The 115,343-nt window shown below is 52.8% G+C and carries 88 protein-coding genes, 1 tRNA gene, 1 pseudogene and 1 riboswitch (2 of these 91 running past the window's edge); of the genes and pseudogenes, 43 read left to right on the top strand and 47 right to left on the bottom strand.

Features of this window, described 5'->3' with window-relative positions; genetic code table 11:
• The 10 genes and pseudogenes from sdhB to IPG22_01275 all read left to right on the top strand — a co-directional run.
• A protein-coding gene (gene sdhB, locus IPG22_01320) for a succinate dehydrogenase iron-sulfur subunit (GenBank protein MBK6586951.1) crosses the window boundary here: on the top strand, window positions 1-692 show its 3' portion. It extends 109 nt beyond the left edge of the window; the window shows 692 of its 801 coding nt (coding positions 110-801); its start codon lies beyond the left edge, outside the window; it ends in the stop codon at window positions 690-692.
• A 259-nt stretch (window positions 693-951) separates the two neighbouring features.
• Complete coding sequence (locus IPG22_01315) at window positions 952-1,167, top strand: hypothetical protein (protein ID MBK6586950.1); 216 nt, start codon at window positions 952-954, stop codon at window positions 1,165-1,167.
• 621 nt (window positions 1,168-1,788) lie between these two features.
• Complete coding sequence (locus IPG22_01310) at window positions 1,789-2,970, top strand: ergothioneine biosynthesis protein EgtB (protein MBK6586949.1); 1,182 nt, start codon at window positions 1,789-1,791, stop codon at window positions 2,968-2,970.
• Between the two features lie 37 nt (window positions 2,971-3,007).
• A complete protein-coding gene (egtD, locus tag IPG22_01305) occupies window positions 3,008-3,991 on the top strand; it encodes an L-histidine N(alpha)-methyltransferase (protein ID MBK6586948.1) in 984 nt (327 codons plus the stop codon).
• A 27-nt stretch (window positions 3,992-4,018) separates the two neighbouring features.
• A complete protein-coding gene (locus IPG22_01300) occupies window positions 4,019-4,219 on the top strand; it encodes a hypothetical protein (GenBank protein MBK6586947.1) in 201 nt (66 codons plus the stop codon).
• Entirely contained in the window at window positions 4,216-4,776 is a 561-nt protein-coding gene (locus IPG22_01295; GenBank protein MBK6586946.1) for a biotin--[acetyl-CoA-carboxylase] ligase, read from the top strand. The genes IPG22_01300 and IPG22_01295 overlap by 4 nt, the downstream gene beginning before the upstream one ends.
• Window positions 4,777-4,806: 30 nt before the next feature.
• Window positions 4,807-4,956: pseudogene (locus tag IPG22_01290) on the top strand (biotin--[acetyl-CoA-carboxylase] ligase).
• Between the two features lie 92 nt (window positions 4,957-5,048).
• The gene (locus tag IPG22_01285; protein MBK6586945.1) at window positions 5,049-5,858 is read left to right on the top strand and encodes a VanW family protein; all 810 of its coding nucleotides are present in this window, start codon (window positions 5,049-5,051) and stop codon (window positions 5,856-5,858) included.
• 9 nt (window positions 5,859-5,867) lie between these two features.
• Window positions 5,868-6,194: a hypothetical protein gene (locus tag IPG22_01280; protein MBK6586944.1), complete on the top strand. Its 327-nt coding sequence runs from the start codon at window positions 5,868-5,870 to the stop codon at window positions 6,192-6,194.
• Between the two features lie 100 nt (window positions 6,195-6,294).
• Window positions 6,295-7,035: a type III pantothenate kinase gene (locus tag IPG22_01275; GenBank protein MBK6586943.1), complete on the top strand. Its 741-nt coding sequence runs from the start codon at window positions 6,295-6,297 to the stop codon at window positions 7,033-7,035.
• Here IPG22_01275 and IPG22_01270 read toward each other — a convergent pair.
• On the bottom strand, window positions 7,019-8,596 hold the full coding sequence (locus IPG22_01270) for an amidase (protein ID MBK6586942.1): 1,578 nt from the start codon (window positions 8,594-8,596) through the stop codon (window positions 7,019-7,021). The genes IPG22_01275 and IPG22_01270 overlap by 17 nt on opposite strands.
• A 98-nt stretch (window positions 8,597-8,694) precedes the next feature.
• Here IPG22_01270 and IPG22_01265 point away from each other — a divergent pair, with 98 nt between their 5' ends.
• Entirely contained in the window at window positions 8,695-9,999 is a 1,305-nt protein-coding gene (locus IPG22_01265; GenBank protein ID MBK6586941.1) for a hypothetical protein, read from the top strand.
• Here the strand turns inward: IPG22_01265 and IPG22_01260 are convergent.
• Window positions 9,996-10,877, bottom strand: coding sequence for a GNAT family N-acetyltransferase (locus IPG22_01260; protein MBK6586940.1), 882 nt, complete (start codon window positions 10,875-10,877; stop codon window positions 9,996-9,998). The genes IPG22_01265 and IPG22_01260 overlap by 4 nt on opposite strands.
• 62 nt (window positions 10,878-10,939) lie before the next feature.
• On the opposite strand from IPG22_01260, the gene ispH reads away from it, so the two are divergent.
• Entirely contained in the window at window positions 10,940-11,806 is an 867-nt protein-coding gene (ispH, locus tag IPG22_01255; protein MBK6586939.1) for a 4-hydroxy-3-methylbut-2-enyl diphosphate reductase, read from the top strand.
• 340 nt (window positions 11,807-12,146) lie between these two features.
• Here the strand turns inward: ispH and IPG22_01250 are convergent, their stop codons facing one another.
• The 5 genes from IPG22_01250 to IPG22_01230 form a co-directional block, all read right to left on the bottom strand.
• Window positions 12,147-17,195 (bottom strand): Ig-like domain repeat protein, encoded by a 5,049-nt coding sequence (locus IPG22_01250; GenBank protein MBK6586938.1) that lies wholly within the window; start codon window positions 17,193-17,195, stop codon window positions 12,147-12,149.
• A 636-nt stretch (window positions 17,196-17,831) separates the two neighbouring features.
• Window positions 17,832-17,908 (bottom strand) — tRNA-Arg (locus IPG22_01245).
• A gap of 36 nt (window positions 17,909-17,944) precedes the next feature.
• Window positions 17,945-18,466, bottom strand: coding sequence for an adenine phosphoribosyltransferase (locus IPG22_01240; GenBank protein ID MBK6586937.1), 522 nt, complete (start codon window positions 18,464-18,466; stop codon window positions 17,945-17,947).
• 12 nt (window positions 18,467-18,478) lie between these two features.
• On the bottom strand, window positions 18,479-18,751 hold the full coding sequence (locus IPG22_01235) for an acylphosphatase (protein ID MBK6586936.1): 273 nt from the start codon (window positions 18,749-18,751) through the stop codon (window positions 18,479-18,481).
• Window positions 18,752-19,513, bottom strand: a complete 762-nt coding sequence (locus IPG22_01230; GenBank protein ID MBK6586935.1) for a chlorite dismutase family protein — start codon at window positions 19,511-19,513, stop codon at window positions 18,752-18,754.
• Between the two features lie 119 nt (window positions 19,514-19,632).
• Here IPG22_01230 and IPG22_01225 point away from each other — a divergent pair, with 119 nt between their 5' ends.
• A complete protein-coding gene (locus IPG22_01225; protein MBK6586934.1) occupies window positions 19,633-20,496 on the top strand; it encodes a hypothetical protein in 864 nt (287 codons plus the stop codon).
• Here the strand turns inward: IPG22_01225 and thiD are convergent, their stop codons facing one another.
• From thiD to IPG22_01210, 3 genes are read right to left on the bottom strand one after another with little or no spacing between them, the layout of a single operon-like run.
• A complete protein-coding gene (gene thiD / locus IPG22_01220) occupies window positions 20,497-21,294 on the bottom strand; it encodes a bifunctional hydroxymethylpyrimidine kinase/phosphomethylpyrimidine kinase (protein MBK6586933.1) in 798 nt (265 codons plus the stop codon).
• Window positions 21,291-21,923, bottom strand: a complete 633-nt coding sequence (locus IPG22_01215) for a thiamine phosphate synthase (GenBank protein MBK6586932.1) — start codon at window positions 21,921-21,923, stop codon at window positions 21,291-21,293. The genes thiD and IPG22_01215 overlap by 4 nt, the downstream gene beginning before the upstream one ends.
• Window positions 21,920-22,216 carry a hypothetical protein gene (locus IPG22_01210; GenBank protein ID MBK6586931.1) on the bottom strand — a complete coding sequence of 99 codons (297 nt, stop codon included), beginning with the start codon at window positions 22,214-22,216 and terminating at the stop codon, window positions 21,920-21,922. Before IPG22_01210 ends, IPG22_01215 begins: the two co-directional genes overlap by 4 nt.
• A gap of 369 nt (window positions 22,217-22,585) precedes the next feature.
• Here IPG22_01210 and IPG22_01205 point away from each other — a divergent pair, with 369 nt between their 5' ends.
• The gene (locus IPG22_01205) at window positions 22,586-25,087 is read left to right on the top strand and encodes a hypothetical protein (GenBank protein ID MBK6586930.1); all 2,502 of its coding nucleotides are present in this window, start codon (window positions 22,586-22,588) and stop codon (window positions 25,085-25,087) included.
• Window positions 25,088-25,185: 98 nt separating this feature from the next.
• Here IPG22_01205 and IPG22_01200 read toward each other — a convergent pair whose 3' ends face one another.
• Window positions 25,186-27,219 carry a tetratricopeptide repeat protein gene (locus IPG22_01200; GenBank protein ID MBK6586929.1) on the bottom strand — a complete coding sequence of 678 codons (2,034 nt, stop codon included), beginning with the start codon at window positions 27,217-27,219 and terminating at the stop codon, window positions 25,186-25,188.
• Window positions 27,220-27,465: 246 nt separating this feature from the next.
• Here IPG22_01200 and IPG22_01195 point away from each other — a divergent pair, with 246 nt between their 5' ends.
• Genes IPG22_01195 through IPG22_01185 form a run of 3 tightly spaced genes read left to right on the top strand, consistent with a single transcriptional unit; the run spans window position 27,466 to window position 30,056 of the window.
• Window positions 27,466-28,506, top strand: coding sequence for an NDP-sugar synthase (locus IPG22_01195; protein ID MBK6586928.1), 1,041 nt, complete (start codon window positions 27,466-27,468; stop codon window positions 28,504-28,506).
• The gene (gene mutM / locus IPG22_01190) at window positions 28,507-29,340 is read left to right on the top strand and encodes a bifunctional DNA-formamidopyrimidine glycosylase/DNA-(apurinic or apyrimidinic site) lyase (GenBank protein MBK6586927.1); all 834 of its coding nucleotides are present in this window, start codon (window positions 28,507-28,509) and stop codon (window positions 29,338-29,340) included.
• Window positions 29,341-29,366: 26 nt separating this feature from the next.
• Entirely contained in the window at window positions 29,367-30,056 is a 690-nt protein-coding gene (locus tag IPG22_01185; protein ID MBK6586926.1) for a hypothetical protein, read from the top strand.
• Here IPG22_01185 and IPG22_01180 read toward each other — a convergent pair.
• On the bottom strand, window positions 30,026-30,559 hold the full coding sequence (locus IPG22_01180; GenBank protein ID MBK6586925.1) for an SMI1/KNR4 family protein: 534 nt from the start codon (window positions 30,557-30,559) through the stop codon (window positions 30,026-30,028). The two genes, IPG22_01185 and IPG22_01180, sit on opposite strands and share 31 nt — an antisense overlap.
• A gap of 125 nt (window positions 30,560-30,684) precedes the next feature.
• Window positions 30,685-30,760: riboswitch (SAM riboswitch) on the top strand.
• A 120-nt stretch (window positions 30,761-30,880) separates the two neighbouring features.
• Here IPG22_01180 and IPG22_01175 point away from each other — a divergent pair.
• A complete protein-coding gene (locus tag IPG22_01175; protein ID MBK6586924.1) occupies window positions 30,881-32,761 on the top strand; it encodes a bifunctional homocysteine S-methyltransferase/methylenetetrahydrofolate reductase in 1,881 nt (626 codons plus the stop codon).
• Between the two features lie 2 nt (window positions 32,762-32,763).
• Here IPG22_01175 and IPG22_01170 read toward each other — a convergent pair whose 3' ends face one another.
• The 5 genes from IPG22_01170 to IPG22_01150 form a co-directional block, all read right to left on the bottom strand.
• The gene (locus IPG22_01170; protein MBK6586923.1) at window positions 32,764-33,726 is read right to left on the bottom strand and encodes an NADPH:quinone reductase; all 963 of its coding nucleotides are present in this window, start codon (window positions 33,724-33,726) and stop codon (window positions 32,764-32,766) included.
• Between the two features lie 177 nt (window positions 33,727-33,903).
• Window positions 33,904-34,617 carry a hypothetical protein gene (locus IPG22_01165; GenBank protein ID MBK6586922.1) on the bottom strand — a complete coding sequence of 238 codons (714 nt, stop codon included), beginning with the start codon at window positions 34,615-34,617 and terminating at the stop codon, window positions 33,904-33,906.
• A gap of 63 nt (window positions 34,618-34,680) precedes the next feature.
• Window positions 34,681-35,139 carry an SH3 domain-containing protein gene (locus IPG22_01160; GenBank protein ID MBK6586921.1) on the bottom strand — a complete coding sequence of 153 codons (459 nt, stop codon included), beginning with the start codon at window positions 35,137-35,139 and terminating at the stop codon, window positions 34,681-34,683.
• 300 nt (window positions 35,140-35,439) lie between these two features.
• Window positions 35,440-35,859, bottom strand: coding sequence for a hypothetical protein (locus tag IPG22_01155; protein ID MBK6586920.1), 420 nt, complete (start codon window positions 35,857-35,859; stop codon window positions 35,440-35,442).
• A gap of 144 nt (window positions 35,860-36,003) precedes the next feature.
• Window positions 36,004-36,156: a hypothetical protein gene (locus IPG22_01150; protein MBK6586919.1), complete on the bottom strand. Its 153-nt coding sequence runs from the start codon at window positions 36,154-36,156 to the stop codon at window positions 36,004-36,006.
• 91 nt (window positions 36,157-36,247) lie between these two features.
• Here IPG22_01150 and IPG22_01145 point away from each other — a divergent pair, with 91 nt between their 5' ends.
• Window positions 36,248-37,480 (top strand): transcriptional regulator, encoded by a 1,233-nt coding sequence (locus IPG22_01145; protein ID MBK6586918.1) that lies wholly within the window; start codon window positions 36,248-36,250, stop codon window positions 37,478-37,480.
• Between the two features lie 97 nt (window positions 37,481-37,577).
• Here the strand turns inward: IPG22_01145 and glmS are convergent, their stop codons facing one another.
• The 3 genes from glmS to yvcK form a co-directional block, all read right to left on the bottom strand.
• The gene (gene glmS, locus IPG22_01140; protein ID MBK6586917.1) at window positions 37,578-39,440 is read right to left on the bottom strand and encodes a glutamine--fructose-6-phosphate transaminase (isomerizing); all 1,863 of its coding nucleotides are present in this window, start codon (window positions 39,438-39,440) and stop codon (window positions 37,578-37,580) included.
• Window positions 39,441-39,537: 97 nt separating this feature from the next.
• Window positions 39,538-40,902: a bifunctional UDP-N-acetylglucosamine diphosphorylase/glucosamine-1-phosphate N-acetyltransferase GlmU gene (gene glmU, locus IPG22_01135; protein MBK6586916.1), complete on the bottom strand. Its 1,365-nt coding sequence runs from the start codon at window positions 40,900-40,902 to the stop codon at window positions 39,538-39,540.
• A 53-nt stretch (window positions 40,903-40,955) separates the two neighbouring features.
• A complete protein-coding gene (gene yvcK, locus IPG22_01130) occupies window positions 40,956-42,032 on the bottom strand; it encodes a uridine diphosphate-N-acetylglucosamine-binding protein YvcK (protein ID MBK6586915.1) in 1,077 nt (358 codons plus the stop codon).
• Window positions 42,033-42,317: 285 nt separating this feature from the next.
• Here yvcK and IPG22_01125 point away from each other — a divergent pair, with 285 nt between their 5' ends.
• From IPG22_01125 to IPG22_01115, 3 genes are all read left to right on the top strand, one after another.
• A complete protein-coding gene (locus tag IPG22_01125; GenBank protein ID MBK6586914.1) occupies window positions 42,318-42,959 on the top strand; it encodes a DNA-3-methyladenine glycosylase 2 family protein in 642 nt (213 codons plus the stop codon).
• A gap of 63 nt (window positions 42,960-43,022) precedes the next feature.
• Window positions 43,023-43,571, top strand: coding sequence for a class I SAM-dependent methyltransferase (locus IPG22_01120; GenBank protein MBK6586913.1), 549 nt, complete (start codon window positions 43,023-43,025; stop codon window positions 43,569-43,571).
• A gap of 204 nt (window positions 43,572-43,775) precedes the next feature.
• Complete coding sequence (locus IPG22_01115) at window positions 43,776-44,825, top strand: hypothetical protein (protein MBK6586912.1); 1,050 nt, start codon at window positions 43,776-43,778, stop codon at window positions 44,823-44,825.
• Window positions 44,826-44,902: 77 nt separating this feature from the next.
• Here IPG22_01115 and IPG22_01110 read toward each other — a convergent pair whose 3' ends face one another.
• Window positions 44,903-45,625 carry a DEAD/DEAH box helicase gene (locus IPG22_01110; protein MBK6586911.1) on the bottom strand — a complete coding sequence of 241 codons (723 nt, stop codon included), beginning with the start codon at window positions 45,623-45,625 and terminating at the stop codon, window positions 44,903-44,905.
• 381 nt (window positions 45,626-46,006) lie between these two features.
• Here IPG22_01110 and IPG22_01105 point away from each other — a divergent pair, with 381 nt between their 5' ends.
• The 5 genes from IPG22_01105 (at window position 46,007) to IPG22_01085 (ending at window position 54,135) form a co-directional block, all read left to right on the top strand.
• Window positions 46,007-47,362, top strand: a complete 1,356-nt coding sequence (locus IPG22_01105) for a hypothetical protein (GenBank protein MBK6586910.1) — start codon at window positions 46,007-46,009, stop codon at window positions 47,360-47,362.
• A 3-nt stretch (window positions 47,363-47,365) separates the two neighbouring features.
• Window positions 47,366-48,094, top strand: a complete 729-nt coding sequence (locus tag IPG22_01100) for a hypothetical protein (protein ID MBK6586909.1) — start codon at window positions 47,366-47,368, stop codon at window positions 48,092-48,094.
• A 234-nt stretch (window positions 48,095-48,328) separates the two neighbouring features.
• Entirely contained in the window at window positions 48,329-51,136 is a 2,808-nt protein-coding gene (gene secA / locus IPG22_01095) for a preprotein translocase subunit SecA (GenBank protein MBK6586908.1), read from the top strand.
• 144 nt (window positions 51,137-51,280) lie between these two features.
• Window positions 51,281-53,251 (top strand): beta-propeller domain-containing protein, encoded by a 1,971-nt coding sequence (locus IPG22_01090; GenBank protein ID MBK6586907.1) that lies wholly within the window; start codon window positions 51,281-51,283, stop codon window positions 53,249-53,251.
• Between the two features lie 113 nt (window positions 53,252-53,364).
• Window positions 53,365-54,135, top strand: coding sequence for an energy transducer TonB (locus tag IPG22_01085; GenBank protein ID MBK6586906.1), 771 nt, complete (start codon window positions 53,365-53,367; stop codon window positions 54,133-54,135).
• Window positions 54,136-54,141: 6 nt separating this feature from the next.
• On the opposite strand, the gene IPG22_01080 is transcribed toward IPG22_01085, so the two are convergent.
• A complete protein-coding gene (locus IPG22_01080; GenBank protein MBK6586905.1) occupies window positions 54,142-55,413 on the bottom strand; it encodes a dipeptidase in 1,272 nt (423 codons plus the stop codon).
• Window positions 55,414-55,661: 248 nt separating this feature from the next.
• Between IPG22_01080 and IPG22_01075 the strand changes: the two genes are divergently transcribed.
• Window positions 55,662-59,366: a PAS domain S-box protein gene (locus IPG22_01075; GenBank protein ID MBK6586904.1), complete on the top strand. Its 3,705-nt coding sequence runs from the start codon at window positions 55,662-55,664 to the stop codon at window positions 59,364-59,366.
• 359 nt (window positions 59,367-59,725) lie between these two features.
• On the opposite strand, the gene IPG22_01070 is transcribed toward IPG22_01075, so the two are convergent.
• Complete coding sequence (locus tag IPG22_01070; protein ID MBK6586903.1) at window positions 59,726-62,206, bottom strand: S9 family peptidase; 2,481 nt, start codon at window positions 62,204-62,206, stop codon at window positions 59,726-59,728.
• 44 nt (window positions 62,207-62,250) lie between these two features.
• A complete protein-coding gene (locus IPG22_01065; GenBank protein ID MBK6586902.1) occupies window positions 62,251-63,234 on the bottom strand; it encodes a serine hydrolase in 984 nt (327 codons plus the stop codon).
• 155 nt (window positions 63,235-63,389) lie between these two features.
• Between IPG22_01065 and IPG22_01060 the strand changes: the two genes are divergently transcribed.
• The gene (locus IPG22_01060; protein ID MBK6586901.1) at window positions 63,390-64,706 is read left to right on the top strand and encodes an amino acid permease; all 1,317 of its coding nucleotides are present in this window, start codon (window positions 63,390-63,392) and stop codon (window positions 64,704-64,706) included.
• On the top strand, window positions 64,703-65,119 hold the full coding sequence (locus IPG22_01055; protein MBK6586900.1) for a hypothetical protein: 417 nt from the start codon (window positions 64,703-64,705) through the stop codon (window positions 65,117-65,119). Before IPG22_01060 ends, IPG22_01055 begins: the two co-directional genes overlap by 4 nt.
• A 30-nt stretch (window positions 65,120-65,149) precedes the next feature.
• Here the strand turns inward: IPG22_01055 and IPG22_01050 are convergent, their stop codons facing one another.
• The 9 genes from IPG22_01050 to IPG22_01010 form a co-directional block, all read right to left on the bottom strand.
• Entirely contained in the window at window positions 65,150-66,181 is a 1,032-nt protein-coding gene (locus IPG22_01050; GenBank protein ID MBK6586899.1) for an NAD-dependent epimerase/dehydratase family protein, read from the bottom strand.
• 89 nt (window positions 66,182-66,270) lie between these two features.
• Window positions 66,271-67,641, bottom strand: a complete 1,371-nt coding sequence (locus tag IPG22_01045) for a glycoside hydrolase family 47 protein (GenBank protein MBK6586898.1) — start codon at window positions 67,639-67,641, stop codon at window positions 66,271-66,273.
• Between the two features lie 131 nt (window positions 67,642-67,772).
• The gene (locus IPG22_01040) at window positions 67,773-70,577 is read right to left on the bottom strand and encodes an insulinase family protein (protein ID MBK6586897.1); all 2,805 of its coding nucleotides are present in this window, start codon (window positions 70,575-70,577) and stop codon (window positions 67,773-67,775) included.
• Window positions 70,578-70,697: 120 nt separating this feature from the next.
• Complete coding sequence (locus IPG22_01035; GenBank protein ID MBK6586896.1) at window positions 70,698-75,149, bottom strand: AMP-binding protein; 4,452 nt, start codon at window positions 75,147-75,149, stop codon at window positions 70,698-70,700.
• A 71-nt stretch (window positions 75,150-75,220) separates the two neighbouring features.
• Window positions 75,221-75,748, bottom strand: coding sequence for a hypothetical protein (locus IPG22_01030; protein ID MBK6586895.1), 528 nt, complete (start codon window positions 75,746-75,748; stop codon window positions 75,221-75,223).
• A gap of 9 nt (window positions 75,749-75,757) precedes the next feature.
• Window positions 75,758-77,359, bottom strand: coding sequence for a DUF2088 domain-containing protein (locus IPG22_01025; protein MBK6586894.1), 1,602 nt, complete (start codon window positions 77,357-77,359; stop codon window positions 75,758-75,760).
• Between the two features lie 2 nt (window positions 77,360-77,361).
• On the bottom strand, window positions 77,362-77,622 hold the full coding sequence (locus IPG22_01020) for a restriction endonuclease (protein ID MBK6586893.1): 261 nt from the start codon (window positions 77,620-77,622) through the stop codon (window positions 77,362-77,364).
• Entirely contained in the window at window positions 77,565-78,812 is a 1,248-nt protein-coding gene (locus tag IPG22_01015; GenBank protein MBK6586892.1) for a hypothetical protein, read from the bottom strand. Before IPG22_01015 ends, IPG22_01020 begins: the two co-directional genes overlap by 58 nt.
• Window positions 78,813-78,904: 92 nt before the next feature.
• Window positions 78,905-79,579, bottom strand: coding sequence for an HAD-IB family hydrolase (locus IPG22_01010; GenBank protein MBK6586891.1), 675 nt, complete (start codon window positions 79,577-79,579; stop codon window positions 78,905-78,907).
• 89 nt (window positions 79,580-79,668) lie between these two features.
• On the opposite strand from IPG22_01010, the gene IPG22_01005 reads away from it, so the two are divergent.
• The 3 genes from IPG22_01005 to IPG22_00995 all read left to right on the top strand — a co-directional run bounded on the left by IPG22_01005 (window position 79,669) and on the right by IPG22_00995 (window position 82,393).
• Window positions 79,669-80,454, top strand: coding sequence for a tetratricopeptide repeat protein (locus IPG22_01005; GenBank protein MBK6586890.1), 786 nt, complete (start codon window positions 79,669-79,671; stop codon window positions 80,452-80,454).
• A 113-nt stretch (window positions 80,455-80,567) separates the two neighbouring features.
• Window positions 80,568-81,065, top strand: coding sequence for a pantetheine-phosphate adenylyltransferase (gene coaD / locus IPG22_01000; GenBank protein MBK6586889.1), 498 nt, complete (start codon window positions 80,568-80,570; stop codon window positions 81,063-81,065).
• A gap of 131 nt (window positions 81,066-81,196) precedes the next feature.
• Window positions 81,197-82,393, top strand: a complete 1,197-nt coding sequence (locus IPG22_00995) for a pyridoxal phosphate-dependent aminotransferase (GenBank protein ID MBK6586888.1) — start codon at window positions 81,197-81,199, stop codon at window positions 82,391-82,393.
• A 26-nt stretch (window positions 82,394-82,419) separates the two neighbouring features.
• On the opposite strand, the gene IPG22_00990 is transcribed toward IPG22_00995, so the two are convergent.
• Complete coding sequence (locus IPG22_00990; protein ID MBK6586887.1) at window positions 82,420-84,738, bottom strand: tail fiber domain-containing protein; 2,319 nt, start codon at window positions 84,736-84,738, stop codon at window positions 82,420-82,422.
• Between the two features lie 218 nt (window positions 84,739-84,956).
• Here IPG22_00990 and IPG22_00985 point away from each other — a divergent pair, with 218 nt between their 5' ends.
• A complete protein-coding gene (locus tag IPG22_00985) occupies window positions 84,957-87,335 on the top strand; it encodes a PD40 domain-containing protein (GenBank protein ID MBK6586886.1) in 2,379 nt (792 codons plus the stop codon).
• Between the two features lie 65 nt (window positions 87,336-87,400).
• On the opposite strand, the gene IPG22_00980 is transcribed toward IPG22_00985, so the two are convergent.
• The 6 genes from IPG22_00980 to IPG22_00955 all read right to left on the bottom strand — a co-directional run bounded on the left by IPG22_00980 (window position 87,401) and on the right by IPG22_00955 (window position 93,985).
• Complete coding sequence (locus tag IPG22_00980; protein ID MBK6586885.1) at window positions 87,401-88,897, bottom strand: ABC transporter ATP-binding protein; 1,497 nt, start codon at window positions 88,895-88,897, stop codon at window positions 87,401-87,403.
• A gap of 2 nt (window positions 88,898-88,899) precedes the next feature.
• Complete coding sequence (locus IPG22_00975; protein ID MBK6586884.1) at window positions 88,900-89,955, bottom strand: BMP family ABC transporter substrate-binding protein; 1,056 nt, start codon at window positions 89,953-89,955, stop codon at window positions 88,900-88,902.
• A gap of 67 nt (window positions 89,956-90,022) precedes the next feature.
• Window positions 90,023-91,333 (bottom strand): thymidine phosphorylase, encoded by a 1,311-nt coding sequence (locus tag IPG22_00970; GenBank protein MBK6586883.1) that lies wholly within the window; start codon window positions 91,331-91,333, stop codon window positions 90,023-90,025.
• A gap of 126 nt (window positions 91,334-91,459) precedes the next feature.
• Entirely contained in the window at window positions 91,460-91,942 is a 483-nt protein-coding gene (locus IPG22_00965) for a 2-C-methyl-D-erythritol 2,4-cyclodiphosphate synthase (protein MBK6586882.1), read from the bottom strand.
• A gap of 88 nt (window positions 91,943-92,030) precedes the next feature.
• The gene (gene ispD / locus IPG22_00960) at window positions 92,031-92,711 is read right to left on the bottom strand and encodes a 2-C-methyl-D-erythritol 4-phosphate cytidylyltransferase (protein ID MBK6586881.1); all 681 of its coding nucleotides are present in this window, start codon (window positions 92,709-92,711) and stop codon (window positions 92,031-92,033) included.
• A gap of 98 nt (window positions 92,712-92,809) precedes the next feature.
• Window positions 92,810-93,985, bottom strand: a complete 1,176-nt coding sequence (locus IPG22_00955; GenBank protein ID MBK6586880.1) for a TRAM domain-containing protein — start codon at window positions 93,983-93,985, stop codon at window positions 92,810-92,812.
• A gap of 197 nt (window positions 93,986-94,182) precedes the next feature.
• Between IPG22_00955 and radA the strand changes: the two genes are divergently transcribed.
• From radA to IPG22_00935, 4 genes are all read left to right on the top strand, one after another.
• Window positions 94,183-95,556, top strand: a complete 1,374-nt coding sequence (radA, locus tag IPG22_00950; protein ID MBK6586879.1) for a DNA repair protein RadA — start codon at window positions 94,183-94,185, stop codon at window positions 95,554-95,556.
• A gap of 6 nt (window positions 95,557-95,562) precedes the next feature.
• On the top strand, window positions 95,563-96,054 hold the full coding sequence (locus tag IPG22_00945) for a DUF427 domain-containing protein (GenBank protein MBK6586878.1): 492 nt from the start codon (window positions 95,563-95,565) through the stop codon (window positions 96,052-96,054).
• A 71-nt stretch (window positions 96,055-96,125) separates the two neighbouring features.
• On the top strand, window positions 96,126-96,593 hold the full coding sequence (locus tag IPG22_00940) for a nuclear transport factor 2 family protein (GenBank protein MBK6586877.1): 468 nt from the start codon (window positions 96,126-96,128) through the stop codon (window positions 96,591-96,593).
• A gap of 8 nt (window positions 96,594-96,601) precedes the next feature.
• A complete protein-coding gene (locus tag IPG22_00935; protein ID MBK6586876.1) occupies window positions 96,602-97,447 on the top strand; it encodes a class I SAM-dependent methyltransferase in 846 nt (281 codons plus the stop codon).
• Window positions 97,448-97,462: 15 nt separating this feature from the next.
• Here IPG22_00935 and IPG22_00930 read toward each other — a convergent pair whose 3' ends face one another.
• Window positions 97,463-97,909, bottom strand: a complete 447-nt coding sequence (locus tag IPG22_00930) for a PilZ domain-containing protein (GenBank protein ID MBK6586875.1) — start codon at window positions 97,907-97,909, stop codon at window positions 97,463-97,465.
• A 185-nt stretch (window positions 97,910-98,094) separates the two neighbouring features.
• Complete coding sequence (locus IPG22_00925; GenBank protein ID MBK6586874.1) at window positions 98,095-98,538, bottom strand: BrxA/BrxB family bacilliredoxin; 444 nt, start codon at window positions 98,536-98,538, stop codon at window positions 98,095-98,097.
• A 184-nt stretch (window positions 98,539-98,722) separates the two neighbouring features.
• Here IPG22_00925 and IPG22_00920 point away from each other — a divergent pair, with 184 nt between their 5' ends.
• Window positions 98,723-99,283, top strand: coding sequence for a class IV adenylate cyclase (locus tag IPG22_00920; GenBank protein MBK6586873.1), 561 nt, complete (start codon window positions 98,723-98,725; stop codon window positions 99,281-99,283).
• Here IPG22_00920 and ppk1 read toward each other — a convergent pair.
• The 4 genes from ppk1 to IPG22_00900 all read right to left on the bottom strand — a co-directional run bounded on the left by ppk1 (window position 99,280) and on the right by IPG22_00900 (window position 104,054).
• On the bottom strand, window positions 99,280-101,436 hold the full coding sequence (gene ppk1, locus IPG22_00915) for a polyphosphate kinase 1 (GenBank protein MBK6586872.1): 2,157 nt from the start codon (window positions 101,434-101,436) through the stop codon (window positions 99,280-99,282). The two genes, IPG22_00920 and ppk1, sit on opposite strands and share 4 nt — an antisense overlap.
• A gap of 91 nt (window positions 101,437-101,527) precedes the next feature.
• Window positions 101,528-101,956, bottom strand: a complete 429-nt coding sequence (gene tsaE / locus IPG22_00910) for a tRNA (adenosine(37)-N6)-threonylcarbamoyltransferase complex ATPase subunit type 1 TsaE (GenBank protein MBK6586871.1) — start codon at window positions 101,954-101,956, stop codon at window positions 101,528-101,530.
• The gene (locus tag IPG22_00905; protein ID MBK6586870.1) at window positions 101,953-102,360 is read right to left on the bottom strand and encodes an ester cyclase; all 408 of its coding nucleotides are present in this window, start codon (window positions 102,358-102,360) and stop codon (window positions 101,953-101,955) included. The genes tsaE and IPG22_00905 overlap by 4 nt, the downstream gene beginning before the upstream one ends.
• 2 nt (window positions 102,361-102,362) lie before the next feature.
• The gene (locus IPG22_00900; GenBank protein MBK6586869.1) at window positions 102,363-104,054 is read right to left on the bottom strand and encodes an NAD(P)H-hydrate dehydratase; all 1,692 of its coding nucleotides are present in this window, start codon (window positions 104,052-104,054) and stop codon (window positions 102,363-102,365) included.
• A gap of 691 nt (window positions 104,055-104,745) precedes the next feature.
• Here IPG22_00900 and IPG22_00895 point away from each other — a divergent pair.
• Window positions 104,746-107,457: a leucine--tRNA ligase gene (locus IPG22_00895; protein MBK6586868.1), complete on the top strand. Its 2,712-nt coding sequence runs from the start codon at window positions 104,746-104,748 to the stop codon at window positions 107,455-107,457.
• 23 nt (window positions 107,458-107,480) lie between these two features.
• Here IPG22_00895 and IPG22_00890 read toward each other — a convergent pair whose 3' ends face one another.
• Complete coding sequence (locus IPG22_00890; GenBank protein MBK6586867.1) at window positions 107,481-109,967, bottom strand: SBBP repeat-containing protein; 2,487 nt, start codon at window positions 109,965-109,967, stop codon at window positions 107,481-107,483.
• 104 nt (window positions 109,968-110,071) lie between these two features.
• Here IPG22_00890 and IPG22_00885 point away from each other — a divergent pair, with 104 nt between their 5' ends.
• The 3 genes from IPG22_00885 to IPG22_00875 form a co-directional block, all read left to right on the top strand.
• Window positions 110,072-111,958: a winged helix-turn-helix domain-containing protein gene (locus IPG22_00885; protein MBK6586866.1), complete on the top strand. Its 1,887-nt coding sequence runs from the start codon at window positions 110,072-110,074 to the stop codon at window positions 111,956-111,958.
• Window positions 111,959-112,124: 166 nt separating this feature from the next.
• The gene (locus tag IPG22_00880) at window positions 112,125-114,350 is read left to right on the top strand and encodes an SUMF1/EgtB/PvdO family nonheme iron enzyme (GenBank protein ID MBK6586865.1); all 2,226 of its coding nucleotides are present in this window, start codon (window positions 112,125-112,127) and stop codon (window positions 114,348-114,350) included.
• Window positions 114,351-114,634: 284 nt separating this feature from the next.
• On the top strand, window positions 114,635-115,343 hold the 5' portion of the coding sequence (locus tag IPG22_00875) for a tetratricopeptide repeat protein (protein ID MBK6586864.1). It continues 443 nt past the right edge of the window; only the first 709 of its 1,152 coding nucleotides appear in the window; its start codon is at window positions 114,635-114,637; its stop codon lies off the right edge, out of view.

Genomic DNA, 115,343 nt, shown 5'->3' with positions numbered 1-115,343 from the left:
CGTTTGAGCTGCAATACCGCCGAAACCTGAACGTCATCTCTGCTCTCATGGAGATCCGCAAGAATCCGGTAACGATCGAGGGCAAACAGACCACACCGCCGGTTTGGGATATGTCGTGTCTTGAGCAGGTTTGCGGCATCTGCACGATGGTGATCGATGGGAAAGTGCGTCAGTCGTGTTCGGCTTTGATCGACGATCTGCTGCTGGCCTCAGGATCGGATACCGTTTCGCTGGCTCCGATGTCAAAATTCCCTAATGTTCGCGATCTGAAGGTTGACCGTTCGAAGATGTTTGAACATCTCAAGCAGGTAAACGCATGGATCGAGCTCGACGGCACATACGACCTCGGCCCGGGACCGCATGTCACTAATGAGCTTGCCCAGGAACGCTACGCGTTCTCACGCTGCATGACCTGCGGGTGCTGTCTCGAGGCTTGTCCACAGTACGGCGATGACAACTACATCGGCCCGCAGGCGATCGCCCAGGCACACCTTTTCAACATGCACCCGACCGGCAAAGCCAACATGGACGATCGTCTCAACGGCCTGCTTGGCGCTGACGGCATCGGAAATTGCGGCAATGCCCAAAACTGCATCCAGGTCTGCCCAATGTCGCTGCCGCTGACCAAAGCGATCTATCAGACGAATCGTGATATCACGGTCAATGCGTTGTTTGGCTGGTTAAAGAAATAGAGTTGCACAAGCCCGCGCGTAACAAGGGCGATTCCTCCAACTTGAGCGAATCGCCCTTGCTTACGCGCGGGCTTCTGCGTGAAAAAGTGCTTGGCAATAAATTAACTTTTTGCTAACCTATTCCCATCGGATCTTAGGAATTTTTTTTAATAACTGAATACTTGATGATCACAAACACACGCTTGCAGCCGGTCGGATCCCAATGACGTAAGTTTTACGGTTTGACCGTCTGCCGCCAGCAAAAAAAGGAGGCAATACGATGGCAAACCGGATCAATAGCTCACGCGACTTTACGCACGAAAAATCTCAGCAGCATATCTCCGACACCTATTTCCCCGAAAGAACACGCTCCAATAAACCGTTTCGCTTCGACGACCTGATCGTTACGCTCGCGAACGCTCACGAAAACCGGCGCGCACGTCAGGTGACCGAATGGGAACGCATGCGACGTCAGAATTTCCCTGCGGCGGTCTAAATTCCGCCTAGTTTTTTCACCATGTTTTACGCCGCGAAGGCACGAATAGGACCTTATTCGAGCGTTCGTGGCTCTTTTTTTGGCAGCGGTCACTCTGAAATTTATTCATGATGGAAGTTCACATTGGCGGCCTCGGCGTCTAACTTTGCGAACTCTGCGAGGACAATGGCGTAGCTAATTCCAGGTATATTACTCGCAGAGCCCGCTGAGATAAGACGCAGAGATCGGGAACGGGATGCCAAACTTCGATAAACGTGATCTTAAAATAAGCCTCTACCCTTTTTCTTGACCTTTGACCTCAATTGTGCTACCCTTGCAACAATGTTGCATTTCGCATCGCCGAATGGTATGAGAAACCAAAGCGAGGAACCAGGTTATGACGAGAGGAAACATTTTTTTTCAAATAAGCCCCTGTCAACCGGTCAAAAAGCAGCCGCAAATATCTGTATTTACAACATTTAGACTGTCCACAGATGACCGCGGACACCCCGCGGACAGCCTGTGGACAGCCGGTGGACAGCCAATGCCCCAGAGAGGAGCTAAAGCACGTGTTAACAATACGTTAGGGCAATGAGGAATAAAATGCTGTCCGGGCACATATAATTCTGGTCTAATTAAGCTATGCAAGCATTGGGAAAAAGCAGAACCGAGATCGGCGATCTCCTGGCGGCCTATCGCGAGGTCAGAGCGTTTACAGAAGAGCTGTGCGAACCGCTCGAGGTCGAGGATTACATCCCGCAGCCGATCGTTGACGTCTCGCCGGCGAAGTGGAACATCGCCCACACGACCTGGTTTTTTGAGGAAATGATCTTGAAACAGTTCGTGCCGAATTACAAGGTTTTCGACGACCGATTCGGGTTTTTGTTCAATAGCTACTACAACACCATCGGCGAACGCACGCCGCGTGATAATCGCGGAGCATTAAGCCGTCCAAAGGTAAGCGAGGTTTTTGCGTTCCGAAAATACGTCGACGAACAGATAGCAGAATTGCTGTCAACGCCGCTGGAGCCTGAGATCGCCGAACTGGTCACGCTCGGACTCAACCATGAGCAGCAGCATCAGGAACTGTTCCTGACCGACCTGAAATACACGCTTAGCATCAATCCGCTTTTTCCGGCATACCGCGAAGGATTTGCGCCGGAGGAAAAAATTGAATCCGGTAACGGCGACCTGGTCGAACTCGGTGAAGGCGTTTACGAGATCGGTTTCGAGGGCGATGGATTCTGCTTTGACAATGAACTTTCGCGGCACAAGGTCTATCTCAACGATTTTGAGATTAGCGATCGGCTGGTGACAAATGCTGAATTCATTAAGTTTATCGACGCTGGCGGCTACACGGATTTCCGTTATTGGCATTCTGAAGGTTGGGACTGGGTCAACCGTGAAGAGGTGAGGTCGCCGCTCTATTGGAAGATCGACGGTGAATGGCATCATTTTACCTTGGATGGCTTGCGGCCCTTGGCGATGGATGCTCCGGTTTGTCACGTTTCGTTCTTCGAGGCGTCGGCTTTTGCGGAATGGAAAGGGATGAGACTGCCGACTGAGTTCGAATGGGAAGCCGCGAATGACCGATTCGGGTGGGGAAAACGTTGGGAATGGACGAATTCGGCATATTTGCCGTATCCGGGATTTGCGAAAGCGGCAGGAGCGGTCGGTGAATATAACGGTAAATTTATGATCAACCAAATGGTCTTGCGAGGTGCGTCGGTCGCAACTCCTGAGGGTCACAGTCGTCCATCATACAGAAACTTTTTCCATCCCCATTTAAGATGGCAATTTACCGGGATTCGACTAGCCAAGTAGGTACCACCCGCCCGCTCACGCAGGCGGTTCTGACAATATGCATAGCTCTCAGTCACCAGAACTCACCCAATTCGCCGAAGACGTCCTCGCCGGCCTCTCGACGACACCGAAATCCTTGTCGTCCAAGTATTTCTACGACGACGAAGGTTCGCGGCTGTTTCAGGAGATCATGAAACTGCCGGAATATTACCTGACGGGCTGTGAGCATGAGATCTTTTCGACGCAGGCCGACGCGATCTATCGCTCGTTCGCCAACGGCGGCGGGGGCTTTGACCTGATCGAACTCGGTGCGGGAGACGGCACGAAAACGGCCGTCCTCGTCGATCATTTCTTACGGCAAACAGACGATATTTCCTACTCGCCGATCGACATCTCGCAGGAAGCACTGGATGCGTTGACGACAAAATTCAATGCCGAGTTCCCGGCTCTGAAAATGGCGGCCCGCAATGGTGATTATTTCAAGATCCTCGAATCGCTGAAAGCCGAAAACGGACGGCGAAAAGTTCTGCTGTTCTTGGGATCGAATATCGGCAATTTCAGCCGCCACCAGGCCGTCGGATTTTTCCGTTCGCTGCGGGGTGTGATGAGCCCTGGCGATCTGCTGTTCATCGGCTTTGACCTTCAGAAAGACCCGCACGTGATCGTTCCGGCTTACGACGACGCAGCCGGCGTGACGGCGGCGTTCAATCTCAATTTGCTCAAGCGCATCAACCGCGAACTCGGCGGTAATTTTAACGTCGATAAATTCACACACTACGCCAATTACCGCCCGGTCGAAGGTTCGGCCCGCTCGTTCCTCATCAGCCGCGAACAGCAGAGCGTGCACATTGCGGCGTTGAACAAAACCTTCGAGTTCGACCAATGGGAAGCCGTTTTCATGGAGATATCGCAAAAATACAGCCTGCGAATGATCGCCGAGATGGCAGCTGAGAGCGGATTTGAGATTAAAGAGAATTTCTTTGACGGCCGTAAATATTATTGCGATTCGCTCTGGAAAACTGGAGAAAAGACATCTGTTTGAGGGTTAAAGGATCGATTGTGAATCGTTATGGAAACTGCAATTGCTCTGATTGCTTTAACAACAGGGTTTTTTCTTATTGGTTTTAGCCGAAAAATCGGGGCATACCTTGAGTTAAATGATTTAGTTCCTGGCTTTGCGTTTTTGAATTCCCGGGAACGCGTGTTCGGGCTTGGCCTTACATCTGTAGTAATTGGTGTGCTTTTCCTAGTTCATACCTTTGTCTTGTGAATATTTCGATACTACTGTTTGAAACCATCGACTCAACCAACACCCAAGCTAGCAAGCAGGCTCGACAAGGTGCGGCTGAGGGCTTATGTGTTATTGCAACGCGTCAGACCAACGGAAGAGGCCGACACGGACGTTCATGGATTTCAGAAAAGGACTCAGGTCTTTATTTCAGTATAGTTTTGAGACCTGAATTCGAGATTAAATATCTCTCGCTCATCACACTCATGACGGGCATCGCGGTTCATGATGCGTTAAAAGAATTCGGCATAAAGCCCGATATTAAATGGGTCAATGACCTACTGGTCAACGAAAAAAAGATCAGCGGCATTCTCGCGGAGACGGTCGAAACTCCAAAAGGGCTCGCGGTCGTTGTCGGCATCGGCGTTAATTTGACATCGCGCAATTTCCCCGACGAGATCGCCGAAACGGCAACGTCCGTCGAGGCAGCTATCGGGCGACGAATATCGGCGGACGAACTCGCTGAAGAACTGACAAAATATCTGGCATTTTTCTACAAGATGCTCTGTGAGAAAACCGGCCCAGCGGAGATAATCTAGCATTGGCAGCGGCGTTCGACATATTTCACCGGCAAAAACGTCCGCGTAACGCTCGCGGGTGAAACACTCGAAGGCACGACCGACGGCCTCGAAGACAACGGAGCCCTGAGAGTAAGAACAACCGCAGGCGACCTAAAGATCGTCCAGGCCGGTGATGTTGAAAAACTGAGAAGACAGTAGTCGGTTGTCGGTTGTCGGTTGTCGGTTGTCGGAACGATAAATCACAACTGACAACTGACTTCTGACTTCTGACAACTGGCTAAAAACCAAACATGCGACTTTCCGAACTTCATCCGATCATCTACCGAACGCGAATATGGCAGAAGCGTTTTTCGCGGCGGCTGTCGGATGTTGCCGTGCGTCGTTTTGCGTCGGAGGTTAGGGCGGAAACACTTCCGTTCACCTGCAAAAAGCATCAGTCTTTGCTCAGGCGTAGGCTGGGAAATTCCGATCCCGAGTTACAGCAGAACAAGGTTGAGAATCTAAAGGTCGCGTGTCCGACGATCGACGGCATTCTGATCAAACCGGGCGAAACGTTCTCTTTCTGGCGGCAGCTCGGCGAGGCGACGGCGGACAAGGGCTATGTAGAGGGAATGCAGCTTTCGCAGGGCGAGGTCGTTCGCGGCGTCGGCGGCGGGTTGTGTCAGCTCGCGAATCTCCTCTACTGGATGGCTTTGCACACGCCGCTTAAGATCGTGGAGCGGCATCATCACAGCTTTGATCCCTTTCCGGATGAAAATCGCACACTGCCCTTCGGCAGCGGAGCCGGCGTTTTTTATAACTACATCGATCTGCGTTTTTACAACCCGACAGAATTGACGTTTCAGATAAAGCTCTGGATAACCGACGATCATCTGAAAGGTGCTATCTATTCGGATCGTGAAACGCCGCATGCGTTCCACGTATTCGAGAAAAATCACCGATTTCTCACCAAGGACGGCAAGAACTTTCGTGAGAATGAGATCTGGCGAAAACTTATCGATCGAAGGACCGGAAACCTGGTCGCTGAGGAATTGATCGTCAAAAACTTTGCCGAGGTGAAGTACGAATTGAGTTTTGCGGCCGGAGAGTGTAACGTGTAGGATCACTATATGAGTAACGAATTTGATTTTGATGCGGAATTTGACCTCGACGATTTTGACGAAGAACTTGCGGAGTTTGACGATTTTGACGACGAATTCGGAGGTGTCGAGGTTCGCACTGCCGTTATGCAAAAGAACGACATGATCGCTCTTTTATGCATTAAAACGGCTTCAGTCGGGGCAGCTATTTGCCGCGTTGATCCACGCGAAGACCGCCCCGCTGTCCAGATCTACGACGACGCTGGAGCAGCCGTCGAATGGTTCACCAAAAGCCTCAGAACCAGCCGCCGAAATGGGTGGAACGTCGTCTATGACGGCTTGCCGCTGCAAGGATAGGTCAGAACCGCCTGCGTCAGCGGGCGGCCTGGCGTTCACTTTTGACTCGTTGATTTTCTGCTCAACTCTCACCGCCCGCTTACGCAGGCGGTTCTGACAAATGCTCCTCGCCGTTGACATCGGAAACACGAACATTAAGTTCGGCATCTACGACGGCGAAAACCTCGTCCACAAATTCAGCCTTCCCACGGCTCTGGATATTTCAGCCGCATCCTTAGACACGTCTAAATTCCCTGTTACCAATGCTATCGTCTGCTCGGTCGTGCCCGAGATCAACAGCTCGGTGAGCGATCAGATATCAACGGAATTTGGCGTGACAGCCTCGTTCGTAACAAACGATCTCGACTTCGGCCTCGATATCAAATACGAACCGCTTTCCGCGGCGGGAACGGACCGCCTCGTCAATGTGTTCTCTGCGGTCGAAAAATACGTCGGGCCGTGCGTGGTTTGCAGTTTTGGCACCGCTCTGACGATCGATGCGGTTGACGAAAACCGCTTACTCAAAGGCGGCTTGATCGCGCCGGGAATGGCAACGATGGCAAGGGCGTTAAATCTCTACACCTCAAAACTTCCCGAAGTAGTTATCGAAAAACCATCATCGGTGATCCAAAACACGACGATCGGATCGATCCAGTCGGGCGTCGTTTACGGTTATTTCGGTTTGGCAAGCTCGCTGATCGAGCAGGTCAAAGCTGAGTCGTCAAATAATGCAAAAGTCATCGCGACCGGCGGTTTCGCCAGGATGATCGCCGAAAACACTGATCAGATCGATATCGTCGACGAAAACCTGCTGCTTGACGGGCTTATGCTGCTGCACAAACGTCTTACCCTGCGTAGGTAGCGAGAAATCTCGGCGGTTTGCGGGCCTTTGTCGCCTGCTCGAATGCATAGGCCGCCATGATCAGCTTGTGCTCCGTAAAGGCCTTGCCAAAGAATGAGATACCCGCAGGAAGCCCCTGAATGAAACCTGCTGGAACCGTAATATTTGGATAACCCGCGACTGCCGCGAGCGACGAACTCTCAAATACGCCGCAATCACCGCCTACCAGATCGGTCATCCACGCAACGCCGCCCGACGGAGCGACGATCGCATCGAGTTTGTCTTTGTCCATTACAGCATCGATTCCCTGTTCCTGGGTCATCAGTTTGCTCTGCAGCAAGGCGATCTTGTATGCACTATCGTTCAGTCCGCCCTTTGCCTCAGCTTGCAGGAATATCTCCTGGCCAAAATACGGCATTTCGCGGTCGGCGTTCTTTTCGTTAAACGCGATGAGATCTTTCAGAGATCTGTTTGCTCCGCCGCGTTTTGCGAGGTACTTGTTGAGATCCGCTTTGAACTCATACAACAAGACCTCATACTCTGCGTCGCCGAAATCCTGGAGTTTTGGGAACGTCACGTCGATCAGCGAAGCACCGCCGTTCTTCAGCACCTGCAAAAGCGGCTCGATCAATTTGTCGACCTTCGCGTTGCGGCCAAAATGCTGCCTGGCAACGCCGATCCGCATTCCTTTGAGGCCGTCTTTTTTTAGGCTGGCGGTGTAGTCGGCACGTTCCCATTTTCCGCGTGCGGTTGTGAGCTCGTCATTCGGGTCTGCTCCGACGAGCACGTTCAGCATTGCTGCGGCGTCTGCCACGGTTCGGGTCATCGGCCCTGCCGTGTCCTGACTATGTGCGATCGGGATAATGCCCGAACGCGAAACCAGTCCAAGCGTTGGCTTTATCCCAACGAGCCCACACGTGGCCGACGGACAAACGATCGAGCCGTCCGTCTCCGTCCCTACTGCGATCGCCGCCAGATTCGCGGCGATCGCAGAGCCCGAACCTGATGACGAGCCGCACGGATTCCGATCTAAAATATACGGATTTCGGGTCTGTCCACCACGGCCCGACCAACCGCTCGATGACTTTAGAGATCGGAAATTCGCCCATTCCGAAAGGTTCGTCTTGCCGAGAATTACCGCACCCGCTTCGCGAAGCTGCTTTACGACGAAAGCATCCTGCCTTGGAGTCGGCGCATCGACGAGAGCGAGGCTGCCTGCGGTCGTCTTCATCTTGTCGGCGGTGTCGATGTTGTCTTTTATCAGGCCCGGAATTCCATGCAAGGGGCCGACGCGTTTGCCTGACTTCCTTTCCTCATCACACCGATCAGCGATCGCGAGGGCGTCGGGATTCAATTCGATGATTGAATTCAGTTTCTTATCGATCTCGGCGATACGGGCGAGATAGCCTTCTGTGATCTTTCTTGCGGTCGTCTGGCCCGAAGCCATCGCAGCCTGCAATCCAGCGACAGTTGCTTCTTCCAGCTCGACCTGGGCCGCTGCGGCGAACGAAGTCCGCGAACCAATGAAAAAGGAAGCACCCGCCAAGGCGGACATTTGCAAAAACTCTCGACGATCGATCATCTGGTTTTCCTCACATTTTTGGATCAATTGATGTTTACGATTATCAACCTCGCGTGGCCGAAAGGCAATTCCCGATATCTCGGCTATACTTATTTGCAATGGATCAGGCCAAAGCCGACATCGCTCCCTCAAAACTGATAACCGCCCTTCTCGGTTTCAATCTCCTTCCGGCGATCGTTTTTTTACCGACACGCCGGCGGTGCGACGAAGCTGCTTCAGAGGTGGCTCAAGACAAGTCCCAGAAGGTAGAGCCTGAACGTCAGGCGATGCGGCAGAAGATATTTGATGAATTCGCCGCGGATTTTCCCGAGGTCCACGATCACAAACACAGCAAAGTCATTGTTCACGCGGGCGTTGCGGCTCATCACGCTGGGCATATTCCTTCGTGGAAATTGCTGATAGAGCGGATGATGTCCTCAGGCCTGCTAAATGCCCTGTTCGCAACATCGACCGTCGCTGCGGGCGTCGATTTCCCTGCCAGAACGGTCGTTATTACTAATGCCGACACACGCGGCAACGACGGCTGGCGTTCGCTGACCGCAAGTGAATTACAGCAAATGACCGGACGTGCCGGACGCCGCGGAAGAGATAATGTCGGATTTGTCGTGCTGGCTCCCGGCCAATTCCAGAATCCAAAAAAGATCGCCGAGCTTCTAAAAGCTCCGCCCGACCCGCTGGAAAGCCGCTTTAGGGCGACTTACACGAGCCTCCTGAACCTGCTTGATGCGTTCGGCACTTTTGAACAGGTTCGTGAGATCGCCGAAAAAAGCTTCGCCTTTCGCGAAAGCCGTCGTGCGAGTGCAAACGCAAAACACCGTGACGGAGCCGACGATCTCAGCGACCGGATATGGCTGCCTTTCGAACAGCGGGCGATGGTACTTGACCATTTTGGCTACTTGGATTATGAGGCGGAAACCGTTACCGAGAGCGGCAAATGGCTCGCTGACCTTCGTATTGACCGCCCCTTGCTCGTAGGCGAAGCTCTGAAAGAAGGCATTTTTGACGACCTGAAGATTTCCGAGGCAGCGGGGCTAATGGCGTCGGTCGCGTCCGATGCGGATCGCAGCTACGGCGAAATGCGTTCGACCCGAAATATGACCGACATCCTCGGTGATTTCGAGGGCCTCGTCGTTATGGTCTCAAATGTCGAATGGAGAAACGGCGTGGTTCCCGCCGAAGAAATCAACTATTCAGCGGCAGCCGCAGCCGAACGATGGACGGCCGGAATGGCCTGGGATGAACTCGTTGACCGCACAAAAGCTGAGGAAGGCGACCTCGTTCGACTCCTGTCGCGGACCGGTGAGGCACTAAGACAGCTCGCAAATCTAAGGGATTCAAATCCGGCTGCGGCCGCGATCGCGTTAACAGCATCCGAAGCCATCCTCCGCGATCCGGTCCGCTAGAGCGTCTTCAACATCTCGTGCTGATCGAGGCGTTCGTAAAACCCGCGATTTAGAAAAAAGTTCATTACATCGGATAGACCTGTGTCGATATTGATGACCTGCATCGAAAATCCATCCGCCGTCTCGTTTTGTACCGCTTTAAGAAGGGCTGTGCCGACACCTCGGCGTCGATGTTCCTTACTTACAGCCATCTGGGCGATCCGGCCAAATTTAGCAGAGAAAGCTGCGTAGCCAACACACTGCTCACTCTCAAAAGCACCGAGGATGAGCTTCAAGCCGCGGCTGCGCTCAATTGCATCGATTGAATTTTGCCATGACGGCTTTCCCTCCCAGAATGAACCGAGTAGATCCCAATCCGGATCTTTGATCTCTCGGATCTCAACATCCGGTCTTTCGTCGCAGGGAGCGCTGAGCTTGCCGTCGCATTGTAGTAAAGCCAATCGGCGAGTTTTACGGAAGCCGAGTTTTTCGTAAAGGCTTATCGCCCCCGTGTTCGTCGTAATAACCTCGAGGAGACATTGTTCAAGACCCGCTTTCGCAAAATCCTCAAGCATCATTTTGAACATCGATTCGCTCAAACCTCGCCGACGCTGATCAGGAACAACGCCGGTTCCGGCATCATAAACTGTTCGGCGTCCATCCCATTCGCCAAATCCGTTGAGGCTGAATCCGACGATGCGTTCGTCAACAAAGCACCCCACGGTACGATCGAGATCCACGGCGGTGAGATTTATGTGATTGCGAAACTGGGCCTCCGTAAGCGCAAACGGGATCACATAGTCGGAAAATGCAAGCGTGAAAGCTTCGTACAGCTTATCGAAATAGCCTCTATTCAAAAACCTGCATTCCATCGAGGTGATTTCGTTTCCTTCGTTCATTTGGTAAAATGAGAGCTGGTTTACGTGGTGTAATAGAGTAAATTAGACAAGGTCTATCAATAATGCAAGTACTACTGGCAAATGAATACGGTTTTTGTTTCGGGGTCGAACGTGCGGTAGAGATGGTCGAGAAAGCCATAGGAGAAGGCCAGACCGTCAGAGCCCTTGGGCCGCTCATCCATAACGAGCAGGAAATGCAGCGTCTTGCGCACGAAGGTGTGACAACGATAAGCGAACCCGTCCAGATCGGCCGCCTCGAAACTGCGGTGATCCGCGCTCACGGCGTTACACCGGAAGTTCAAAAAGAACTGGAGGAAAAGGCGGCGAATGTTGTAGATGCAACGTGTCCGTTTGTCACACGCGTTCAAAAACTTGCCGCCCGTGCCGCCGCTCAGGATCGCCACGTGATCGTGGTTGGCAGCCCTGAACATCCTGAAATGATCGGTGTCAAAGGCTATGCTCCGAACCACGCTTTTATTATTCGCGATGAAACGGAGGTCGCGTCGCTGCCCCGCCTTCGAAATCCTTTAGTCGTTTCGCAAACAACAATAAAGGTAAAAACATTCTTCGATACCGCGGACGCAATTCGCGATCGCACCGACGACACTGTCGAGATCATCAATACGATATGCTCAGCGACGAAAGACCGCCAGGAAGCAGCCCGTGCTTTAGCCGGTATGGTCGATGCGTTCTATATTATCGGCGGACGCCATTCGTCGAATAGCGTAAAACTGCTCGGTGTATGCAAGGAGCAATGCGAAAAGAGCTTTCTCATTGAAACAGAGGCCGAAATCAACCCCGCCGATCTCATCGGCGTCGAAAAGGTCGGCGTCACGGCGGGAGCATCGACCCCAAAATGGCTTATCGACAATGTCGTCAAATATCTTGAGAATTTTGGCAAAGAGGATGTCGGCGGATTAAAGCCATGATCGCTCTGACAAATCGGAACAAAAAAGGGCCGCATCGTTTCTCGATGATGCGGCCCAACCTATTTCGGAGATTTCGAATAGACTTCCAGCATGCCCACCGTGATCAAATGTTTGCCACTGTGCTCTTACACGCTTTTCTTCCGTTCATCTATTAGAAAGGTTCATTCGAACCTAGCTTCCATTAAAAACAAAAACTTTCCTCTCACGATGCATTTCTGGTAAGGACTCGCACTTTAGCGAAGAAAGATCCAAGTCTCATTAATTGGCTATCGAATTAAAAAAACGGCTCGGAAGTGTACTCCGAGCCGCTTGTCATTTTAGCGTTGGAACGCCAGCTATTCTATTCCAGGCCGACCAGGTTCACATCGCTTAGGTTTTCCGTGAGGTTTACTATGCGGGTTGCGAATCTGAATCGTTTGCTGGCCACCGTCAGCAGGTAGTCGCGTCCGACCTCGAGCCCTTCGAACTGGTAGGCTCCGAATGAGCTTGTTACCGTTGTTCTACGGTTGCCCGCCGTGTCGATGATCGTGACCGTCGCGTTTCTCAGGCCCTGTCCGGCTGCGGTTGTTACTCTGCCGGAGATCGTGGCTCCGTCAAGCAGTGTGCCGCCGGTGAATGAGACCAGCCCGTCCGTCCAGTACAGCATCGGCAGCGGGTTGTTCTCCGCGTTTCTCACGTCCCTTTGAGTTGGGAAGTCGCCGAATCTGATCTGGGCACTCGTCGCCGGGCTTTGGAAGGTCGGGAAGGTGATCTTCACGAGTTCTCTCGTTCCGGCTGGCAGTGCCGCCGTCGGAGTGATCGTGATGCCGACCTTGCCTTGCAGCGAGTTGTTGACGGCCAGGGTGCAGTTCACTGCTCCCGTGCCGCATGTCACCGTCGGGATGCCCAGTGCCGTTACCGGATATTCCACCGTAAAGGCCACCTTCGTCTCGACACCCGTCGTTGTCATCAGCACCGGAACGGTCACAGGCTGTCCCTGCGTTGCTATCTGGCTCACCACCCTCGCCGTTCTCGGTATCGCGTTCGGGCCCGGTACATCGTAGGCGATGAAGTCCCCGCCCGTGATATTGCCGGCCACGTTGGTGTACGTTCTGCTTGTCGCCTCAAACGCCTTGCCGAGGCCGCTTGGGGTGATGGTATAGCTGCCGCCTGTCTGCGTTACTCCGAATGAGTAGTTGCCGTTTGCGTCAGTGGTGGTCGTTGTGGCCTGCTGCGTTGCGGTGTTCAGCAGTGTCATTGTTACGCCCGCGAGGTTCACGTTCGTGCCGAAGGCGATGAACTGCTTGACGTTGCCCGTCAGGCCGATCACCACATTGTGCTGGACTGCCTGTGACGTGCTCGCTCCAAAGTTCGCATCGCCGGCGTAGGTCGCCGTGATGGTCTTCGGACCGAGTGTCGAGGCCAGGCTGCATGTGCCGGCCGCGACCGCTGCCGTACAGGTGTTGCCCGTACCGTCGCTCACTGTCACATTACCCGTCGGGGTTCCCGCTCCCGGGGCGACCGGACTCGTTGTCCAGTTGACCGGGTAGTTCTGTCCGACCACTGTCGAGTTTCCGAGGGCTGAGGCGTTCGTGATCGTGGTCGTCGTTGCCGCCTGTGTTACCGTCAGGGTTCCGTTAACGGTCGCGAACGTGTAGTTCGGGGCTGCCAGGGTTCCCTGTGCGGCGGTGATCGGGTACGCTCCCGGAGCCGATGTGGAGACGGCTGAGGTCGAGATGTTCGGGGTTCCCGTCACACCGCTTGTCGCCAGCGTCTCTCCGTTCTGGAAGCCAGTGATCGTGAACGTCAGGGCCGGGTTAGCGGCTCCAAACACTCTTGTCTGGTTATTCGCCGTCACCGTCAACTGGGATTGGGTGATGGTCAGTATGCCGTTCGTGAATGTTGTGAAGGCGTAGTTCCCTGATGCCAGGGTGCCCAGTGCTGCCGTGATGGCATACGGGCTGCCCGCGACCGGGCTCGATGGCGTCGCCGTCGTTGAAAGCAGCGGGCTGCCCGTCACGTCGCTTGTTCCGAGGTTCTGGCCGAGGACAAAGCCCGTGAAGGTTGCCGTCAGCGTGGGGTTCGCGGCTCCGTAGGCACGGCTCTTATTATCCGCCGTTACCGTCAGGCCTTTCTTGTTGACTGTCACGTTGCCGCCGATGTAGTTGAAGCTGTAGTTGTTCGAGACCGCTCCCGAACAGCTCGACGGATACTGCGAGCCTGAGACCGGCGAGCCCTGGACATAGGTCGTCGAGCACGTCGGCTGGGTTGTCAGGTTGGCCGTCGTTTCACCAAGCACGAAGCCCGTGATCGCTGCCGTGATCGCCGGTGCCGCATCGCCGTATGTGACCGCCGCCGATGAGGCCGCGACATTGAGCGGTGCCTTGCCGATCGTCTGGGTCGTCGAGCCGTTCGAACCGTTGAAGTTCGCGTTGCCCGAGTACACTGCCTGGATGACCTTGCCCACTCCCGCCGGCAGCTGGTTCGTCGTACAGACCGCCGCTCCCAGTGCCGTCACCGCCACATTCTGGCAGCCCGCGATCGGTGCTGCTCCGTCATTGAAGTTCACCGTCCCCTGCGGCGTTCCCGAACCAGGTGCTACCGCCGTAATCGTCGCCGTCGCCGTCAACGTCGAACCGTAGTTCGGTGCATTGATCAGCGTCTGCACGGTGGTTGCGGAATCAGCCTTGTTGACCGTATGCGGTACCGTCGGTGCGGTGCTTCCGTTGAAGTTTGCGTTACCCGAGTACGTCGCCGTTAGTGTTGCGGCTCCTACAGACGTCGATGGCATAACACAACTTGCTGCGGGCAAAATGATCACACAGAGATTCGTTCCGTCACTCACACTTATGTTTCCGCTCGGAGCCTGCACCACCATTGGAGCATCCGGTGAGAGTACTCTTCCTGAGTATTGCGGTACAACTCCTTCCGGCAAAGCAAAATCGCCCTTGTCGACTAAGCGTAGGTCTTCATCCGCCAATGGCGGCACAGGAGCAGGTACCAGCCGCGCTGTGTAGGTCCACGGGAATGCCCCGCCACCACTCGGCACATTATCGAAGGATGTGACAACAAGCGTGTAATTACCCGCTGCGAGTGGGGTAGTGGTTGATATCCTGGATTTGTTAGAACTTCCACCAGTATCGTCATCAGCCGCTATGGCGTTCGCACAGGGCGTTGCAGGATTGAATCCACCCGGTCCGTAGAGCGTAATGAATGTGTCTGCTGCAGCCGGCGTGATCGTCGCTCCATCGACCGGCGATGTGCTCAGAGTTATGTTTGAGCTGGATGCAAGGGTAAAGGAATGGGTACGGTATCGAACTGCCGTTCCGACGCCGGAAAGAGAGCACGCACTGCCCTGAAGAAAGCCTAGCGGACGGTTGTACGTCGGGTCGCCGACACCAAGCGTTCCGCTCAACGAAGTCGGGATGAGGGGCGTAACCGCCGCACTCACAGTGTACGGTTGACCAAACACCGTCGGGTCGGGTACGTCTGAAATGATCCTAGTCGCGGTATCAGCCTTGTTGACGATCAGTGTAAACGGAGCATCCGTGGTCGCTCCGCAGTTGTCGGTCACACGGATCGTGATTGTGTGGGCACCGACCGGTTCGGCGTTCGAGATCGAAACGACACCCGCCGGAGTCACGGAGATATTTCCCGTATACGTACCGGTCGACTGGACCGCAACGCTTGCGACCGAGCCGTTATCGCTTGGCCCCGTCGCCGGGTTAACAATGACTCCGGACTGGCCGTACACGATCGCAGGCGGATTGGTATAGGTTAGAACCGGCGGCGGATTCGTCACCGTAACGGTCATCTGAGCTGTCGCGGTATTAAGAGCAGCATCCGAGGCGGTGATGTTAAAGTTAGCGTTCGTGGCTCCGCAAGCAGCGACGATACTAGCTGTCACGACACCAGCGGTATTTACGAGATTTGAAACCGTTACACCGCTAACAGTTGCCGAGGCTCCGCCGTTGACGGTAACGCTCGTCACACCAACATTATCGCTAACATTTGCGATCGTAGAATTGGAGACAGGTGAACCGGCAAAGCGTGAGTTCGCGACCGTTGAGATATTAGGCGGCTGCGTGTCGTTCACGGTAATGTTGAAAGAACACATTGGCCCGGCGGTAGAGGTAGCCGTAACCGGCGTAATGCCGATCGGGAAGAAAGACCCGGAAGCCGGCGAGGCGGTGATCGTGCCGCAGTTTCCGGTCGTCGTCGGCGCTGGATAGTTAACCACTGCCCCGGCCTGATTCGCAGCGTTCGAAACCGTAATATTTGCCGGACATGTGAGTGTACATGCTGCGGTCGAATGAAGCCCGATCGCCCCTAGAAGCTGTGGAATATGCTGGCGAGCAGCATTACCGTTTTCCCCGTCGACCCCGGAAAGCGAGAATGACCTTTCACCGATTCTATCCTGATTAGGCAGATCGATCGCACCCGTTCCCATCAACGGGGGAACCGCAGTCGGCTGTGTGGAACCGGCTTTGTTGATGTGCGACAGCGAAAGAGCGTGGCCGGCTTCGTGCGAGGTCGTGCCGGCGACCGCGAAGGTGGTAAAGGTAATATCTCCCGACGAAAGAGCATTCGCCGGAGCGAGGCCGCCGAGACCCTGAATATTATCTATGAATATCGAGCCGACTACGTTGCCTACAACTATACCGAAATTAGGCCCAGTTCCGCCAGAATTCCGTACTACCGAACCTCCAGCAACGCCTAATGCCCCAATATGCGGGCCGGCAGTACCGTCACCGAGTTGCATGTAGTAATAATTTGTCAGGCCGGGAGGTGCAACGCCGATGTCGCCAAGGATGAAGTCGATCCTGAGATCCTGTCCCGGGGGCCCCGCGACGGTACCTGCAAGCTCGTTGAAATAATCCTCTTGGACTTCAGCCAAAATGGCGTTTTCAATTAACGTCCGGTTCGCGGGGGTATTTGTGAAACCAAACAGCGAAGGATCCCATCTGGCAGTGGTATTCCCAAAAATGTCGCTGGTCGATGCCGCCGCGTCCGTCGTCCAACGAATATCAAGGACAATCGTCAGAATATTAGCCTCGTGGATACCCCGGCTGAGATCTGGCGGGGTCTGCGTGCTCTTTTCTGGATCGGCGCAGATGCTCTCCATTGCTTCGATCTCGGCTTTGGTGAATTTGCCTAGTTCTACGTCAACGTGGGCACAACCTTGCCTACCATCAAGCTCACCATCGCTTCCGGGGGCCTGCAAGCTGGGTGTGAGCATTTCCGGCACGGAAACTTTCCGCGCACGTGACAGCGATTGCCGGCCCGCGGTATCATCTTTCACCGAAGCAGCCAAAGACCGCTTCTCAGCAGACGAATTCTGCGTTACAAAGCCGAAACCAATAGCAACGAGTAGCGCCAAAGCGCCGAAAAGCGTGATCTGCCTAAGCATAAATATTCTCCTGTCGATTTTTTTTAACGTAAAAGCGAGTTAACGGCTAGTTCCACAAACGTGTAGGCCGGTAACATCATCAGTCATTTCTTGATTTGCCTACATAGTGCATTAGTTTTAGCTATCCAGTCAAGGGATTTTTTGGACATCTGTCAGTCGCACATCATATGTCACATGTCCGGTAGTTGTAGAAAAAAAATGTCCGGTTTGAGAGATGAGAAAAAACAGAGCCTTGAATGGCGTATGGTTTCACGAATCTCGGTAGCAAAGATAATCGGCCCTGTTGTTTGACAACACCCAGCGAGGCGGGTTTGACGGTATTTTCCTTTTCCCTCAGAATAGGTTTTGCAGATGACTTTCAGCCAGGCCCCAGAGATGACTCAACGTCTTAGATTGGTAAAGCAATTTTCTAAAAATGACCTTCGACCAATCTCGCATTTACCTCTACCAAACGGTGTATTAATGACCGACAGGACACCCTGCTCCTACGACCAAAGCGGCTGTTTTACGCCATAACTGTCGAAAATGCTCCTATTTTGACAAAGTGTGAATCGATTCACACTTTAAAACACGATCACAAAGAAAAGCACAAAAAATCCACCCCAAATTTTTTCGATCTGGGGTGGAATTCGGTTTTGGTGCTCCCGGGTGGATTCGAACCACCGGCCTTTCACTTAGGAGGCGAACGCTCTATCCTACTGAGCTACGGGAGCGAGAGGAACGCGGGCGTAGGGCCGGCGTGTCAGCATTTAAGAATCATATCGCACGAGCGACCTTACGTCATAGCCATCGAATTTGCTGCGGCCGTTGAGGAAATTCAGTTCAACGACGAAAAGCAAAGCTGCTACCTCACCGCCAACGCTCTCGACGAGATCGACAACCGCGCGGGCCGTACCGCCTGTCGCCAGCAGGTCGTCGACGATCAGCACCTTGTGCCCTTCGCCAACCGCATCCTTGTGCATTTCGAGCGTATCCTGGCCGTACTCGAGGTCATATGATATCGAGACCTTTTCGGCAGGCAGTTTTTTGGGCTTTCGTACCGGAATAAAACCGGCTCCGAGCTGGTAAGCAAGCGGAGTCGCGAAAATAAACCCGCGTGATTCGACACCGATGATCGTGTCGATCTCCAAACCACGACACTGTTCGGTCAGAGCGTCGATCGTGCCTTCCAGACCCTCGGGATCTTTCAAAAGCGTCGTGATGTCATAAAAGTTAATACCCGGTTTCGGGAAATCGGGCACTTCGCGTATGAGTTTTTTTAGATGTTCCATTTCTTCTAATTTCTATCGTTCTATTCTAAATGCTGAGTACAACCTGGTCGGTTCCAGTACAAGCTCTTCCAATACAGTCACTCTCGCCTGAAGCGGCCCTGCCGCCAGATCCTGTCTAAAAGCATCGACGGCTGCGGCTGATCCTTCGGCATGAACCTCAACACGGCCGTCACTCAGGTTCTTTATGTAGCCGCGCACTTGATGGCGTGCCGACGACCGCTGGGCGAAGAATCTATACCCGACGCCCTGAACCTCCCCGCTAATGTAGAACTTCCTTGCGATCATCTAACCAAGAGCATCCAGGCATTCCATCAAACTACGCCGCCGACACGTGTAGATCGGCACTCCGCGCAGCGTCATCTTGCTCGCCGGCGTCCGTCTCAGTTCCTCGGCCAAAGCGAGAAAATCTCTCGGCTCATCGGTCTCAAACGATACCAGATACTCCGTGTCCTTAAATCCAAATGCGTGAGTCAGGTGGATCTTAATGTTCGGGAACCGCTTACCGACCATGAAGTTCTCCTCGATCAGTTTATCCCTCTCCTCGCTCGGCATCTCGAACCACTCCTGATCTTTCGCACACGGATAGAAAAAGTGGTATTTCGCCGAGCCTGCCCTTACACGCTGGCGGTTCTCACCCGGCCCGTCAATAAACATCATGCGTCTGGTCACCGAAAGATAGTTATCCGCAGTTTCGATGAACCGCCCAAGATTCGTTTGATTCAGCCTCGCGGTCATATCCTGTATCAGATCGAGCGACCTGGCGACCCGCCACAACATTAGATCTGCCCGCGAATCAAAACCAACCAGGGAATAACTGAACAGAAGGAAATCATCGCGAAAACTCTCAAAAATCTCAGCAAACTCAGCCTTATAAACTCCCTTCGTTTCATCATCGAGAGCACGCCATTCCGGGATTACCCTCAGGAACGTAAAATTCACGAACTGCTTCTCGACCGCTGAAAGCTCGGGCACTTCCTCCATCTCCGGCACGAGCCGGAGTGGAATCTCGCTCGCTTCTTTCTGAAAATGTAGTAGTTCCTTGGTCATTTGCCCGGGAGATATCCAAAGGACAATTTTGCAAGTTTAGTCAGCTATGTGCAAATCGGTCGAACGAGGTAGTTACTTGTTGATTTACAAAATCCGCGGATAGTGTAAGAATCATCTCTGTGAAAAGATTAGGCACTGCTCTGTTTCTCGTTTTGGCTGCCTCACTTGCTGCGGCGGCTCAGCAGCGGCCTCTTTTAACAGACGATGTTGACATCACGCCTCCGGGTTCCCTTCAAATTGGTGTTGGAGTTGATTTTTTTCAGAACGCAAAATTCCCCCTCTCCGGAATCAACGGCGACCTGACCCGCGTGGGCGACATTCGAATTCGAACGGGATTTTCATCCAACGTCGAACTGCAGATCGAAGGTACGCTGCAGAACTTTGTTGCGATAAACTCGAGAAATCCGTCGTATATCCCGCTGACGGTAGACGGAAATTCCACCAACGATTTTGACGATTTTACGGTTTCAGCAAAGGTTAAGCTGCGAAATGAGACACGGATATTACCCGCTGTTGGCCTTAAGTTCGGCTTTCAGATGCCAAACACTGACCAGGCCCGAGGTATCGGAACAAACCAGATAAACGTCTTTTCTAAGATATTGCTCCAGAAGAAATTTGGAGACGTCGTCGACAACACTCCCAAATTTAACGCCATGGGAAACCTTGGGCTCCAGATAATGACCGCACCACTCGAGCGATTTACCCAGAATGACGTGATCCTGTATGGGCTTGCGGGCATTTATAGGCTGACGGATCGCGTGAACATCCTAGGTGAGGTCAACGGCCGTGCGAACACCCGGAGCGGATCAGTTCCAGTGGGGACCGAGAGCGTCGGGCAGTTCAGGATCGGTACGCAGATAAAGGCTTCGGGATTAAGGTTTGACACAGCTGCAGCATTCGGGCTCACGAAATATAGCCCTAGAACTGGAGTCATCTTTGGCGTAACCTACCAGTCGAAGAGCATCTTTACTCCAGCCAAATAATCAGATATTTATCGGCGAATTTCCCTTTCCTAATCCGGGCGACGTTCGGATCGCTTCATGCACAAATTTTTTTGAGATCCCGACCGAATCAACAAGGGTCTTTCCTAACGCAAGATTAGCTGTGATCGCGGCAGCGAGAGTACATCCGGTTCCGTGCGTTGAGTTCGTTTCGATAAAATCCTCCTCGAAGACGTGAACTTTATCTCCCAAGAACAGGAAATCCCTCGCCCTGTCGCCCGCTAAATGACCGCCTTTGATCAGAACATTTTCGGCACCGAAGTTACGCATGATTCCCGCTGCCGTAGCGATATCAGCCTCGGACCTGATCTGCATCCGAGCGATGAGCTCCGCCTCAGGAATATTTGGCGTGATCACAGTCGCTAGTGGAAATAACTTCTCGATCACCGAACTCAGTGCGGCATCATCTATTAGATCAAAACCGGACGTGGACCGAACAACAGGATCCACAACCACGTTCTCAATACCAAAGTGCTCGACCAAACGGGCGACCTCATCAATGATCTCTCGCGTAGGCAGCATCCCGGTTTTTAGAGCCGCAACCTCATAATCGTCGATGACCGGCTCAACCTGGCAACGAATTGAATCTGCAGTTTGATGAACTGCCCCGAAAACTCCCTGAGTGTTCTGAAAAGTAACTGAAGCTACTGCAGCTGTGGGGAAACACCCGAACGCCGAAAATGTCTTTATGTCAGCGATGATGCCGGCCCCGCCCGAAGGATCAAGCCCGGCGATCGTCAGGCAGACCGGTGGTTTCTTGTCTATTCCCTGATCTTTCATTGGTTTATTTTCAAAGCTAGGGAGCTCAGTTCGGCTGGATCGTTCAGCCACCGGATAGCTGCAAACCCAGCCGCTCCTGATGCTAGAACGGATTCATAATTTGAGCCATCGACCCCGCCGAGCCCGATGACCGGAAAACCCACGGTTTGGGAACAAACACTGGACAATTCAACCAAGCCGACTGCCCGCCCCTTTCCGGGCGTCTCGAATACAGGCCCGAATACTGCGAAATCTGCCCCTGCGAGCGCGGCTGCCGTCACATCTTCGGCCGTATGAGCCGAAACGCCGAGCAGAAGATCACTTGGAAAAGTACCCCTGATAACTTCGGCGGGCAGCGACCTCGATGTCAAGTGAACGCCGTCCGCGCCAGCTGCTAGAGCAACGTCAGCCCGATCGTTCACAAGGAGCCTCGTGCGAGACCCGCTCGTCAAACTCACGGCCTGATACGTTAGCTCATACAACACCCTGGCCGAGAGTCTTTTCTCTCGTATTTGCACAAGAGGAATCTCTAACTCAACCGCAAGTCGAATTATATCGAGGACCTCACCGCTCTTTTTCTCGAGATCGTCGTCAACCGCCTCGCCTTTGGTTATAAGGTAAATTAGGGGTCTATCAATTTGAAGGGTCACGCATCTTCCCCGGTTTCATTTCCCGCAAGCATCTTCACACTCTGGTTGAAATGGGCAACCTCCCAGAAGGCGATAACCAGATTGAGGACACCGAGTGCGGTAACTGCCCCGCGAAACCAAGTTGAAGCAACCGCCCGCTGCAATCCGGGAACTCCCGCCCGGTCAGAAAGAAAGACGAGCAGGTAATTTTCGCCCCACGGCCCGAAAAGCGCGTCCCACGGTGACAGAATCAGGTAAAAACCCAATAACATGCACAGAAGGATAAAAAAAATGACCGTTAGGCGTTCAACCATATCACTAACTCGTGGAATTTCTGCAGAGGTCAGTACTTCTTACTGACTTAACGAACAGTCTATTATAGTTACTATCCTCTGAGCAATTTTTGGCATAGTTGCCGCAGATCCATTCAACTAGAAGGCACCTCCCGATCGGGAGAATTATTGTGCCGTAACAACAAAGTCAAGTTCAGATCACATCAAAACCGCCCGCAGCCGGTACGTGCAACGCGAACGGTACGATAGTTGTAGGTTCTACTCAGGTAAGACCTTTTTAACGCGTAACTGATGGCAATTTTGGGGGTTTTTCACATTCGGGCGCGAATATTTTCACCATCATAGTCAGTTTTTTGATCGCGACCGCATCGAGTACGCAACGGAGGTGGCATGAAAAAGACGAGCTTGCGAATATTGATAATTGTTGCATTAGCTGCTGGTATGGTGCTTGGTCAAACAACCGCGTTCACATACCAGGGCAGTTTGCGTGATGGAGCGGTCCAAGCTAACGCGAACTATGACTTTGAGTTCCTGCTCTTCGACGCAGTGGCCGGCGGGAACCAGTTTGGGCCAGCGATTACAAGAAATGGCGTGGCGGTTGTCGATGGTGCTTTTGCTGTAAACCTTGATTTCGGCGATCAGTTTCCGGGTGCACTCCGCTTCATCGAGATTCGCGTCCGACCCGCCGGCACAGGTGCGTTTACCGCTCTGTCGCCGAGACAAATAGTCAACAGCGCTCCATATGCGATCAAGAGCGCGACGGCTGAAACCGCCGCCACAGCCACTACCGCGACAACCGCTACCCAGCTTAACGGGCAGTCAGCATCTTTCTATCAGAATGCGGGAAACCTTACTACAGGTACACTCGATGTCAACCGACTTCCCGTCCCGCTGAGCCTTACGGGTTCTAGTTCCGCAGCCGGAATACTGACACCGACAACTTCCCTTGAAATTATTCGAGGCGAGAACACCTCCGATGCTGATGGCTCCTCAGGTATCCACGGCTTGTCAACGGGGACCTTCGGAATTACCTACGGCGTACGTGGCAGAAGCACCAGCTCGAACGGACGCGGCATCGAAGGCTGGGCGTCGGCCACGACCGGCACGGCCTACGGTGTACAAGGCGTTAGCGAGAGCACCAGCGGCCGTGGGGTTTACGGATACTCGACAGCTCCTACGGGTGGCACTTATGGGGGATACTTTTCGAGCGTGAGCGAGACGGGGCGTGGTGTGTATGGTGTGAACGGATCACCTACGGGCATGACCTACGGCGGATTTTTCGAATCCAACAGCATCGACGGGCGCGGTCTGTTGGGACAAGCCAGTTCCCCTACCGGTGTTACTTACGGCGTGCGCGGCATCAGCGCGAGCACTGACGGCCGCGGCGTTTATGGCGAAGCCATCGCAACGACGGGGACCGCTTACGGAGGGTTCTTCCTAACCAGCAGCGACGGCGGGCGCGCTGTCTATGGCCTTGCCAATGCGGGAACAGGACCAACCTATGGTGGATTTTTCCAAAGCGACAGCGTCAATGGGCGCGGTCTGGTCGGCCAAGCCAGTTCCACGACTGGCATCACCTACGGAGTGCGGGGCATTTCGGCCAGTTCTGACGGGCAAGGAGTACATGGCGAGGCCATTTCAACAACCGGCACGGCCTATGGCGGATTTTTTGCGAGTTTTGCAAATGACGGACGCGGCGTATACGGTCTGGCAACGTCCACTACAGGAACGACAAACGGCGTGAGAGGCGAGAGCGACAGCGTTGACGGCCGCGGAGTGCTGGGGTCTGCTTCATCCGGAACGGGAACTACCTATGGCGGTTTCTTTCAGAGTTTCAGTACGGATGGGAGCGGCGTTTTCGGAAGGGCCACGGCAACCACGGGCTTCACCTATGGTCTGTTTGGCGAGAGCATGAGCGATACAGGGACCGGCGTTTTTGGCTGGGGCAGGTCGGTGACAGGCCAATCCTATGGCGGAAGATTCCATGCCGACAGCACATCCGGGTATGGCGTCTACAGTATTGCGACCGCTACTACCGGAAGCACTTTTGGCGTTTTTGGCAGGACCGAGAGTACATCGGGTCGTGGCGTTATGGGCGTGGCCACTGCCACAAGCGGGTCGGCCTTCGGCGTAAGAGGGCAAACCGCGAGCACCGGCGGACGCGGCGTTGACGGGATCAATACTAATGGTGGTGTTGGCGTGGGCGGCAGCAGCACCAGCGGCGGCGTCGGCGTGTATGGCGTGGGCGTCGGAACCGGTGCCCGTGGCGTTTGGGGAATTGGCGGGACTGGCGATGGCGCCTATGGCGTGTATTCCAGCGGCGAGTTAGGAGCGTCGGGCTCAAAGTCATTTAGGATAGACCACCCTGATGATCCTGAGAACAAGGTCCTTCGCCACTTTTCCACTGAAAGCCCAGAGATCATCAACTTCTATCGTGGAATGGTGATCCTAGACAACAATGGAGAGGCGATAGTCAAACTACCGGCTTACTTCGCAAAGATCAACAAAGAACCTAGTTACATGCTAACGGCTGTCGGGGTTCCGATGCCGAACCTTTACATTGCTGAGGAGATCGACGCGACTGCTCTGACCGTTGGTGCCGATGCCGGCCCGGGAGTGGCCGCGCCGCTTTGTTCATTCCGTATAGCGGGCGGCGTGCCGGGTTCCAAGGTGTCGTGGCGAGTCGAGGCCATCCGTAATGACCTATGGATGCGGCAGAATAAGCCTCAGGTCGAGGTTGAGAAAAAGGGGGCCGAAAAGGGAACTTACCAGCATCCTGAACTTTACGGCCAGCCAAAGGCAAAGGGGTCTGGGTATGAGACCACGCCCGAGGCAGACCATGTCAAGGATATAAAGAAATCCGTCCGACAGAAGCCAGCCCGCTTACCGTGACCGGAGTACAGATTTAACGGCGGTCTGATAGTTTCTGGAACTGCCGCTCCGATTAAGAAAAACAAGGACTTTGGAACGCTGCAGTATTGGCCGGGCGGTTAATTACTTGCAACAAGGTTCTTTACTCGTACACTGACATCGCGGAAATCTACGTTCTCGGCATATACCTGTTCAAAGTAGCGGGCGGCATTTGCTTCATCGCCATTGACTTCGTGAGCTCTGGCCAGTTCATACCACAGGCCGTGGTATTCTTCGTCGGCAATATCCGGCGTATCAAGCGCCCGTTCGAACCACGTGATCGCGTGCTTAGGCTTTCCGCTCTGCAAGAAGCAATGCCCAAGCAGGTTTGAACACTGGAAGAATCGTCTTGTTCCGTCATGCGTCTCGACCAGGCTCACCGCCTCCTGATACTCGCGAATGGCTTCTTCCATCAGCCCCATTTCCTGATAAGCGACGGCCATGTGATAGTGGGTTTCGTAGTCTTCATCGTCTTGATCTTCGCCACTTTCCAGGCCAAATTCGGAGCGGATCTCGTCAATGCCCAGCGTGCTGGCCACGAGTTCCTCATGATGTTCTTCAGCGACAACCGACGCCTCGACCGGTTTCTGCTCAACATATTCGACGCCGATCTTTCGGCGAAGCTCGGCAAATTCTTCTCGATCTCCAAATTCAGCGGCTAGTTCAGCCAAAGCCTTTTCGGCGAGATCGTTGTAGTCGTTCTCAATATAGAAGGTTATGCTTTCGAGTTCCTTCTCGATCTTCTGCTCGGCACTGGCGGAGAGTGGCGGAGCGTCGTTCGCGGGCTTGAAATCGAAGCCGGATGAACTTTCAAGTATCGCACCGTCGATAACCTCGTGATCTTCTTCGCCATGATCTACGCTGCTGGACTCGAGCTCCGATCGCTCGTCCTTAGCGAACTGAGCGTCCATCAACTCTTGATCGATCGGTGCATCTTCGTATCCAAATGGTTCGTTGATCTCGTTCAGTCGATCGCGGAATCGCGTTTCATGCGGCCGAATAACAACCAATTGAGACAATGCAAATCTCTCATCATCGACTGAATCGCGGCCGGCTGCTGCCGTATATAGGCGTTCGAGCGCGAGGCGGAATCCGTTTTCGTCTTTGAGCCAAGAGTTGTACCTGACGAGCAGCCGTAAACCTGAAAGTTGTGCCGGATCACGTTCGAGTATCTCGTTGATCCATTTCCCGCACTCATCTGACTGCCCGCCGGCGAGCAGGTATTCGGACGACATGGTGAGAATCCGCGCCGCGGATTCCGGATCGTTCACGTTCAAATAGATCCGGATCAGGTCGAGGAATTTTGGGTAATTCGCCGGCTCGATCTCGACAAGCTTGATAACAGCTTTCTCAGCTCCGGCGGCATTCTGTGAATCTATGCAGCATTCGATAAGCAAGTAGAGAACATCGCGGTTGTACGGCTCATTCTCGAGGATCTCTTCAAGCAGCGAAGAAGCTTTGCCGGCACGGCCCAGGGCTGTTTGAGCTTTGACCAGGCCGTTCAGGATACGGAGGTCGGTCGATTTGATATCAAAGCCCTTCATTAATGCACGGATCGCCTCTTCGTGCTTTCCCTGACGGCTGAATCTCGCTCCCGCCTCGGCATACGCCTCAAGTGCATCGTCTTTCTGATTCTCTCGGATGTATGAATCGGCGAGATTCATGCAAACTTCAGTGTTGTTTGGATCGAGCAGGGCAATCTGCTTGTACATCGCCAGAGCTTCGAGACGGCGGCCGTTCTTCTGATAGTGTTCGGCGAGCGTTGTATAGTGAGATCGCGCCTCCGAGAGCGAGCCTTTTATTTTATGCAGCTCCGCAAGTTTTGCTGACACTTCGATCGATTCAGGCTGGATACGCGATATCTTGTTATAGATCGCGATCGCCTTTTGAGAAAATCCCTGCGTGTTGTAGTGCTCTGCTACTTGTAAATAACAGGCGACAGCCTCTTTCTTTTCTGAGTTTTTGGCGTAAAGGTCGCCGAGCATGTTCAGCGTCGCGATGTCGCGCGGATCGTTATCGACCACAGATCGATATTCGGCGATCGCGGCTCGAATTTTGCCCTGCGCTACGAACCGCTCCGCATTTCGCATCGCTTTTGCTTTATCGAAACTCATTATTTTTTCTGTAAAAGAAGACTGCGGATCGCTTAACTGCCGGGCACGCCTTGTTGGGATTGTGATCTGGAGGAGTGCACAGGTTTCCTATGCGAACCTGTATGAAATACGTTAGCATGTGCCAGTTTGAGTGTCAACGTTTTTTATATTTGTTTTGCATTCTTGAACAACTAAAACCCGCGCGTTTTTGATTTTTCGCGGCTTGTCTCTTAGTCTTAAAGTTCGGACCGGTTCGCAGAAGTTTTTATGCAGGCATTGATTCTCGCAGGTGGTAAAGGTATTCGGCTTCGTCCGCTAACCGTTTACACGCCGAAACCGATCGTCCCCGTGGTAAACCGCCCGTTCCTGTTGTATCAGATCGATATTTTGCGCGAAGCGGGCGTGACCGACATCACGCTTTCGCTGAGCTATCAGCCTGATAAGATCGAGCACGTTCTCGGGAATGGTTCTGAATTCGGCGTTAATCTCCGCTATATCACTGAGGCGAACCCGATGGGTACCGGCGGGGCCTATAAACTGGCTGCGGAATCGCTAAGAGAGACGACCATTGTTTTAAACGGCGACATTCTTACTGATCTCAAAGTTTCCGAGGTCGTTAAATTCCACCAGGCAAATGAGGCGGCAGCTACTCTGACACTCGTGCCGGTCACGGACGTTTCCAGATTCGGCGTGTCGGAGGTTGATAATTATGGCCGGATCGTCCGTTTTGTTGAAAAACCGCAGGGCGAAGAACTTGCAGATCTCAAGACAAACACAATAAACGCAGGTGTTTACATCCTCGAGCCGTCGATCCTGGATCTGATCGCCAAAGACGCGAATCGCTCATTCGAATACGATGTTTTCCCTGATATTCTAAGCCGCGGCCTTCCTTTCTTTGGTTATGTGATGGAAGACAGCTACTGGCTCGACATCGGCACGCCGGAGAATTACCTGCGGGCTCATCATGATTTTCTCAGCGGAAAAATAAAGGGGATCGAACGTCCCGAATCCGCTTATTCGGACGTTACCACAAAAGCCGACATCGACAAGCGTTCTGTTCTTGGCGAAGGCTGCACGGTAAAGCCTGGGGCTCGGATCTTAAATTCCGTCATCGGGCCCGGTGTATACATCGAGGAAAAGGCCGTGATCGAAAATTCCGTGCTCTGGTCACATACTAAGGTTTCAACCGCCGCTGAGATCCGCGATTCTATCATCGGCCGCAGCTGTCACATCGGCCGCAATGTTACCGTCGGCGAGGGCTCCGTGATCGGAGACAAGACAACGCTTACCGACTACACAAGGGTCTAAATGCCTGAATTACCTGAAGTTGAACTGATCTCACGTTCTCTACACACGATCGTGAAGGGTAGAACCATCGCTTCGGCAGAATTGCTCCGCCAGCGTTTGGCTCCGGATATTTCGCCCGGAGATTTTGCCGAACGGTTAAGTTCGACCACCATCAATTTCGTCCATCGCCGCGGCAAACACATCCTGATCGACCTTACCGGCCGCAAAACGCTGATTGTGCATCTGCGGATGAGCGGGCGTTTTTCGCTTCTTCAGGCAGAGGCTGAGAATCCGAAATTTACCCACGCGCTTTTTCACCTAACCACCGGCGAACGCCTCGTTTTCGACGACCAGCGCCATTTTGGTCTGATGAAACTTGTTGAGACCGACACACTTCACGAAGCCAAAGAGCTAAAAAAACTCGCTCCTGAGCCCTTCTCAACAGAATTCTCGATAGAGTATCTAACCAAAGCAGCAAAAGGCTCGAAACGCAGTCTCAAAGAGTTCTTGCTCGACCAGACAAAGGTCTGCGGCCTCGGGAATATCTATGCCGCCGAAGCGATGTTCGCCGCCGGGCTCGATCCGACTAAGCCTGCTGATAAATTGTCAAAGAGCAGTATTGCTAAGCTCCACGAGGCGATCATCGCCGTCCTCAACGAGGCCGTTTCTCACGCCGGAACCCGCGACGTCGATCCGGAAAATCTTGAGGGCAGCTATTTCAGCGGACTCGACGATGCCGGTTGGTTCGTTTACGATCGCGAAGGCGAGCCCTGCAAAAACTGCGAAACACCGATCCTAAGGTTGAAACAAGGCGGGCGTTCAACGTACTATTGCCGCAAATGTCAGCGTCGATGACGTTCTACCTCTGGAGGCTTTCTCAAATGCTCAAAAAACTATCGATCACCGCTTTTTTCGCTCTTGTCTGCATCACCACACTTTCAGCAAATGCCCTCGCCTGTGCGTGCTGTGCTGAGCCGGGAACCTACAGCGTTTCGACTGGAAAAATTGCGTCGTACGAACTCGACCTGCTCAAGGACATGAAATTCGGCAAGGCGGCGAATCTTTACACGACTCCCGCAAGCTATGACGATATTAAAGGCATTGCCGAGGTTATCAAGGAGTTCGAAAAAACATCCGAAGGTGAATTCGATCTGGTCGATGCATTTACGGGCTCTGCCTGGACACTCCAGTTCATGACCGAAGGTGAGCAGAAAGGTTCGCTCGTGCTGCCCCGGCCGACCATGATGACCTCGCGGCGTGTCCACATTCCTGACAATACATCGAACTCTCCTAACGTCGTACTCTACAAGGAATGGATCTTCTCCGGCCGCGTGAGCCGAGGCACCGGCTTTTTCAAACGCGGCATCGTCACACCCGCGACCAAATACACCCTGCTCTTCCAGGGCCACGGCAACAACTGCGACAACGCCGAAGACTTCACGAACTGGCGCCTCGAGATCAACGGGCCAAAGGCGGACTTCGCGTTCTTTGGTAAAATGAAAGCCGCAGATATGAAAACTGCCCACGCCGCGAATCACGGTTACGGTTTTTCTCTCAACATTACAAACTGACTTTGGAAAAATGATTCAAAGTCTGGCCAACTCACTTCCGAACGGAACACTTGGGTCGGCGTTTTTCCGATGACCCCATCTTTGCTAACGAACAATCGTTTATCACCACACTCGGTGCTTCCAAAATATACGATCGAGTAAGGACTGCCTGGAGGACGTTCGCTGGGAGCGTTGTGGCTCACTATGTCAAAGGGCTGCCAGGAACTTATACCTTGTCGCGAATAACTACTTCTTTTTCCCCAAAGTGTCAGTTGGCTTCCGAAGAAGGATGCCCCGTTGAAATGAAGGAAGAAGTTCCGTATTTGAGATGGGAACCGGAAACTCAATTGCAATTCCAAATCGTTGATATCAGATTCCGATAGAGGAGGATAGACAATGTGTGTCCAGGCCTTCGGAGCGATCTCTGGAGCGGGTCGTACTAACCAAACCCCATTTTCCAGCCTTTGCTCCCCATCTTTTTTGACCTCGTTCAACAGGTTGTGAATCAGGTTTTCTATTTTCATCACTTTAATTGGTTGAGTTGATCCGCAGCAGGCGGATCTAATTCCAGGGCCCGCCGATATTCTAGGTAATGACTCGATGTCAGGCAATACGCTTGACACTTTCCACCGAAAGGAACATCATCATACTTAATGATCGTGGTGAGTTAATGCGACTTGCGACCACGTTAAATAAACTGCTAAACAGCTGAAAAGACATATCGAATTTTTGAAAAGTCTCGCTGTTTTGGCGAGGCTTTTTTTATAGATTTTTGATCTTGGAACTTAGATCTTTGAAGAGAGAATCAAAGGCCCAGATCAAAAGACAAAGATCATCTACCGAAAATGAAAAACTTCCGTGACCTGCTTAAAACCGACAGCGTTTACGTCTTTGATGGGGCGATGGGAACGCGCTTGTATGACAAGGGTATCTATATCAACCGCAGCTATGACGAGCTGAATATTGCGGCACCGGATCTGGTTCGCGAGGTTCATCAGGAATACATAGACGCGGGTGCCGATATTATCGAGACGAATTCGTTCGGAGCCACCCGCAATCTGCTGCAGGCTTACGGCCTCGAGAGCAAGCTGCACGAGATCAACGCTGCGGCGGCACGCATTGCCCGGGAGGCCGCAGGTGACAAGGTGTTCGTTGCCGGAGCGATCGGGCCGCTAGGCTTGCGGATCGAGCCCTATGGGCCGACCTCGTTTGATGAGGCAAAGGACATGTACAAGGCTCAGATCGAAGGCCTTCTCGAGGGCGGCGTGGATCTGTTCATCCTCGAGACTTTTTCAGTCGTAACTCTAATAGAACAAGCAATTAGAGCGGTTCGCGAACTGTCCGACCTGCCGATCGTTGCTCAGATGACGATCCAGATGGACGGCAAAACCATCTTTGGCAACACACCCGAGGCATTCACCGCCCGGCTCGACGAGCTCGGTGCCGACGTCATCGGACTCAATTGCGGCATGGGTCCGAACCACATTCTCAATGCACTGGAAAAAATGCGGGAGACGACGGACAAACCGCTGTCCGCCCAGCCCAATGCCGGATTGCCGCGTGACGTCCAGGGACGCCAATTCTACATGGGTTCGCCGGAATATATGGCGACGTTTGCCAAGCGGTTCGTCCAGGCGGGAGCAAAATTCGTCGGTGGCTGCTGCGGTACGACGCCGACGCACATCAAGCTCATCGCCGACGCTATCCGCTCGATCAGCCCACGTCAATCCATTGCCGAAGCCCGCAAGGAAAGCACGATCCACATCACGGAATTAAAACCGGAAGACGTTCAGGTCGTGCCGCCTGAGGAGCGTTCGCGTTGGTCGGCTAAGATTGCACGCGGCGAATTCGTCACCTCCGTCGAGGTTCTGCCGCCGAAGGGCTGCGATGCGGTAAGAACGCTTGAGTCGATCAGATTACTAAAAGATGCAGGCGTCGACGGCGTGAATATCCCTGACGGCCCGCGTGCTCAAACGCGAATGTCGGCTCAGGCGACCGCCGTTCTTGTCGAACGCGAGATCGGCATCGAAGCGGTTCTGCATTACTGCTGCCGCGACCGGAACTTACTCGGGATGATGAGCGATCTGCTGGGAGCTGCCGCATTGGGGCTCCATAATTTGCTGCTGATCACCGGCGATCCGCCCAAAATGGGTCCGTATCCTGACGCGACCGCTGTTTTCGACATCGACGCCATCGGCCTGACCAACATGGTCAACAAACTCAATCACGGCCTCGATCTCGGCAACAACCCCATCGGCAAACCGACCGCATTCTCGATTGGCGTCGGCGTAAATCCCGGTGCGGTGAATATGGAAGAAGAAATTCGCCGGTTCGAATGGAAGGTCGAGGCCGGAGCCGAATATGCCATCACGCAGCCGGTTTTTGACACCGAGCAGCTCCGTCGTTTTCTCGATATGATCTCACACGTACGAATTCCCATCGTCGCCGGGATCTGGCCGCTGATCAGCTACCGAAATGCGGAGTTCATGCACAATGAAGTGCCTGGGGTAAACGTCCCGGCCGACATTCTCGAACGGATGCGAATAGCGTCGGAAAAAAGCAAGGAACACGCCCACGACGAAGGCATCGCCATTGCCCGGGAATCTTTGCTCGAAGCAAGAGATTTAATTCAGGGCGTCCAGGTGTCCGCCCCGTTCGGGAATGTTAAGTATGCTCTGCAGGTTTTCGATGCTCTCGACGAGTTCAAAAACGACGCAATTGTTTAAAGTTAGGGAATTAAGACGATCTTACCCACCGCCTTATTTTCGATCACGTCATGATGAGACTGTGCTGCATCCGCGAGTGGGAATGTGCGGCTGACGACGGGGTCGAGTGAGCCGTTGCTGAGGCCTTCGAATATGGCGGTGTGGATCTCGTCGCGTTGCGATTGCGGCGAATTGAACAGCGACATGCCATAGATCGTTGCGTCTTTGGTCATTGCGAGACGCGGCGTAAATTGCAGCGAGCCTCGATTGCCAACAATGGTGATGCGGCCGAACATCGCTAGGCATTCAAAATCGCGTTCGAGATTAACGTTTGCGAGCATCTCGATAATGATGTCAACGCCTTTTCCGCCGCTGAATTCGCGGATCTGTTCGAAATGGTCTTCGTCAGTGTGGTCAAAGACGGCATCTGCGCCGTTATCGGCGACTAGTTTCTTTCCCTCTGGCGAACTCGCCGTACCGATCACATTCAAACCGGAGCCTTTCGCCCATTGCACCGCCGCCAGTCCAACGCCACCCGATGCTCCGTGGACCAGAACGGTCTCTCCGAAAACTGCCTCGGCTTTTTGAAACAAGGCACGATAGGCAGTCGCATACGGCGTCCAAATGCACGCACCCTTTTCACACGACACGTTATCCGGCAGCCGTCCGAGATCGACCTTATTACAGATCGCATATTCCGCATATGTTCCCGTCACCGTATTCGCCGTGTACACACGATCACCCGGCTTAAACTGCGTTACGCCCTCACCAACCGCCTCGACCACGCCCGCTCCGTCCTTGCCCGGCGTATATGGCAACTTCGGAGCATGTGCATGAATGCCGGTGCGAAGATAAGTGTCGACAGGATTAACGCCTGCGGCCTCGATCTTGACCAACACTTGGCTGTCGGTCAGCTGCGGAAGATCAACTTCCTCGACCTTCATCACTTCAGGCTCACCAAATTGACGGACAACGATCGCTTTCATATGAATAGTTTACCCACGAAACACACAAAAGACACGATACCGACCATGATTTCGTGTCTTTCGTGCTTGTCTCATTTTGTTTCCTTAATTTCCTGTTATCTTTCATCTCCGGGCCGTTATCCGACACACATATTGTCCGGGGGCGGTGGATCTCCACTGTGCACTTTTAAGGCAAGCTTAGCTTCCGTCTCGTCCTCCGATCGTGAAGGTTATCGTGTATTCAGCGCCAGGATTGGTTGCAGTTGAGCTGAGATTTAGATCTACGGTAACTGTCCATTTTCCGGTTTTATCTAATTGAACTTCTGAGTTTCCTTTTTCATTTCCCCTTTCTAACACTCCATCCGGTTTCACGATCTTATAAACCGCATCGGGATCGGATCCCGTCTCAGTCGTTTCGAATTGAATGTTGAAGATTTGCCCGGCTTTTGCATCAAGCGTATATTTATGCTGCCCATTTTTAACACTCATTTGGCATTTGAAAGTTTGACCAGACGTACCTTTCTTGAAATTCACCCCATTTGTAGGTTGACAGCCCTTTGTGATCGCGGCGTCATTTGCTTTAACAGTTTCCGCCTTATTCGTATTTTCTGCTTTAACAGGCTCTGTTTCCTTTGATGATCTTTGTTTTAATTCCAACTCTTTTTCTTTGAGAGCCAACTCCTTTTCCTTCAACTCTAATTCCTTCGAATTGCCAGTTCCCAAATAACCTAATTGTTTTAATTTATCAGCTCCCAAAAATCCTACTGCAGAAAGCAACAACAGGATTATCAGAACGGTTAATGCCAGTTTCAATTTCGAAGTCCCCTTCGATCCGTTTTCCTTTAATCCCAGCTCTTTTTCTTTCAGAGCCAACTCCCTTTCCTTTAACTCTAATTCCTTTGAATCAAACATAATTATCTCCTCGATTGCCTGAGAGCGCGTATTGAATTTGCAGCAGAGTGTAGTCCTTACCTTTTAAGGCTCATCAATAAATTTATTTAAGACCCACCCCTTCTGACCATTTTCCAACTGGATGTTTTTCATGGTGTAAGACTCCCCTTCCCAAACTACGAGGTTGTCGGATACTCCGATGACATAAACTCTTTGTCCTTTTCCGAGTGAGGCGACTTTTTTGGCGGTAAGACTCGGTTGAGCACGCACGACGACATCACTCGCATTGACAATGGCGACGGTCGCACCGGCCGGTGGTTCGACCTTTTTCAGAGGTTTCGTCGTTTCAGTTTTTTCTGGTTTTTCGGTTTTATCAGAATCATCTGCTTTCGGATTTTTTTTGGTCAATTCCAGCTCTTTTTCTTTAAGAGCCAACTCCTTTTTCTTCAGCTCCAGTTCCTTTGCCTTGTCAGCTCCCGAACCGCCGCAACCTGCCAAAGCAAGTGAAGATAGGAGTATCAATATGGCCAGTTTCTGTCTCATTTGGTTTCCTTAATTTCCTGGTATTTTTCATCTTCAGACCGATGTCCGACACGCATCTGATCCGGGGGGGGGGGCCGTGGACCTCCGTCAGGTCCGCCGACACCCCGATCGCGTCCTCATGAAAGAGGCATTTAGATCGAGCCAAAGTCTTCTTGGTGGTAAGACTTAATTTACAACGCGAGTGTGACCCTATCGTGGTGTGCTTTTCGGTTTAAGAAGCGTTGCTATTACGCTGCCGCCCCCCCCCGCGTCCTGTCCGTTGTCGTAAATATATAAAAATCTGAATCATTTGTTGGATCATCATTTTGGATCCGGTATTGCAAGCATTGCTATTGCGTGGCCAATTTCCTTCTTGTCCGCTGAATAAAATCTATACATATCATTATCCCTTCCCCATAACCGCATCACAATATAACCCTTGGGGAGAACTTGGGATTGGAATTTATTACCGACACTATTAACCGTAGCCCAATAGGTTACTTTCGAGGCACGTTGTTTTTTATACTCCGAAAGATCAATAACTAGATTGCATACTCTATACCAAGGACCAAAGTTTACTCCGTCGGGTTTATCCCGACGGAAAACTTCCGTGGTTCTTTCCGTTACCGCAATCCTATCCCCCACTTTAGGACGCTTACCTACACAATCTTGAGCTGAAATACTGCCCGTGAAGACCATCATCAAACCAAACACCATCGTCAAAAACATTAATTTTTTCATTTTATTTTTCTCCTTTTTTCTCTCTTCAATTTATTCTGCGGGCTCTAAGGCTTTTGCCAACGAAGGCAAACAGACCATCAATGCTCCCGCTTCCGCCTCGGTAGAATGTGCCGCTCCCGTTTCGACGATCTGGAAAATTTGACTTTATTTGATGCCCAACAAAACGGCGGCCTGGGCGATCTCCAACATCTGTTCTCCGCATTCCGCACAAGTCATTTGCTTGACCGAGGGCGTTTGGCGAATGACGAATCGCCGTTTGGTGACAACTAATCCTTCAAAATTTCGTTTGATTTCCATTTAATTTCGTCTTAAGTTATCGTTGACGTGTCAATCTAGCCCGAACAGTTGAGAATGTCTGGATTTATTCGGGATTTATTCTGGATTTATTATGGATGACGCCAAACACGTCGAAATACCTGCATCATATCGTTTCGGTACATTTGTATTAGATGTGCCGGAACGCCGTTTGTGGCGTGAGGACGAGGCTATACAACTTGTTCCAAAGCAGTTTGATCTCTTGCTTTTTTTTGTCGCGAACGCTGGTCGAGTAACGAAAAAAAATGAGATCCTCGACGCCGTCTGGGCAAATACATTTGTCGAAGAAACGACGCTCGCACGAAATGTTTCCTTGCTCAGAAAACTGCTCGAGCCAGACGGCAGCCGCAAGCAACTCATCGAAACCGTACCGAAGGTTGGCTATCGCTTCACGCCTGAGGTCACGGAAGCCGACGAGAACAATTTACTGATCGTCGAAGAGCAAACGGTCCACTATTTCCGGGGCGAAGAGACCATTTCCCAGACATCATCGCCAACTCGTCGCTTCTCGCCGGCTTTTGTTTTGGCCGTGACCGCTGTACTCTTCACTGTGATTGCCGTCAGCGGCTATAGCGTTTACCGAAAGGTGTCTGCGGAAAATGGGCAAGGTCCCGATGCTCGTACCGCAAAGCAACGCTCGTTACTCGCCACGACATCTGATCGAAACATCATAAAGATCGGCTCGGTCGTTAATCTTCAAAATCGTTACCCTAACGATGGCTCGTACCTGGACGCGTGGGGAGCGGTTTGGAGCAAACCGGAATTCAGACAAGTTCCGACGCAAATGATGTTCGTTTCCACGCATATTGAACCAAACCGAGAAAACGGTTCCGGCAGTTGGGAAATTGTGTCCGCAAGCGGGAAACCAAACGGTGAGCCCCTGGTTGTCGGCGATAGAATTCACATTAAAAATATGCACCCGAATGCCGGTTACCTCGACGCCTGCGGCTGGACCGAGCATTTACGCGTTTTTGAAAAGTTTGTGGATCAAACGGGCGCGGTCTTTACCACGCGATCGCCTAACCGTGACAACGGAACCGGAGTTTGGATCGTAAGAAGCTCAACTGCAAAGGGTGACAGCCCAATATTCGAAGGCGACAACATCGCTATCGAAAGCAGCTATTTCATCAATGACGCGGGTAGTAATCGCGTTTCCGGTTTCCTAAATGTCGCCGGAAAGGTCACCGACATCCCGGCATTCAGCGACTACAAGGGTTCAAAATTGGTATTCACCAAGAGCACCTCGTACGATCAACCGATCCCTGATATTTGGACGATCACAAAAAGCAAGGTATTTTCTGAATGATCAACGACTCGTTCTAAAACAACGCCCAACAAGAAAAACAAAAGGCACGAAACGTGATCTCTGTTTCGTGCCTTTGTTTTGTATTGTTAGAAAGCTTCTATTCCACAGTTACTGACTTCGCAAGATTTCTCGGCTGGTCGACATCGCAGCCGCGGCGGACGGCTATGTGGTACGAGAGCAATTGCAGCGGTACGATCGAAAGGATCGGGCCGAGGAGATCCGACGTTTCCGGGATCTCGATGACGTGGTTTGAGACCTTGCTGCTCATTGTGTCGCCCTCGGTCAGGACCGAGACGATAATGCCGTCGCGGGATTTTACCTCGACGATGTTCGAGTGAGTTTTTTCATACCGAAGTTCGCTGGCCGCGTTGCCTTTTTCGCGGGTGTTGATCACAACAACCGGCAATTTCTCATCGATCAGAGCATTCGGGCCATGCTTCATCTCGCCGGCAGGATAGCCTTCGGCGTGGATGTAGCTGATCTCTTTGAGCTTGAGTGCCCCTTCAAGAGCGACCGGAAAATTGATGCCGCGTCCGAGATATAGGAAATCCTGTACCCGGAAGAATTCCTTCGACAGCTCCTCAATTGAATCTGCGTCATTGAGCAACTGCTCGATCTTTAGCGGCAATTCAGCGAGATCCTGAGCTAGCTTCTTGGCTCGTTCTTCGTCGATCGTACCGCGAACCTCGCCCAGATACATCGCAAACAGGTATAACGCCACCATTTGCGCCGTGAACGCCTTCGTCGACGCCACACCGATCTCGGGTCCCGCGTGCGTCAAAATAGTGCCGTCGGCTTCACGCGTGATCATCGACCCCTGAACGTTACAGATCGCAAGGATCTTGCAGCCAGCCTGTTTAGCCTCACGCATGGCTGCGATCGTATCGGCAGTTTCGCCGGATTGTGAGATCACAATTATTAAGTCTGTCTCGCTCAAGACCGGTTCGCGATATCTAAACTCCGAAGCATAATCGACCTCGACCGGCACACGAGCCAAGGACTCGATCATGTATTTACCGGCAAGCCCGGCATGCCAGGACGTACCGCAAGCTGCGATCTTGACCGACGTAATTGCCTTCAGATCGTCTGCCGAAATATCCATCGGGTCGAGATACACACGGCCCGTATCGAGCGAAACACGGCCCTGAACGGTATCGCGAACGGCACGCGGCTGTTCGTATATCTCCTTCAGCATGAAGTGTTTAAACCCGCCTTTCTCCGCCATGATCGGATCCCAGGTGATCCGCTGCTGGGTAGGCTCGACGATGTTGCCGTCAAAATCTGTGACGCGAACCGATTCTTTGGTAAGAATCGCGATCTCGCGGTCGCCGAGGAAAAACACGTCCCGCGTATGCTGCAAAATTGGCGGGATGTCGGACGCGACAAAAAATTCGCCATCGCCCATCCCGATCACGACCGGCGGCCCCTCGCGAACGGAGATGATCATGTCCGGCTCATCGACCGAGATGATCGAGAGGGCGAAAATACCGCGCAGTTCCTTTACGGTTTTGCGGACCGCCATTTCAAGCGACAGGTTTTCCGTGTCTTTGTAGTGGCCGATCAAATGTGCGACGACCTCGGTGTCGGTCTCGGTGTGAAACTCGTGGCCGAGTTCCTGCAGCCGCTCTTTGAGCGTGAGGTAATTCTCAATAATGCCGTTGTGAACAACGACAACCTTACCGGACTGATCGCGGTGCGGGTGGGCATTTTCCTCGGTCGGACGCCCGTGCGTCGCCCAGCGCGTATGGCCGATTCCGTAATTGCCGTCAAGCGGATTCAGGCGGATCACTTCCTCAAGATTTCGCAGTTTCCCCTCGGCACGGCGCAAACTGAGATGATTCTCATCATCGATCACCGCGATCCCCGCCGAGTCATAACCGCGATACTCCAGCTTACGCAAACCGTCAATGATCAACGGCACAACTTGTTTATTTCCAACGTATCCGACTATTCCGCACATAAATTATTTACTCGACTGCAGCGACACTCTGTTAGCGTAACAATGTTAAACGCCTAGGACTGTGAAACAAAGTCCGAATCTTTCGATAAATCCAATTTTAACGCTTCGGCCGGGCGGGAACGCCGACGACCAATTCGTTTTCTGCAACGTCCTTCGTCACAACACTTCCCGCTCCCGTACTCGCTCCATCGCCGACGGTGATAGGGGCAACTAGCATCGTATCCGAACCGATCTTCACACCGCTGCCGATCACTGTCGCGTGTTTGTTTTTGCCGTCGTAATTGCAGGTGATGGTCCCGGCTCCGATGTTGGTCTTTTCACCGATGGTGGCGTCGCCGAGGTAGGTGAGGTGGCTAGCTTTCGAGCCCTTTCCAAGAACTGTTTTCTTAAGCTCGACGAAATTACCGACCTTTGAGCCTTCGACCATGACGGCGTGGCCACGTAGATGTGCCATCGGGCCGACGGCGCAGGTGTCGCCGACGGTGGAGTCGGTGATGAAGGAATTATCCTTGATCTCTACGTTGTTTCCGATCGTCGAATTAACGATGCGAACGCCCGGGCGGATCGTGCAGTTTCCGCCGATGACGGTTTTGCCTTCGATAGTGACGTTTTGGCTGATTACCGTGTCGCGGCCTATCGTCGCTTTGGCACTGACATAGGCGGATCTTGGATCGATGAAGGAAACGCCGCTTTCGAGCATAAGTTTCTCGACAGTTCGGCGACGAATGACCTTTTCCATCGCGGCGAGTTGACCGCGGTCGTTAACGCCTTCGACCTCGCGTGGGTCATCGCAGACGTGGATGGCGATGATCTCGCCGTCATTACTGAGAATTTGCGGCACGTCGGTCAGATAATATTCGCCTTGGGCGTTGCTATTCCCGACGCGTGAAAGTGCTGCGAAGAGCTTCTTCGTATCGAAACAGTAAATGCCGGAGTTGATCTCGGTCACGCTTCTCTGTTCGTCGGTCGCGTCTTTTTGCTCGACGATCTGTTGGAATTTGCCCTCAAAATTTCTGATAACGCGTCCGTAGCCCGACGGATCTTTCAGGTGTACGGAAAGTACCGTACACGCCGCTCCGCTATCGGAATGAACTTTCACCAACGAAGTAAGCGTCTCAGCCCTTATCATCGGAACGTCGCCCGAAAGAACCAGCAGGGTCGAATCGTCATTTTCCAACAATTCACGGGCCGCGTTGACCGCGTCACCGGTGCCGAGCTGCTGTTCTTGTAAAGCAAATCCGGCTTTATCCTCAGCGAGTTCTTTCAGAACCGCCTCCTTTACGTCCTCGGCCTGATGTCCAACTATCGTGTAGATGGAACGCGGCGAAAGTTCCGAAGCGGTTTCGCAGACGTGATTGATGAGCGGACGGCCGTCAAGTTTGTGAAGGACCTTGGCGAGGTTTGACTTCATTCGCGTACCGAGGCCTGCGGCGAGAATTAGGATGTTTAGGTCAGTATTCATGAATGAGTTGACAGAGTTACAGTGTTGAGGAGACGCTCGAAGTTAGAAAATTATTAGTTTGGCAGCCCTGCCATCCTTTCTAAACTCTGAAAACTCTGCGAACTTACTAGACTTTTTCTGGGCTGTAATGCACACAATAGCAGGACCTGCGCGAGTTTTCCGGGATGATGACGGACCTTTTCCCCGTCGTCCAATAGATTACCATAGACGATCTCGGCCCCTTCGATAGTTTCAGGCGAGATCGAGCCGTGCACACCGATCTGTTCAGCTCCTTCTTCAGTATAGAGCTGCATTTGATATTCGCTGATCGGGCGGTTATTGACGATCACGTAATCAAAATCGATCTGCGGGGCGTACTGCCGAACGGTCTCAAGATGGGCTCTCGCTGACAAGCCATCTGTCTCACCCGGCTGCGTCATCAGATTACAGACAAATACCTTAACGGCCTCCGATTCTGCTATGGCATCTGCGACGCCGTCGACCAAGATCGGCGGCAGCAGGCTCGTGTAAAGTGACCCCGGCCCGATCGAGATGACATTTGCCTCGGCAATTGCCGCCAGCGTTTCCGGCATAGGCTTGCAGCCTTGTGGGTCCAAATATAAGCGTTTTATAGCGTTGCCGACCTGGGCGATGTTCGTTTCGCCATGGATCGTCGTTCCATCGAGAAGCTCGGCAGAGAGCGTGGAGTTAGCAACGGTTGCAGGATAAATATGGCCTTTGCTCGCGAGAATTTCGGACGAAAGCTTCACCGCCTCGGCAAAATCGCCGGTGATCTCAGATAAAGCAGCGAGGAATATGTTCCCAAAGCTGTGTCCGCCGAGATCGCCTTCGCCGCGGAAACGGTGCTGGAATAATCTTGACAGTAGCCTCGAATCTTCGCTAAGAGCGACCATGCAGTTGCGAATGTCACCCGGCGGCAGCATTTGCAGCTCATCGCGGAGCCTTCCCGAGCTTCCGCCATCATCTGTAACGGCAACGATCGCCGACAGATTATCGAGCCATATCGGCTCGAGCACGCTTGCGTGAACGTAACGCTTGAGCCCCGACAACAGCGTCGAAAGGCCGTTACCGCCGCCAATGGCGACGAAATTCAGACCGGTCGAACTATCGGAAAAAATATGATTTTTCATCTACGTCGATAACCGCCTAACGAAGCGCGAGTCGCTGGCAATTCTGGTTTTGGAAAAAGCGTTTAGGAAAGTAAACACGGCAGATACGGCAAAGAACCAAGTCGGTTTTACCTGACCGTCTGGCAGAGAGTATTTAGAAAAAAGGTTGGAGGGTATTGCAAACCCATTTGCCGGCGAACGCGTTTCCGGCTCTCTTTATCCTAGCATTTCGATTCGCATTTCTACAATAATTTTCTTTAACGTGTTTGTTCGGAAGATTTTGGGGATAATGTTGTAGAGAAACGAATGCCGGAGGCCCTTTCACAAAACGGTTTACGAAAAGCTTGTATCGCACTATCCCGCGATCACGCGGAACTGGCGATCGTGTACCGAACCTACGGTATTCCGCCTCTGTGGGATCGTGAACCCGGATTTGCGACACTGCTCCAGATCATTCTGGAACAGCAAGTCTCGCTCGCGTCGGCAAAGGCGTGTTTTGATAAATTAACCGCACACGTCGGCCATGTATCGCCACAGAATGTTCTGCTTCTGAATGATGCCGAGCTAAAAACTGTCGGTTTTAGCCGGCAAAAAGCCATGTACGCACGCCATCTTGCCGAGGCTTTGCTTGAAGAGCGGTTAGATCTCAGCTCACTTCACACGCTGCCCGACGAAGTGGTGAAAGCTGAACTGATAAAGCTAAAAGGCGTCGGCGAATGGACATCAGACATTTATTTGCTCATGGCCCTGCTTCGACCTGACGTGATGCCGAAAGGCGACATTGCTCTTCACACGGCGTGGCATAAACTGACGGGTGATCCGCGACCGACTTCGGACGAATTTGTCGCGATGGCGGTCAAGTGGGCTCCGTATCGCTCGGTCGCGGCACGATTGTTATGGCATTTTTACTTAAGTGAACGGGCAAAAAACGTGAAAGCCCGAACCTAAACGACTAAACGTTGCGCAATTCGCCCTTGCTTCCGCGCGGGCTTGTGCATTAACTTGGAATCGATGAAGATCCTCGACGTAGGCTGTGGAACGAACAAAACCGAAGGTGCCGTTGGCCTCGATAATAACCCTCGTACCGGAGCCGATGTGATCCACGATCTCGGCGAAATTCCGTATCCATTTCCTGATAACGAATTCGATCTCGTGGTCTCAAATCACGTGGTCGAACACGTTCCTGACGTGATGTCGTTCATCGGCGAACTCCACCGCGTCACAAGGCCCGGCGGCACGATCCGTCTTCTAACGCCGCATTACACCAACCCCGACTGGGCGAACGACCCGACGCATCGCAATCATATAAATTCTTATACTTTCAACACATTCCTTGCCGGCCGTCAGGTCTTTGATTTTTATACCGATGTGCAGCTAAAGCCTTTGAAATGTTACGTTTCCCTGCTTGGTTTGTGGAAGGCGTTGGGAATCGAGTTTCTCGTCAATCTTGATCAGAAAAACTACAAGCTGCGATTCCTGCGAAAATTCTGGGAGCAATATTTGAGCTATATTTTTAGGGGAAAAGAGTTGCGGTTCGAATTCGAAGTAGTTAAGGGTTAGTTTTTAGCCACAGAGGACACAGAGCAGGCGGAGGAGTGATGGATGGTTCTCAATATTCTCTGTGCACTCTGTGGCAAAAAACTCTGTTAACATTTCGAGCAGTTCCCCGTCTCTATTAACATCGGAAATGTCCGGCAACTATTCCCGAACATTGACGCATCTGTTATCTTTAGGAAGTTCGATAGTTTACTGAGGTTTTATTGCATGAGAACAAGATTTTTTGCCCTTTCTGCCATTGCTGTTCTGTTAGTGAATGTCGTTAGTTTTGCCGCGGTTGACGCTCGTACGGCCCGCCTTAAAAAGGCAGAGGTAACACGGCTCGTTAATTTACTGCCCGCTTCGGATGGCGTAGTAGTTTTTGATTCAAAACGCTTCGTTAACGACGCTTTGCCAAAGATCTTGTCAGCTAATCAACCAATGCTGACCGAGGTTATGGCGAAGATAACCGAAATGGAGACGACAACAGGTATCGACCTGCGAAAATTTGACCAGGTCACGGTCGGCGTCGCGATCAAGACAGTTTCAGCAAAAGAGTACGACTACGAACCGGTCGCTCTTGCCAACGGCGATATTAACGCTGGTGCTCTGATCGCCGTCGCGAAACTCGCATCGAAAGGCACGTATAGAGAAGAAAATATTGGGGATAAAACGGTTTTTGTTTTCACGCCAAAAGACGTTCTCCAAAAGGCACAAAAGCCGGCCAACTCAAAGGTTGCCGATCTGATGGACCAAGCTCTGAAAGGTCTCACCAAAGAAGTTGCCGTCACGGCACTAGATAAAAATACAATAGCTATCGGCTCGGTCCCGCGGATCCGCGAAACGATCGCGGGCGGAACTCGGCTCGGAGCCGACGTTACGAGCCTTCTGTCAGTAAAGGAAACCTCGGTGATGAGCTTTGCGGTTAAAGCCCCGGGCGGATTATCGAAAATGGTTCCTCTCGATAACGACGAACTTGGTGCGAATCTTGACTCGATCGATTATCTCTCAGGGTCGCTTGATGTAGCCGTCGCAGGCACGTCGCTGTTTGTATCCGCTCGTACGAAAAAGGCTGCACAGGCTCAAAGCCTAAAAGACTCGCTCGATGGCCTGAAAATGGTGGGCGGTGCAATTTTTGGAGGCTCAAAACGTCCTGACCAGCAGATCTATGGCCGGCTGATCAAAAATGCAAAAGTCGAAAGCCGCGGAAACGATGTCTCGATCGAGCTGCTTGTGCCCCAGGCGGATATCGATGGAATGATCGGCGGGATAAAGTGATTCAGAGAAAACCGGAAAGTAAGAGAGTGGGAAAGCGAGATTTTACTCGCCTTCCCACTTTCTCTTTCTCCAGCTTCTCACCGTCTTCGACGATGAAATCCGCTTGATCGCTGCCGTGTGAATTGATCCAGATCCCGATTATACGCACCATCTTCGCCGAACAGGGGGAAAAGCTGCAGATCGGTCGAGATGTACCCGGCTCGCAGCTCAACTGGACGTGGGCCAGCTTTGACAACACGAACCTTTGTTCCTCGTATCTCTTCGATCCAGGCTGCAAATTCTTCAGCACGGCCGACCGTTGCGGAGAGCAGCAGGAGGCGAATTCGCGGTGGTGACAGAATGATCGATTCTTCCCAAACGTGGCCGCGTTCTTCGTCAGCGAGATAGTGGGCTTCGTCGAGAATAACAAAATCGGTTCTCACCTGACTGCCCTCGCGAAGAGCGTCGAAGAGCTGATTTCGATAGATCTCGGTCGTGCCGACGATCAGCGGAGCGGAAGTATTTTCCTTGCGGTCGCCAGTCAGAATACCAACATTTTCGGGGCCGAATTCGATCGAGAATTCCGCATATTTTGAATTCGTAAGGGCCTTCAGCGGGGTCGTGTACCACGCCCGTTTTCCGGCGGCGAGCAGACGACGGATCTCTTCGCGAGCGATCCAAGTTTTGCCGCTTCCCGTTGGTGCCGTTACTAGAACGTCCTCGGTCTCGATCGCAGCGAGGGCTTCTATCTGAAATGGGTCCGGCTTGATCGGACGCGGTTCAGGAACGCCGATGCCGGAAAGCAGCCGATCCACCGCCATTAGCTGCCGCGGCGTCAACGCTATCGGCTTTCGCGGAGCGGAACTTTCGTGTGCAATATCGCGTTTATCTCTACGTTCACCAAATGGCCGTGAACTTGGAGAAGAAGGACCTCGGCGGCGACGATTGCGGTCTGGTTTACGCGGCATATTTTCAGATGGTAACACGGGTTCAGTTGGCAGCAGCAGCGGCAGTAGCGGCAAAAGGCCGGAAAACGAAACGGCCTACTGCGTCTTCCGCCGCCACCGGTCAAAAAACGGCGCTTCCAAACACCTTAATTAGGTGTTAAAATATTAGATTGCCCGCAACGTATTTAGCGGGCTTTGCGTCTAAAATCTCAGGCAAGCAGTTATAGCTTAGATCGAAAACGCGAATATTTTTATATGTTTGAGCAGTCATTATACCAACAGCAGCCTGTACCGACACCACCAGTGGAGGGCGGCGAGCTATTTAAGCACTACGAGCTAAAGACTTGGGAAAAGTCGGGCCGTCTCTACAAGATACTCGGCATCTCAGCGATCGGAAATATTCTGGCGCTCTTGATCGTCGCCCAGACTTCCCTTTTGACAATGAAGGGCTGCGATAGCCCGCTCGTAGGACGAGTTTGTTCGGTTCTAGACGTGGTTTATGTGAGCAGCATGCTGTTTGGTACCGACCGGGAATACGTGGATGCCGCGTATGATGATACAAGGATCGCTGATTCTGAGATCACGTTTGTCGACGTCACAGGTGTTGCCCCGCCGCTATCTTACCCGGAAGGCTATTTCCAGCTCGCAAACCCGGAACAATTTCAGGCTTCGATGGAGCCGATGAACAACCTTGGGTTCAATAATTTACCGGATATCGATGTTGGCGGCGGTTCCCCGTTCCCGCCAAGCGGCAACCTGCTCGATACACCGCCGGTTCTGCCTCCCTCAAATCCGAACGCTGTCAGCGGAGATCTTCCTTCGTTCGATAACGGCACGACCTCCTCATACAAGCCACCGCGGCCAAGAAAGAGTCCGCGAGTTAAGGCGAATCCAAACGGCTTGCCGGATATCGACGACAATGACGTAGCCGAGGTTAAGCCTTCACCGACACCGACGCCTCAACCACTGCCGTCGCCCATGACAAGTGACGCGATCAAGGCTGTCGATATCAACAAAAAACCTTTGGTCGATTTTGCCGATGACGTTGCCGCTAAATGGGAAACGAAAGAAGTCGATCTCAATCAGCCGTTTACTGTTGTCCTTAACGGAGTACTTGCTCCTGACGGTTCGTTAGATCTTAAAACCTCTAAATTTGACGTCTCTAAACAAAAAGGCGATCAGAAGATGATCGACGTTGGGAAAGCAGCCCTCGAAGCTCTCGGGAAAAGCGGCTACCTGACCTATTTGAAAAACCTGAACGTCGATAAATTCAGTGCGACGCTTATTCAGGATGATGAACAGATCACGGTCGTGATCACTTCGGGCCAAAAAACGCCGGAGGCAGCAAAAACGGTAGCCAGTGGACTCGGATTGGCGATATCTGTGGGCAAGCAGATCACTGAGGACCCCAGCGACGAACGCACTTTGTTGAACAGTGCAAAAGTGACCGCAGAGGGTAAGAATTTCGTTATGAATTTCGCTATCCCCAAACCGATCGCCCAGGAAATGATCAACCGCAAGCTCAAAGAGTCGAGTGCGAAAAAAGCTACTCAGCCCAAACCCAGCGGTAACAACCCGACAAAGGCCGAAGATAAAACTGCCGGAAAATAAGATTTGACTAGTCACAAGACACAAAACCCGATCCTCGTCATTGCGACACTTGGCGTTTACTTCGGCCTGATATTGGCCGGGGCGACACCGCAGGTGTTGGCTAATGCGGCGATGACCCGGCAGTTCGACGTCAAAGACGAGGTCGAGATCAAGGACGATCTCGACACCAAACCCAACGGTGTTGATTTCGACGAACTAGCGAGCGACGATTTATTTCTAAGTGCCGTCATTGATCTTGCGCAAGATTTCTCGCGATTGGCAGCACAAAAAAAGTTTTCTTGGGAGAGGCCGCACCACGTCACTGTTGAAGGTCTGTCTTTCTGCGAAAGCGATAATTCACCTTCGTATTTGGGATCGGGAGAGATATCTCCGACGGCTCGGGCCGCGTTTGAAAAAGCCGCAATTCGGGTTGGGCGTGAGTACTTTAAATACTCATCAAGTCTCGGCATTGGGAAGAAGTTTGATGCATGGCCGTTCGGTGTTTCTTTTGGGCTCAGTACTGAGCAAAACGGACTTGACCTGTCAATAAAGTTCGTAACAAAAGATGTTGACGCCTCTCGAGTGTTCGGCGAAGAAGTTGCTAGGATCCTTTCTCAACCACGACCAGGTCTGTCGGTCGAACGAAAGATAGTTTTAGAGAATTCGAAGTCGAAAATCACCGATAATACCGTAATTCTTGTAATTCACCTCCCCCGCGCAGGTCTAAGTTCGCTGCTTTCCTCGCAAAAGTAGCGGCGATTCGGATCGATATTTCCAAAGTTCTTTTTCCACTCGCCATTTTTAACAGGATTTCAATTGCGGCTTTGCCGCTCTATTTGCGGCGAAGCTATGCTTCGCCGGAGATCACTAACCTTAATGTTGCGGCTTCGCCGCCGGCGGCGGAGCCGCAAGGGTGACTCGGAACCAAACCGGAAAAGCATAGCTTTTCCGCAAATAGAGCGGCAAGCCGCCAAACAAGAGGATTATATGGCAGTTAACAGTTTTGCAGATAAGTTAGTTAAGAAAATTTTCGGGTCATCGAGCGACATTTTTTTGAAGAATGTTAAGCCGATCATCCAGCAGATCAACGATTGGGAACCGAAGGTCCAGGCAATGTCCGATGACGAGCTGAAGGCTCAGACACCTAGATTCAAAGAGATCATCGCAAAGCATCTCGAGGGAATCGACGACAAGATAGAACGCCGTAAGGCTGAGCAGGAGATACTGAATCAGCTTTTGCCTGAGGCATTTGCTACCGTTCGCGAGGGCTCGCGTCGTGTGACCGGAATGCGTCATTTTGACGTCCAGATGATCGGCGGCGTCGCTTTGCATCAGGGCCGTATCGCTGAGATGCGTACCGGTGAAGGTAAAACGCTCGTCGCGACTTTACCGTCGTACCTTAACGGCCTCACGGGTCGCGGCGTACACGTAATTACCGTCAACGACTATCTAGCTTCCCGCGATGCTGAGTGGATGGGCAAAATTCACACGTTCCTCGGCCTGACCGTCGGCTGCATCCAGAACGATATGGATGACGTTGAGCGGAAAGACGCCTACGCCTGCTCGATCACCTACGGTACAAATAATGAATTCGGCTTCGATTATCTTCGCGATAACATGAAGTTCGACGTTGATTCACTCGTCCAGCCGGATCACTACTTCGCGATCATCGATGAGGTCGACTCGATCCTCATCGACGAAGCTCGTACCCCGCTGATCATCTCCGGAGCATCGGACGAAGCTACCGACAAATATTTTGCCGCAAACGAGATCATTCCAAAGCTTGAACGTGGACACAAAGACGAGGAGACAAAGGTCACTACCGGCGATTATCTGCTCGACGAGAAGAACCATTCGTCAGTTCTAACCGAAGCCGGTGTTACTAAATGTGAAAAGCTGCTCGGTGTTTCAAATCTCTACGATCCGGCAAATATGGATCTGCTCCATTGCGTTGAGCAGGCTCTTAAAGCTCACACCCTTTATAAGGCCGATCATCACTACGTTGTTCAAGATGGTGAAGTGATCATCGTGGACGATTTTACCGGGCGTCTTATGCAGGGCCGCCGCTGGTCGGACGGTTTGCACCAGGCGGTCGAAGCGAAAGAAGGCGTCAAGATCGAACGAGAGAACCAAACGCTTGCGACGATCACCCTCCAGAACTACTTCCGAATGTACGAAAAACTCGGCGGCATGACGGGTACGGCTGAGACGGAAGCGGAAGAATTCCTTACGGTTTATACCCTTGACGTCGTTCAGATCCCGACAAATCAACCGATGATCCGTAAGGACGGTTCCGACGTCATTTACCGCACGCTTCCCGAAAAATGGGACGCGGTCGTCGATGAGATCAAGGAACTCAACGAACGCGGCCAGCCGGTTTTGGTTGGTACCGTCTCGGTTGAAAATTCAGAACTCGTAGCTGCAAAGCTCAAGGCGATCGGCGTTCCGCACAAAGTCCTCAACGCCAAATATCACGAGCAGGAAGCCGAGATCATCGCTCAGGCCGGCCGTAAAGGCGCAGTTACTATCGCAACCAACATGGCTGGCCGCGGTACCGATATTCTGCTCGGCGGTAATCCGGATTCGCTTGCTCGTGAGTACCTGAAGCGAATGGAGATCAATCCGGACGAGGCGACCGAGGAGCAGTTCAACGAACAGCTTCGAAAGGCCAAAGCCGTCGTCGCTGAGGAAGCCAAAGCCGTTCAAGCCGTCGGCGGCCTGCATATCCTGGGAACCGAACGCCACGAATCGCGGCGTATCGACAACCAGCTTCGCGGCCGTGCCGGACGTCAGGGCGATCCGGGTTCGTCACACTTTGTGCTGTCCCTTGAAGACGATCTGATGCGTATCTTCGCGGGCGACAAAGTTCGATCGATGATGGAATGGCTCGGCATGGAAAAAGGCGTTGCCATCGAATCAAAAACCGTCTCACGCCAGATCGAACGTGCTCAGAAAGCCGTCGAGGCACGCAATTTCGAAACGCGTAAACACGTTCTCAAATACGACGACGTAATGAACAAACAGCGTGAGACGATCTACGGATTGCGCCGGCAGTTGATGTTCGAACCTGAGCATCGCGAGTATTTGCTCGGCGAAAACGGCGTGGCAAAAGACCTGCTCCAGGACCTAACGTCAAGCATGCTCAGCCTCGAGGCAGGGCCTGATGAATGGGATGTCAACACCTACGCCGCTGAGATCGAGAGCATTTACGCCATCGACCCGGCAAGGGATGCTGGAGTCGATTTCAAAACGATGAATCCCGACCAGATCGAAGAAGCGATCTGGGCAAAAGCCTCGGCCAACTATGCTGAAAAAGAAGCCAAGGCCGGCGGCGAATCGCTTCGTGCGTACGAGCGTTACATCATGCTCAACATCATCGACAGCCAGTGGAAAGACCATCTGCTTTCGATCGACCATGTAAAACAGGGCATCGGGCTCGTCGGTTACGGGCAGAAAGATCCGCTCGTCGAGTATAAGAAACAGTCGTTCGATATGTTCCAGGACATGCTCGACCGCATCGATACCAACACGACGACGGCTCTCTTTAACCTCCAGATCGTCGACCGCGACGAGCAGGAAGAGATCGAACGCCTCGAACGTCTCGAAATGCAGCGTGCCCGCCGCCAGGCCGCCGGTATGGCATTCACAGGAGCCATGGGCACCGCCGAAGCCGCCGGAGCCGAAGCCGCAAGACACACCCCGTTCGTCCGCGACCAACCCAAGGTCAAACCCAACGACCCGTGCTACTGCGGATCAGGGAAGAAGTTCAAAAAGTGTCACGGAGCGGGAGCTTAGAATCAACTTAAGCTGATCTCTAAGGTAGAGCGAAGTAATTCGCTCTACTTTTTTTATGCAAGCATTTGCGAGATGGGGCGTTCAACCTCTGGATAGTGAAATTTAATATCACACGAACCTTAGCGTCCGTGTCGGAGGTTGATGATGAAAAAGGGTTTTGCAGTTGGTTTGGTTGTGCTTGTCACGGGTGCTTTTGCTTATTCGTTTTCTAATTACTTTCTGCGTGCGTCGATGAATGATCCCGATGTCGAGAATTCGAATGCTATTCCGGTTAAGCCGCCGAAGACGATGAAGGCGTTTACTTCGGAAGATGCCTTGAAGGACCATTTCAAGAAAATGGCCGAAAAGCAGCAGCGGGCACAGCGTGATGCGAACAAATCTGCGGCGTCAAATTCGCCCGCGCAGCCTTCTCCGGTGTCCTCGCTCGCAGACGGCGTCGCGGCCAACGAAGCAAAGGCTGGTGCGGACAAAGACGACGGCATCACCAACAACCAGACCGCCGGCGTTGATGAGGGCGGCATCGTGAAGGTTCATGGTGATCATCTTGTCATATTGCGTCGCGGACGTTTGTTCACGGTTCGCGTGGGCTCGAATATGCTCGCCCCCGTTTCCTCCGTCAATGCCTACGCTCCCGGCGTTAACCCGAGCAACGACTGGTACGATGAGATGCTCGTATCGAAGAATACGGTTGTAGTGATCGGCTATAGTTACGGCCGCGGCGGGACGGAGATCAACCTGTTCGACATAGATTCGCGTGGCGGATTGGGCTTTCGTTCGAGCTATCACTTGAAATCGAACGACTATTATTCCTCGCGAAACTACGCGAGCCGACTGATCGGCGACAAGCTTGTTTTCTACACGCCTCAATATTTCGGCTACTATGGCGATCCGATGCAGCAGTTCCCTGCCGTCAGAAAGTGGCACAAAGGCGCGACGGATGGCGAATTCAAAACGGTCGTCTCGGCAACGAGGGTTTATCGCTCGCCGCGAAATGAAGACTCAGCAAACGCCGCATCGGCCCTGCACACGGTAACTGTATGCGATCTTGCTACAAAAGATATGACCTGCGAAGGAACTGCCGTTCTCGGTGCCCCGGGCCGCATTTTCTACGTGTCGGCTAAAAATGTTTACGTCTGGACGAGCGAATGGAACTATCGCGGAAACCAGAGTACAACTTCGTCGACGGTTTACAGTATGCCGCTCGACGGTTCGGCACCGAGTGCGTTGGGCGTCTCTGGCGTGCCCGTCGATCAGTTCTCGTTCCTTGAGAGCGATGATCAGCATTTGAATGTACTCGTGCGTTCGGAAGGAAATGGTGAGCAAATGTGGGGCTCGGAACGGACAACCGGCGACATCGCGTTGTTCAGAACTTCGCTTGACGCATTCAATGATGGCAGCGAATCGGCTTCGCGTGACAGCTATCGCAATCTGCCTAATGTTGAGGGTTACACGATGCAGAACCGCTTCGTCGGCGACCACATCCTGTACGGCAGCGGTAACGGCTGGGGCGGTCAGAAGAAGACAGACGGAGCTAATCTCTACGCCGTCAACTGGAAAACCGGCGGCACAAGCAGCCTGTATCTTGACCATTCAGTCGACCGAATCGAGCAGATGGGCAGCGATGCGGTTGTGGTCGGTTCTAATGGATCGGACCTCTACTTTTCGCCGATCGATCTAAGCCATATGCCTACGGTCAAGCAGAGTTATGTGCGCAAGAACGCGTCGCAGGGCGAATTGCGTAGCCACGGATTTTTCTACAAACCCGACGGCAACGACAGCGGCCTGCTCGGCCTGGCAATCGCGCGTGAGGGACGCCCAGGGTATCGTCACCTGACCGAAGATTCGGCCGCCGTGATCTTCATCCGCAACAACGACAATAACCTCAGCCAGGTCGGCGAACTAGAGGCAAAAAACACCTCGACCAACGACCGCTGCAAAGCCTCATGCGTCGACTGGTACGGCAACGCCCGCCCTATATTCCTCCGCGGCCGCGTATTTGCGCTGCTTGGTTATGAGATCGTCGAAGGACGGTTGGATGATGCGAGAATACGCGAAGTCCGCCGGGTGAACTATTCGCCCGGAGATAGGCTCGCCCAAATCACCGGGGAAGACTAAGAACTGCTTAGGAAGAAGGCGGACTCGATCCGCCTTCTTAATTTTACGTGTTCGGGATTGTGGTAACATTGGAGTTGTTGACAATCTTTAATATTCCACAAATCCCAAAATTTATGTCATTCAAAAGATCAAACATAATTGCACTAGTTATTACTTTTGCAGCGTTTACGATACGCATTTCGGCTCAGGAATCGGAAAACAGGGACGGGATCGCCCTATTGAATAAAGGCGATTTTGCGGGAGCAGTGAAAGCTCTGAAAGATAGCGACAGCTTCATAGACTTATATTATCTTGGCCGTGCGTACGAAAATCTAGCGAACGAAAAGGATGCAAAAAAAGCCTACGATAAGTCGGTCAAACGAGGATACCGAGTTGTCGAGGGTGAAATTAGGAAGCGGCTTCCCGCTGCGGACGACAAGCCGGTTGCCGGAATGTCCTTGTCAACTTTTCTACAGGAATTTGCCCCAAAGCTAACAATTGCGGCCAAGGCGGCGCGGCGAGCTTTCGAATTGAAGGGGCAACTCTCAAAAGAAAACGAGTGGATAATGAAATCAAGATTCCTATACGAACTTGATAAAGCCGTTAACCAAGACGCGGTCTATTCAAATGCGGAATTAGACACGGAGCTAATGATCACAGCGAAATCCCCGCCTGGCTACACCGACGCTGCCCGGAAAAGCGATACTACAGGCACCATAGTTCTCATATGCCTATTTAGCCGCGAAGGGAAAGTTACGGCAGCAATGCCAGTTAAGGCTTTAGCCAATGGGCTTACGGAACAAGCTTACGTAGCCGCAGAAAAAATTGGATTTAAGCCGGGCATCAAGAACGGGCGACCTGTAACGAGTCTAAGAACAATTGCATACTCGTTTTCAATATATTAGGTAGTCCTACTTTATCTTCTTCAAACTTCCCTGCCCGCTGATCTGCCTATTTCCGGCAACCTTTTCCATCTGAGCCATCGCCCGCAGCAGGTTCTCACCGAGGACTTTTTTGATATCGGGCTCCGAATAGCCCCGACGGAGCATTTCGTAGGTGACGAGCGGCAGGTCTTCGGCTCCATTCATTCCGGCTGGCAGGAACGGGACGCCGTCGAAATCGGAACCGAGGCCGACGTTGTCGATAGAGCCTGTAACTTTCCGGATGTAGTCTATATGGTCAACTATCCGGGCGTAGCTCGGCACGTATATCGGATTTGCCTCCTCGAGTTTACGGATCGCTTCGTTGATCGCTGCTTGATCTCCTTTGAATTTCAGGTTAATAGCCTCGACCTGATCTTTCAGCTTAGCGGTCCGGGCGTTTTCCTCACTATTGGTGCGCTCGTCGAGGAATGACGGGTAGAAATTGACCATGATGACGCCGCCATTTTTAGCGACGCGTTTGAGAACATCGTCGGGAACGTTACGCGTATGGTCGTTAACTCCACGGGCCCCGGAATGCGACGCGATGACCGGAGCAGTCGAGACATCGAGGGCATCGTTCATGGTTTTGACGGAAACATGCGAGATATCGATGAACATCCCGAGCCGGTTCATTTCGCGAACGACCTCCTTGCCGAAATCGGTCAGTCCGCCGTTCTTTTCGTCACGATGGGCGTCAGCCCAATTTGTGGCGACATTGTGGGTCAGGGTCATGTAGCGAACGCCGAGCCGATACATTATCCTCAGAGCCTTGAGCGAATCCTCGATCACATAACCGCCCTCGATCCCCATGAGAATGCACGTTTTCCCTTGCTTTTTAGCATTGCGTATCTCGGCAGCAGTCGTGCATGATGAAAAGCTCGCCGGATTTCGCTCGACCTCGCGATAGGTCGCATCGATCATGTCCACCGCTCGATGCATCGCTCCGCCGGTTTTCATCGTGGTACCGGAAACATAGATGGCGAAGAATTCGCCCGTGATACCGCCTGCCTTTAATCTTGCAACGTCCGTGTGCATCGGATCGCCGCCGGGCTGGAATTTCCCGATCGAGCTGTTTCGCAGATCGTAATCCGCATCGACCAGCGGTGTCGTGATGTCGTTATGACCATCGACGACTATCGCTTTTTGGTGGATCTTCAGTGCCTTTTCCCAGAGCTTTGTATCGGCTCCGGCCGGCATCTTTTGGGCGGTGACAGTTAGAGCAAAAATGAGGACGAGCAGCGAGGCATAAATATTCTTCATATTGTTAGTTTCCGTTGAACTTTTTCGTATTCTAGCACGATAAAAAAAGCTGGTCAGCGAATAATGCGAGATGTTATGATGAATTGGGTCATTTTGCCGCGTCCTCGGCAGCCATCACCAAATGTGCCTCACTGCGATCTAATCCACAGACCTTCAAACCTCTTATTTGCTTAACTTAGAGTTATTGAGCCGCTACCGTGGCTAGATCTTCCGATGTGGATGGAACTTTAGAATAAGGTCTGTCAAATATGGCGAAAAAGCGACAAAAATCTTCAAAGATGTCTTCTCCTGAGATACAGGTTAGTGAAGGAACGTACCGCAGTTTTATCGAAAGTCTGCCCGTGATGTTCTACGCCGTCGCGGCAGGATCGCCGCATACTCCGCTTTATATCAGCCCCACATTTGAGAAATTCGGCTACCCGCTGAATGACTGGCTCACCCAGGACGACATTTGGGATCGTGTCATGCATCCTGACGATCGCGACGAAATTCTGACAAAAACCCGCCTCGCAATGAAAAAAGGCGAAGCCATTGATTTTGAATATCGGATCGTTTGCAAAGATGGTCGTATAGTTTGGGTTCGTGACCGAAGTTGTTTTGTTAAAGATAGTTCTGGTGTGCCGATCTGCTGGCAGGGGGTCATTCTGGATGTCACTGAACGCAAGCTTGCCCAGCATGAGCTCGAGAAGCGAGAAAAACTGTACCGAACGCTTGCCCGCACCATCCCGAAAACTTCCGTACTCATTTTTGATCACGATCTTCGCTACACACTCGCCGACGGCGAACAGCTTCGCAACCATAGCTGGACCCCGGAGATGTTTGAGGATAAAACTATTTTCGAGGTCTTTCCGCCTGAGATATCCGATGAATGGGTCGGCTACTACCGCCGTGCACTCGCCGGTGAAGACATTGTAATTGACAGCGAGATCGAAACGGGAGCATTTCAAACGCACGTGCGACCTGTCCGCGAAGAAGACGGCAGCATCTTTGCCGGAATGGTCCTCTGGCGTGATGTGACCGAAAATAAAAGGGCCAACGATGCGATCACGCAAAGTGAGGCCCGATACCGGCAGCTTTTCGAGAACGCCAACGACATCATCTATGTCCACGACCTTGAGGGCAACTATATATCGATCAATCAGGCAGGCGAGCGTATCTTCGGCTATAGCCGTGAGGAAGCTTTAACTCTGAATATGCGATCCGTCATCGTGCCTGAGCACGCTGAACTGGTCAAGCTTCAACTTGCCAAAAAGATCGCGGGCGATGCCGATCAGACCGTCTACGAAGTGGATTGCCTGCGAAAGGATGGGACCCGGGCCACGCTGGAAGTCAACAGCAGTGTGATCACCAAAGACGGTGTTCCGATCGCCGTCCAAGGGATCGCCCGCGACATCACAGAGCGAAAGGCCACCGAACAGGCCCTGCGCAAAAGCGAGGAAAACCTCGCCGCCGCCCAGCGGATCACTCATCTTGGCAGTTGGGAACTCGAGATCCACAACATCAATGACGCCAACGACAACATCGTGACCTGGTCGGATGAGGTTTACAGGATATTCGGATACGAACCGCAAGAAGTTGAGATCTCAAGTTCATTCATTTACAACGCGGTTCATCCAGACGACCGAGAGCGTGTCAGCCATTGTTTTGGTGAAGCTGTACTTAATAGGCGATTTCTCGACCTCGAAGCTCGCATCGTTCTGCCCGACGGCCGGATCCGGCTACTCAGTGGCAAGGCCGAAACAGAATACGACGAAAGCACATGCGCACCCGTTAAAATGGTGGGCACGATTCAGGATATCACCGAGCGGCACAATGCCGAAGAAGCTCTGAAAGTAAGCGAATCGCGATTCCGTGATCTCTTTGAGAATGCGAACGACTTGATCTACACACACGATCTGGAAGGAAACTTCACATCGCTCAATCGTGCGGGCGAGATAATCACGGGCTTCACGCGAGAGGAGGCTCTGACCAAGAACATCGCCCAAGTTGTTGCACCGGAGTTTCTAAATAAAGCCCGAACGATGACCGCAAAGAAACTCGACGGGCAGATGCCTGCTACCTATGAGATCGAGATCATCGCCAAGAACGGCGAACGAGTAGTGTTGGAAATAAGCACCCGTCTTATCGTCGTTGATGGTTTGCCGGTCGGTGTTCAAGGGATCGGACGCGACATTACCCACCGCAGGCAAGCGGAAATATCGCTTCACAACGCCTTATCCCTATTATCCTCAACATTTGAATCCACCGCGGACGGCATAGTCGTAATGAGTCTCGAACGTGAGATCGTTACCTGCAATAGAAAATTCGTAGAAATGTGGGGCATCGACGACGATGTGATCGATAGCAAAGACGGGCAAAAGCTCATCGAACTAATTACAGGGCAGATCCGCGATACCGAAGATTTTCGCCGTCAATTGGAAGATGTCTATTCCGATCCCGAGGCGGTCGCAACCGAAATACTTGAGCTGAAAGACGGACGTATCTTCGAACGATATTCCCAACCGCAATATCTCGAAGGAAAACCCGTTGGCCGCGTCGCTTGTTTTCGCGATATTACCGAGCGAACGCAAGCCGAAGAACGGCTGCGGCACTATGCCCTGCACGATACTCTGACAGACCTGCCGAACCGCGTTTCTTTCATGAATCACCTGCGGCAGGCAGTAGAGCGATCGGATAACAGCTCTTTTGCAAAATTCGCCGTTCTCTTCCTCGATCTCGATCGCTTTAAGGTAATTAACGACAGTCTAGGCCACGCGGTTGGCGACAAACTCCTGATCGCGATCGCCGAACGGCTGACGAGCTGCGTCCGGCCCGGCGACGTGGTCGCACGTCTCGGCGGCGATGAGTTTACCATCCTCCTTAATCGCAGCGGCGAGACGAGCGAGGTCATCAGAGTCGCGGAACGCCTGCAAGCTCGCATCTCCGAGCCATTCAGGATCGATAATTACGAGGTCTTCACGACCGCCAGTATCGGCATTATCGTGTCGAATGACGTTCACCGTCAGGCCGAGGATTTCCTTCGCGATGCGGACGCAGCGATGTATCGTGCGAAAGAATCGGGCAAGGCTCGGCACGAGATATTCGACACCGAGATGCACGTTCGCAACATGAACCTGCTCCAGGTCGAAACAGATCTGCGGCATGCGGTCGAGCGCAACGAATTTGAGGTGCTCTACCAGCCGATCGTCGAAATGACGACTGGCCGCGTCAAGGAATTTGAGGCTCTGATCCGCTGGCGGCATCCGGTTCACGGACTTGTCGGGCCAAACGAGTTTGTGAGCGTTGCTGAGGAGACAGGGCTTATTATTCCCATCGGAAAATGGATCCTCGAAGAATCCTGTAGGCAGATCGCTGAATGGCAGCGGCGGTTCCAGATGGATCTCTCCGTCAGCGTTAACCTCTCGGCAAAACAGCTCATGCACCCCAATCTGACCTCACAGGTCAAGGAAATTCTCGCCGACACTGATCTGAAGCCGAGCCAGCTCAAGCTCGAGGTCACCGAAAGCACCGTTATGGAACACAGCGAACGCTCGCTAAAAGTCCTCTCCGATCTCGACCAGCTCGGTGTCAATCTCTCAACAGATGATTTCGGCACGGGCTACTCATCACTTAGCTATTTACAGCGTTTCCCATTCGAACGCCTCAAGATCGACCGCTCGTTCATCAACATCATGGACACCGACGAAAAAAGCGGAGCGATCGTAAAAACCATCCTCATGCTCGGCGAAAATCTCAACATCGAGGTTGTCGCCGAAGGTATCGAAACCGTCTCACAGCTCGAAAAGCTCCGCACTCTCGGCTGCTCGATCGGTCAGGGCTTCCTTTTCTCAAGACCGATCGACCGCGAGGCGGCGGAAGACTTCCTTGCAGGCGGAGCGAATGTTTTCAACGAAAACCCATCGCTACAATTCCATTCGCCCGGCAACGTTATCGAGGTCATGGACATTCAATAATTCTGCCGGGTTTACGCCCATCCACTCACGCGTCCAAAATTCTTTTTGCGGCAAATTCTCTCGTTTTCACCACCTTTGACCAATCTCACAAAAACCTCTACCAAATTCGCCAACCTGCCTCGAAAACGGCGCTTTTTCCTCTACCAATCGATTCCCGGATCCAAGCCGTTGTGGCACGTGCCACATTCTTAAAACCCAATATTTACGGCGTTTCAGCTTTATTTTTTAGAAAAGTGTGAATCGATTCACACTTTTAATGGGGTAATCCTTGGTAAAGTTTGACAAAAAGCGAAAAAACACAAAAATTCACAAAAAAGGCTGCCTTTTCAGACAGCCTTCTAACGTCCGATGACATCCAGCTAAGGCAAATACATCGGCGTGATCACCCGATCATCCTGCGTTTCCAGTTTGCTGGTAGAACTCGCAGCACTACGCGGTCTAGCATTCTTCACATACTTATCCATCCACTGGACCATCTCGTATAACGTGTGTTCCGTAGATTCCTTCGCCGCGTAGCCGTGGGATTCAAGTGGGAGCATTACCAATCTCGCCGTACCGCCGAGACCGCTGATCGCGGCAAAGAGGCGTTCGGATTGGATCGGGAATGTGCCCTGGTTGTTGTCGGCTTCGCCGTGGATCATGAGGATCGGCTCGTTGATCTTGTTGGCGAAGTAGAATGGTGAAACGTCCTCATAGATCTTGGTCGCTTCCCAGAAGTTGCGAGTTTCATCCTGAAAGCCGAACGGCGTCAATGTTCGATTGTACGCGCCGCTGCGTGCGATCCCTGCCCGGAAAAGGTCGGAATGGGCGAGCAGATTCGCGGTCATGAACGCTCCATAGCTGTGTCCGCCAACGCCGATACGATCGCGGTCAACGACGCCCATTTCGACCGCTTTATCGATCGCAGCCTTTGCCGAATCGACGATCTGTTTGACGAATGTATCGTTCTTTGTCTCGGGAGTACCGACGATCGGCATCGAGACATTGTCGAGCACCGCATAGCCTTGAAGCAGCAAGAACAAGTGTGAAATGCCGCCGATCTGCGTAAACCGGTTTGTCGAACCCGAAACCTGTCCGGCAAGCGAACCGTCCGTAAAACTCTCCGGATATGCCCAGACGACCGCGGGCAAGCGAGTTCCCTCTTTGTAGCCGGGCGGCAGATAAAGCGTGAATGAGAGCGGCGTGCCGTCCGCACGTTTGTACTGAACGTATTGCTTCTTGATACCGCGAAGCTGCGGAGCCGGATCTTTGAAATCGGTGATCTGCTTATATGCGAGCGCCGTGCAGATCTGTCCTGCCGGACAAGCCTGACGTTGGAAGATATTCGGCGGCTCGCTGATCGATTCCTTTCGGGTGAAGAAGCTCATCCCGTTGTCATCTATCATCCCGGCAAATGTCTCGTATTCCTCGGTTCCGGCACGCCAGATCTCGTCGATCTTGCCGGTTTTGAGGTTCATGCGGCGGAAAAACGGACGGTCGCCCTGCGGCGAGGCTCCGGTTCCGGTCAGAAATACTTCGTCGCCGTTCTGCCGGATCACATTGTTTCCGTTCGGAAGCTGCTTCATCACGGGACTGCCGATGTCGTTATAGCGGTCGTTGACATTAAGGTCGACGATCTTTTTGACGTTCACGGGATTGCGATAGTCGGTGACGAACGCACGACGCGTTGCCGTGTCGCGATTAAAATCGCCGAACCACATCAAGCCATCTTTCTCACCAAACTGGCGCCCCTGGGCACGATGCTCGGTCTTCAAAACCTCGGTCGCGGTGCCGGTGAAAGGTGCCGAGAATTTCATAAGCTTGTCGCGGAAGGCGACCTTCGTTTTCGGGTTGCCGCCGTCGAGAGCTTCGTTCCACATCAGCGTGGCCGGTTCGACCGGAACCCAACTGTAACCACGCGGCCCGGTCTGCACGCCGCCCGAGGGCACGCTGTCCTGCAGCGGAACGCTGGCGACGAGGCTGACCATTTTGCCGGTCGAATCCCATATCTCGACCTTTTTCGGGAAACGGCTGTACGGGAACAGGTACGAGAACGGACGCTCGATGCGAGAAACAAGAATGTACTTGCCGTCAGGCGAAAAGCTCGCACTGTCGTACAAAGCCGGCGGCCCGATCTCGCGGACCTTGCCGCCGATGTCGATCAGGGCGATCTGTGACGTGCAGTAATATTCGAACAAACGCTCGTCGTTCGGCGTTTTCAGCAGATCCTGGACCGTCGCGATCGCACTCGCGCGGCCCGACGTTTCCTGGATATTCGGCTCACTCGGGATCAGATTCTGATATGCCGGTGCCGGCGCGCGTTTTGAAGGAACAAGCTGAGCCGAGATCGTTTTCGAATCTTCCCAGCCAAACCCTCCAAATGCGGTGTTGATCTTCACACCGTTGACCTTCGTCGCTTTCGCGGTCGCCGTGTCGACGATCCACAGCTCGACGCCGGTCGGCGTAACGTTACCGACCGCGATGTGCTTGCCGTCAGGCGCCCACGATGCCGAGATCAATTGAGCCCCGGCCGGAACGGCTACTTTTGTTTCCTTACCGTCCGCAACATTCCTGAGCGTCAGCGAGACCGAATAGGGCTGGCGATGCTGGCCGTTCGTGTTCGGATTGATCCGAAGGCCCGCAATACGCAGCATCGGCTGAGCCAATTCCGAGATCGGCGGATAACGAAGCGGTTCAAGCAAAGCGATCTTGTCTCGAGTAGGCGAGATCGAAGTCGACGGTATCACCGGAGCATCGAGCACATCCATTATCTCTTTGGGCGGCTTTATATAGCTGCCTTGGGCAAAGAAAGCTGCCGGCATCACCAGCATCAAAACAAATAGTAAACATCTGGTTCTCATCTCAATTCTCCTCATAACTAGCTGGCTCCGCTCCGTTCTATTTCTTATTTTCTCATCCCATCGATCACTTTCCCGGCGATCGCAGGAATGATCTCCTTTTCATTTGCATGATTCTCCGTGTACACAACGATCACAAATTTCAGCCCGTCGCCGGTTTCAACATACGCTGCGTCATGGCGGGCTTTGCTCGTCCAGCCCGCTTTTGACCAGAGTTTCGAGTCCGTCATCTTGCGGTCGATAAGGAGCTTTCCAGTGAATCCGACGGATTGGCTGTCAGGGTCGCTCGATTTTAAGAACGGGTCGCGTTTGAGCAAATTCGTCATCCTAGCGGTTCGCTCAGGCGTGTTGAGATTTCCGGTCACGATCTCGGCGAGCAAGCGCGCGGTCGCGTTGGTCGTGATCATGTTGCGGTTCTGACCCTTGTAATTACGCGACTGCTGCTCGATGCCGTAGGCGTCCTCGCAGAAGGTTTTCTGATTGACGTTGATATTCGTATAGCCCATCGACGAGAACCAGCGGTTGACGCGGTTTCGTTTGTTTTGCCACTCTTCGAATTGCTTCTGCGGCATCTCGGCGCCGCTTGACGTGTCGGTCAGCACATCGAGAATGTACTGCGTCGCCTCGTTCGACGAATCGACGATCATGTCATGCAGCCCGCGTTCGAGTTCCTTGGTCATCGTGACCTTTTTGTCCTCGAGCTGGCGTTCAATGGCCGCGAGGTAGAACATCTTGACGACGCTCGCGGGATATATCGGAACTTCGCCGCGATACTCTGCCCAGTTGAACTTCTTGCCGTCCCGCAGGTCGATCAGCGTGATCGCAAATTCCTCGGCCTTAAGAGTTCCAAACTCTTTCATCACCGAACCTGCCGCATCATCGACAAGCTTCTTCAAGTCCGCCGAGGACGTCATCGCCGGAGCTTTATAATCCTTCGGCTTAATGATCTCGACCGCTTTACCACCATCCTGCGCGGCGGCGATCGAGACTATGCAGCCGACCAGTGCTAAGATCGAAACGATTCTTCTCATTTTTCTCACCTGTGTTATCTTTTACGGAAAGCGGTTTCTAAAGTATAGCCGAAATCTCCCGGCGGAACCAAGGTGCGAAAGCCCGCGCGTGAGCAAGGGCGATTCACACAACGTTAAGGGAATCGCCCCTGCTTACGTGCGGGCTTCTGCAAAATATGAGCGACGAAAAACTTGTACGCGGCCTCGGCCGTTTTGATTTTACGGCGATCGTCGTCAACACCGTTATCGGTGCGGGAATTTTCGGCTTGCCGGCAAAGGTCTTTGCTCAAATCGGCTCGTGGAGCCTCGTGGCTTTTGTCGCGTGTGCATTGATAATTGGGCTCATCGTGCTGTGCTACGCCGAGGTCGCGAGCCGCTTTTCAACGACCGGCGGACCGTATCTTTACGCCCGCGAAGCGTTCGGCTCGGCGGTTGGTTTTGAGGTCGGTTGGCTTTATTGGGTCGTCCGCGTGGCGACCTTCGCCGCGAACTGCAACCTGCTCGTCACCTATCTCGGCTTCTTCGTTCCCGGCGCGAACGAGGGCTATCTGCGAATATTCTTCGTTAGCTTGGTCGTTCTTATCATCACCGCGGTAAACCTAATAGGCATACGCGAATCGGCGTTGATGACGAATGTTTTTACCATCGGTAAACTATTGCCGCTGCTCGTCTTTGCCGTCGTCGGAATGTTCTTCCTTCAGCCCGCAAATTTTAATTTCGAGGTCGTTCCCGACTACACAAAGTTCTCTAGTGCCGTCCTGCTGCTGATCTACGCTTTCGTCGGTTTTGAAGCCTCTGTTGTGCTCTCGGGCGAAACTAAAGAGCCGGGAAAAACCATTCCCTTCGGTCTAATCGTCGGAATCGTGATCGTCGCCGTTTTTTACATCTTCGTCCAGATCGTCAGCATCGGAACCCTGCCTGGTCTGGCAACTTCCGAACGCCCAATAGCAGACGCCTCGACCGTTTTCCTCGGCGGATTTGGCGCAGCGTTCATCACGGTTGGGGCGTTGATCTCGATCTTTGGTAATCTGAACGTTGGCGTTCTCAGCTCGACGAGAATGCTTTTTGCGATGTCCGAGCAGAAAGACCTGCCGGCAGTTTTTGAGAAGACGCATCAAAAATTCAAGACGCCGTATGTCGCGATCATCGCGACAGCGATCGTCATCCTGATCCTAACTATCCAGTCATCATTTCTCACCGCCGTCGCGATCGCGACGATCACGCGACTGATCGTTTACGCGACGACCTGTCTTGCGTTGCCAATATTTCGCAGGCGAAAGGATATTCCACAAGCTCCATTCTCCGTACCGCTCGGCGTTGGCGCTGCTTTGCTGTCGATCGCACTAATAATCTGGCTGCTGACAAACGTTGATTTCGCAAAAGAAGGCATCGCGGTCGTGGTCGCTATATTAATAGGGCTGATAATTTTTGCAGGTTCCAAGGTTTTCGTGCGTTCTAAAACAGACGCAGAACCAAAAACGGAGGATCTATGAAAAGGATTTTGATCTTATTTGCGATGACGGTTGTGATGGCCGTCAGTACATTTGCCCAGATGTTGGAAGACAGCAGCCGCCGGACCATCGGCTATCTAAATGGAAACGGAACTGTCGAAAATTCCAGTCGCTCAACACTCGGTTACATCAATTCGAACGGCACCATCGAAGACTCAAGCCGCCGAACGCTCGGCTACCTAAACAGCAACGGCACGGTCGAAGACAGCAGTCGCCGAACTCTCGGCTACATCAACTCCAACGGCACGGTCGAAAACTCCAGCCGCTCGACGCTCGGCTACGTCAATTCAAACGGCACCGTCGAAGACAGCTCACGCCGCGCCAAAGGCTACGCAAACAAAGTCAATATGCGGCACGCAGCGATTTTTTTCTTCTTTTTCTTTGGGAAAAACTGACTGGAGCGCAAGCGTCCCGCTTGTCGGAGACTATTTAAAAACGCCGCCGCCGAGAACATTCTCCCGGATATACGAGATCGTATCCTGCAGGGTTTCCTGTGGGTCGCGGGCAGAAAATCCGAGTTCTTCTTCTGCCTTCGTCGAATCGAAATACCAGAAATACTCGGCCTGCTCGACCTCGTTCGGGGCGACCGGAGACGGTTTGCCCCAATTTTTGTAGATCGAACTGATCACGCTCGAGCCGGCCATCGCGAGTTTTTTCGGCACTTTAAACATTGGAGCCGAAACCCCACTCAGCCTTTCGAGACGCCCAAAGAACTGCTCGAATGTCATATTCTCGCCGCCAAGCAGGTATTTTTCCTGATGTTTTCCTTTCTCAAGCGCCGAGATGAACGCCGCCGCCGCATCCCGAACATCGACAAAATTCAATCCGCCGCTCGGCGTGTACGGGATCTTGCGGGCGAGGAAATCAAGCACCGGCTTTGTCGAGCTTAAACGCTCATCGTCTGGCCCGAGCAGCAGCGACGGATTCATGATCACGAGCTTCTGGCCCTCGCCACTAAAATTCTCTAACGCCGCACGTTCCTGGTAGTATTTCGAAGCGTAATACGCCCATCGCGTCAGTATCTCGATCGGCTGCGGAAACGTCTCGTCAACGACCTGATCCGTCTCACTGACCGCGATCGTCCCGCTCGACGAAGCCAAGACCATCGTCGCTACACCGGCTTCGCGAGCCGCCTCGCACAATAAACGCGTGCCTTCAAGATGAACCTTATTCATTGCCGCCGCGTCGTCATTATCCCGCGAAACCTTTCCCGCAAGATGAAAGATCGCAGATACATTCTTGCACGCTTTCGCGACGTCATCGCGGCTCGCCACCGACCCTTCGACCGCCTTGACGCCCGCGTCCTTCATCCATTCGGGAATGCTCGACGCCATGACCTTCAGGTTCTTTTCCCCGGCATCGAGGAACTGCCGCACGACATGCGTCCCCCAAAATCCCGTTCCACCCGTAATGAGGATGCGCTTTTCTGCCTTTGTTATCGCTTTCGATTTAGCCATAGGAATTTTTAGCCACAGAGTGCACAGAGCTGGGTGAGTTCACGTAAATAGCTCACTGTCTCTGTGCCCTCAGTAGCTAACTCTTTCTTCTATTTCCAAGTCTTTTTAATCGGATGTGCTTCCGTATTAAACACTATATTCTTAAAATCCAAAGTTTTCTCCGGAGCAAACAGCAGGTAAAAATACTTGAATGTCTCGGCAAACAAGAAGCTGTGCATGTAGTCGGTTTTTTCTTTGGTCACGACGCTTTTCAGCCCGGCGTAGGCGACGTCATGCCTTGTGTATTTGACGAGATCTTCAAACATCTGCTTGCCCATTGTCAGGTATTTCGGGTCTTTTGTGTAATAGTGCAGAATGTACGTCGACTCCACGATCTCGGGCCGCAGTGGGTAGCCGGCGGATTCGGTTTTGCCTGTTTTGTAGTTGTAAACCTCAGGCTCGATGCCGTTGACCTGCCACATTTTGAACATCGAATCCTGCAGCGCACGGGCTCGATTCAGATCGCCGCCAAGCGCTAGTAACCCCGGGAAAAACGCATCGAGAGCACCGGTCGTCGTTTCGGTCCGCTTGCCGGAATTCATATCCGAATGCCCGTACCACAATCCGCCGTTCACTTCGTCGCGAAGGTGCAAATTGACGGCCGCGATGCCTTCGTCCCACATTTTCTGGCAATCTTTGTCGCCGAAAAGGATCGCGCATTTGAGCAGGTACTCGTAGTACGAATCGATCTCCGCCGAAACGTGGCTGTCAGGATTTGTCCATTTGCCCGTCTCAACGTTAATATTTGTGCCGATCAGGCCGATCGGCGAGCGGCGGTTGTAGGTCTCGACGAGTGCCCGTTTTGCTTTGTCGTAATAGACCTGCTTGCCGGTGAGCTTCGCAAGGGTGCCAAATTCGATCAGGAGCGTTCCGGTCTCGGCTGGGTTAGAAACGACACCGCTTGTTTTTCCGGTCTTTAGATTGACGTTTTTATACGGCAACCCGGTCGGCGAATCAAAAACCGGCAGCAGCCGCGTTCCGAGATCGTCGGCCAACGCCAACAGCTTCTTATCGCCCGTTATCTGATAGCTCGACAGCAAGCCGCCGAGAATGCGGATCGTGATCTCAAAATTCTGTACCGAAATATCCTTATCGAACGACAGATTCTTAGTAATGTATTCCCGCGTTGTATCCGCTTCCTTCTTAAACCCGAGCAAATACATCGAATCCAGAGCATCGACCGGCGTCATCAATATAGACTGCCCGTACCAATTACGACAGGTTTTAGACAGCGGCTTGAGGTCGTCGTGGCCCCAGCAGTATTGCTTGTAGCCGTTCCAGGCGTGTAAGAATTCAGCCTTAACATTTTCAGCCATTGCTTTACGATCTACGGTCTGAGCATTCGCTGATGACAGCAATATTGCTGCCGCAGATAGTGAAAGAACGATCAACCGAAACTGTTTTCGCAGAATGTTGTGCATACGAAAATATTAACCGCACTCGCCTCAAAAACTATAACTGTCTAGGAGCCTTTTTAAACCACATAGGAACATCGAACACATAGCCGAAAAATCTATGTGAACTGTGTTCCTATGTGGTTAACTTTCCTGATTTACTTGCTAATAACGATCGGATCACCAAACCCGAGTTCTTTCAATCTTGGCAATTGTGTCTTGGCATCGCCCACCACGAGCCAGATCATCTTGTCGGAGTCGAGATATTTTGCCGACAGGTCTTTGACCTTACTTACCGTCATGCCTTTGACGATCTGTTCGCGTTCTTTGACGTAATCGTATTTCCAGCCGTATTTGCTGATATTTTCGAGTATATTGAGCTTAGCACCGGCTGTTTCGAAGGCCCGGGCGTTGCTCTTGATCAGAAAGCCTTTCGTGGTTTCCAGATCGTTATCGTTATAGTTTTTGCCGAAGTCCTGCAGAATACTTTTGACGAGTTGAGCTGATTCGAGCGTGACGTTGGTTCGCACGCCGCCCGCGATCACAAACGCTCCCGGACTCTTTGTTCCCGAGAATGCCGAATCGATACCGTAGGTGTAGCCTTTCCCTTCACGCAGCTGCTGCGTCAACTGCGACGCGAAACCGCCGCCGCCGAGGATGTAGTTCATGACGTTTGCCGGATAAAAATCCGCGTCGGTCGCGGCAAGAGCCGGATAGCCGAACCTGAGAACGGACTGTTTTGCATCCGGAACGTCGTAAAAATAAACCTGCGATTTAGCCGGCGCAGCCGGTGTCTCATAGACAGGGATCTGGACGTTTTTCGCCGCCCATCGGCTGTTGATGTTCTTGAACGAGCTCACTACTTTGGCTTTGTCGATCGCTCCGACGATGTGAACTCGAGCGACTGACGGCGAGATGTTCTTCGAATAAAACGCCTTCACGTCATTGAGCGTTATCGCTCCGACGGATCCGGCGTTGCCGAGAATGCTGCGTGAGCGAATGTTATCTTTGCCATAGATGAGCGTATTGAACGCGATCTGGGCGATCGCATTCGGGTTCGCCGACTGCTGACGGATCTGGCTGAGCGTACTTTGTTTGAGCAGGTCAAATTCCTTGGCATCCCAACGCGGTTCGAGCAGGATCTCTTCGACGAGAGCGAGCGTCGCATCGTAATTCTTTGCGAGCGTGTTTACACCGATCCGGATATCTTCCGTTCCGGCACTGACGTTTATCGAGGCACCAAGCTGGTGAATCGCTTCTTCGAGTTCCTGCGGGGTCTTTTTCGCGGTTCCCTGGGTCATCATTCGGGCCATCAGATTGGCAACGCCGACCTTGTTGATATCATCGAGAAGCAGCCCGCCATCGACCACGATCTCAAACTGAACGAGCGGAACCTCGGTATTCTGAATGCCGTAAACCCGCATTCCGTTCGACAGCTTGTCTTCCCAAACCGCCGGCACCTTCACCTGCGATGGCGAACCGTAAGGAGGTTCGACGCTGCGGTCAAATGAAGACGGAGTTCGCTCGTATTTAGCCTCGACATTCGGATCGACCGGGTCTTCGGCACCAGTGACGATCTTTTCCTCAACGACCTCGGCCTTTTTCGAATTTTCCAGAGCGAGAGCGACCTTGCCCTTGGGAACAAAGCTCGTGGCAGCAAATTTCTGTCCCTTGATATACTTGTTGTAAACACGCATCACATCGGCCGGCGTCACACTTAGGATCCTTTGGATCTCTTTTTCTGCACAACCGGGGTCGTTGGCGAGATAGTTACACTGGGCAAGCTGGGCCGACTTGCCCAGAACGCTTGCGACGGCATTGTAAAACCGACGTTCCTGTCCTGCTTTAATTCGGTTGATGTCTGCTTCAGAAATACCCTCTTTCTCAAATCGCGCGAACGCCTCGGCTACGGCACCGGCGACCTCATCGAGGTCTTTGCCTTCAAAAGCCCTGACCTGCAGCTGCACTTTACCGGCGAGTTCAGCGTTCTCATTGGACATATTGACGTCAGACGTCAGCTTCTTCTCTTCGACCAAAACCTTGTAAAACGGAGCCTTCTTGCCCTCGGTGAGATACGCTGCAAGAACATCGAGAGCGTAAGAATCAGGATGGAGCAGTTCGACTGCGGTCCAGGCGTAGTTCAACTCAGGCAACTGAGCGAAATTGTCCTCGTGATAGAGCCGGACATTCTCTTTGACAACGCACGGGCGTTTCGTGAGCGGCGGGATCTCAGGCCCACGCTTGATCTCGCCGAAATACTTCTCGACCCATTTTTTCGCCTGCACTGTGTCAAAATCGCCCGCGACTACTAGAGTCACATTGTTCGGCACGTACCAGCGGCGGTAAAACTCCTTGACGTCGTCAAGCGTCGCATTCTGAAGATCTTCGAGCGAGCCGATCACCTGCCAGTTGTATGGATGATCCTCAGGACAGGCCGCCTTATCGATCACATAGCTCGTGTGGCCATAAGGAGCATTGTCGTAGCTTTGCCGCTTCTCGTTTTTAACAACCTGCTTTTCCTTTGCGAGGACCGGATCGGTCACAGTATTGATGAACCAGCCGAGCTTGTCAGCCTCAGCCCACAGCATTTTCTCTAGCGCGTCATTCGGAACGGTCTGCAGATAATTCGTTCGGTCCGTACTGGTCGATCCGTTCGCACCGGAACCGCCGATCCGCGCCGTCAGCTTATCAAGCCCGCCTTTGCCAAGGTTTTCAGACTCGAGAAACAGAAGATGCTCAAACAAATGAGCAAACCCGGTCCGACCGGGCTTTTCACGGGCCGACCCGACATGAGCCGTTAGGTTCACCGCCACGACCGGATCGCTCCGATCGACATGAAACACAACCTCAAGGCCATTCGGAAGCTTGAACTTCTCATACTCGAGCCTGAGGGCCTGACCTGAAGCGGAAAAGACTGAGAACAAAATGCAAAGGAAAATAAGACAGGCATTCGTAAATTTCATAATTAATTTAATTCTAGTTCGGCGGTACTGCCAAAATCTAATTAATACGCAAAGCTATTTTCGAAGGTTTACCGTAGCAGATTCGTTTCTGACACTTCTTTTTCCGGAGAATATTCCAGCTTAATCCTCGATCACAGCCTCAATTTTCCGTGATTTCCGACGTTCCGCTTTCCACACCTTTCTGATCGCATCAACATCGAATTTATCCCGCTTGCCGTCACGCAGATTTTCGACTTCGTGCTGGACGCGAGCGGCGATGAGACGGTAGGCTTCGGTGTTTGGGACGCTTTCGGTCATTTTGCGGAGTTCGTCGTAATCGAGGAATTTGCCGACCTTTGCGCCGACCTTAGCACCGATACTGCTGCTCTTTGGGATTATCATTCCCTTCGGAAATGCCTCGTACGTGCCCCAGATGTAGATCGGCAGAATTCCGATCTTTTGGTTGAGGGCGAGGTAGCCGATGATCGGTTTGAACTCAGCGATCTGGCCCGATTCCTGCCGGCCGCCCTCGGGGAAGATGAGGGCGTTGTAGCCTTCGTTGAGGATCTGCGTTACATGACGGAGCGATTGCCGCAAACTTCCCGTACGTTCGATGGGAACGAGCGTAGTGAAATTGTTCATATACGCCCGTTTATATTTTGTGTCGAACCAATAGTCGGCTGCCGCAACCGCGACGGTTTGCTCCGCAGTTTCTTTGCCGAGAGCCTTTTTCACCAAGCCAGTATCGATGTGAGATGTGTGATTTGGTGCGACGATGAAATTGACGTGGCCCGGTACGTTTGCCTCGCCCTCGATCTGCGTTTTTAGAACGCCATCATAGAGCGTGTCCTGAGCAAAATCGACGGCCGCATTGCCGATCCGGCGAATGATCGACGGGATGAAGATCTCTTCTTCCTCTTTTTTCTCTTCGACCCTAGGCTCATCGACAAGTTTCTTTGATTTATCGAGCCGCTGAACCGCCGTCAGAAGTTCGCGAACGGTCTGAACTTCGTTCAGCGTATCCGGCGATGGAATTCGCCCGCCCGCATCCTCAACGGCAGCCTGAAGCTCAACGAACATCAACGAATCAAAGCCGAGATCGGCCAGTTTATCCTCGACCGCGATGTCGGAAAGCGGGCGGTTCGAGACGCTGGCAACGATCTTGCGGATCCAGAGCATGTTGTCGTCACCCTTGGCATCTACCTGTGTTTTGGTTTTAGATCTCGAACGCTCCTCAAGCGTCTGAAGCATCTCGACGACCATCGGACGCTTTACCTTACGGGTTGCCGTGCGCGGCAGTTCGAATGGCGTGATGTGCAGAACCTTGACGCGTTTGAAGAACGCGAGCCCCGCCGAAACCTCTCGAAAATGCGTCTCGATCTGCTTGTTAACTTCGGTTCGCGTCAATGCAATATCGTGTTCATAATCTGGAACCACCAGGCACGCGATCTTTTCACCGCCATCCTGATCTGCCAGGCCAACAACGCTTAACTCTTTGATAAAAGGTGATTTACCGTAATGATCTTCGATCTCGTCGGGATAAATATTCTTTCCGTTCGAATCGATAATGACGTCCTTTGATCGTCCAACAATGAATAAATTTCCGTCTTCGTCCAGCTTTCCAAGATCGCCCGTTTTCAGCCAACGATCCTGCAGCACGGCGTCGGTCGCTTTTTCGTTGTTGTAATAGCCGACCATCACATTCTGGCCACGCGCGAGCACTTCGCCCACCCCGTTCGCGTCCGGCGAATCGATCTTCACCTCGACTCCGGGCAGCGGTTTGCCGACACTGCCCTTGAGCATCTTGTTGCCCGGACGAGCAACGGTGAGAACCGGTGAAGATTCGGTCAGACCGTAGCCCTCGAGCACCGTGAAGCCGAGGCCGTGGAGGTCTTTCTGCACCTTTTCGCTCAATGCAGAACCGCCGGAAATAAGGTAACGCATCTTCCCGCCCATTCCCTGATGGATCGGGAAAAAGACGATCGGGCCGAGGTTGAACGGCGTGTTATCGCGGATCCACGAGTTGAACTCGATGACGTTGTCCGCAAGGTCCGCGATCCAATCGCCTTTTTCACGCAACCGCGTTTTGATGCGGCGATGCAGCATTTCCCACAACGCCGGAACACCAACGAGGCCGGTGACGTGACTATTCTCGATCGTTCGGGCGAGGTCTTCGGCAGTGAGTTCGTTGAGATACGTGATCTGCGTTCCATTCGAGAACGGTGTCAGAAATCCAGCCGAAAACTCGAACGTATGATGCATCGGCAGCACGGACAGAACGCCGTCGGTGATGTCCATATCGAGCACCGACGACAGCATCGAGATCATGTTGACGAAATTCTTGTGCGACAGCATCACCGCTTTCGGCGTGCCCGTCGTACCCGAAGTAAAGATCAGCGAAGCGATCGCATTTGACGGAACTTTCACGGGCAACAAAGCATTCCGCTTCGCCTCTTCCGTCTCCGATTGGATCTCAAATACCTCATCAAAAGTCCAAACGACTGGAGGGCGAGCATCCTGCTCGCCTTTTGCCGCCACTGCAAAAGCCACCTCAAGCTTCTCCTTCAACTCAGGATTCTCACCTGCCAACTTCGGCGAAATCACCACCGCCGAAGCCTCACCCGCCTTAGCAAACGCGATGATCTCATCCACCGTCGAAGCCGGATCGATCGGTATCGCAGTCGCACCTGCTTTCAAAATGCCGAAATACGTCATTCCCCATTCCGGCATGTTGTTCGAGAACAAAATAACTCGGTTGTTACTCTGAATGCCGTTTTTCGCGAAGAATCCTGCGGCTCGATAGGTCAGTTCGCGGACATCGTCGTACGTGTATTGCTCCTTGCGGCCATCGCGCTCGATTCGCATCGCGACGCGCGTAGGGAAACGCTTGACCGACGTGTCGAACAGATCGAGCAGATCTTTATACGTATAAGAACGCTTTTCGACCGCCTTCAGCTCTTCCTCAAGCGTCGGGAGCACCCATTTTCGCATTCCGGGGAAATGAACGTTGAGCCAGTAATCGTACCAATCGAGCTTTTCCGGATACCACGGTAAAAGAGCTTTTTCCTTCTCACGAATGACCGATTGCAACGCACGAACATTGTCCGATCGGTACAAGTACTCGTTGTCGATCATGAACGGTTTGAACATCGCAAACGCGTCCATCGTCTCCTTCGTCGCCGCCTCGAACGACTCGACCGACTTGCGCACGTCCGAAATGATATTCCCGATCCGCCCGCCGCCCCAACGCGGGCTGGCCTTGTCGAGCAGCGTGTCGGCACGCTTTGCCAACTTGTTGAGCATCGGCGCGGATGTAAGCTGATAGGTGCGATTTTTGACTGGGATCGCCTCGACCATTCCGGCGAGCTTGTTAGCGAGTTTGTTGCCGGTCTCTTTTTCCTCGAAGTGCTGACGTTTATAGAGACCTACGAGCCCGACGATGCGTTTCATGTCGTTCGGGTTCGAATCGCCCGACGAAGCCTGAAACACCAGCGGCGGATTTGGGTCGACCAGCACATTCATCGCCGCCGCCAGGATCGCACCCGAAACCATGTCCACGGGAATTATATCCAGGATGAGTTTCTCATTAACCGGAATGATCGGCTGCCCGCGAAGCGCGATCAGGATCAGCGGAGCCGTCGTCGTAAAGCCCTCGTTCCAGCCCGGAAACGGATATGATTGCGAAGACTCTACGATCGAGGGCCGCACGAGCGTTTTCAAAATATCGTCCTGCGAAGCAATGATCTGCTCGGCGAGCGACTTGGAATACGTATAGATATTCGTCCAGCCCCAATACTCGGCACGCTCCGAACCAAGCTCCGTCGTCCGCTCTCGGATCCACATCTTGCGTTCGCGAAAGATCGCCGATTTCAGCTCCGCTTCGTCATCAGGATCGCGGCCTTCCTCAATAAACCGATTGCGCGCCTGCTCGCGAAATTTCGCGTGCTGCACCGCGTCGTCAGCTTCCTGCCGGGCCTGTTCGGAGAGACGTGCGCAGTCCTCGATCTCTCTGTGAACGTCGAATTTGGTACCGACGAGTTCATCCTTTCGCGGAAAATACCCAACAACCGGCTCATTCTCCCAGATCGGCCCTGACCGTTTGCCCGCCACAAAACACGTCGAAACATGCACAAGACGCGGCTTTTTCATCATCCGGGCCATCTTGATGATATTGTTCGAGCCATTGATATTCGTCCGCAAAGCCGACTCAAGCGGCGGATTGAACGTCACGTTTCCGGCACCATTTATAATGACGTCCGTGTCCCGCATGATCTTCCGCGCATCTTTCTCTTCGAGCCCGAGATACTCGTTACCGACATCACCATTTACCGGCACGACTTTAGACTTAATAAAATCCTCAAACCCGTCACCGTACTTCTCACGAAGCGGATCGAACGTCGGCGACGTAACGATTGACGTCCAAAACCGTATCTTCGACTCCGCCGCATCCCGTGCCCGCACCGTCGCATAGACCTTCCCGATATCCGGAAAATTATGCAACAACATCGACAACGTAACCTTCCCCACAAAGCCCGTCCCGCCGATAAAGAATATCTTCTTACCCTTAAATATTTCTGTTGGTGATAGTTTCATAACGGACCACAGACACTCTCGTCCGTGTGTCTAATTGTTCTCACGGGCGGACAGAAGTGTCCGCACTCCGATTAATTCCCGCACTGATCCTTGTTCCCGAAATTATCCGGCTCGCGGCTCCAGCCTATTTGGCCTCTCGAATTGCGGACTTTTACCCACCAGACGGCTTTTGGCTCGCGGATCTGGCGGAAGATGGTTTTGTCGTAGGTTTCTTCTTCGGTGATCCTGCCCTTGTACCAAACGCGGTGAAAGCCTTCGCCGACGTAGGTTAGGAGGTAGAGCGTGTCACCCGGTCGGGCGGTGAATTTGCCGATCTTCGTGCGTTTAAGAACGCGTACCTCGCCGGCTTGCGAGGTTATGACAGTTCCGGTAAGCCCGCGAACCCGCTCGCCTTTTTTCAGGCGAAACGCGACCGACGAGCTATCTCGCATCGCCGACCGAACCGCCGTCGGTTTATCGACCGTCCAATCGCGATAGGTGCAGCACTCGAACGGACATGCACCTTTATCGACGAAAGGCATCGTCGGGCGTGAATTCTGGCCAAAGACGGCGAAAGCCGCGATCAGCATCGAAAAAATTGCAGCGAAAAAGATCTTCATAAAAAACTTTTAGTCCGAAACGTTACACAGCCCAATTATCGGCTGATGCAGCATGGTGATCTCAGCCGAGCGGCCCATGTAGCTGCGGGCCATGGCGATGGCTTCGGTTAGGTTGTCGGCACGTTCCCAGCCGAGCATTTCGGGGACGTGGGCGTTTTCGGCACCGGCGACGATGACGTGGCCGATGTGCTGGCGGCCATTTTCGCCCCAGTACCACATAAAGAATGGATGAGCTCCGTGGTAGGCGTTGCCGCGGCGGTACATCTCGATGTATGCCGGGTTGGTGGCGAATTCGCGCTCGTATTTTTCGCGAAGATAGAATGCATCACGCGATTCCGGCAGCAAACGATGAAAAAACTCGATATACGCCGGATGAAAATTGTGATCAAACTCATCAAAACACGGATGCGTAATGATCATCACGCCGCCTTTCCTGAGCAAAGGCTTGTTCCGGTACATATTAAAGTGATACCCCAGCGCCATCACCTGCACCAGCAGCGGATTGAGAGCAGAATACACGTTGTAGGGCGAAATGTCGGGGATGCCCGAGATCAGGATGTCGCACTGCCCTTTGACCGGTATCTCGTACTGTTGGTAATTCTTTTCGAGGATCTTTTCGTGCACCGGCTCGGTCTTGCCTGCATAACACGCGATCAGCTCATACTGAGCCGGGATCGCGTGGAGCATTTTACGCCTTACAGCACGGGGCATTCTCGAAAAAGTGTTGGCCATCACCTCCCATTTCATGCGGTCGGCAAAACTGAATTCGTCCTCGTTCCGCGTCAGGATGTCGTAGCCCTCGGGAAACATCTTGTTGTTGATCGCCGTCTCGATGTGAAAGACCTTACATTGCTCATCGACGAGTTTCCCGAGGCGAATGACCTTGTGGTTAAGCACCGATTTTGGCGGATCCATGTACGAATCCGAGTCGCGGATCGTCTGCGGATCGTGGTGTGCACGCAGAGATTCGTAATCGCACAGCCCGACCGCGACCGATTTGTGGCCGCCGTCCATCGGGACGAGATTGATGTTGAGATAAATGAGCAGGTCGCTCTCGATCGCACGTTTGTTGACCCGCAGCGGTTCGTTGTGCCGCGTGACACCGAGCGTGACGAGGTTGTCGTCGTCCTCAGCGTCGTGATTGTAATAACGGTCGGGGTAATATTCGTTGTAGATATCTGCCCCAACCATCCGCTTCATTTCCCACGCCGTCATCTTGCGGTGAAGCGAATTTGCGATGATCAGATGCACGTCATCGACACCATTCGCCCCGCACATATCCAGCACCACCTCAAGCATCGTCTGCCGCAGATCAGGCGTCTGCATCGGCGGCAGCGGCAATGAAATGTCGTCCATCGCGATCGTCACCCGCATCCCCGGCTCGAGCAAAGCATAGAGCGGCTCCATCTCGATCGGATGATTCACCGCATAGCGAATAGCCGCCTCGCGATTAGGCAGTCCCTTGATCGGCGGATTCGGATAAATAACCCGCGTCCCGACCGGGATGTCGTTCAATATAAAATCCTCACCAAACGGCATGATCCGCGGCGCGGAGTCTTTGTCGATGTAAACGATGGATTCGTGTGTTTTTCGTCTTAATTGCAATGCCATATTTACCAGTGTTTAATGATTAACTCGTCTAAATCATCTCGATCAACAAGCTCAATATTGTTCACATTCGCTAAATCCCGTGCAGAGGGCGTAAAGTAGCTATTCGTGATAACCATGCCTTTCTGCGCCTGATACATGCTTATTGCGGCCATTATCTCCTGAACTGCAAAGTTCCCGACATTACCTGTAAACCTTTTCGCTTGAATCACCGTTTTTTCTGCGAACTTGACGACGACAACATCGGCCCCCTGGTCGCCTGACAATTTTGTTTGTTCAACCGCATATCCCATTCTGGTAAACAACTCAGACAGAACTCTTCAAACTCGTAGCCCGTAAAATCGTCGATATCCTCCAAGGAGATAATCGCATTGTCATCACTGAGAAGACGTCGCTCAAACTTTTCCAATTCGAGTTCCTCTTGAATTTTTTGAACCTTATCGATGAGCTTCTCCAAACTATTGTCAAACAATTTGAACAGCTTCTTTTCCTCAAGTATCTCTCTTAATACTTGAAGGAGCTCTACGTCGTCTGGGGGATACAAATTTAAATAAGCTTTTATAGTTTCGATAGCACCAAACGGCTTTTGGTCCAAAATACGATTTTTAGCTTCTTGAAATCGGGTCTGGATGTTCGCGAAATCCAAAATAAGCCCCAGCTCTTCTGGTCGGAATTCGAAACCACGCATTTTGAGGAGATTCCGAAGGTTTGACACCTCGGAGGGGACTCGTTTTCGCTTAAATTTCTTTACAAATCGCTCTACAAAATCAAACTCTGAGCTTGCAGCAAGCCTCGATGCCTCCTCCTGAAAAACTTGCAAATCCAACTGTTTCATCCCTACTTTATGAGACGATGAAATAAGGACAGGCCTTTCTCGTGAGTTCCCATCCATATCACCAAGGAATCCCTCTCGAACCAATGCATCGAGAATCGAAGCCGCTCTCCCATACCCTATTCTAAGTTGCCGTTGAAGCAACGATGTCGAACCTTTCGTTGCCTTTATGCAACACTCCAATGCATCCGTAAACAAAGGATCTTTTCGACCGGGGAGATCGTCACAATCTTCCCTGCCTAATCCCAAGGAAACGCTATCCGAATTTTCTTTAATGTAGCGGGCAATTGCAGATTCCGGGTCCGGACTGGATTCGGGCTGATAGGGTACGCTGGCGGGCGAAATTCCAGGAATTGCATCCAACGAAATCTCTCTTATGTCCGACGCAACGAGCTGTTGAACTCTAATCGTATATCGCAAATCGTCAATTTTGTTCTCGTCATAAAGCCCTTTTGCATTTAATATCGCCAGAAAATTCTGAAATGCTGGCGAATATGTCGGCTCGTTCCTGAAAAGCTTAAGGTAGCTCTTTACCATTCCATCAAAATCTCGTGCATTATCGCTCCGAATCTGTTCTAGAATTCGCTGCCTCAGCCTTTCATCGGCGTCATCCTGATAACTCATATTTCTAAAAGTGAAAACTAGCAGGTAATTAGTGGCCCCAAAAGAATAATCCCCGAAATTAGGCCAAACTTCCGCTTAAAAAATCTGGATGTCTACTTCAAATCCAAAACCGCCCAATCGTGCTGCAATGCCGTCTGTTTCAAACGAAAGTCCGGACAAACCGCCACGGGATGCCCGACGATCGAGAGCATCGGAAGATCCGAGATCGAGTCGGAATATGCGTAGCTGCCGGAGAGGTTAATGTTTTCACGTTCGGCGTATTCGCGGATCCATTGGGCTTTTGTGGCTGATGCCATTACCGGCGGCAAGACCCGGCCGGTGGCGTAGCCGTTGACGAATTCGAGGCGGTTGGCGACGTAATCATCAATGCCGAGATGGTCCATCAATTTGGCGATCGTGAAATCGAGAGCTCCGGTCAGCACGACCTGCCTTTGGCCGTTCTTCTTGCCGGATTTGATCAGATCGTATGTGCCGGGAAAAACGGCTGGTTTCAGAACTTCCTCAAAGAGCTCGGTCGAAAAGTAACGCAGACGATCCTGCGAAAAGCCTTCGTAGCTGCGGAAAAATACCTCGTTAAAAACGTTTCGCGAATACAGATCGGTGATGCCGAAAAACGGCAGTTTGGCGAGCGTGCCGACCGATTTCTTGGCGGTTTGCCACAGGCCCTGTTGGCGTTTGGCGTAAAAGGCGAGCGTGTGTACGAGATTTGTGCTGACCAGCGTGCCCTCGAGGTCGTAGAACGCGGCTGGCTGTCCGTTTTTATTCATTCCGGCTTTGTGCTATGTTATTCAAACTTCTTTAAATCAAAATTGCGGATTGTCTTAAAATCTTATCACGTTCGGGTGGATCTTGCCTTATGAAAACGTTGAAATTTGCGTTTCTTCTCGTGATTGTAATTACATTGTGCCTACAATTTGGATGCACGACGACCGATGCTGTAGAACCCACGGGCCCAACCGTCACTCCTGAGATTATTGCTTCTTCTCTAACGCGATCCGAAGACCTTTTTAAGCAGCGTGAAGATGTCGCAAAGCTTCGCGATGCAGTAAATACGCTAAGAAAAGCACGCGACTACAAGCAGCGGAACTTCGAGGTCGAGTGGAGATTCGCCAAGCTCAATTATTTCCTCGGCAAACAGTCAACCGACGAAAAAGAATCGAACACCGCCTTTGAAGAGGGCCGCGACGCCGCAAAGATCGCCTCCACGCTCGAGCCGCAGAAAGCTGACGGCTATTTCTGGTACGGAGCAACCCTCGGCGAGCTTTCTCGAAAGAATATGCTGACGGTCGGCGTAAAATCGCTGCCCGATGTTCGCGCAGCGATGGAAAAGGTCGTGGAATTGCAGCCCGGCTATCAAAACTCGAGCGCCTACGACGTTCTCGGCCAGATCGAACTCGAGACCCGCATGCTCGGCGGCAAGGCGGAAAAGGCAGTCGAACTTCTCGAAAAAGCTCTTGAAACTGAAAAGGACAACATGAATATCCACCTCCACCTCGCCGAGGCATATTTGGCTGTTAAGAAGGATGGTGAGGCTCGGAAGCAACTCGAAAAGGTTCTCAGCATGAAACACAACCCCGATTTCCTTATCGAATGCCGGGAAGCCGTCGAAAAGGCGAAAAAGCTGCTCGCGACTAAGTTCTAAGAAGTAACCACGAAATAACACGAACGAAATACTAAATGGGAAAAATTCCTTTTCGTGCTCTTTCGTGTTATTTAGTGGTTACTTATCCTCATCCTTAAGCTACAATTCCCTCAATGCGACGTGCAATCTTTCCGGGTTCGTTCGACCCGATGACAAACGGACATCTCGACATTATTAAACGCTCATCGCCGCTGTTCGACGAAATGATCGTCGCTGTGCTTAATAACGCCGACAAGCATCCAATGTTCACGGTCGAAGAGCGCTGTACGATGATCCGAGAAGTGCTGGTTGAGGTCGATACAGGAGCGTGCAAACTTATAGTCGACAGCTTTTCGGGCCTGACCGCCGATTTCGCCCGCAATAGTAATGCGACCGCGATCGTCCGCGGCATTCGGGCCGTAAGCGATTACGAATACGAACTCCGCATGGCCCTGATGAACCGCCGCCTCGAACCGTCGATCGAAACGGTATTTCTGATGGCCGGCGAGGAATACAGCTATGTCTCCTCGACCCTGATGAAACAAGTCTTCCAACTCGGCGGCCGCGTCGAAGGCCTAATTCCGGAACTCGTCGAAAACCGCATGCGTGAGAAGACTGGTAAAGAGTCTTAAGGCAAAAAGGCAAAGTTCTGCTTTAGGTCTACAAATTTGTAGTTTTCAACTTACCTCGTAACTCTATACCCCAATTTATTTATCTTTGCTTCTCTGCGTCTTTGCGACTTTGCGTTAAAATCAATTCCGATATGGCACAGTTCCCCGTTTCTGATCACGTAGCAAAAATGAAAGGCTCCTCGACGCTGATCGCCGCTCAAGCGGCGGCCGAGATGCGAGCCCAGGGCATCGACGTCATCGACCTTTCGGTCGGTGAACCGGATTTTGACACTCCGCAATTTATTAAAGATTATGCGTGGGAAGGCCTCGAGAAAGGGCTGACAAAATACACCGCCACCGCCGGAACGGCTGATTTTCGCAACGCGGTTATCGAGTTTTACGCCAAGCAGTTCGGAGCGGACGTAAAAATGGCCGAGGTTGCGGCTTCGTGCGGCGGCAAGCAGGCATTGTTCAATGCGGCGTGTACGCTTCTGAATCCGGGCGACGACGTGCTGATCCCAAAACCGTATTGGGTCACGTTCCCCGAGATCATTACATTCTGCGGTGCGAACAGCGTTTTCATCGAGACGGAAGAAACAGATTTCATCCTCACGGCCGATCAGGTTGCCGCAGCGATCACCGACAAGACAAAGCTGCTGATAATCAACAGCCCGAGCAATCCATCTGGCCGCGTCGTTCCGCCGGATGAAATGGTCCGCATCGTTGAGGTATGTGCCGCTCGTGGCGTTTACGTGATGACGGATGAATGCTATCTATTCTTCGCCTATCCACCGGCCGAGCCGTATTCGCTCGCGACCCTGCCCGACGAACTCCGTGATTTAGTCTGCATCGCAGGCAGTTTCTCAAAAACCTACGCCATGACCGGCTGGCGCGTCGGCTACACGATCGCCAACGTCGAATGGACCAAAGCGATGGTCAAGCTCCAAAGCCACTCTGCCACGCACCCGACATCGTTCGTCCAATACGCCTGTGCCAAAGCCCTGCGTGACGAACGTTCGATGCCCGCGGTCAAAGCAATGACCGCCGAATACGAAAAACGCCGCGACTGGTTCGTACCGGCTCTCAATGAAATCAACGGCTTCAAATGCGCGATGCCCGAGGGTGCGTTCTACGCATTCGCCGATGTCCACGGAACGTTTGGCGACAGATTCAAAAGCTCAGCGGAAGTCGCCGACGCCCTGCTAAAAGAAGCCCACATCGTTGTAACCGACGGCGACGGCTTCGGAGCAGATGGCTTTCTGCGATTGTCCTACGCGACCTCGATGGAAAACCTCGGCCGGGCAGTCGACAAGATGAAAGCGATCTTTGGAGCAAAGGCCACAGCCTAGTGTTGAGCAAAAAAATCTCCATTTGCCTATCTTCGTTTTCGAGAACGCTGCAATTTACGCATCTGCTTTGTGAGCTTCTCGATAGTTGCCTGCTGTTCCTTAATGGCGTTGAGCATCGCCCAGATTATCGGATCGTTGTTGACGAGCCGGTAGCCCTGCTCGGTTTTGGTAACTGCCTCGGGGATTATCTTCTCCACCGCCTGGGCACTGAAGCCGACGTGTTCGCCATCGGACTTTAGCCCGACGGCGTTGTCCTTTTTGTATTCGTACCGAAGGGGCTGCAGCTTCATCACCGCTTTGAGCCCGTTGTTGAAGCGGCCCTTAATATTTTTCAGACGTTCGTCGGAAAAGGCGAGCCACGAGCCGCCGCCCGGTTTGCTCGCGTTGCCGTTGACGGTCAACGACTGGTCGGGAGAGTTGGTGTTAATGCCGACTCTGCCGCCGCTATTGTTAAGAAGGAGTGTACGAGTCTGATTGACAGAATAGTCATATGCGGAAATGTAGCCTAAAGTGCCGGACGTCCCAATCACGATGCCTGTCCCAGGTTGAGCATTATTGAGGGTTAATGGTGTCGTATCTCCGCTGAACCAACTCGACCCAATGGTCCTCAGAGCGATACCGCCCGAAGAGCTTGCGGCTGCCACAACTCCAACCCCGGAAGTACTTTGTGCCTCCACGCCGGAGACTGTGCCATCAGCGAAGACACCGATTGCTCCGGTGGCGAAGACACCATTCCCACCAGCGCTGACGCCGCTCACGCCAGAAGATATACCCGTTGCGGTTCCCAATATTCCGCCATCGGAACCGACCACATGCAGCTTCGCACTCGGATTGGTCGTCCCGATGCCGACCTTCCCGTTAGTCGCAATGGTCAAACTGGCGGGACTATTGTTGGTGAAGAAACTTAGAGAGTGATTGGATTTTGTTCCATACCATCCCCCTCCCGTGGTGCCGCCGACAAAAGAACCCACGGAGACCGATCCGTTTGTGTGGACGACGCCGTAATTATCCGATGCGGTCTGCACGGTAAGTCGGTCGGCCGGCAACCCGGACGTTAATCCAATGCCGATGTTGCCGCCCGATTGCGAGATTTGCGAGGTAGCGAGTGAGGAAGTTCCGTTCCAAAGAGCGATCTGGCCCGCAATCCCACTTCCGCTCACTCCACCACTGCCCGTCGATGCTATCGTCAGCGTGTTGCCTGACGGCGTAATTGAGATATTCGATCCGGCAGCAAGCGTGACGTTGTCCGTGAGGCCATTTACACTCTTTGTGACCTGGCCGCCGGCGATCTTGGCGGAGGTGACGGCGGAGTCGGCGATGTTTGCGGTTGGTATCTGGCCGAGACGGGCGTTCGCGAGCGTGCCGGTTGTGATGTTGCTGGCGTTGAGATTTGTCAGACCCGAGCCGTTTCCATTGGCTTGCAAATACTGATTTGCGGGAATGCCGCCGAGGTTTTGCGCATTTGTCGCGTTGGCCGCGTTTGTTGCATCGGTCGCCGTATTCGCGGTGTTTGCGTTGGTGGCATTTATCGCGTTGGTTGCATTCGCAACGGTGCCAACGACTTTACCGCCGCTGACGGTAACGATCTTTGAGTCGACGACGCTGCCGTCGGCTAGTTGTCCTGTCCCGACGCCGCCCGGTCCGATGCCAAGCGTCACATTCCCGGTCGCTCCGCCGCCCGTCAGGCCTGTGCCGGCCGTCACGCCCGTGATCGTTCCACCGCCGCCGCCTGAGCCAGCATTATCCGTGTCGGGCTGCCAGCGATTGTTGGCCGAGCTGAATTTCAGCACTTGCCCATCTAGCGGGGCGGTCGCGGCTACGCTGCGGGATTGCAGTCGTGCGACGGTCGTGGATATTTGTGTTCCGGTCACGTCGCCAGCGAGGTTCCCTGTAAAGTTCGTCGCCGTTCCAGCCGTGTTTGCGGTGGATGCATTGACCGCATTTGTCGCGTTCGCGGCATTCGTTGCATTATCGGCAGTATTTGCTGTTAGACTTTTGATAGAATACGGAGCACTCGTCACCGGCTGTCTCGGCGAAAGAGTAGTAAAAGCCCCGCCGCCCGCTTGCCTTACGCGGATCTCCAAAAAACGCGTCGCTCCGGGAAAACCTGCCCCAAAATCGAGATTTACCGAAAAGATCCCGCCGGCGACCGCAACGCCGCTCCGCGTCAAAGTCGGGCCGATCTGAGCTCCGCCGCCGTCGAACAACGCGAACTCGAAGTCAAAACTTCCGCTGGCCGCGACTGCGGAATTTTGCAGCTGGCCTTGATAAGTGATCTCGGAAGTTTGGCCCCAAACGCATGCCGCAAAAGCGGCAAGTACAACAGCAATTAGGATAAATCTCATATTCGTGACACCTCGCGATCGTCTTTTAGGGAGCGGACAAACTCGGCCGCGCATAATTTTGCTGTCCTAGAACAACAGTCTGCGCTATGCTATCGATATCTTTCCAGAGATACGATCGTGCAGCCGGTTCAGTCTTGTCCGCTCAATAGAGAATTTAAGCGGGAGATGCGGTTATGTCTTTGGATTTAACGTTAAAAAATCGTGAATTTAACTTTAATGTGACTAACTTAAGTCAAAACAAGGTTTATGAGTTCGAAGATTTTCGACTCGATGCCGCCACAAGGCTTCTTTACCGGAACGGCGACCAGGTGCTCATCACGCCGAAGGCGGTTGAGACGCTGATCGCGCTCGTCGAAGGTCGCGGTGAGGTCATCGGTAAAGAGGAACTGATGCAGCGGATCTGGGCCGACACGGTGGTGGAAGAGTCGAACCTCGCGCAGTATCTTCACGTGCTTCGTAAAACTCTCGGCAGCACGAGCGACGGAAAGCCTTACATCGAAACTTTGAAACGGCGTGGCTACCGCTTTAACGGTGCCGTTCGCGTTCTGAGCAACGGAGATGGTCTCGACTCGGAAAGTGAAGTTAACGTAAACGCAGCCCTTCCGCCGACCGGACGATCGCAGGTCGGAAATCCTCAACGCATTGAACGACGCGGTAACCTTCAAGCCCTTAGTCATGCCGATCCCGCCCGTGAAACCGGGCATTCGTTGAACGTCGAGCGTTCGGGAAATATCTATTCGGTCTCAGATTGGCGGCGGGAGCCGGCAGCCGAAACCTCACTGCCATTGGTGCCGACTCGCTCGAAATGGCTTTCACCCTTGGTTCTTGTGGTTTTGGTTACTGGATTAGCTGTGGGTGGCTTTGGCATTTACAAAGTTTCGACGAGAGGAGAAAGCATCGGTGCGGCAAGCGTTCCTTTTCTCGGATCCGACATGATGCGGCTCACAACGACCGGCAGATCGAAGCGGGGAGGCTCGATCTCACCGGACGGCAAGTATGTTGCTCACATTGTCTCAGGGCCGGACGGTGAAAGCCTGTGGGTACGCCAGGTCGCCGTCGCGAACGACACACAGCTCGCTCCCGCATCGCAGAGCTACCTCGTATCGGTCACGTTCTCACCTGATAGCAATTTTGTCTACTACTTAGCTCTGGAAAGGGACAAAGGCGAGACGGAGCTGTTTCGCGTGCCGGTGCTGGGCGGCCCGATCGTGAAAGTCGCGAATGATGTCGGGGCACCGTCGTTTTCGCCCGATGGAACGAAACTCGCGTTCATGGTATCTAACCAGGAAGAAAGCCGGCTGATCGTCACGAATGCCGACAACTCAAACCCGGGATTACTCATGGTCCGCCAGCCTCCCGATTACCTGAACCCAAACGAATTGGTGCTGGTGTCACGCAAGGATCCCGATTACCTGAATATGTTCTGGTACGCTCCGGCGTGGTCACCCGGTGGAAGGAGTATTGCTTTTCCGGTAAATCAGAGCGACGAAAAGGGACGTTATGAGACAGTGATGGCCGTCGACGTCGAAACGAGGGTCGAACGCAAGCTGACTGATGAACGTTGGCAGCAGGTTGGACAGCCTCGGTGGCTGGCTGATGGGCTCGTTGTTTCAGCCTCGGAAACGTCCAACGGCCCAAACCAGCTCTGGCATATATCGTCGCCGGGCGGCACGGCATCGCGCATTACCCGCGACGTGAACGACTACCAGGATCTCAGCCTGACAACGGACGCTAAAACATTAGCGGTAATTCAAAATCACACCGTCTCAAACATTTGGACGTTAGGTGAAGGCGTGGCGGGCTCGAAACAGATAATGTCCGAGGCGGGTTGGCTCAACGAACTCATCTGGCTGCCGGACGGCCGGCTCGCTTATACCTCGAACGCCGGCGGCAGTTCGGATATCTGGACGATGAACGCGGACGGATCAGGTGTACGTCAGTTAACCGTCGGTGCGAATGCGAGGCTCGGACTTGCCGTTACGGTTGACGGAAAGCAATTTATCTTCGCCGCTGAGCAAGACGGAAAGTATAACCTTTGGCGTGTGAATATCGACGGATCGGGTCTGGAGCGAATAACAAACGGTGATGCAGAACTCTATCCGCAATGTACGCCGGACGGCCGCTGGATCGTCTATCAGTCGGGCGGAAATTATCCAACACTGCGAAAAATGCCGATCGAAGGCGGCGAGTCCATCGAACTAACAAAGACCACAGCTTCCCGCCCGTCGATCTCGCCGGACGGAAAGTTCGTGGCATATCATTATCTTGACTCAAGCCTCGAAAGGTCTCGCTGGGGCATCGGTATCATCGACCTCGAAGATGGAAAACGCGTAAAGCGTTTCGACTTTCCCTCAACAGTCGTCGAACGGCTCGTAAAATGGACCCGCGACGGAAAGGCGATCGCGTTCCTCAACAGCCCGGGCGGCGTGCAGAACATCTGGTTACAACCGCTCGACGGCGGAGCCGCCAAACCGCTGACCGACTTCCCGTCCGACGACATTATTTCATTTAACTGGAATCAGGAGGGCAGCCAACTCGCCGTCATCCGCGCCGTCGAGACGAGCGACGTCCTCTTGATCAACCGATCTGCAAAGTAAGAAAAAAACCACGAAACTATATTCCATGGTTCGTGGTTTTTCGCGCGATTTCGTGGTTAGGCTCCTCAGTCTCCGCCCGTCATCATCAATCCGATCTCTTCGACCGATGTCACTTTTGGATCGACCTCGCCGGCGATCTTGCCTTCGCGGATGACGAGGAGGCGGTCGGCGAGGGCCGTTACTTCTTCGAGTTCGGCGGAGACGAGCAGAACTGCCGAGCCTGCATCGCGGAGTTCGATCAATTTTCGGTGAATGAACTCGATGGCACCTATATCTACGCCGCGGGTTGGTTGTGAAACGAGCAGGAGTTTGGGATTCAGTTCAAATTCGCGGCCAATTATGAGCTTTTGCTGATTACCGCCGGAAAGAGCTTTTGCCGGTAGGTCGGCGTTTGGCGGGCGGACATCGAAACGCTGGATGATCTCATTTACGCGTTTTGAAATAACGCCGGTATTCATAAATCCGGCGGCAGCGGCGATCGGTTGGCGGTAGTGAACACCGAGGATCGAATTTTCGCCGAGATCACAGTGCAGCAGCAGTCCGCGTTTGTGGCGATCCTCGGGAATGTGGCCGATGCCGAGTTCTTTTAGTTCGCGGGCGGTGCGATTCGTGATGTCTTTACCGTCAAATTCGACGCTGCCGCCGCTCGATTTTATCAGGCCCGACAAAGCCTCGATCAGTTCGGTCTGCCCGTTGCCCTCGATACCCGCAATTCCGACGATCTCACCGGCTCTGACCGCGAACGAAACGCCGTTGACGCTGTTCACCGTCTTGCCGCTGACGACGAGGTTCTTGACCTCGAGAACTACGTTTTTCGGCTCGGCGTCGGTTTTATCAACCCGAAGCAGAACGTCGCGGCCGACGATCATTCGAGCGAGATCCTTGGCGGTGGTTTCCGAGGTTTTAACGTTCCCGACCGATTTGCCGTCACGCATCACGGTCACTTCGTCGGAGATCGCGAGCACCTCGTCGAGTTTGTGCGTGATGATAATGATCGTTTTGCCCTGCTCACGCATCCGACGGAGAATGCTGAAAAATTCCTCGACCTCCTGCGGCGAAAGCACCGCTGTTGGCTCATCTAAGATCAGCAATTCAGCGTTGCGGTACAAAGCCTTGAGCAGTTCGACCCGCTGCTGCTGACCAACAGACATGTTCTCGATGTACGCTCTGGGATCGACCCCTAGACGAAGTTCGTTTGAAAGAGCAAGAATGTCACGGTTTGCCTTGTCGAGGTCCAGATTGCCCGCCGACCCAGTTTCAGCACCAAGCACGATATTCTCAGCCGCCGTCATTGTGTCAACCAGCATAAAATGCTGATGCACCATCCCGATCCCCAACGCGATCGCATCGTGCGGATTCTTGATCGAAACCACCTTTCCGTCGACCAAGATCTCACCGCTGTCAGCCTTATAAAAGCCATAGGCGATGCGCATAATGGTCGATTTACCGGCACCATTCTCGCCAACAATTGCGTGGATGGTGCCTTTTTCGACCTTGATGGAAACGTCGTTGTTAGCCGTCACGCTTCCGAATGTTTTCGTGATATTTCGTAATTCGAGCATTTTTACTTTGCCATCGCATCTGTCACTTTTATCTCGCCGGTACCGATCTTCGTTTTGGCTTCCTCAACTTTCTTGATGACATCCGCCGGGATCAATGATCTATTGTTGTCGTCGATCGCATAGGCAACGCCGTCTTTGTCGAGGCCGAAGGTATGGAAACCGCCGCTGAATTTTCCGGCGAGGATCTCTTTGACGACATCATATACGGCATTATCGACGCGCTTGACCATCGAAGTCAGAACGAATCCGGGCTTCACGCCGTTCTGGTTCGAGTCCACGCCGATGACAAATTTGTTCGCTTCGCCGTTCGTTTTACCGTATTGCTCGACGGCATCGAATGCTCCGAGCCCCGAGTTTCCGGCCGCCGTGAAGATCACGTCCGCGCCTTTCTCGATCTGAGCGAGCGAGAGTTCCTTGCCTTTACCGGGGTTGTTCCACGCGCCGTCCGTGACGCCGACGTAGTTGTCGATGACCTTGATGTTCGGATTGACGGAGCGAGCTCCTTCGGCATAGCCGGTTTCGAAGCGGTGAATGAGCGGAATGTCCATGCCGCCGAGGAAGCCGAGCACGCCGGTCTTCGATTTCGAAGCCGCGATCATGCCGACCAAATACGAACCTTCGTGCTCGCGAAAGACGAGCGAAGCGACGTTTTTAAGAGGTGTTTTCCCGTCTTCTTCAAAGATAACGCCGTCTACGATGGCGAACTTATTGTTTGGATAGTCGAGTGCGACCTTCTGCATGATCGGCCCCTGAGCAAAGCCGACGCCGATGACGAGATCAAAATTCTTCTCGGCAAAGGCCCGCATTGCCGGCTCGATAGAGGTCGGATTTCCGGGTTCTACGTCGTAGAGACAAATGTCGAGGTCCTTTTCGGCCCGCTTAACACCTTCCCACGCCGCAGCGTTGAACGAGCGGTCATTTTTGCCGCCAATGTCGAAAACAATGCCGACCTTCACCTTACAGCCCTCGCGGCGGGCTTGGACCATGTTTGAGCAGGAAGAAACGAGGAAGCTCGAGGCGACGATCAATACAATGAAAAGAAGATTGCGTTGTTTCATACGTTCTGAGTTCTGCTTATCACGGCCTTTCGCAAGCGATCGCGTCAACGAGTTTGAACTCTGAACATTAGACCGTCGCTCTGATCAGTTTAGTTGTCCTGGTGATTTCCTTCGATATTTTATACGCGCTTCGAAGTTTTTCGCTAATTTGCGGGGGGTGATTTTTACGGCAATATACAATGCCGAGTTCCTCGCCGTTCTGCACACGGTCGCCGATCTTTTTAAGGCATGAATAGCCAACAGCGTGATCGACCGTATCTTCCGCGTTAAGCCGTCCGCCGCCGATCTCGCAGACGACATTGCCCACGATCAGCGAATCGATATCCGCGACATAACCGCTGTTGTCCGATTTTACGACGATCTCCGTTAACCCCTTTGTCAACAGCATTTCCGGCTTATCGCAAACCTTCGGGTCACCGCTCTGCATCTCAATGTTCTTGCGAAATCTCGAAAGAGCTTCGCCGGATTTTAGGGCTCGATTGATCTTATCGCGTGCATTTTCCATCGTGCCGGCGATCTTGCATTGAACGAGCATCGTCGCCGTCAGCTCAACTGAAAGCTCAAGCGTCGGCTTCATCTGTTCTTCGGCTTCGTCGCGGAGGATCTTGAGGCATTCGTAAACCTCGAGAGCATTGCCGACATATTTGCCGAGCGGTTGATTCATCTCCGTGATGATCGCCCGCGTGTTGACGCCAAAGGACTTGCCCGTTTCGCAGAGCGAATTCGCGAGCTTCAGCGTCTCGGCATATTTCTGAATAAAAGCTCCCGAGCCCGTTTTTACATCCAGCACCAAAACATCGAGCCCTTCTGCAAGTTTCTTTGACATTATCGAAGCCACAATGAGCGGAATGTACGGCACCGTCGAGGTCGCGTCACGCAGGGCGTAGATCTTTTTGTCGGCGGGGGCGATAGACTTGGTTTGTCCGCCGAGAGCAAGGCCGCACTTTTTCAGTACCTTTTTGAAATTCGCGAACGAGAGATTTACATCAAAACCGGGTATTGACTCAAGTTTGTCGAGCGTCCCGCCCGTGTGGCCGAGACCACGGCCCGAGATCATAGGGACCGCAACACCGCAGGCAGCGGCGAGCGGTGCTATGAGCAGCGAGGTTTTGTCGCCAACGCCGCCGGTCGAATGTTTGTCGCCCTTGGGGGCGTCGATATCGGAAAAATCCATTATCGTCCCCGAATTCAGCATCGCTCCCGTTATCGAATACTGCTCCCGCCGGTTCAGGCCGCGAATGAACATCGCCATTATTAAGGCGGTTATCTGGTAATCGGCCCACGAGCCGTCACAAACGCCATCAATGAACGCCGTGATCTCCGGATCCGAAAGTGCTTTGCCATCGCGTTTTATCGCGATTATTTCTTGAGGACGCATAAAAAGTCAGCCGTTGGGAATTCGAATTAAATCGGTATTACAATATTCGCACAGTCGGCGGGTTATTTAAACGCTAAGATCGCCCGAAACGTAGAGAAACCCGTGTTTCTCTATGTCTAAGCGATCTTAGTGTTCAATACGCTGTATCAAGACAACGGCTTGAGCCCTGATCGCCCAGCCTTCGCCAACGGAATCCACTGCTTCGCCAGTCTTAGCCTTAACGCTGACCTGGCCGATCTCGACCCGCAGAGCGTTTGCGAGGCCCGCACGAATTGCCTCGATATGCGGCCGGAGTTTTGGGCGTTCAAGGTCGATGGTCGTGTCGATATTGACTACCTCATAGCCGCGTTCCCGCGCAAGACCAACCGCGTACATTAAAAATTCCGAGCTCTCGGCATTTCGCCACCGCTCGTCGGTATTCGGAAAATGCGTTCCGATATCTCCCAAAGCCAACGCACCGAGCACGGCATCCGTCGCCGCATGCAGCAGAACGTCCGCATCAGAATGCCCGTCAGCCCCAAGGTCAGAATCGATCACCACGCCGCCAATAACCAGCGGCCGCCCTTCGATAAGCCGATGAACATCTGTCCCAAATCCGATTCGATACATAAGCCAGGAACGCAGCCGCCCTCGCCTGCGAGCGTCCTTCTTAGGACGCGGAATAAACTTCAAGAGTCATCAACTCATTCCGCCCGCTTTACGCAAGCGGTTCAGGCAGGTAGGCCTTCGCAAAGATCAGATCTTCCTGCCGCGTTATCTTAATATTCCGCGAGCTCCCTTCAACAAAAGCGATCGGATGCCCGAGTTTTTCGACGAGGTAGCATTCATCCGTGGCCGCTTCGCTCACACCGCCTAGAGCGAATGCACTGCGCAAAACTTCGACCTTAAAAGTCTGCGGGGTAAGTGCACGTCTAAGTTTATCACGGTCAAGCGTACCCGAGATCTCGTCGCCACGGATCGTTTTTATCGTGTCGGTTACGACTCCGACTAGACACGCCGCACCGACCTCATTCGCTTTCACGATCGTCGCAGTGATCTCATCCACCGAAACCAGAGGCCTCGCTCCATCATGAACGGCAACGATCTTTGTTTCAGCCGTGACAGCTTCGAGGCCGTTTTTCACCGATTCGGCCCGCGACGAACCGCCCGCAATGACCTTTTTTAATTTTCCAATTTCAGATCGGAAATTTGAAATTTGAAATTCCTCGATCGCATCCGCTGACAAAACCAGTACGATCTCATCCACCGCCGAACAAGCTTGAAATTTTTCTAGAGTGTGTATGATTAGCGGTTTGCCGAGGATCTCGACGAATTGTTTTGGCTGCTCGCCACCAAAGCGTGACCCGCTCCCGGCAGCAACGATGATGGCGGTGTTCATCAGTTAGTAAAATGCAGAAGCCCGCACGAAGTAAGGGCTCTCTCCAATTGCTCGTGACGAGAGCCCTTACTTCGTGCGGGCTTCCGCAACTTACGTGATCAGTTTTCTATCTCTTCGATGATCGTGGTCTGCCGCAACTCACGGGTAGCTTTCTTAAAGCCCAATGAGCGCGAATCGTGAATGTTCAGACTTGGGTCGGTATGGCTACCATTTCCGTTGCCGTTCCCTTCGTCTTTCTCTTCCCAGAGGCGTCCGAAGATCATCTTGCCGGCAGTCGTTTGGAGAACGCTGGTCACAGCGATATCGGCAGTTTTGCCGATCAAGCGGCGGGCATTATCGACAACAACCATTGTTCCGTCATCGAGATACGCAACGCCCTGATTGTATTCCTTGCCTTCTTTGAGGATGAAAACTCGCATCGCTTCGCCGGGCAGAACGACCGGTTTGAGGGCGTTAGCGAGTTCATTTATGTTAAGAACCGCGACGCCGCGAAGCTGGGAAACTTTATTGAGATTAAAATCGTTAGTGACGATCACCGCATCGAGCTGCGTGCCGAGTTCGATAAGCTTGAGATCGACCTCTTTTACTGCCGGAAAATCGGTCTCGACGATCTGAATGTCGAGCTTGCTGTTGTTCCGCAGCCGCTGCAGCATGTCGAGCCCGCGGCGTCCGCGCTGGCGTTTTGACGAATCTGCAGAATCAGCGACCTGCTGCAATTCAGCCAAAATGAAGTGAGGAATGATGAGCGATCCGCCGAGAAAACCCGTTTCAGCAACATCTGCGATACGTCCGTCGATGATGACCGACGTGTCAAGGATCTTGTAATCGCGTTTGATATTCTTGTCGCTAAAGATGCCGCCGAGAGCCGAAAGGTCGAGATAATCGCCCTTCGCCGCACCGACCATAAGCCCGACGTAGCCCATAAAGCCCATCAGCGAAATGGTCAAAAACGTCTGCATCTCGGCCGAAACGGCCGCTTCTTTCTGTATCGAGATAAGGACGCCAATGAGAAATGCACCCACGATGCCAAGGATCGACCCGACCGCTGCACCGATAAGCGTCTTTAGCGAAGCTTTACGCACGCGCATCTCAAAGACGATCACGAGCAATCCCAGAACTCCGCCTAGACCCGCTGAGAGCCAGTTACGCGTCGCCTCGGTCCCGATGAGCCCAAGTCCGAATCGCTGCGTCCGCTCAAATGGATTGAGCAGGTACCCGAGGAGAATTAACATTCCCACAAAGGCGATCCGTAATATGAGTACATCAAACTTCATCTCAGCAGAAATCTTAACACGAAAAATAGTCTGGCGTTAAACCGCTTTAGGCTGTTGTGACAAAAGATCGACCTGAGATCTTGTGCTTGTTACCATAAGGAATATATATGGTCATTGCTCCTCAGATTTCATTCTTTGATATGCGCGCTTGTGTCGATCTTGGGCAATGTGAGTTAAGATTCTGACTTCGGCAAAATATGGCAAAACAACCAACGACAATATTCGTCTGCCAAAACTGCGGGGCACAGGAACGCAAATGGCTCGGCCAGTGCCCTGACTGTCAGCAGTGGAACACGCTCGTCGAGGAACGTTTCCGCACGACCGCTCAACCGGCGGCCCAGACGAAATTCACCGCCCAATACCGCGTCGCCACGCCGATTCCCTATAGCAAGATAGAATCGCAGGACGACGCCCGCACCGAATCCGGCATCGACGAACTCGACCGCGTCCTTGGCGGCGGGATCGTCGCGGGTTCCTTGGTCCTCATCGGCGGGGCACCGGGCATCGGCAAATCGACGATCGTCATGCAGATGGCGGATAAGCTGGGCAAGAATGGCACAAAAGTGCTATACGTCTCGGGAGAAGAATCCGAACGCCAGATAAAAATGCGCGGCGAACGCCTCGGCGTCGTCGCGGAAAATCTCTTTCTCCTGCCCGAAACAAACCTGCAGGCGATCCTCGCTGAAACCGACAAACTGCGGCCCGATTTTATGATCGTCGATTCGATCCAAACGGTCTTCAGCGACCAGATCGAATCGGCTCCGGGCAGCGTTTCGCAAGTTCGTGAGGTTGCCGCTCAGTTCATGCATTTCGCAAAGCAGACGGCGACGCCGGTCTTTCTCACCGGCCACGTCACCAAAGAAGGTTCGATCGCCGGGCCGAAAACACTCGAGCACATCGTCGACACCGTCCTTTATTTCGAAGGCGACCGCCATCACAATCACCGCATAATCCGCGCGACCAAAAACCGCTTCGGAGCGGCGAACGAGATCGGGATTTTCGAAATGACCAACACCGGTTTGGTCCCAGTCGGAAATCCGTCCGAGCTTTTCCTACAGGAACGCCCCGAAAACGCCACTGGCTCGGTCGTCACCGTCTGCATGGAAGGCACGCGGCCGATGCTCGTCGAGATACAGGCACTTGTGAGTGGCACGAAATACGGTTCCGGCCGCCGAATGACGCAGGGCTTTGACCAGAATCGCACGTCGCTGCTCATCGCCGTTGCGGAAAAACAGCTCGGCTTTCAGCTCGCTGCCGACGACGTTTTCGTCAACGTCGCCGGCGGAATGGAGATCGATGAACCCGCCGCCGACCTCGGCGTCATCGCCGCAATTGCATCAAGCTTCCGAAATCTACAGGTTCCGCCAGAAACCGCCGTCTTCGGCGAAGTCGGCCTAACCGGCGAAGTCCGCGGAGTCCTCCAAGCCCAAGCCCGGGCTCGCGAAGCCCAAACACTCGGATTTAAGAAATTAATATTGCCGGAATCGAATAAGAAAGGCTTGGAAAAGCTTTTGGGAATAAGAGTGATCGGAGTGAAGAACTTGGAGCAGGCGATGGATGCTCTTTTTTAACAATTTATGAAAAGGATCGAACCAAAACCTGGTCAGGAATCTGTTTGGGATTATCCGCGGCCGCCACGGCTGGAGCCGAGCACAAAACATCTGCGGATCGAGTTTGGCGAAGAAACAATAGCATCGACAAATCGGGCGTTTCGCGTTCTCGAAACAAGTCATCCGCCGGTCTACTACTTTCCGCCGGAAGATGTTCGGTTAGACCTTTTGACCGTCGTATCGGACGCCACAAGCTTTTGTGAATGGAAAGGTAGTGCTCGTTATTACGACCTCTTTGTAAAAGACAGAAAGGTCTCAAATGCGGCTTGGTTTTATCCAAATCCAAGTAAGGCATTTCTCGCGATCGCAAATTACGTCGCCTTCTACCCTTCGAAAATGGACGCTTGTTTCGTCGGCGATGAGCGGGTCACATCGCAGCCGGGGGATTTTTACGGCGGTTGGATAACAAGCGATATCGTCGGCCCATTCAAGGGCGGCGAGGGCACGTGGGGATGGTAATTCGGAACATTATCTATATTTTCTCCGTAAAATTTCAGGTCCGCACTTTTATATTTGGAGAGAAATATTAAATGAAATTAAAGATCCTATTTTTCCTCGTTGTTTTTTGCAGTGTTTCGTCTTTTGCTCAGACTTCCGACGAACAAACGCTTAAATCTCTGCTAAAACAAATGACCGACGCCCAAACCGCGTACGATGCGGCGGCGTTGGATAAGATATTTGCGTCGGATTTTATCGAGATCTCGCCGGCCGGGGAATTTGATCCTCGGGACAAGGTTTTGAGTTTTTATACGCCGAAGGCGAAGGCGGAGGCGGGGAATATGTCGGCTTCGCTTGAGGTTTCGGAATATTCGATCCGCACGTATGATAAATTTGCGGTGGTTATCTCGAAATTCACCTATTCACTGACCGCCGACGGAAAGCCGTTGCCGCCGAGGAGCATGCGTGTGACGACCGTCTTTCGCAAGGAAAAAGGCGAATGGAAGATCGCTTCGGCCCAGTACACCGGCATCAGGCCGCCGGCTCCGAAGCCGCAGTAGCGTAATCAATGTACCGTTTCATCCTAAAACTCTACTACGTGCTGACGGTGCCCCTGGCGATCTTTTTTATTCTCAATTCGTCGGCGATCCATCCGGCGTACAAGCTCGGATTTTTTCGAAAGCAGTGGCTCGGATGGCGGATGTTTTTGAATAAGCTGCGGGTAAATACCGGCACTTCGTACAAATCGCACCTCGCGATGGCTCTCAAGATATTCGAAACTGCGCCCGATGTCGCGGGCGACATTCTCGAATGCGGCACCTGGCAGGGCGGCAGTGCAGTAAATCTTTCGCTCGTCTGCAAGATCGCAGGCCGCAAGCTCGTGATCTACGACTCATTCGAAGGCCTGCCGGAAGGAAAAGCGGAAGATCGCCAGGGCTTTTACGAGACCGGCGAATATTGCGGCTCGCTCGAACTCGTCAAGCAGAATATCGAACGCTACGGAGCGATAGAGGTTTGTGAATTCGTAAAAGGCTGGTTCGATCAGACGCTGCCGACGCTCGACCGACCGATCTTGCTCGCGTTTATTGATGTCGATCTGGAGTTGAGTCTGGAAACGTGCGTCAGGCACATCTGGCCGAACCTGACCGACAAGGGCTACATTTTTATCGACGAATACGTCGGGCTCGATTACTGTTCGATCTTTTGGTCGGAGGAATATTGGAAACGATACTTCGATCGCACCCCACCGGGCCTGATCGGCTCAGGTGTCGGCTTGCCACTCGGCGAATACTACATCGGCCCGTGGGAAGAAACAGGAAATCGCCCGCTCCACCATCCAAATGCCGCGGCTTACACGAGAAAGGATTTCTCGGGAACGTGGATACATTTCCCGGGTCAGAACCGGGATCGTTAGCGACGGGGTGAGGTCTTAGTCCGCAGACATTATACGCTCCAGAATACTATCTCGTTTTTCGCGTATCTCTGTTATGCGTGGGATCGAGTCTTCGGTAACAAAGCTCGGGGGGAGAGTGAACGGATCGACCTGAAGCGGCACGCCCTCCATATCTAGTTTATGGGCAATGATCTTTGAGATCAGTTCCTGCTCGAATCCGCTGATGTTCATGAACTTCACCCCGATGCCAGCGTGATCGAAACGATAGAGAGCCCGGCAATGAAGCGGGAGATAGTTCTTATTCGGCAGTTCGATCTCCATGCGGAATTCGTCGCCGACATAAATATCGTCCTCCCAACCCGTGAAACAGCCGCCAATGCTGATCTGCTCCAGCCTCGTCTCCCGCTTTTCACCAAACTTCGTATAGATGATCGCAGGAATATCTAACGAAAATCGGATATGTTGTCTTTGATTTATCGACATTTATCGCTCGCCGGTAAGATGAAAGGCACTCCAATGCCTCTTTATATCTTAACGATTGTTGGCGACCGCACGCAATAGTTATTATTTCGCCCAAAAATGCAGAAGCCCGCTTGTAGGCAAGGGCGTATTCCTCAAGTTGAGTGTTACGCCCTTGCTTACTCGCAGGCTTTCGCAATTGGCCGAAATTAGTTATTTGCCGCTTCAGTCTTCGTGCAATGCGTGTTAAATGCATCGATAAGGGCCTGAGCGATGACCTGCGGCGGACGGCCTTCGAGGTCGCGGCGTTCGAAAAGCTGGACGAGTTCGCCGTTCTTCAAAAATCCGATCGACGGCGACGACGGAGCATAACCTGTAAAATACTCCCGAGCTGTGTCCGTCGCATCAATATCAGCACCGGCGAAAACCGTTATCGCGCGGTCAGGTTTTGCAGGTGAATGCTGCAACGCCATTGCGATACCAGGGCGAACGCCGCCGGCCGCGCAGCCGCAAACCGAATTAACGACAACCATTAGAGTTCCGTCAGTGTTCTTAACTGCATCCTCAACGGCCTCGCTTGTCTTTGTCTCCTCGATGCCGAGGTCGGCCAACTCGGCACGCATTCCGTAGATCATCATTTCTGGGTATGGCATAAAATTTCCTCGAATTCTTAATAAATTATTGCTTGTTCTTAAAGGCTCCGGTTCAAATCGAACAATCCTGACCTTTTTTTCAAGTATCCAGTACTACGTACATCAAGTCAAGCAACAAAACACCTGTGCGGCGTGTTTGCAAGGGGTGTGGTTATTCTCTAGAATCGAACTTCGCAATAACACAATGGCGCTTGAGATCGAAAAAAAATACCGGATCGACAAAAAGATAATAGTTGAGCTAGCCACGAAGCTCGGTGAAATGGGCGCCGCTTTTTCTTACGAAGTTTTTGAGGAAAATTACTTGCACCGCGGCGGATTGCTCGATGGACGCTCGGCCACATTGCGCGTTCGTAAAACAGATTTCAGAACGACGCTCACCTATAAGGAAAAGGTTGCGACTGAAAACGATTTCAAACACCAGATCGAGTTCGAGACCGATGTTTCAAACGTCGATGCTACTGAGAGCATAATCGAAAAACTCGGCTACAAGCTTTCGGTCATCTACGAAAAACATCGTAAAGCCTGGCATTTCAATAACGTTGAGATCGTGCTCGATGAACTTCCGTTCGGCTACTACATGGAGATCGAGGGAGAGATGGATGACATCACCACGGTTGAAAAGCTGCTCGGTGCGGACAAATTTGAGATCGAGCCTCGCGGATATCCTCGCCTCTCCGCGAAGTATGGCAAAGCAAATGCGGACGGTATCACCGAAGCCCGATTTGTAAAAACCACCGTTGCCTAAGTCGGCGTTTCCAATCCAACAAAATACATCTGTGAATCAAATCCGCCTTTCGTCCGGCTCGATACACGCTTGTACGTGCCATCCGGTTGCAGGATCCGAGCATTCACTTCGTCCCTCAAATACGATCCGAGAACAGTCTCTTTTAAGAAATCCTTGATCTCAGGATCGAGGATCGGCGTCACTACTTCGACGCGACGATCAAAGCTACGCTGCATAAGGTCGGCGCTGCCAATGTATATCTCGTCAGCCTCGCCCCCAGAGTTCGAAAAATACAGAATGCGGCTATGTTCCAGAAAGCGCCCAATGATCGAACGCACGCGAATATTCTCAGACAAGTCCTTAATTCCGGGCCGTAGAGCACATATTCCGCGGATGATCAACTCGATCTGGACCCCGGCTTTCGAAGCTTCGTAGAGTTCGTTGATCAAAACAGAGTCCGTTATGCTATTGACCTTTATAACTATTTTCGCCTCTTTTCCGGCGAGTTTGTTCCGTTTTTCGCGCCTAATCAGCTCAATCAGCCTTTCCCGCAAGTTCAAAGGGGCGACGATCAGGCGTTTGTATTTGTCCTGCTGGGAATAACCGGTAAGAAAATTGAAAAGGCTAGTGGCATCTTCGCCGATCTCTTCGTTGGCCGTGAGCAATCCCAGATCCGTGTAGATCTTTGCGGTAAATGGATTGTAGTTTCCGGTCGCAAGGTGAACGTAGCGAACGAGCTTTTCCTTCTCACGCCGGACGACAAGCAGTACTTTTGAATGCGTCTTCAGCGTGGTGATTCCGTAAACGACGTGAACGCCTTCGTTCTCCAGGCGTCGTGCCCACTCGATATTATTTCCCTCGTCAAATCTGGCTTTCAGTTCCACAAGTGCCGTCACCTGCTTGCCCAGACGGCTCGCACGCATCAGCGAATTGACGATCGGCGAATCCTTGCCGGTACGATAGAGGCAGATCTTGATCGCCTGAACATCCGGATCCTCGGCCGCCTCAGCAATAAAGTCCGCGACCGTGCTGAATGATGTGTAAGGATGATGCAGCAGTACATCCTGCTTTCGCACGACCTCAAAAATATTCTCTTTCTTTTGCAGCGGAGTCGGAACGATCGTGGTGATCGGCTTTTCCTTGAGTTTCGGCCTGTCCAGCGAATAAAGCTGCATCAGATCGGGAATGTCTACAAAGCCATCGACGCGTTCGACCTCTTCTTCTGTCAGTCCCGTTCCGCTCATCAGCAGCTTAATCATCTTCTCCGGCATCGCTGCCGAAACCTCCAAGCGAACAGCAAAGCGGTCGCGCCGACGCTGCAATTCGCGTTCGAGTGTTCGCAGAAGGTCGCCGGCCTCGTCTTCGCGAAGCTCAATATCCGCATCTCGCGTCACGCGAAAAAGAAACGCTTCGCTCGTTTTCATGTGCGGGAAAAGCTCAGCAACGTTTGCCGAAACAACTTCCTCGAGCAGAGCGTAACGTCCGGCTCGTTCGTTGATCGGTATCAAACGCGGCACCGTCGGCGGCAGCTTTATGCGAATAAACCGCTTCTGCCTAAAAAGATGTTTTAGATTTGCCTGCGTAAAAGCCCGGTTCGGCTCGATGTAAAGCCCTAAATTGATGCTTAAGTTCGAAACATACGGAAAAGGATGGCTCGAATCGACCGATTGCGGGGTCAGGATCGGGAAAAGGTTGTTGTGAAAATACTTATCGAGCAGCTTTTTCTCTTTCGCATTCAGGCTCGAATACGCTTCGACGGTGATCCCTTCCTGCTGCAGTGCAGGGAAAACGTTTTCGCCCAGGTACGAAACAAGCCGCTTGAGCATCGGCCGCAGACGTTTGTAGATCTCGTCGATCTGCTCCTTCGCCGTCATGCCGTCCGGTGAAAGCTCGCCGACGCCTTCGGCGACCTGCTCTTTTAGGCCCGATACACGGATCATGAAAAACTCGTCCAGATTGGTCGCAAAGATACTAAGGAATTTAAGCCGTTCCAGCACCGGCAGGCTGTCATCAGTCGCCTCGTCGAGCACACGCCGGTTGAACTCGAGCCAGCTCAGCTCGCGATTGAACAGCGGTTTGCCGTCGAATTCCAGCACCGACGGCGTGGCAGGAGTTTGAGCAGTCTCGATCGGTGGAGGAGTAGCCTTAGGTTTTTTCACAGCTTCTGATGTCATAGATGGCGGCAAGATTATAAAAGAAAGCCGCGGCCATCGTAAAGAAATCGGATGTTAACTTTTTAACGGTTCGTTTCGGAATTGTAACTCATTATTCGCGGATCGTAACAGTTCTCTGCTCGTCGCCATCGCCTTCGATCTTGATGGTGATCGTATTCGGAAGCATTTTGTCACCTAACCGGTCCGCCCATTCGATGATCGTCACCGCCCGCTCGTTCTCAAGTATCTCATTTAATCCGACTGCCTCAGCCGTATTTATCGCCGCATCCAGCCGCCACAGGTCGATATGATAAACATCGAACCGCTCGGTCTCGTACAGATTTACCAAAGTGAAACTCGGGCTAGTCACTTCGTCAACGTCATATCCGAGCCCGCTCATAATGCCTTTCGTAAGCAAAGTCTTCCCCGCCCCGAGTCCGCCAAAAAGTAAGATCACCTCGCCGCCATTCAGGTTTCGAGCGATATCGTCGCCGATCGAGAACATTTCCTCGGGCGTATTTGCTGTCAGTTCTCGATTCATTCGATCGGCAGCCCCACTTGTGAAAACCACGAGAGTTTGTCCCAATAGCCGTGCTGCAGAACTATCAGTTCGTCGCGAAATGTGAAAAATCCGCAGCCGCGGATCTCGAACTTCCGGCCATTCGGCTGGCTACCGTAGAATTCGCCCAGAAACGTGCCGCCGCCGACCCATTCCCACGCCGCCCGGTCGCCATCCGAGATAAGATTCTCAACCCGCGACCATGCATCCGGAAACCCTTTAAAAAATTCCCGCGTATCCGCCGCGATCTGCACGCGCCCGACCGCCGGTTCACCCGCCGCGATCTGAAAATTCACCGCATCCTCAGCATAACAGCCGATCACGCTCTCAACATCACATGCCTGAAAAGCAGTGATCCAATTTTTTAGATGATCTCTCGAGGTCATACCTATTCAAACTCAGCAAACACATCCACCAAACATTCCCGCACATCCGACGCCGTCATCACCCGTTTCCCAAACTTCCGCTCCGCCACATCACCCGCCATTCCGGCAACGTAAACGGCCGCGACGACGGTTTCAAAAATATCGATATCAAATTTCACCGCCTGAGCAACAAAACCTGCAAGGATTCCCGCAAGCGTGTCGCCATTCCCGGCCTTTCCAAGCCCTGAATTCCCCGTTGGATTCACAACCACACGCCCATCCGGCGAACCGATCACAACACGTTCGCCTTTCAGGACAAGAATAACGTTATTCGCCACCGCGTAGTCACGTACTGCCACAACACGATCCTTTATCACCTCTTTGCCGGTCGTCCCAAGCAGACGCAAAAACTCGCCTTCGTGCGGGGTGAGAATCAACGGCGGGAGCGCGGACACTCCTGTCCGCATGGACGCCGCTTCGGCGTTCAGATAAACCTCACCTTCCTTTCTCGCCGGAGGAACCGGCGATGCGGACAAGAGTGTCCGCACTCCGTGCGACAACGCCCCCGCATCCAAAACCACCGGAACCGTCCGATTCTCCACGATCTCCCGAACCAGCTTCCGGGCGCCCTTATCCGTCGCCTTGAATCCCGGCCCGACGAGTATCGAATCAGCCTGCCGAAACACATCCGGATTCGTCACAAAAGCATCCGAACTAACCTCGCCATCTGTCTCAGCAAGCGTCCTTACGATCACCTCCGGAATCACCCGCGAAGCAACCTCGACCTTACACGAAGCCGGTACCAGCAAAGTCGTCAGCCCAACCCCCGACCGCATCGCCGAATTCCCACACATCACCGCCGCCCCGGAATAATCTTCGGAACCGGCAATGATCAAGGTGTGGCCGCGTTTATTCTTGTAGGAACCTTCGTTAAATTCCGTTCGCTCGAACCACCTTTCAACGTCGACGGGCTCGGTAACAAAAAGACTCGATGCTTGTTCCTCGATTAGCTCAAATGGTGTTCCGATATTCGCGACAATCAAATTTCCATTTAAAGCTGCCGCAGGAGCGATCACGTTCGCTGGCTTTGGTGCGGTAAACGTGACGGTGGTATCGGCCGCAACATTGCGTCCAATCGGAAAGCTCTTGTTCGCGTCAAGCCCCGAGGGAAGGTCAACCGAAATTATGGTTGGCCTAGGTTTATGATGTTCAAGTCGCTGAATCGCCTCAGGATAAATCCCTAACAATTCCTTCGAGAGTCCCGTTCCAAACATCGCGTCAACCACAACGTCGATACCGCCTGAACTAAGAGCCACTTCGAGAAGCGATAAAAGATCTTCGTCATCCTCATGAGGTAGAAGTTTGTTGAACTCACCGCCAGACGTTGCGACATCTTCTTCTAGAGTACGCAGGATATCAAAATTAACTTTCGCATCGCCCTTGGTCTGATTAGTGCGTCCGAATAATAGCAATGGCACAAATGCTCCATCCTTCCACAATATCCTCGCCAAAGCCGCTCCATCGCCGCCATTGCTTCCTTTCCCGCACAGGATCAAAACCGATTTGCCCTTGACCGAACCGCCAAGTTTCTCCGTGATAACGCGTGCCACCGCATGAGCCGCGTTTTCCATCAGCAGGATCGATGGAATGCCGTACCGCTCGGTTGTCAGACGGTCGACCTCTCGCATTTGTTCGGCTGTGAGGACCTTTTGCATGCTTTAAACTTGCCACAGATCGCAGCGAAACCGAAGTGGGGTGAGACATACGGAGAACTTACAAACCCCATCAGAGCGGCACGATATCCATCTGGGGTCTTGTCGCTCCGATGGAGTTTTGCATCTCCGGCCCTATATTTTAGCTTGACTCTTTGTTTCATTTATGCTACATTTTTGCATAGTGTACACGCGTGCTGTGACAACCGAAACGCCAGATATTTGAAAATATCCAGATCTGATAAATTTGTGCTCGGATCGCGGCAAGACCGTTCGAACCGGATCGTCTCATTCAAGAGCCAGGCTTTTCCCCCAAATGAGACGATTTTCAGCCGCAAATAGTTCTTACCAAAGGCTTTGATCCGTCTCACTTTGTCCACCTAAGTGAGACGGTGATCGGAACGATCTTGGGCTGTAATCGACTGCCAAAAGACGAGTTAACCCATTCGATTTCGCACAACTAAGCGGAAACCCTCTTAGCCTGGACATGACGGGCACTTAGGCTTAATATCGTAAAATGAAGTTCTTTCAGAACAGCCTCGCCCTTAGATAGCCGCTTCGCCCGACAGGCGAACGCGGCGGAACCCAACAAACACAACAATTCGATTGGAATAGAACGGTGCTTTTTCGTTAAACTTTAGGTTTTACCGCATTAAGTACGATATTGAACTTGGAACTTTGAACGACGCCCCATATGGACGAGAAATATTTCGCGAAAAAAGTAGAGCAAAAATGGCAGAAGATCTGGGCCGATTCCGGTGCTTTTCACACCGAGATCGACGATACCCGGCCAAAATTTTACGCACTTGAGATGCTGCCGTACCCGTCAGGCAACCTGCACATGGGCCACGTGCGAAATTATTCTGCCGGCGATGCTCTGGCCTGGTACAAACGGCTTCGCGGCTTCAACGTCCTGCATCCGATCGGCTGGGATTCGTTTGGGCAGCCCGCCGAAGATGCGGCGGTCAAACGCGGCGTCAATCCTCGTGACTGGACCGAGGCGAATATCGACACGATGCGCGGCCAACTTCAGCGGCTCGGTGTCAGCTACGACTGGCGTCGGCAGATGTACGCTCACCGGCCTGAGTATTATAAATTCGACCAGTGGTTCTTCCTGAAAATGTACGAAATGGGCCTCGCGTACAAAAAGCAGACGCAGGTCAATTGGTGCTCGACCGATCAGGCAACGCTCTCGAACGAACAAGCTAGCGGCGGCATCTGCTGGCGTTGCGGCAACCCGGTCACGAAGAAAGACCTCGAACAGTGGTTCCTGAAAACCACCGCCTACACCGACCAACTCCTCGACGACATGGCCGAGATCGAAGCCGGTTGGCCGGCGAGCGTCCTGAAACGACAGAGCGACTGGATGGGCCGTTCTGAAGGTGCGTTCGTCGATTTTGAGGTCAAGGCGTCGGGCGAAGATCTGTTCGTCTGCCCGATAGTCGATGGCATCACAAGCGCAAGCGATCTCGGCAAACATCGCGTCCGGGTTTTCACCACCCGCATCGACACGATCTACGGAGTAAATGCCTTGGTTCTAGCTGCGGAACACCCGATAATTCAAGCGAATATCGATAATTTCTCTGCCGAGGTCGCGAGCAAGGTCGCATTCATCCGTGCCGAGAATGCCAAACCGCAGGACCACGAAGCCGAGATCGAAAAAGACGGCATCGACACTGGTCTGAAGGCGATAAACCCATTCAGCGGTGAGGAGATCCCGGTTTGGGTTGGCAATTACGTAATGATGAATTACGGTACCGGAGCCGTAATGAGCGTTCCGGCTCACGATGAGCGGGATTTTGAGTTCGCCAAGAAATTTGGCCTGCACATTCGCCAGGTCATCTCGGAACCGCACATGGTTCACGAGCACAACACGATGCAGGCACTCGCTCTCGAACAGGCGATGCCGATGTACGGCATTCTGGTTCACTCCGATTACTGGAACGGTAAAACGAGCGAGGAAGCCAAGGTCGAGATGACCGCGTGGGCAGTAAAACATCACTTCGGCGAGGCCGCGACGACGTATCGCCTGCGTGATTGGGGCATTTCACGCCAGAGATTCTGGGGCTCGCCGATACCGATCATCTATTGCGACGATTGCGGCGTCGTGCCGGAGAAATTCGAAAATCTGCCGGTCGAGCTGCCGGAAACTGCCCCGTTCACCGGAACCGGCGAATCGCCGCTCGCAAAGGTGCCTGAGTTTTACGAAACAACCTGCCCAAAGTGCGACGGCCCGGCAAAACGCGAAACCGATACGATGGATACATTTGTCGATTCGTCGTGGTATTTCTTCCGCTACACCGATCCAACGAATGAGGTTTTGCCTTTCGATCCGGCCATGGCAGCGTATTGGGCGCCGGTCGATCAGTACATCGGGGGCGACGATCACGCGGTGATGCACCTGATCTACGCACGGTTTTGGTCGAAAGTGATGCGCGACATGGGCCTCGTGACATTCAACGAGCCGGTCACGCGTCTGCTAACACAGGGAATGGTCGTGGGCGAGACGTTCTTTGATGACGAAAGTGGAAAGCGCGTCTACCACCAACCTGCCGAAGTCACCGTAACCCGCGATGCCAAAGGCAAAATGGCCGGAGCCGTTTCGAAAGACGGAAAAGCCTTGAAATACGCGATCGAGCGAATGTCCAAATCGAAAGGCAACGGCGTCGATCCGGACGAAATGGTCGAGATCTACGGTGCCGATGCGGCACGGCTTTTCGTGATGTTCGCCGCCCCGATCGAGAACGAACTCGTCTGGCACGAAGCCGGTATCGAGGGCGGGGTCAGATTCCTGCAGCGTGTCTGGCGGCTTGTTTACAAATGGCGTGAAGCGTTGTCAGTTCCGCTTTCGGCTCAAAACGAAGTCCTCGACGCCGTTGCCGAAGGCACCGGCCCGGCCCGAAAGCTGCGCCAGAAAACGCACCAGACGATCCAGCGGGTCGGTGACAGCTTTGAGGTCCTGCAATTCAACACGCCGGTCGCCGCATTGATGGAACTTTCGAATGCTATCGGCGACATCGGCATCGATCCGCTGAACGCGACCGAAGCTGACGTTTTTGCCGTCCGCGAAGCAATGACCGCCCTGACACTGATGCTCACGCCTTTCGCACCGCATACGGCTGAGGAACTCTATTCGGTTCTGGTCAGCAATGAGAACGGAATGCTTGCAAACGGAGCAAGATTCCCCGAATTTAACGCCGAACTGGCAAAGGCAGACGAGATCGAATTCCCCGTTCAGGTCAATGGCAAACTCCGCTCGCGCATCGTCACCTCGCCCGAAACGCCCGATGGTGAACTTGAACGCCTGGCCTTCGCCGACGAAAAGATCCGCGAATTCACCGACGGAAAAACGGTCGTAAAGGTTATCATCGTGCCGAAGCGACTTGTGAATATCGTTGTTCGGTAGGCAATGGCGGTTGCAAAAACCGCCTATTCCAATCCGACAAAATCCAGATTAGAAACGGCTCCTGAGATCTGCTCGATCCGTGGAGCAAAACGATACCTTTTTGACGAAACACTAAGCGTATACGTCTGTCCTGTCACGACATTATCAAAGCTGTAGATGCCGAATGAACTCGTCGTTGCGGTTCGCCGAGCTCCTAGAGTGTCAGTGAGGATGACGGTCGCATTCCTCAGGCCGAGGCCGGTTGGGGTTGTCACGCGGCCCGAGATAGTTACGGCGGCGGCCGGGGTTGGCGTTGGTGTGGGTTGAACTGTGGGCGTCGGTGTCGGCAACACGCCATCCGAAAGCTTTATAACAAAAGCATCATTACTCGAGGAATCGACAGCGTGCGTAGCTTGAAACGGATTCATCGTCGGGAGGTTGGTTGAAGAGGTGAGTCCGGTAAAGTAGGCGTTCCCTAAATCGTCAAGTGCGATAGCTAAAGCCGATTCATTGCTAGTCCCGCCAAAATACGTTGAATACGCGAACCCGTTCCCAGCGGTAGTCAATTTGGTAACGAACGCATCCGACGAACCTCTCAGTGTCGCTTGAAACGCAGTCGCGGTCGGAAAATTGGTTGAGATAGTTCGTCCAGCAATATGAGCACTGCCCTGACTGTCAACCTTGATCGCATTACCTTGATCTGAATTGTTTCCGCCAAGATAGGTCGAATAAACAAGTGCGTTCCCCGACGTATTTAGCTTCGTCACGTACGCATCGATATCAAACGCTCCTCCGCCGATGGTCCCTTGGATCGGATTACTGAGCGGAAAATTCGTTGAGAATGTAGATCCGGTGACGTAGGCGTTACCTTGTGAGCTAACCGCTATCGCGTAACCATTATCACGATCGCTGCCGCCGAGATAGGTGGAAAAGACCAGTGCATTTCCCTGTGGATTCAACTTCGTCACAAATGCATCCTGGCCGTCCAGGTTGGTCCCGTTGAGCGTTGCCTGAAATGGGTTTGCGGTCGGGAATGTGGTCGAGCTTGTCGTTCCGGACACGTACGCATTCCCTTGAGTATCGATCGCGATCCCGAAGCCAGTATCAACACCGGAAGCAGTCCCTTGCGGGTTGCTTCCTCCGAGATACGTCGAATAGATCAGAGCATTGCCTGCCGGATTGAACTTTGTCACAAATGCGTCCTGGCTGCGGTCACTGGGCGATCCCCCGCGTATCGGCTGGAACGCATTCACAGTCGGAAAATTGGCTGCGGTGGTGAATCCGGTAACGTAGGCACTGCCTTGCGCATCGACCGCAATTCCGTAGCCCGTACCGAGACCGGTATCACCGGTCGGACCGGGATTGGTTCCTCCCAAATATGTTGAATAATCGAGGCCATTACCCGATGAGTTCAGCTTCGCGACAAATGCCTGTGTGCCGCCGCCGAGTGAGCCTTGAAGAGCATTCTGCAGCGGGAAATTCGTTGAATCGGTTCGTCCCGTTATGTAGGCATTGCCCTGGGTATCGACCGCGATGGCATTTCCAAAGTCTGTTGAACTACCGCCAAGATAAGTCGAATAGATGAGAGCGTTACCATTCGCATTAAGCTTGGTCACGAACACGTCGCTGCCGCCGCCTCCAGTTGCGGCCTGAAAGGGGCTGAGCGTTGGAAAGTTGGTTGAGCCTGTCTGACCGGTAATGTAGGTATTGCCCGTCGTGTCGACCGCGATCCCGTTGCCCTGATCGTTACCGTTACCGCCAAGATAGGTCGAGTAGCTCAGCACGGGATCAATAACCAGCGGCAGGCTGTGATCATATTCCGGAATGGAAAAACCGATCCGGTTTTTTCCCATGGCGACGTATTGTCCGTCGATCGATCTTCTTTGTTCGGCAATCTCCTGATAGATAACCGGTTTGTGAAGCCGAATTTCACCTCCCGTCGTTGACAGGACGAGGTCGCCTTCGGCATCAACTTCGATCCTCCCGGCTCCGGAAAACTCAAGGCCTATGGAGCTTGGGGTCGCTCTCGGACCGACGACAAAGTCATATTCCAACTGCCCGCCACTGCCGTAATAAACCAGGTCGATGCCGTCATAAACGTCTTCGTATCGAACCCCCCCAAAATTGGCGATATCAGTCATCCATTTGTCCGGATCGCCGCCGAGCAAATAATTCGTCTTACCGGTGAGCAAGTTTTCTCCAGTAACTTTCGCCTGGCGGTTCGCCCCCACAATTTTCATCCGCAGCGTGTCTGAATTTGGCTTCTGATCAGCCGCCGAGCTTTTTTGCAAGGCTAAGATCGCCTCGTTCGACGTCAAAAACAGCGAGAAACCGCTTCCGCGTGCTAAAAATTTTACCTGGCCGTTTACCTGGCCGTTGTTCGGCTCGAATGAAAGGGGAAGCGTGCCGAAGTTTGTCACAGGGCCAACCCGATCGAGACGGTCCGCGTTCGAGAATTTATCAGTCAGGCTTCCAAAAGCTGCTGTGAGAATTATTAAGCAAAGAGCGACCCTCGAAAAATTCTTCCTCATATCAACAAACTCCTCTATAATAAAGTCCAAAATCACTTTATAAATTTAGGCTAAGGCCTCGGCTATTACAGGAAAATTAACGGCAAATTGACGGCAATTTTGATGTGACGGACAAAATTCGAGAAAACGATCGATACGAGTTTGCTGATTTCCGGCTGGAAACTGGAAAGCAGGTACTTTTTTGCAAAGATGCCGAGATCCACCTGCCGAAACGTCATTTTCAGATCCTGACCTACCTGATTGAAAACCGTGACCGCGTGGTGACACGCGACGAACTGTTGAACGAATTTTGGGACGGCCACGAAGTTTATGACGATGCCCTGAGCAAATGCGTAGGGGCACTGCGTCGCGTCCTCGACGACAAGGAGCGAGCACCTCGATTTATAGAAACTCGTCGCGGCACGGGTTATCGATTTATTGGCGAGATCGGAGCCAGTGAGAGTTTGAATGTCGGAACCGTTTTGGACACATCTAACGCCTTGGCAGCCGATCAAACCCTTTCGGCGGTAAAACTGCCGTTTTGGCGTTCCAGGATAATTCTGATCTCAAGTTTAGCGGTGATAACGCTGCTGTCAGTGAGTTTTGTGGTCGGTGTTTACTTGCCCCGGCAAGAACAACCTTCCAGGCAGAAATTGTCCGGCATTGGTTCGATCGCGGTTTTGCCGTTGAGAAACCTCACCGGCGACACAGCAAACGATTATTTGTCCGACGGCTTGAGCGAGGGCCTGATCAACGAGTTTTCCCGTCATAGCGAGCTAAAGGTCATCTCACGCAGTGCATCATTTACTTTCAAAAATAAAGAGATCGACCTTCAGGAGGTTCGTGACAAGCTAAAAGTGGAAGCGATCCTCGAAGGCAGCCTGCGAAAGATCGGCGACGAAATGCGGATCGAGGTGAGCTTAGTCGATGTTAAGGATGGAAAGGTCCTATGGACGAACAACGATCCGACAAGTTCTGTTAGAAATTTCTTCACCCTCCAAAACCAGATCGCGTGTGACGTTTTGACGAGGATCGAAGCGGGAAGCTGCATTAAGGTCGAAACAGCTAAGAACATCGACGCGGAGGCATATCGACTTTATTTACAAGGCATCCACATCCGCAACGATCTTACTTTTGAGGCGATGACGAAGGCAGTCGAGCTTTTTGACAAGGCCCTGTCGATCGCTCCGAATTTTGCCAAGGCCCACGAGGGCATCGCAACAACCTACGTCATAATGGAATCAAATTCCCTCGTCCCCCCAGGTTCCGTCATCAAGAAAGCCGAGTCTCACGCCAGAGAAGCATTACGGCTCGACGAAAACTCGGTCGACGCATTATTGGTTTTGAGCGAGACGGAAACGTCGGACAATTACGACATGGCCCGGCGCGAGAGCATCTTGCGGCAAGCGGTTGATAAGAATCCAAATTTTGGCCGCTCGCGGATGTGGCTCGCCAGTACACTCGCAATGCGAGGAAAATTTGCCGAGGCCGAGAGCGAACTGTTGAAGCTGCAGGAATCAGACCCGCTTTCGTCCGGGGTCCAATTTACCTTGAGCGAACTTTATCTGAATTGGCGAAAGCCCGATGAAGCCATCAGAACTGCCAACTTGGTCCACGATCTAAAGGCTCCTGATTCGATCTCCGACAGGCTCCTCGCCAAAGCGTATCTGCAGAAAGGCGATCTGGACCAGGTCAAAACGCTGCTGGACAAAAAGCCGGATAATTATGAGAGCCTGCACGCGACCTGGTTGATAAGAACCGGCAAAGTCGCTGAAGCCGCCGCGGAGATCAAAAAGCTCGAGGTGACAGAGACCGGCAAAACCTCGCCATTTGTGATCGCGTACCTTTACGCCGAGCTGGGCGACAAAGATGCGGCTTTCAGATGGCTCGAAAGATCGTATGCGATGAGGCAATCAGACCTTGCCTCGTTAAAGATCGAACCGGCTCTCGATTCGCTGCGTGGAGATGCTCGCTACGTTGAGCTGATAAAGCGTCTTCACCTGGACAACTAGCCGCTAAAACCACCAAAGAACATCCCATGATCCGCCGTGGTTTAACCTTGCTTGCGATCTGTAAAGAAATTAGAATTAAAGCGTGCTAATCTAGAGTTTTAACCATGTGGTACCGTTTCTAAAATTTGAGCACCGCGATCCATAGATCCGCCATCTAAGTTCGAGCATGAAAGAGTGTCAGCTTTGTAAAACGTGTTTCGCCGACGCTGTTGTCACGTGTCCGAATGACGGGATGCCGACTGTGCATACGATTAGCGGCGAACCGGTTTTAGAGGGTAAATACCAGCTCGAATGCCGCCTCGGCCAGGGCGGAATGGGCGTTGTTTACAAAGCCCGCCACGCCTATCTCAAAACTCAACTCGCGATCAAGGTGATCCTGCCCGATCTGGTCGGAAATGATCCGCAGCTCGTCACCAGATTTCGCCAGGAAGCTCTCGCCGCCGCTGCCATTCGACATCAAAACGTCGTCAGCGTTACCGATTACGGCGTGATCGACGGAACTTTGCCGTTCCTCGTCATGGAATATGTCGAGGGCGAAGCTCTACACGATCTACTTGCGCGCGAAAAGTCCTTATCGCCTGAACGAGCGTTCGAACTGATGTCCGCCGTCTGCGCAGGTGTCGGAGCCGCACATCACCAGGGTATTGTTCACCGCGACCTCAAGCCGCTCAACATCATGATCTGCAACGACAAGCCAAACTTGTCGCAGGCGGTAAAGATACTGGATTTCGGGCTGGCAAAGATAAAGTCAGGCGAGTTGCTGGGTTCATTTATCCAGGCTCAAACGACCGGCCTGATGGGTTCGCCGTATTACATGGCTCCCGAGCAATGGGCGGACGAAGATCCTGATTCTCGTTCGGATATTTATTCTCTCGGGGTGATGCTCTATCAGATGCTGACAGGCGATGTACCGTTTAAGGGTTCATCGATCCCGGCGATCATGAAAAAGCACATCTCGGATCCGCCGCCAACGCTGGCCGCTGCCGGACTGCATGTCTCACCAGAGCTGGAGGCAGCGGTTCTGCATACCCTGCAGAAAGATCCGGAAAAACGAACACAGTCAGTTGACGTTCTGGTCGAGGAATTGCGAGCGGCGATCAAGCCGGGTGTTCAGTTTATCCACACGGCCCCAGCGTCGCTGCCGGTTTCATCGCTAAAGGTAACGACGCGGCCGCCGCAGTCGAGCGTTTTTGTTGACAACGTCGCGGTTGGCCGCTCTGCTGAGAGCGGGCTGCTTCTTATTGAGGGCATCCAAAGCGGTAACCATCGCCTTCGCGTCACGCATAACGGTTTTCGCGACTGGACCAGCGAAGTGGTATGCGATGGCAGGCCGGTCGAGGTGATCGCGGACCTGAGTTCGGGAACTTTAGATTCGAAGACGGCGATCCCGATGCCCGACGTCACAGTTGGCGGCGCTCATAAAACTATCGCCGCATCGCCGCAAAATGCGGACGATATGGCACAGACGGTTCAGCAGGATTACGCGCCCAGCCGCTTCAATGTTCAAGTCGATACCACGCCGCCGCCGAAAAAATCGTCTGCAAAACCGATACTTTTAGGAATCGGTGGACTATTCGCTCTCTTTCTGATTGGAATTGCCGGATTAGGTGCAGCATATATGCTGGGCGCATTCGACAGAAAGACCGTCGTCGGCCCCGGAAGTGCGACGCCGACCCCAGCGACGACGCCCGTGCCGGTACCGTCGATAACGCCGGATATGGCGGATATCCCGGGAGGCTCGTTCAGGATGGGACGCAATAGCGGGCCCGAAATGGAACGGCCGGAGCACGAAGTTACCGTTAGTGCCTTTTCGATGGATAAGACCGAGGTGACGAACGAGGAGTATTTCGCTTTTACTAGCGAAACTGGATATAAGCCAGTTCCGATCTATTGGACGCGTGAAGAGACGCCGCCGCCGCGTCAGGAAAAATATCCGGTCCGATCGGTCAACATTGCAGACGTTAACGCTTTTATTGCCTGGAGATCGAAACGTGACGGCATTCAGTATCGGCTCCCATCGGAGAGCGAATGGGAATTCGCCGCACGCAATGGTAGTAAAGGAAACCTTTTTCCCTGGGGAAATAAACCTCAGGATGAATGCGCGGTTCTCGGCAAATCGATCCTAGACCCGAGCAGAGTGGCAACAAATTCCTGCCCGAATGATTGGGGAGTTCAGGATCTGATCGGGAATGTTTTTGAATGGACATCGTCGCCTGCCGCTCCATATCCGGGAAGCCGCAAGGCAGAGCCGCCCAAGGAGCCTGAGAACATGGTCCGTGGCGGCTGTGCCAATAATACTTTCGCCGGGCCGAATGCCGTGACCTCGGCCTACCGGATCAAGGTCCCGGTAGCGAAACGCGACGGGCAACTAGGATTTAGATTGGTTAAGTAAGCTCCCAAAAGGTGCGGGTATGAGAAAGGGTGGATCGATACTAATTATCTTGGCATTTGCGACGATCTTTGCCATTTCGGCCGTGGAGTCAAGACCTGGGCAGCAGCAATAAGTTGTTCGGTTCGGGAAAAACCACAGCCCCGAAAACAACAAAGAAACCGGCAGCCAAATCTCCCGAATCCACAAAACCAAAAACGACCGCCAAATCTCCGGCTACCAAAGGATCTGCAGCGAAAGTTTCGACCTCAAAGGTAAAACCAGCTCCAAAGCCCACGGCCGCAGATATGGCAAAGAAGACAACGCCACCGAAAAAAGAACCCGCTGCAAGCGATAAGGCGAAATACACAGAGTTCAAATCGGCTCAACCCTCGAAGGTGGAGATCACGGCAGTTAAGGCCAAGCCGAACCTTGTCGCCGCCCCGACGAATAGTGATGATCGCTTCGAAGATCTGATCGAATCTGGCAACGAGGCTCGCGACGACCGAAATTATTCTGCCGCCGAGACGTCTTACAAGGCGGCTCGAACCTTGAAACCAAAGGATTCGCGCGCGACTTACGGCCTTGGAAATCTATACAGCGATCAGCAGCGTTGGGAGGAAGCGGAGAACGCCTATCGCTCCGCTATTCAGTTGGATCCCAACAATGCTACTTCTTATGTTGCCCTAAGTTATGTTCTGACACAGCCAATTGCTGCCCCGAACCTTTCGGAAAGGTACGAAGAAGCGGAAAAGCTCGCTCAAAAGGCGATCCAACTCGCTCCGTCGAATGCTCTGGCATTCGACCAGTTTGGCGTTGCACAGGAACTGCGAGGGTTGATCGGAGCAGAAACTGAGAATGCGTACCGTACGGCGATAAAGCTTCGCCCCTCTTTTGCTCCGGCGTATGCCCATCTTGGCCGTCTTTTGCGACGGCGGGGACTGACCAAGGAATCTGCGGCGGCTTATGACGATGCAGTCAAGCGGTCGAACGATGTGGCAACAATGATCCTTGTCG

The organism is Acidobacteriota bacterium (genome assembly GCA_016703965.1).
In the GTDB taxonomy this organism is placed as follows: Bacteria; Acidobacteriota; Blastocatellia; order Pyrinomonadales; family Pyrinomonadaceae; genus OLB17.
Note: the sequence above shows the minus strand (reverse complement) of the source record. Positions and strands in the feature narration are given on the sequence as shown.

What these genes read in the sequence shown, in the direction of transcription:
- IPG22_00955 (MBK6586880.1), bottom strand. Translation starts at nt 93,985, where the DNA reads ATGAAGTTTGATGTACTCATATTACGGATCGCCTTTGTGGGAATGTTA.
- tsaE (MBK6586871.1), bottom strand. Translation starts at nt 101,956, where the DNA reads ATGAATCGAGAACTGACAGCAAATACGCCCGAGGAAATGTTCTCGATC.
- glmS (MBK6586917.1), bottom strand. Translation starts at nt 39,440, where the DNA reads ATGTGCGGAATAGTCGGATACGTTGGAAATAAACAAGTTGTGCCGTTG.
- IPG22_00930 (MBK6586875.1), bottom strand. Translation starts at nt 97,909, where the DNA reads ATGTCGATAAATCAAAGACAACATATCCGATTTTCGTTAGATATTCCT.
- IPG22_00905 (MBK6586870.1), bottom strand. Translation starts at nt 102,360, where the DNA reads ATGACCTCGAGAGATCATCTAAAAAATTGGATCACTGCTTTTCAGGCA.
- IPG22_00995 (MBK6586888.1), top strand. Translation starts at nt 81,197, where the DNA reads ATGGCACAGTTCCCCGTTTCTGATCACGTAGCAAAAATGAAAGGCTCC.
- IPG22_01025 (MBK6586894.1), bottom strand. Translation starts at nt 77,359, where the DNA reads ATGGCATTGCAATTAAGACGAAAAACACACGAATCCATCGTTTACATC.
- IPG22_00920 (MBK6586873.1), top strand. Translation starts at nt 98,723, where the DNA reads ATGGCGCTTGAGATCGAAAAAAAATACCGGATCGACAAAAAGATAATA.
- IPG22_01010 (MBK6586891.1), bottom strand. Translation starts at nt 79,579, where the DNA reads ATGAATAAAAACGGACAGCCAGCCGCGTTCTACGACCTCGAGGGCACG.
- IPG22_01310 (MBK6586949.1), top strand. Translation starts at nt 1,789, where the DNA reads ATGCAAGCATTGGGAAAAAGCAGAACCGAGATCGGCGATCTCCTGGCG.
- ispH (MBK6586939.1), top strand. Translation starts at nt 10,940, where the DNA reads ATGCAAGTACTACTGGCAAATGAATACGGTTTTTGTTTCGGGGTCGAA.
- IPG22_01205 (MBK6586930.1), top strand. Translation starts at nt 22,586, where the DNA reads ATGAAAAAGACGAGCTTGCGAATATTGATAATTGTTGCATTAGCTGCT.
- IPG22_00965 (MBK6586882.1), bottom strand. Translation starts at nt 91,942, where the DNA reads ATGTATCGAATCGGATTTGGGACAGATGTTCATCGGCTTATCGAAGGG.
- ispD (MBK6586881.1), bottom strand. Translation starts at nt 92,711, where the DNA reads ATGAACACCGCCATCATCGTTGCTGCCGGGAGCGGGTCACGCTTTGGT.
- IPG22_01160 (MBK6586921.1), bottom strand. Translation starts at nt 35,139, where the DNA reads ATGAGACAGAAACTGGCCATATTGATACTCCTATCTTCACTTGCTTTG.
- ppk1 (MBK6586872.1), bottom strand. Translation starts at nt 101,436, where the DNA reads ATGACATCAGAAGCTGTGAAAAAACCTAAGGCTACTCCTCCACCGATC.
- IPG22_01280 (MBK6586944.1), top strand. Translation starts at nt 5,868, where the DNA reads ATGAGTAACGAATTTGATTTTGATGCGGAATTTGACCTCGACGATTTT.
- IPG22_01300 (MBK6586947.1), top strand. Translation starts at nt 4,019, where the DNA reads ATGGAAACTGCAATTGCTCTGATTGCTTTAACAACAGGGTTTTTTCTT.
- glmU (MBK6586916.1), bottom strand. Translation starts at nt 40,902, where the DNA reads ATGAATACTGACCTAAACATCCTAATTCTCGCCGCAGGCCTCGGTACG.
- IPG22_01065 (MBK6586902.1), bottom strand. Translation starts at nt 63,234, where the DNA reads ATGAGAAGAATCGTTTCGATCTTAGCACTGGTCGGCTGCATAGTCTCG.
- mutM (MBK6586927.1), top strand. Translation starts at nt 28,507, where the DNA reads ATGCCTGAATTACCTGAAGTTGAACTGATCTCACGTTCTCTACACACG.
- yvcK (MBK6586915.1), bottom strand. Translation starts at nt 42,032, where the DNA reads ATGAAAAATCATATTTTTTCCGATAGTTCGACCGGTCTGAATTTCGTC.
- IPG22_00970 (MBK6586883.1), bottom strand. Translation starts at nt 91,333, where the DNA reads ATGCGTCCTCAAGAAATAATCGCGATAAAACGCGATGGCAAAGCACTT.
- IPG22_00940 (MBK6586877.1), top strand. Translation starts at nt 96,126, where the DNA reads ATGAAATTAAAGATCCTATTTTTCCTCGTTGTTTTTTGCAGTGTTTCG.
- IPG22_01265 (MBK6586941.1), top strand. Translation starts at nt 8,695, where the DNA reads ATGGATCAGGCCAAAGCCGACATCGCTCCCTCAAAACTGATAACCGCC.
- IPG22_00990 (MBK6586887.1), bottom strand. Translation starts at nt 84,738, where the DNA reads ATGAGATTTATCCTAATTGCTGTTGTACTTGCCGCTTTTGCGGCATGC.
- IPG22_00925 (MBK6586874.1), bottom strand. Translation starts at nt 98,538, where the DNA reads ATGCCATACCCAGAAATGATGATCTACGGAATGCGTGCCGAGTTGGCC.
- IPG22_01195 (MBK6586928.1), top strand. Translation starts at nt 27,466, where the DNA reads ATGCAGGCATTGATTCTCGCAGGTGGTAAAGGTATTCGGCTTCGTCCG.
- IPG22_01035 (MBK6586896.1), bottom strand. Translation starts at nt 75,149, where the DNA reads ATGAAACTATCACCAACAGAAATATTTAAGGGTAAGAAGATATTCTTT.
- IPG22_00945 (MBK6586878.1), top strand. Translation starts at nt 95,563, where the DNA reads ATGAAAAGGATCGAACCAAAACCTGGTCAGGAATCTGTTTGGGATTAT.
- IPG22_01090 (MBK6586907.1), top strand. Translation starts at nt 51,281, where the DNA reads ATGAAAAAGGGTTTTGCAGTTGGTTTGGTTGTGCTTGTCACGGGTGCT.
- IPG22_01005 (MBK6586890.1), top strand. Translation starts at nt 79,669, where the DNA reads ATGAAAACGTTGAAATTTGCGTTTCTTCTCGTGATTGTAATTACATTG.
- coaD (MBK6586889.1), top strand. Translation starts at nt 80,568, where the DNA reads ATGCGACGTGCAATCTTTCCGGGTTCGTTCGACCCGATGACAAACGGA.
- IPG22_00980 (MBK6586885.1), bottom strand. Translation starts at nt 88,897, where the DNA reads ATGCTCGAATTACGAAATATCACGAAAACATTCGGAAGCGTGACGGCT.
- IPG22_01040 (MBK6586897.1), bottom strand. Translation starts at nt 70,577, where the DNA reads ATGAAATTTACGAATGCCTGTCTTATTTTCCTTTGCATTTTGTTCTCA.
- IPG22_01145 (MBK6586918.1), top strand. Translation starts at nt 36,248, where the DNA reads ATGGATGACGCCAAACACGTCGAAATACCTGCATCATATCGTTTCGGT.
- IPG22_01055 (MBK6586900.1), top strand. Translation starts at nt 64,703, where the DNA reads ATGAAAAGGATTTTGATCTTATTTGCGATGACGGTTGTGATGGCCGTC.
- IPG22_01075 (MBK6586904.1), top strand. Translation starts at nt 55,662, where the DNA reads ATGGCGAAAAAGCGACAAAAATCTTCAAAGATGTCTTCTCCTGAGATA.
- IPG22_01050 (MBK6586899.1), bottom strand. Translation starts at nt 66,181, where the DNA reads ATGGCTAAATCGAAAGCGATAACAAAGGCAGAAAAGCGCATCCTCATT.
- IPG22_01125 (MBK6586914.1), top strand. Translation starts at nt 42,318, where the DNA reads ATGCCGGAGGCCCTTTCACAAAACGGTTTACGAAAAGCTTGTATCGCA.
- IPG22_01185 (MBK6586926.1), top strand. Translation starts at nt 29,367, where the DNA reads ATGCTCAAAAAACTATCGATCACCGCTTTTTTCGCTCTTGTCTGCATC.
- IPG22_01120 (MBK6586913.1), top strand. Translation starts at nt 43,023, where the DNA reads ATGAAGATCCTCGACGTAGGCTGTGGAACGAACAAAACCGAAGGTGCC.
- IPG22_01175 (MBK6586924.1), top strand. Translation starts at nt 30,881, where the DNA reads ATGAAAAACTTCCGTGACCTGCTTAAAACCGACAGCGTTTACGTCTTT.
- IPG22_01110 (MBK6586911.1), bottom strand. Translation starts at nt 45,625, where the DNA reads ATGGCGGTGGATCGGCTGCTTTCCGGCATCGGCGTTCCTGAACCGCGT.
- IPG22_01285 (MBK6586945.1), top strand. Translation starts at nt 5,049, where the DNA reads ATGCGACTTTCCGAACTTCATCCGATCATCTACCGAACGCGAATATGG.
- IPG22_01115 (MBK6586912.1), top strand. Translation starts at nt 43,776, where the DNA reads ATGAGAACAAGATTTTTTGCCCTTTCTGCCATTGCTGTTCTGTTAGTG.
- IPG22_01070 (MBK6586903.1), bottom strand. Translation starts at nt 62,206, where the DNA reads ATGAGAACCAGATGTTTACTATTTGTTTTGATGCTGGTGATGCCGGCA.
- IPG22_01275 (MBK6586943.1), top strand. Translation starts at nt 6,295, where the DNA reads ATGCTCCTCGCCGTTGACATCGGAAACACGAACATTAAGTTCGGCATC.
- IPG22_00880 (MBK6586865.1), top strand. Translation starts at nt 112,125, where the DNA reads ATGAAAGAGTGTCAGCTTTGTAAAACGTGTTTCGCCGACGCTGTTGTC.
- thiD (MBK6586933.1), bottom strand. Translation starts at nt 21,294, where the DNA reads ATGAAAGATCAGGGAATAGACAAGAAACCACCGGTCTGCCTGACGATC.
- IPG22_01210 (MBK6586931.1), bottom strand. Translation starts at nt 22,216, where the DNA reads ATGGTTGAACGCCTAACGGTCATTTTTTTTATCCTTCTGTGCATGTTA.
- IPG22_00895 (MBK6586868.1), top strand. Translation starts at nt 104,746, where the DNA reads ATGGACGAGAAATATTTCGCGAAAAAAGTAGAGCAAAAATGGCAGAAG.
- IPG22_01155 (MBK6586920.1), bottom strand. Translation starts at nt 35,859, where the DNA reads ATGAAAAAATTAATGTTTTTGACGATGGTGTTTGGTTTGATGATGGTC.
- IPG22_01235 (MBK6586936.1), bottom strand. Translation starts at nt 18,751, where the DNA reads ATGATCGCAAGGAAGTTCTACATTAGCGGGGAGGTTCAGGGCGTCGGG.
- IPG22_01260 (MBK6586940.1), bottom strand. Translation starts at nt 10,877, where the DNA reads ATGAACGAAGGAAACGAAATCACCTCGATGGAATGCAGGTTTTTGAAT.
- IPG22_01150 (MBK6586919.1), bottom strand. Translation starts at nt 36,156, where the DNA reads ATGGAAATCAAACGAAATTTTGAAGGATTAGTTGTCACCAAACGGCGA.
- radA (MBK6586879.1), top strand. Translation starts at nt 94,183, where the DNA reads ATGGCAAAACAACCAACGACAATATTCGTCTGCCAAAACTGCGGGGCA.
- IPG22_00935 (MBK6586876.1), top strand. Translation starts at nt 96,602, where the DNA reads ATGTACCGTTTCATCCTAAAACTCTACTACGTGCTGACGGTGCCCCTG.
- IPG22_01170 (MBK6586923.1), bottom strand. Translation starts at nt 33,726, where the DNA reads ATGAAAGCGATCGTTGTCCGTCAATTTGGTGAGCCTGAAGTGATGAAG.
- IPG22_01270 (MBK6586942.1), bottom strand. Translation starts at nt 8,596, where the DNA reads ATGATCGATCGTCGAGAGTTTTTGCAAATGTCCGCCTTGGCGGGTGCT.
- IPG22_01165 (MBK6586922.1), bottom strand. Translation starts at nt 34,617, where the DNA reads ATGTTTGATTCAAAGGAATTAGAGTTAAAGGAAAGGGAGTTGGCTCTG.
- secA (MBK6586908.1), top strand. Translation starts at nt 48,329, where the DNA reads ATGGCAGTTAACAGTTTTGCAGATAAGTTAGTTAAGAAAATTTTCGGG.
- IPG22_01315 (MBK6586950.1), top strand. Translation starts at nt 952, where the DNA reads ATGGCAAACCGGATCAATAGCTCACGCGACTTTACGCACGAAAAATCT.
- IPG22_00890 (MBK6586867.1), bottom strand. Translation starts at nt 109,967, where the DNA reads ATGAGGAAGAATTTTTCGAGGGTCGCTCTTTGCTTAATAATTCTCACA.
- IPG22_00900 (MBK6586869.1), bottom strand. Translation starts at nt 104,054, where the DNA reads ATGCAAAAGGTCCTCACAGCCGAACAAATGCGAGAGGTCGACCGTCTG.
- IPG22_01060 (MBK6586901.1), top strand. Translation starts at nt 63,390, where the DNA reads ATGAGCGACGAAAAACTTGTACGCGGCCTCGGCCGTTTTGATTTTACG.
- IPG22_00975 (MBK6586884.1), bottom strand. Translation starts at nt 89,955, where the DNA reads ATGAAACAACGCAATCTTCTTTTCATTGTATTGATCGTCGCCTCGAGC.
- IPG22_01085 (MBK6586906.1), top strand. Translation starts at nt 53,365, where the DNA reads ATGTCATTCAAAAGATCAAACATAATTGCACTAGTTATTACTTTTGCA.
- IPG22_01230 (MBK6586935.1), bottom strand. Translation starts at nt 19,513, where the DNA reads ATGACCAAGGAACTACTACATTTTCAGAAAGAAGCGAGCGAGATTCCA.
- IPG22_01200 (MBK6586929.1), bottom strand. Translation starts at nt 27,219, where the DNA reads ATGAGTTTCGATAAAGCAAAAGCGATGCGAAATGCGGAGCGGTTCGTA.
- IPG22_01105 (MBK6586910.1), top strand. Translation starts at nt 46,007, where the DNA reads ATGTTTGAGCAGTCATTATACCAACAGCAGCCTGTACCGACACCACCA.
- IPG22_01240 (MBK6586937.1), bottom strand. Translation starts at nt 18,466, where the DNA reads ATGGAACATCTAAAAAAACTCATACGCGAAGTGCCCGATTTCCCGAAA.
- IPG22_01080 (MBK6586905.1), bottom strand. Translation starts at nt 55,413, where the DNA reads ATGAAGAATATTTATGCCTCGCTGCTCGTCCTCATTTTTGCTCTAACT.
- IPG22_01250 (MBK6586938.1), bottom strand. Translation starts at nt 17,195, where the DNA reads ATGCTTAGGCAGATCACGCTTTTCGGCGCTTTGGCGCTACTCGTTGCT.
- IPG22_01030 (MBK6586895.1), bottom strand. Translation starts at nt 75,748, where the DNA reads ATGAAGATCTTTTTCGCTGCAATTTTTTCGATGCTGATCGCGGCTTTC.
- IPG22_01045 (MBK6586898.1), bottom strand. Translation starts at nt 67,641, where the DNA reads ATGCACAACATTCTGCGAAAACAGTTTCGGTTGATCGTTCTTTCACTA.
- egtD (MBK6586948.1), top strand. Translation starts at nt 3,008, where the DNA reads ATGCATAGCTCTCAGTCACCAGAACTCACCCAATTCGCCGAAGACGTC.
- IPG22_01015 (MBK6586892.1), bottom strand. Translation starts at nt 78,812, where the DNA reads ATGAGTTATCAGGATGACGCCGATGAAAGGCTGAGGCAGCGAATTCTA.
- IPG22_01180 (MBK6586925.1), bottom strand. Translation starts at nt 30,559, where the DNA reads ATGAAAATAGAAAACCTGATTCACAACCTGTTGAACGAGGTCAAAAAA.